108 protein-coding genes, 3 tRNA genes, 1 other RNA gene, 1 pseudogene and 1 riboswitch (2 of these 114 only partly in view) are annotated in these 115343 nt (G+C 66.4%); of the genes and pseudogenes, 29 read left to right on the forward strand and 84 right to left on the reverse strand.

What is annotated here, in order from left to right:
• The 8 genes in view from ACOGI7_RS08155 to trpD are tightly spaced (at most 44 nt apart) and all read right to left on the reverse strand, a layout consistent with a single transcriptional unit that may run on beyond the window.
• Positions 1-96, reverse strand: partial view of a 6-phosphofructokinase gene (locus tag ACOGI7_RS08155; protein WP_419851420.1) — the 5' portion only. It extends 936 nt beyond the left edge of the window; the window shows 96 of its 1032 coding nt (coding positions 1-96); the start codon lies at positions 94-96; its stop codon lies off the left edge, out of view.
• A 24-nt stretch (positions 97-120) separates the two neighbouring features.
• Positions 121-1296, reverse strand: coding sequence for an aminotransferase class I/II-fold pyridoxal phosphate-dependent enzyme (locus ACOGI7_RS08160; protein ID WP_419851421.1), 1176 nt, complete (start codon positions 1294-1296; stop codon positions 121-123).
• A 29-nt stretch (positions 1297-1325) separates the two neighbouring features.
• A complete protein-coding gene (locus ACOGI7_RS08165) occupies positions 1326-1787 on the reverse strand; it encodes an SRPBCC family protein (RefSeq protein ID WP_419851482.1) in 462 nt (153 codons plus the stop codon).
• On the reverse strand, positions 1780-2280 hold the full coding sequence (locus tag ACOGI7_RS08170; RefSeq protein WP_419851422.1) for a hypothetical protein: 501 nt from the start codon (positions 2278-2280) through the stop codon (positions 1780-1782). The genes ACOGI7_RS08165 and ACOGI7_RS08170 overlap by 8 nt, the downstream gene beginning before the upstream one ends.
• Entirely contained in the window at positions 2280-3422 is a 1143-nt protein-coding gene (locus tag ACOGI7_RS08175) for a glycosyltransferase family 4 protein (RefSeq protein WP_419851423.1), read from the reverse strand. The genes ACOGI7_RS08170 and ACOGI7_RS08175 overlap by 1 nt, the downstream gene beginning before the upstream one ends.
• Before the next feature lie 3 nt (positions 3423-3425).
• Positions 3426-4481 (reverse strand): tRNA epoxyqueuosine(34) reductase QueG, encoded by a 1056-nt coding sequence (gene queG, locus ACOGI7_RS08180; protein WP_419851424.1) that lies wholly within the window; start codon positions 4479-4481, stop codon positions 3426-3428.
• Positions 4478-5731 carry an NYN domain-containing protein gene (locus tag ACOGI7_RS08185; RefSeq protein ID WP_419851425.1) on the reverse strand — a complete coding sequence of 418 codons (1254 nt, stop codon included), beginning with the start codon at positions 5729-5731 and terminating at the stop codon, positions 4478-4480. Before ACOGI7_RS08185 ends, queG begins: the two co-directional genes overlap by 4 nt.
• Positions 5732-5775: 44 nt before the next feature.
• A complete protein-coding gene (gene trpD, locus ACOGI7_RS08190) occupies positions 5776-6840 on the reverse strand; it encodes an anthranilate phosphoribosyltransferase (protein WP_419851426.1) in 1065 nt (354 codons plus the stop codon).
• 45 nt (positions 6841-6885) lie between these two features.
• On the opposite strand from trpD, the gene ACOGI7_RS08195 reads away from it, so the two are divergent.
• Positions 6886-8325, forward strand: coding sequence for an FGGY family carbohydrate kinase (locus ACOGI7_RS08195; protein WP_419851427.1), 1440 nt, complete (start codon positions 6886-6888; stop codon positions 8323-8325).
• A gap of 78 nt (positions 8326-8403) precedes the next feature.
• Positions 8404-8769, forward strand: an RNA gene (rnpB, locus tag ACOGI7_RS08200) — RNase P RNA component class A.
• 25 nt (positions 8770-8794) lie between these two features.
• Here rnpB and ACOGI7_RS08205 read toward each other — a convergent pair.
• From ACOGI7_RS08205 to ACOGI7_RS08240, 8 genes are all read right to left on the reverse strand, one after another.
• Positions 8795-9304: a hypothetical protein gene (locus ACOGI7_RS08205; protein WP_419851428.1), complete on the reverse strand. Its 510-nt coding sequence runs from the start codon at positions 9302-9304 to the stop codon at positions 8795-8797.
• A 15-nt stretch (positions 9305-9319) separates the two neighbouring features.
• Positions 9320-10042, reverse strand: a complete 723-nt coding sequence (locus ACOGI7_RS08210; RefSeq protein ID WP_419851429.1) for a zinc ribbon domain-containing protein — start codon at positions 10040-10042, stop codon at positions 9320-9322.
• Positions 10043-10058: 16 nt separating this feature from the next.
• Positions 10059-12407, reverse strand: coding sequence for a transglycosylase domain-containing protein (locus ACOGI7_RS08215; RefSeq protein WP_419851430.1), 2349 nt, complete (start codon positions 12405-12407; stop codon positions 10059-10061).
• A gap of 77 nt (positions 12408-12484) precedes the next feature.
• The gene (locus ACOGI7_RS08220; RefSeq protein ID WP_419851431.1) at positions 12485-12949 is read right to left on the reverse strand and encodes a pyridoxamine 5'-phosphate oxidase family protein; all 465 of its coding nucleotides are present in this window, start codon (positions 12947-12949) and stop codon (positions 12485-12487) included.
• 33 nt (positions 12950-12982) lie between these two features.
• Entirely contained in the window at positions 12983-13849 is an 867-nt protein-coding gene (locus ACOGI7_RS08225; RefSeq protein ID WP_419851432.1) for an HpcH/HpaI aldolase/citrate lyase family protein, read from the reverse strand.
• The gene (locus ACOGI7_RS08230) at positions 13846-15792 is read right to left on the reverse strand and encodes an acetoacetate--CoA ligase (protein WP_419851433.1); all 1947 of its coding nucleotides are present in this window, start codon (positions 15790-15792) and stop codon (positions 13846-13848) included. The genes ACOGI7_RS08225 and ACOGI7_RS08230 overlap by 4 nt, the downstream gene beginning before the upstream one ends.
• Positions 15793-15794: 2 nt before the next feature.
• A complete protein-coding gene (locus tag ACOGI7_RS08235; protein ID WP_419851434.1) occupies positions 15795-16130 on the reverse strand; it encodes a hypothetical protein in 336 nt (111 codons plus the stop codon).
• A 78-nt stretch (positions 16131-16208) separates the two neighbouring features.
• The gene (locus ACOGI7_RS08240) at positions 16209-17321 is read right to left on the reverse strand and encodes a DUF1214 domain-containing protein (protein ID WP_419851435.1); all 1113 of its coding nucleotides are present in this window, start codon (positions 17319-17321) and stop codon (positions 16209-16211) included.
• Positions 17322-17422: 101 nt separating this feature from the next.
• Between ACOGI7_RS08240 and ACOGI7_RS08245 the strand changes: the two genes are divergently transcribed.
• The 5 genes from ACOGI7_RS08245 (at position 17423) to ACOGI7_RS08265 (ending at position 22047) form a co-directional block, all read left to right on the forward strand.
• Positions 17423-17998: a M48 family metallopeptidase gene (locus ACOGI7_RS08245; RefSeq protein ID WP_419851436.1), complete on the forward strand. Its 576-nt coding sequence runs from the start codon at positions 17423-17425 to the stop codon at positions 17996-17998.
• Between the two features lie 86 nt (positions 17999-18084).
• Positions 18085-19290: a DegT/DnrJ/EryC1/StrS family aminotransferase gene (locus ACOGI7_RS08250; protein WP_419848286.1), complete on the forward strand. Its 1206-nt coding sequence runs from the start codon at positions 18085-18087 to the stop codon at positions 19288-19290.
• Between the two features lie 41 nt (positions 19291-19331).
• A complete protein-coding gene (locus ACOGI7_RS08255; protein ID WP_419848287.1) occupies positions 19332-20417 on the forward strand; it encodes a Zn-dependent alcohol dehydrogenase in 1086 nt (361 codons plus the stop codon).
• Between the two features lie 41 nt (positions 20418-20458).
• The gene (locus ACOGI7_RS08260) at positions 20459-21256 is read left to right on the forward strand and encodes an SDR family NAD(P)-dependent oxidoreductase (protein ID WP_419848288.1); all 798 of its coding nucleotides are present in this window, start codon (positions 20459-20461) and stop codon (positions 21254-21256) included.
• The gene (locus ACOGI7_RS08265) at positions 21253-22047 is read left to right on the forward strand and encodes an SDR family oxidoreductase (protein ID WP_419848289.1); all 795 of its coding nucleotides are present in this window, start codon (positions 21253-21255) and stop codon (positions 22045-22047) included. Before ACOGI7_RS08260 ends, ACOGI7_RS08265 begins: the two co-directional genes overlap by 4 nt.
• Before the next feature lie 16 nt (positions 22048-22063).
• Here ACOGI7_RS08265 and ACOGI7_RS08270 read toward each other — a convergent pair whose 3' ends face one another.
• A complete protein-coding gene (locus tag ACOGI7_RS08270) occupies positions 22064-23275 on the reverse strand; it encodes an aspartate aminotransferase family protein (protein ID WP_419848290.1) in 1212 nt (403 codons plus the stop codon).
• A 62-nt stretch (positions 23276-23337) separates the two neighbouring features.
• Here ACOGI7_RS08270 and ACOGI7_RS08275 point away from each other — a divergent pair, with 62 nt between their 5' ends.
• Complete coding sequence (locus ACOGI7_RS08275) at positions 23338-24399, forward strand: LLM class flavin-dependent oxidoreductase (RefSeq protein WP_419848291.1); 1062 nt, start codon at positions 23338-23340, stop codon at positions 24397-24399.
• Here the strand turns inward: ACOGI7_RS08275 and ACOGI7_RS08280 are convergent.
• Complete coding sequence (locus ACOGI7_RS08280; protein ID WP_419848292.1) at positions 24392-25582, reverse strand: cytochrome P450; 1191 nt, start codon at positions 25580-25582, stop codon at positions 24392-24394. The two genes, ACOGI7_RS08275 and ACOGI7_RS08280, sit on opposite strands and share 8 nt — an antisense overlap.
• Before the next feature lie 52 nt (positions 25583-25634).
• Here ACOGI7_RS08280 and ACOGI7_RS08285 point away from each other — a divergent pair, with 52 nt between their 5' ends.
• The 3 genes from ACOGI7_RS08285 to ACOGI7_RS08295 are packed head-to-tail and all read left to right on the forward strand — an operon-like array spanning position 25635 to position 28482.
• A complete protein-coding gene (locus ACOGI7_RS08285; protein ID WP_419848293.1) occupies positions 25635-26456 on the forward strand; it encodes a sugar phosphate isomerase/epimerase family protein in 822 nt (273 codons plus the stop codon).
• Entirely contained in the window at positions 26453-27652 is a 1200-nt protein-coding gene (locus ACOGI7_RS08290; RefSeq protein ID WP_419848294.1) for an acyl-CoA dehydrogenase family protein, read from the forward strand. The genes ACOGI7_RS08285 and ACOGI7_RS08290 overlap by 4 nt, the downstream gene beginning before the upstream one ends.
• A 59-nt stretch (positions 27653-27711) precedes the next feature.
• Positions 27712-28482, forward strand: a complete 771-nt coding sequence (locus ACOGI7_RS08295; protein WP_419848295.1) for a restriction endonuclease — start codon at positions 27712-27714, stop codon at positions 28480-28482.
• Positions 28483-28642: 160 nt separating this feature from the next.
• On the opposite strand, the gene ACOGI7_RS08300 is transcribed toward ACOGI7_RS08295, so the two are convergent.
• Positions 28643-29755: a Fic family protein gene (locus tag ACOGI7_RS08300; protein ID WP_419848296.1), complete on the reverse strand. Its 1113-nt coding sequence runs from the start codon at positions 29753-29755 to the stop codon at positions 28643-28645.
• Positions 29756-29778: 23 nt separating this feature from the next.
• Positions 29779-30558 (reverse strand): alpha/beta fold hydrolase, encoded by a 780-nt coding sequence (locus tag ACOGI7_RS08305; RefSeq protein WP_419851483.1) that lies wholly within the window; start codon positions 30556-30558, stop codon positions 29779-29781.
• 92 nt (positions 30559-30650) lie between these two features.
• On the opposite strand from ACOGI7_RS08305, the gene ACOGI7_RS08310 reads away from it, so the two are divergent.
• The 3 genes from ACOGI7_RS08310 (at position 30651) to ACOGI7_RS08320 (ending at position 34592) form a co-directional block, all read left to right on the forward strand.
• On the forward strand, positions 30651-31697 hold the full coding sequence (locus tag ACOGI7_RS08310; RefSeq protein WP_419848297.1) for an ABC transporter ATP-binding protein: 1047 nt from the start codon (positions 30651-30653) through the stop codon (positions 31695-31697).
• A gap of 99 nt (positions 31698-31796) precedes the next feature.
• A complete protein-coding gene (locus ACOGI7_RS08315) occupies positions 31797-33395 on the forward strand; it encodes an ABC transporter permease (RefSeq protein ID WP_419848298.1) in 1599 nt (532 codons plus the stop codon).
• A 27-nt stretch (positions 33396-33422) separates the two neighbouring features.
• Positions 33423-34592 (forward strand): epoxide hydrolase family protein, encoded by a 1170-nt coding sequence (locus tag ACOGI7_RS08320; RefSeq protein ID WP_419848299.1) that lies wholly within the window; start codon positions 33423-33425, stop codon positions 34590-34592.
• A gap of 8 nt (positions 34593-34600) precedes the next feature.
• On the opposite strand, the gene ACOGI7_RS08325 is transcribed toward ACOGI7_RS08320, so the two are convergent.
• On the reverse strand, positions 34601-36331 hold the full coding sequence (locus tag ACOGI7_RS08325) for a DNA methyltransferase (RefSeq protein WP_419848300.1): 1731 nt from the start codon (positions 36329-36331) through the stop codon (positions 34601-34603).
• Between the two features lie 84 nt (positions 36332-36415).
• Here ACOGI7_RS08325 and ACOGI7_RS08330 point away from each other — a divergent pair, with 84 nt between their 5' ends.
• A complete protein-coding gene (locus tag ACOGI7_RS08330) occupies positions 36416-37885 on the forward strand; it encodes a HEAT repeat domain-containing protein (RefSeq protein WP_419848301.1) in 1470 nt (489 codons plus the stop codon).
• A 19-nt stretch (positions 37886-37904) separates the two neighbouring features.
• Here the strand turns inward: ACOGI7_RS08330 and ACOGI7_RS08335 are convergent, their stop codons facing one another.
• Together ACOGI7_RS08335 and ACOGI7_RS08340 are read right to left on the reverse strand one after the other, a co-directional pair.
• Positions 37905-38258, reverse strand: coding sequence for a hypothetical protein (locus ACOGI7_RS08335; RefSeq protein ID WP_419848302.1), 354 nt, complete (start codon positions 38256-38258; stop codon positions 37905-37907).
• Between the two features lie 21 nt (positions 38259-38279).
• Positions 38280-38465 carry a hypothetical protein gene (locus ACOGI7_RS08340; protein WP_419848303.1) on the reverse strand — a complete coding sequence of 62 codons (186 nt, stop codon included), beginning with the start codon at positions 38463-38465 and terminating at the stop codon, positions 38280-38282.
• 240 nt (positions 38466-38705) lie between these two features.
• Between ACOGI7_RS08340 and ACOGI7_RS08345 the strand changes: the two genes are divergently transcribed.
• The gene (locus tag ACOGI7_RS08345; protein ID WP_419848304.1) at positions 38706-40229 is read left to right on the forward strand and encodes a PQQ-binding-like beta-propeller repeat protein; all 1524 of its coding nucleotides are present in this window, start codon (positions 38706-38708) and stop codon (positions 40227-40229) included.
• 36 nt (positions 40230-40265) lie between these two features.
• On the opposite strand, the gene ACOGI7_RS08350 is transcribed toward ACOGI7_RS08345, so the two are convergent.
• The 7 genes from ACOGI7_RS08350 to ACOGI7_RS08380 all read right to left on the reverse strand — a co-directional run bounded on the left by ACOGI7_RS08350 (position 40266) and on the right by ACOGI7_RS08380 (position 48951).
• Positions 40266-40688, reverse strand: coding sequence for a type II toxin-antitoxin system VapC family toxin (locus tag ACOGI7_RS08350; RefSeq protein ID WP_419848305.1), 423 nt, complete (start codon positions 40686-40688; stop codon positions 40266-40268).
• Positions 40689-40698: 10 nt separating this feature from the next.
• Positions 40699-40941, reverse strand: a complete 243-nt coding sequence (locus ACOGI7_RS08355) for a FitA-like ribbon-helix-helix domain-containing protein (protein ID WP_419848306.1) — start codon at positions 40939-40941, stop codon at positions 40699-40701.
• Positions 40942-41143: 202 nt separating this feature from the next.
• Positions 41144-47008 carry a fibronectin type III domain-containing protein gene (locus ACOGI7_RS08360; protein WP_419848307.1) on the reverse strand — a complete coding sequence of 1955 codons (5865 nt, stop codon included), beginning with the start codon at positions 47006-47008 and terminating at the stop codon, positions 41144-41146.
• Between the two features lie 202 nt (positions 47009-47210).
• Positions 47211-47633, reverse strand: a complete 423-nt coding sequence (locus tag ACOGI7_RS08365) for a type II toxin-antitoxin system VapC family toxin (RefSeq protein WP_419848308.1) — start codon at positions 47631-47633, stop codon at positions 47211-47213.
• Entirely contained in the window at positions 47630-47944 is a 315-nt protein-coding gene (locus ACOGI7_RS08370; protein ID WP_419848309.1) for a type II toxin-antitoxin system prevent-host-death family antitoxin, read from the reverse strand. Before ACOGI7_RS08370 ends, ACOGI7_RS08365 begins: the two co-directional genes overlap by 4 nt.
• A 44-nt stretch (positions 47945-47988) precedes the next feature.
• Positions 47989-48873: a DMT family transporter gene (locus ACOGI7_RS08375; RefSeq protein WP_419848310.1), complete on the reverse strand. Its 885-nt coding sequence runs from the start codon at positions 48871-48873 to the stop codon at positions 47989-47991.
• A 4-nt stretch (positions 48874-48877) separates the two neighbouring features.
• Positions 48878-48951 (reverse strand) — tRNA-Val (locus tag ACOGI7_RS08380).
• Between the two features lie 178 nt (positions 48952-49129).
• Here ACOGI7_RS08380 and ACOGI7_RS08385 point away from each other — a divergent pair.
• A complete protein-coding gene (locus ACOGI7_RS08385) occupies positions 49130-50263 on the forward strand; it encodes an amino acid ABC transporter substrate-binding protein (RefSeq protein WP_419848311.1) in 1134 nt (377 codons plus the stop codon).
• A 52-nt stretch (positions 50264-50315) separates the two neighbouring features.
• Here ACOGI7_RS08385 and ACOGI7_RS08390 read toward each other — a convergent pair whose 3' ends face one another.
• From ACOGI7_RS08390 to ACOGI7_RS08405, 4 genes are all read right to left on the reverse strand, one after another.
• Positions 50316-51530, reverse strand: coding sequence for a cation:proton antiporter (locus tag ACOGI7_RS08390; RefSeq protein ID WP_419848312.1), 1215 nt, complete (start codon positions 51528-51530; stop codon positions 50316-50318).
• Positions 51531-51533: 3 nt separating this feature from the next.
• Positions 51534-52022, reverse strand: a complete 489-nt coding sequence (locus ACOGI7_RS08395; RefSeq protein ID WP_419848313.1) for a cation:proton antiporter regulatory subunit — start codon at positions 52020-52022, stop codon at positions 51534-51536.
• Positions 52023-52225: 203 nt separating this feature from the next.
• Positions 52226-52450, reverse strand: a complete 225-nt coding sequence (locus tag ACOGI7_RS08400) for a hypothetical protein (RefSeq protein WP_419848314.1) — start codon at positions 52448-52450, stop codon at positions 52226-52228.
• Positions 52451-52474: 24 nt separating this feature from the next.
• Positions 52475-52741 carry a type II toxin-antitoxin system HicA family toxin gene (locus ACOGI7_RS08405; protein WP_419848315.1) on the reverse strand — a complete coding sequence of 89 codons (267 nt, stop codon included), beginning with the start codon at positions 52739-52741 and terminating at the stop codon, positions 52475-52477.
• Between the two features lie 188 nt (positions 52742-52929).
• Between ACOGI7_RS08405 and ACOGI7_RS08410 the strand changes: the two genes are divergently transcribed.
• Positions 52930-53550 carry a DUF6226 family protein gene (locus ACOGI7_RS08410; RefSeq protein ID WP_419848316.1) on the forward strand — a complete coding sequence of 207 codons (621 nt, stop codon included), beginning with the start codon at positions 52930-52932 and terminating at the stop codon, positions 53548-53550.
• Positions 53551-53828: 278 nt separating this feature from the next.
• Here ACOGI7_RS08410 and ACOGI7_RS08415 read toward each other — a convergent pair whose 3' ends face one another.
• Together ACOGI7_RS08415 and ACOGI7_RS08420 are read right to left on the reverse strand one after the other, a co-directional pair.
• Entirely contained in the window at positions 53829-54182 is a 354-nt protein-coding gene (locus tag ACOGI7_RS08415; protein WP_419848317.1) for a hypothetical protein, read from the reverse strand.
• 39 nt (positions 54183-54221) lie between these two features.
• Positions 54222-54298 (reverse strand) — tRNA-Cys (locus ACOGI7_RS08420).
• An 81-nt stretch (positions 54299-54379) separates the two neighbouring features.
• Between ACOGI7_RS08420 and ACOGI7_RS08425 the strand changes: the two genes are divergently transcribed.
• From ACOGI7_RS08425 to ACOGI7_RS08440, 4 genes are read left to right on the forward strand one after another with little or no spacing between them, the layout of a single operon-like run.
• The gene (locus tag ACOGI7_RS08425; protein ID WP_419848318.1) at positions 54380-55075 is read left to right on the forward strand and encodes an alpha/beta hydrolase; all 696 of its coding nucleotides are present in this window, start codon (positions 54380-54382) and stop codon (positions 55073-55075) included.
• Between the two features lie 3 nt (positions 55076-55078).
• A complete protein-coding gene (locus ACOGI7_RS08430) occupies positions 55079-56029 on the forward strand; it encodes a DUF7065 domain-containing protein (RefSeq protein ID WP_419848319.1) in 951 nt (316 codons plus the stop codon).
• A 24-nt stretch (positions 56030-56053) separates the two neighbouring features.
• On the forward strand, positions 56054-57031 hold the full coding sequence (locus ACOGI7_RS08435) for an LLM class flavin-dependent oxidoreductase (protein ID WP_419848320.1): 978 nt from the start codon (positions 56054-56056) through the stop codon (positions 57029-57031).
• On the forward strand, positions 57024-57959 hold the full coding sequence (locus ACOGI7_RS08440) for a hypothetical protein (protein ID WP_419848321.1): 936 nt from the start codon (positions 57024-57026) through the stop codon (positions 57957-57959). Before ACOGI7_RS08435 ends, ACOGI7_RS08440 begins: the two co-directional genes overlap by 8 nt.
• Here ACOGI7_RS08440 and ACOGI7_RS08445 read toward each other — a convergent pair.
• The 9 genes from ACOGI7_RS08445 to lgt form a co-directional block, all read right to left on the reverse strand.
• Positions 57951-58023, reverse strand: a tRNA-Gly gene (locus ACOGI7_RS08445). The two genes, ACOGI7_RS08440 and ACOGI7_RS08445, sit on opposite strands and share 9 nt — an antisense overlap.
• 49 nt (positions 58024-58072) lie before the next feature.
• Positions 58073-58675, reverse strand: coding sequence for a DUF4202 domain-containing protein (locus ACOGI7_RS08450; RefSeq protein WP_419848322.1), 603 nt, complete (start codon positions 58673-58675; stop codon positions 58073-58075).
• Positions 58676-58684: 9 nt separating this feature from the next.
• Positions 58685-58912: a hypothetical protein gene (locus ACOGI7_RS08455; protein WP_419848323.1), complete on the reverse strand. Its 228-nt coding sequence runs from the start codon at positions 58910-58912 to the stop codon at positions 58685-58687.
• On the reverse strand, positions 58912-59223 hold the full coding sequence (locus ACOGI7_RS08460) for a hypothetical protein (RefSeq protein WP_419848324.1): 312 nt from the start codon (positions 59221-59223) through the stop codon (positions 58912-58914). The genes ACOGI7_RS08455 and ACOGI7_RS08460 overlap by 1 nt, the downstream gene beginning before the upstream one ends.
• Before the next feature lie 41 nt (positions 59224-59264).
• Positions 59265-60125, reverse strand: coding sequence for a DNA-formamidopyrimidine glycosylase family protein (locus ACOGI7_RS08465; protein WP_419848325.1), 861 nt, complete (start codon positions 60123-60125; stop codon positions 59265-59267).
• Positions 60076-61305 carry a trans-sulfuration enzyme family protein gene (locus ACOGI7_RS08470; RefSeq protein WP_419848326.1) on the reverse strand — a complete coding sequence of 410 codons (1230 nt, stop codon included), beginning with the start codon at positions 61303-61305 and terminating at the stop codon, positions 60076-60078. The genes ACOGI7_RS08465 and ACOGI7_RS08470 overlap by 50 nt, the downstream gene beginning before the upstream one ends.
• Positions 61295-62524: a homoserine O-acetyltransferase MetX gene (gene metX / locus ACOGI7_RS08475; protein WP_419848327.1), complete on the reverse strand. Its 1230-nt coding sequence runs from the start codon at positions 62522-62524 to the stop codon at positions 61295-61297. The genes ACOGI7_RS08470 and metX overlap by 11 nt, the downstream gene beginning before the upstream one ends.
• Before the next feature lie 52 nt (positions 62525-62576).
• A riboswitch (SAM-I-IV-variant riboswitch) is annotated at positions 62577-62720 on the reverse strand.
• A gap of 51 nt (positions 62721-62771) precedes the next feature.
• Positions 62772-63938 (reverse strand): DEAD/DEAH box helicase, encoded by a 1167-nt coding sequence (locus ACOGI7_RS08480; RefSeq protein WP_419848328.1) that lies wholly within the window; start codon positions 63936-63938, stop codon positions 62772-62774.
• 63 nt (positions 63939-64001) lie between these two features.
• Positions 64002-64826 (reverse strand): prolipoprotein diacylglyceryl transferase, encoded by an 825-nt coding sequence (gene lgt, locus ACOGI7_RS08485; RefSeq protein WP_419848329.1) that lies wholly within the window; start codon positions 64824-64826, stop codon positions 64002-64004.
• A gap of 72 nt (positions 64827-64898) precedes the next feature.
• Between lgt and ACOGI7_RS08490 the strand changes: the two genes are divergently transcribed.
• The 3 genes from ACOGI7_RS08490 to ACOGI7_RS08500 are packed head-to-tail and all read left to right on the forward strand — an operon-like array spanning position 64899 to position 67080.
• A complete protein-coding gene (locus ACOGI7_RS08490) occupies positions 64899-65354 on the forward strand; it encodes a nuclear transport factor 2 family protein (protein WP_419848330.1) in 456 nt (151 codons plus the stop codon).
• A 40-nt stretch (positions 65355-65394) separates the two neighbouring features.
• On the forward strand, positions 65395-66180 hold the full coding sequence (locus ACOGI7_RS08495) for an SDR family NAD(P)-dependent oxidoreductase (RefSeq protein WP_419848331.1): 786 nt from the start codon (positions 65395-65397) through the stop codon (positions 66178-66180).
• Positions 66181-66195: 15 nt separating this feature from the next.
• Positions 66196-67080: a 3-keto-5-aminohexanoate cleavage protein gene (locus tag ACOGI7_RS08500; RefSeq protein ID WP_419848332.1), complete on the forward strand. Its 885-nt coding sequence runs from the start codon at positions 66196-66198 to the stop codon at positions 67078-67080.
• A gap of 12 nt (positions 67081-67092) precedes the next feature.
• On the opposite strand, the gene ACOGI7_RS08505 is transcribed toward ACOGI7_RS08500, so the two are convergent.
• From ACOGI7_RS08505 to ACOGI7_RS08515, 3 genes are all read right to left on the reverse strand, one after another.
• Positions 67093-68706, reverse strand: coding sequence for an alpha-amylase family glycosyl hydrolase (locus ACOGI7_RS08505; protein WP_419848333.1), 1614 nt, complete (start codon positions 68704-68706; stop codon positions 67093-67095).
• 36 nt (positions 68707-68742) lie between these two features.
• Positions 68743-69837, reverse strand: coding sequence for a Zn-dependent alcohol dehydrogenase (locus ACOGI7_RS08510; RefSeq protein ID WP_419848334.1), 1095 nt, complete (start codon positions 69835-69837; stop codon positions 68743-68745).
• A 92-nt stretch (positions 69838-69929) separates the two neighbouring features.
• Positions 69930-72662 carry a vitamin B12-dependent ribonucleotide reductase gene (locus tag ACOGI7_RS08515; RefSeq protein ID WP_419848335.1) on the reverse strand — a complete coding sequence of 911 codons (2733 nt, stop codon included), beginning with the start codon at positions 72660-72662 and terminating at the stop codon, positions 69930-69932.
• Positions 72663-73022: 360 nt separating this feature from the next.
• Here ACOGI7_RS08515 and ACOGI7_RS08520 point away from each other — a divergent pair, with 360 nt between their 5' ends.
• On the forward strand, positions 73023-73757 hold the full coding sequence (locus ACOGI7_RS08520; RefSeq protein ID WP_419848336.1) for a dihydrofolate reductase family protein: 735 nt from the start codon (positions 73023-73025) through the stop codon (positions 73755-73757).
• A gap of 4 nt (positions 73758-73761) precedes the next feature.
• Here the strand turns inward: ACOGI7_RS08520 and ACOGI7_RS08525 are convergent, their stop codons facing one another.
• From ACOGI7_RS08525 to recA, 9 genes are all read right to left on the reverse strand, one after another.
• The gene (locus tag ACOGI7_RS08525; RefSeq protein ID WP_419848337.1) at positions 73762-73968 is read right to left on the reverse strand and encodes a hypothetical protein; all 207 of its coding nucleotides are present in this window, start codon (positions 73966-73968) and stop codon (positions 73762-73764) included.
• 171 nt (positions 73969-74139) lie between these two features.
• A complete protein-coding gene (gene dapE / locus ACOGI7_RS08530; RefSeq protein WP_419848338.1) occupies positions 74140-75204 on the reverse strand; it encodes a succinyl-diaminopimelate desuccinylase in 1065 nt (354 codons plus the stop codon).
• 78 nt (positions 75205-75282) lie between these two features.
• Positions 75283-76107 carry a 2,3,4,5-tetrahydropyridine-2,6-dicarboxylate N-succinyltransferase gene (locus ACOGI7_RS08535; protein ID WP_419851484.1) on the reverse strand — a complete coding sequence of 275 codons (825 nt, stop codon included), beginning with the start codon at positions 76105-76107 and terminating at the stop codon, positions 75283-75285.
• Between the two features lie 8 nt (positions 76108-76115).
• Positions 76116-77258: an aminotransferase class I/II-fold pyridoxal phosphate-dependent enzyme gene (locus ACOGI7_RS08540; RefSeq protein WP_419848339.1), complete on the reverse strand. Its 1143-nt coding sequence runs from the start codon at positions 77256-77258 to the stop codon at positions 76116-76118.
• Between the two features lie 8 nt (positions 77259-77266).
• A complete protein-coding gene (hflX, locus tag ACOGI7_RS08545) occupies positions 77267-78577 on the reverse strand; it encodes a GTPase HflX (protein ID WP_419848340.1) in 1311 nt (436 codons plus the stop codon).
• Entirely contained in the window at positions 78570-79373 is an 804-nt protein-coding gene (gene dapF / locus ACOGI7_RS08550) for a diaminopimelate epimerase (RefSeq protein WP_419848341.1), read from the reverse strand. The genes hflX and dapF overlap by 8 nt, the downstream gene beginning before the upstream one ends.
• 49 nt (positions 79374-79422) lie before the next feature.
• Entirely contained in the window at positions 79423-80286 is an 864-nt protein-coding gene (miaA, locus tag ACOGI7_RS08555) for a tRNA (adenosine(37)-N6)-dimethylallyltransferase MiaA (protein ID WP_419848342.1), read from the reverse strand.
• Positions 80287-80372: 86 nt separating this feature from the next.
• Positions 80373-81785, reverse strand: coding sequence for a tRNA (N6-isopentenyl adenosine(37)-C2)-methylthiotransferase MiaB (gene miaB / locus ACOGI7_RS08560; RefSeq protein WP_419848343.1), 1413 nt, complete (start codon positions 81783-81785; stop codon positions 80373-80375).
• Between the two features lie 76 nt (positions 81786-81861).
• Complete coding sequence (recA, locus tag ACOGI7_RS08565) at positions 81862-82881, reverse strand: recombinase RecA (RefSeq protein WP_419851485.1); 1020 nt, start codon at positions 82879-82881, stop codon at positions 81862-81864.
• 280 nt (positions 82882-83161) lie between these two features.
• On the opposite strand from recA, the gene msrB reads away from it, so the two are divergent.
• Both msrB and ACOGI7_RS08575 read left to right on the forward strand, forming a co-directional pair.
• Positions 83162-83572 carry a peptide-methionine (R)-S-oxide reductase MsrB gene (gene msrB / locus ACOGI7_RS08570; protein WP_419848344.1) on the forward strand — a complete coding sequence of 137 codons (411 nt, stop codon included), beginning with the start codon at positions 83162-83164 and terminating at the stop codon, positions 83570-83572.
• A 1-nt stretch (position 83573) separates the two neighbouring features.
• Positions 83574-84350 (forward strand): glucose 1-dehydrogenase, encoded by a 777-nt coding sequence (locus ACOGI7_RS08575; RefSeq protein WP_419848345.1) that lies wholly within the window; start codon positions 83574-83576, stop codon positions 84348-84350.
• 35 nt (positions 84351-84385) lie between these two features.
• Here the strand turns inward: ACOGI7_RS08575 and ACOGI7_RS08580 are convergent, their stop codons facing one another.
• From ACOGI7_RS08580 to rpsO, 12 genes are all read right to left on the reverse strand, one after another.
• Positions 84386-85624 carry a competence/damage-inducible protein A gene (locus ACOGI7_RS08580; RefSeq protein ID WP_419848346.1) on the reverse strand — a complete coding sequence of 413 codons (1239 nt, stop codon included), beginning with the start codon at positions 85622-85624 and terminating at the stop codon, positions 84386-84388.
• Between the two features lie 30 nt (positions 85625-85654).
• Positions 85655-86236: a CDP-alcohol phosphatidyltransferase family protein gene (locus tag ACOGI7_RS08585; RefSeq protein WP_419848347.1), complete on the reverse strand. Its 582-nt coding sequence runs from the start codon at positions 86234-86236 to the stop codon at positions 85655-85657.
• Positions 86233-87489 carry a 30S ribosomal protein S12 methylthiotransferase RimO gene (gene rimO, locus ACOGI7_RS08590; protein WP_419848348.1) on the reverse strand — a complete coding sequence of 419 codons (1257 nt, stop codon included), beginning with the start codon at positions 87487-87489 and terminating at the stop codon, positions 86233-86235. The genes ACOGI7_RS08585 and rimO overlap by 4 nt, the downstream gene beginning before the upstream one ends.
• A 10-nt stretch (positions 87490-87499) precedes the next feature.
• A complete protein-coding gene (locus ACOGI7_RS08595; protein ID WP_419848349.1) occupies positions 87500-88546 on the reverse strand; it encodes a sodium:calcium antiporter in 1047 nt (348 codons plus the stop codon).
• Between the two features lie 33 nt (positions 88547-88579).
• Positions 88580-90931, reverse strand: coding sequence for a DNA translocase FtsK (locus tag ACOGI7_RS08600; RefSeq protein ID WP_419848350.1), 2352 nt, complete (start codon positions 90929-90931; stop codon positions 88580-88582).
• A 157-nt stretch (positions 90932-91088) separates the two neighbouring features.
• Complete coding sequence (locus tag ACOGI7_RS08605) at positions 91089-92747, reverse strand: ribonuclease J (RefSeq protein WP_419848351.1); 1659 nt, start codon at positions 92745-92747, stop codon at positions 91089-91091.
• Entirely contained in the window at positions 92740-93633 is an 894-nt protein-coding gene (dapA, locus tag ACOGI7_RS08610; RefSeq protein ID WP_419848352.1) for a 4-hydroxy-tetrahydrodipicolinate synthase, read from the reverse strand. Before dapA ends, ACOGI7_RS08605 begins: the two co-directional genes overlap by 8 nt.
• Before the next feature lie 9 nt (positions 93634-93642).
• Positions 93643-94287, reverse strand: a complete 645-nt coding sequence (locus ACOGI7_RS08615; RefSeq protein WP_419848353.1) for a hypothetical protein — start codon at positions 94285-94287, stop codon at positions 93643-93645.
• A gap of 4 nt (positions 94288-94291) precedes the next feature.
• Positions 94292-95026: an SURF1 family protein gene (locus ACOGI7_RS08620; protein WP_419848354.1), complete on the reverse strand. Its 735-nt coding sequence runs from the start codon at positions 95024-95026 to the stop codon at positions 94292-94294.
• Positions 95027-95061: 35 nt separating this feature from the next.
• Positions 95062-95832 carry a 4-hydroxy-tetrahydrodipicolinate reductase gene (dapB, locus tag ACOGI7_RS08625; protein WP_419848355.1) on the reverse strand — a complete coding sequence of 257 codons (771 nt, stop codon included), beginning with the start codon at positions 95830-95832 and terminating at the stop codon, positions 95062-95064.
• A 63-nt stretch (positions 95833-95895) separates the two neighbouring features.
• Positions 95896-98529 carry a polyribonucleotide nucleotidyltransferase gene (locus tag ACOGI7_RS08630; RefSeq protein ID WP_419848356.1) on the reverse strand — a complete coding sequence of 878 codons (2634 nt, stop codon included), beginning with the start codon at positions 98527-98529 and terminating at the stop codon, positions 95896-95898.
• Between the two features lie 158 nt (positions 98530-98687).
• A complete protein-coding gene (gene rpsO, locus ACOGI7_RS08635) occupies positions 98688-98957 on the reverse strand; it encodes a 30S ribosomal protein S15 (protein ID WP_419848357.1) in 270 nt (89 codons plus the stop codon).
• Between the two features lie 132 nt (positions 98958-99089).
• On the opposite strand from rpsO, the gene ACOGI7_RS08640 reads away from it, so the two are divergent.
• The gene (locus ACOGI7_RS08640; RefSeq protein WP_419848358.1) at positions 99090-99956 is read left to right on the forward strand and encodes a ribokinase; all 867 of its coding nucleotides are present in this window, start codon (positions 99090-99092) and stop codon (positions 99954-99956) included.
• Position 99957: 1 nt separating this feature from the next.
• On the opposite strand, the gene ACOGI7_RS08645 is transcribed toward ACOGI7_RS08640, so the two are convergent.
• The 15 genes and pseudogenes from ACOGI7_RS08645 to frr form a co-directional block, all read right to left on the reverse strand.
• Positions 99958-101067 (reverse strand): LLM class flavin-dependent oxidoreductase, encoded by a 1110-nt coding sequence (locus ACOGI7_RS08645; RefSeq protein WP_419848359.1) that lies wholly within the window; start codon positions 101065-101067, stop codon positions 99958-99960.
• 5 nt (positions 101068-101072) lie between these two features.
• Positions 101073-102026 (reverse strand): bifunctional riboflavin kinase/FAD synthetase, encoded by a 954-nt coding sequence (locus ACOGI7_RS08650; RefSeq protein WP_419848360.1) that lies wholly within the window; start codon positions 102024-102026, stop codon positions 101073-101075.
• 70 nt (positions 102027-102096) lie between these two features.
• Complete coding sequence (gene truB / locus ACOGI7_RS08655) at positions 102097-102963, reverse strand: tRNA pseudouridine(55) synthase TruB (protein WP_419848361.1); 867 nt, start codon at positions 102961-102963, stop codon at positions 102097-102099.
• Positions 102960-103334 (reverse strand): 30S ribosome-binding factor RbfA, encoded by a 375-nt coding sequence (rbfA, locus tag ACOGI7_RS08660; protein WP_419848362.1) that lies wholly within the window; start codon positions 103332-103334, stop codon positions 102960-102962. Before rbfA ends, truB begins: the two co-directional genes overlap by 4 nt.
• Before the next feature lie 2 nt (positions 103335-103336).
• Positions 103337-103630 (reverse strand): DUF503 domain-containing protein, encoded by a 294-nt coding sequence (locus ACOGI7_RS08665; RefSeq protein WP_419848363.1) that lies wholly within the window; start codon positions 103628-103630, stop codon positions 103337-103339.
• Between the two features lie 2 nt (positions 103631-103632).
• Entirely contained in the window at positions 103633-105483 is a 1851-nt protein-coding gene (gene infB / locus ACOGI7_RS08670; RefSeq protein WP_419851486.1) for a translation initiation factor IF-2, read from the reverse strand.
• A 759-nt stretch (positions 105484-106242) separates the two neighbouring features.
• Positions 106243-106407: pseudogene (locus ACOGI7_RS08675) on the reverse strand (translation initiation factor IF-2 N-terminal domain-containing protein); the annotation flags it as partial.
• A 67-nt stretch (positions 106408-106474) separates the two neighbouring features.
• Positions 106475-107707 carry a transcription termination factor NusA gene (gene nusA, locus ACOGI7_RS08680; protein WP_419848364.1) on the reverse strand — a complete coding sequence of 411 codons (1233 nt, stop codon included), beginning with the start codon at positions 107705-107707 and terminating at the stop codon, positions 106475-106477.
• Positions 107635-108186: a ribosome maturation factor RimP gene (rimP, locus tag ACOGI7_RS08685; RefSeq protein WP_419848365.1), complete on the reverse strand. Its 552-nt coding sequence runs from the start codon at positions 108184-108186 to the stop codon at positions 107635-107637. The genes nusA and rimP overlap by 73 nt, the downstream gene beginning before the upstream one ends.
• Before the next feature lie 163 nt (positions 108187-108349).
• Positions 108350-109762, reverse strand: a complete 1413-nt coding sequence (proS, locus tag ACOGI7_RS08690) for a proline--tRNA ligase (RefSeq protein WP_419851487.1) — start codon at positions 109760-109762, stop codon at positions 108350-108352.
• Positions 109763-109764: 2 nt separating this feature from the next.
• A complete protein-coding gene (gene ispG / locus ACOGI7_RS08695; protein WP_419848366.1) occupies positions 109765-110988 on the reverse strand; it encodes a flavodoxin-dependent (E)-4-hydroxy-3-methylbut-2-enyl-diphosphate synthase in 1224 nt (407 codons plus the stop codon).
• A 60-nt stretch (positions 110989-111048) separates the two neighbouring features.
• Positions 111049-112362 carry a M50 family metallopeptidase gene (locus ACOGI7_RS08700; RefSeq protein ID WP_419848367.1) on the reverse strand — a complete coding sequence of 438 codons (1314 nt, stop codon included), beginning with the start codon at positions 112360-112362 and terminating at the stop codon, positions 111049-111051.
• Positions 112363-112365: 3 nt separating this feature from the next.
• Positions 112366-113541 (reverse strand): 1-deoxy-D-xylulose-5-phosphate reductoisomerase, encoded by a 1176-nt coding sequence (gene dxr / locus ACOGI7_RS08705; protein ID WP_419848368.1) that lies wholly within the window; start codon positions 113539-113541, stop codon positions 112366-112368.
• A 17-nt stretch (positions 113542-113558) separates the two neighbouring features.
• Positions 113559-114827: a phosphatidate cytidylyltransferase gene (locus tag ACOGI7_RS08710; RefSeq protein ID WP_419848369.1), complete on the reverse strand. Its 1269-nt coding sequence runs from the start codon at positions 114825-114827 to the stop codon at positions 113559-113561.
• 12 nt (positions 114828-114839) lie between these two features.
• On the reverse strand, positions 114840-115343 hold the 3' portion of the coding sequence (gene frr / locus ACOGI7_RS08715; protein ID WP_419851488.1) for a ribosome recycling factor. The gene runs 54 nt beyond the window's last position; only the last 504 of its 558 coding nucleotides appear in the window; the start codon falls outside the window, past its right edge; the stop codon is at positions 114840-114842.

Below are 115343 nucleotides of genomic sequence, written 5' to 3' on the forward strand. Positions count from 1 at the left end.
GTCGCCGTAGTGTCGCTCGGCCTTGCGCACGATTGCCCGGATGACGGCGTTCAACCCCGGACAGTCACCGCCCCCGGTCAGCACACCGACTCTCATGGGGCTCTCAAGGGAACTTGGCCTCTAATCCAGCTTGGTCAGCGATTGGCGGAGTTGGCGGACGGCTTGCGCGGTGCGCTGCTCATTCTCAATGAGCGCGAACCTGACGTGGCCCTCCCCGCCGGGGCCGAATCCCACCCCCGGCGAGACCGCCACTCGGGCGTCCCGCACTAGCCAGGAGGCGAACTCCACCGAACCCATTTCCCGATAGGGCTCGGGGATCTTGGCCCAAACGAACATGGTCCCCTTGGGCGGCTCCACTTCCCAGCCCATTCGGTTCAGCCCCAAGCAGAGGGCGTCGCGGCGGCTCTGGTAGATGTCGCACACCTCTTTGGGATGGCCGGGCGCCTCGTTCAAAGTCACCGTGGCGGCGATCTGGATGGGCTGGAAGGTGCCGTAGTCCAAATAGGACTTGAGCTTGGCCAACGCCGCCACCACCCGGGGATTGCCCACCATGAACGCCACCCGCCAGCCGGCCATGGAGAAGGACTTCGTCATGGAATAGAGCTCCACCGCCACATCCTTGGCCCCCTCAACCTGCATGATGGATGGTGGCAGGTAGCCGTCGTATCCCAGGTCGGCGTAGGCGAAATCGTGGACCAGCAGCACGTCGTGCTCTTTGGCGAAGTCCACGACACCGGCCATGAACTCCAGGTCCACACATGCGGTGGTGGGGTTGTGGGGGAACGAGAGCACGATGATGCGGGGCTTGGGCCACGAATACCGCCAGCGCTCCTGCATCGTCCCGAAGAAATCAGTGCCCGTGCTCAGGGGAATCTCCCGCACCTCAGCACCGGCGAACAACGGTGCATACAGGTGGATGGGATAGGAGGGCGAGGGCACCAGCGCGGCGTCGCCGGGCTGGAGCAGCGTCCACATGAGATGGGAGAACCCCTCCTTGGCCCCGATGGTGTTGATCACCTCGGTGTCGGGGTCGAGATACACGCCGAACCGCCGGGCGTAGTACCCGGCGATGGCCTCGCGCAGCTTGGGGATGCCCCGGCTGGCCGAGTAGCGGTGGTTGCGGGGGTTGCGAGTCGCCTCCGCCAGCTTCTCCACCGCGATATCGGGGGACGGCAGATCGGGATTGCCGAACCCCAGGTCGATGATGTCATGGCCGTCTCGGCGACCTTCCACCTTCAAGTCGTTGATGATGGTGAAGACATACGGGGGCAGGTTGTTGATCCGGCGGAACTCCACAGGTCCAATCTACTTTCTGGAAGTCAGATTTAATGTGGTTTCCCGGCACCGGATTCGGCCCGGCGGCGCAGGTTCTCCAGTGCGGTCTGCATGACGCGTGCCTCGGCCCTGCGCTTTACGAAACCGGGCAGCGGCATCACCATCTGGACGGCAAGGTGATAGGTGACCTCCGTGCGATCCGGTTCGCCGGGCACCGAGTTGAAGCAGTACTCCCCGTCGAGTCGGCGAGTCAGATCCCCCTGCACCAACCGCCAGGACACCCGGAGCGGGTTGGACCCGTAGTAGTACTCCAGCAGATAGTTGGTGCTGCGGCCCATGGCTGCGGCCCGGAACGACACCAGGCCGCCCCGGCCGTCGTCGTCCCGTCGGACCACCTCCACCTGCTTCACCTCGGTGGCCCATTCGGGATAGGACTCGAAATCGCACACCACTTCGAAGCAGCGCTCCGGCGATGCTTCTATGGAGATGCTCTTGGTGGCCTGGTCAAACATCGTCACCGTTCCTGCTGGGATCGACGCGTTCTGAAGTTGGGTCATCGGAAGGCCGGGGCGGGAAGATCCCGTGCCTGGCCCCCCATGCACCGGACAAGCCGAGTGCATAGACAGGTACCAGGATACCGAATGCGGACGCGGTGAACGGACGCACCGAGGCCGCGGCCAGCGCCACGACCACCTCGGTGGCCACAGCGGCCATCATCGAGAGCCGAACCGAACGGGGCGCACAGCCCGCCAGAAAGTAGAGGCCCCCCACGCCGATCAACTCGTAGCGACTGCGCTGCAACGCCCGCTGGAAAGCCCAGAGCATGGCTGCACACCCGGCGACCAGCAGCCCGAGCGACACCACTGCGATGGGAACGGCCATGGGATCGGGAAACGCCGTGGTGGCAATAGCGACGGCAGCGAACACCGCAGTCCCCGCCCAGCACGCCCGAAGAAGGTCCTGGCCCTCGACCCCCGGGGGCACCAAGCGGCTGCTCAATGCCATCAGCGATTCATCCCGCGGGCTATGACCTCGGCTATCACCCCTCGAAGCCGCTCGGCCATATGGTCATAGGAGAATTCGGCCACTGCTCTCAGCCGGCTTTCCAGCCCCATCCGCTGAAGGCGAACCCGATCCGACAGCAGGGTATCCAAAGATGCGATCACTGCATCCAGGTGGCTGGGCTCTTGCACCACCAGACCGGTTCGGCCATGCTCCACCGCCTCGGCCGCTCCCCCACTGTCACCAGCCAACTGTGGCACTCCGGCGGCGGCGGCCTCCAAGAACACGATGCCGAATCCCTCCTGCTCCAAACCACCCCAGCGCTGGCGGCACACCATGGCGAACACATCGGCACAGCCGTAGAGGTCGGGCAGGTCCGCATCGGCCACCCGATCGAGCAGGCGGGCCGGTGCGCCCGTGCGCCCGATGAGCCGGTCGAGACGATCCCGGTCGCGCCCGGCACCGGCTATCGCCAGGGTGAGCCCCGGATGGCGGTCGGCCAGTCGGGCCGACGCCGCAATCAGCACATCCATCCCCTTGCGAGGCACCAGCCGGCTGATGGACACAACCACCGGGGCATCGACGGGAAGTCCGAATCGCAGGCGGGCCTCCCGCCGCTGGACCGCATCCAGGGGTTTGAAGCGATCGATGTCAACCCCGGGCGGCACGATCACTGCGGGCAGCGGACCACCGGCGGCCCGCTCGGCTTCGGCCACCGAGTACCGCCCAGCGGTGATCACCACTTCGGCGCCGCGCAGCACCCGGGCCAGCAGCTGCCGGGTGCCGGGCAGGCGACCCGGGACGGTCACCTCGGCCCCGTGCAGGATCACGCCGTAGGGATGGGGCAGGCGGGGGGCGAGCGCCCCCAGCGGAACCGCGGGGTCATAGAGCACCAGCTCGGCATCGACCTCGGCGACCAGCCTGCTGATCTCCTCGGCCATCTCCCGGGTGGGCAGCAGAAACTGGCGGGGCGAGCGGACCACCTGGTGACCTTGCTGGGCATCCCACTCTGCGTCCCCGGGATGGGACCGGGTCAGCACGCATACCTCTTCGGGGGGCAGCCGGCGCCACAGCTCCCACAGGTAGTTCTGGATGCCCCCCAGCTTGGGGGGATAGTCGTTGGTGACCAGGAGATGCCGGGCCATGGCTCAAACCGGCTCTACCGAGCGCACACCGAGGCGGGAAGCCGCCCAATCGGCGTGGCGCACCAGCATGGGGTCGGGGTCCGACAGGTAGCGGTGCAGGATATCGATCACTGCGGGATCGTTTCTTCGGCCGGAGTTTCCCAGCGCGACCAGCGCGTTGCGCCGCACATAGCGGGGCTCGCGCCGGGGAATGTACCAGCGGCCATAGCGGGCCATCAGCTCATCGTCGTCCAATTGCAGCAGATCCACCAGATCCACCCATGCGATGTCATCATCCAGATCACCAGATCCTGCTTCGGCCCTAGCGCGGTCGGACTCGGCCGCCCTGTTGGGGGGGCACACTTCCTGGCAGTCGTCGCAGCCGTAGATCCGGTCGCCCAGAGCCTCTCGGAACTCCAGGGGGAAATCGCCGTCGGCCTGCACCAGCCACGCCAGGCACCGGCGGGCGTCCACCACGCCGGGCGCCACGATCGCCCCCGTTGGGCAGCCGTCCAAACAGCGGCGACACGGCCCGCACTGATCGGGAACCGGGTTCGACTGCTCAAGCGCCGCAGTGGTGATCACCGAGCCCAGCACGAACCAGCTCCCCTGGCCCGGAAGCAAGATATTGCTGTTCTTGCCGTACCAGCCCAGCCCCGCCCGCCGGGCCGCCTCCCGGTCCACGAGGGCATTGTCGTCAGCCACGACGGCGGCCTCATGGCCGGCGCTGCGCAGCAGCTCGGCAACTTCGCGCAGAGCTTCTCGCAGCGTGGCGTAGTAGTCGCGGCGGGCGTAGGCCGCCACCCGGCCCACCGCCCGGTCGGGTGCCACCGGAATTCGACGCCGGTAGCCGAGCGCACCGACCACCAGCGACCGGGCCCCGGCCACCGTGCGGCCGGGGTCGGTGGAGCGGTCGGGATTGCGATAGGTGAACGCCATGCCCCCGTGCAGGCCCTGTCCTCGCCTCTCCACCAAGGTGGCCCGGGTGGACTCGAAGGGCTCGGCCGGGGCCACGCCGACGGCGTCGAGTCCGGCGGCCAAGCCAGCCGCGATCACTTCATCGGCGTTGAGGGCGCTCACCACTCTCCGAAACTCGTCCAGCCCTCAGGGTCTTCTACCTCAAGGCCCATGATCTCCAACAGCTTGCGGGGGTGGACGAGGTTGGCCCCCCTGTCTCGGGCCCGCTCGCGTACTTCACCGTCCTCGGAGACCACCACGATCTGTCGCGACAGCGGATAGGACTCACACTGGTTGATGATGTGGTCATCGGCGGTCATCCCCGGCTCGGAGAATCGAACCGTCACCCCCAGGGAGCGGGCAGTGGTGGCGATGTAGTCGTAGTCGGTCTCGGTGCCGTCGAACACCACGACGAACTCCGCCCCGGAATACCGGGCGCTCAGCTCCTCGATCTTGCGAAGAAACCGGTGCCGCTGCTCCTGCACTGCCAGTTTCTCCCAGTTCTTGAACGTCACGTTGTAGCCGTCGACCAGCACCACCACGTCGGACACCTGCCGAAGCAGATATTCGACGGCTTCAGGGGTGTCATTGAGCAACCCGCCGGGCATGGAAACCGGCGTTCGCTTGGTCAGCGGGGGCGGCAGCACGGGCTCGGGCTCAGCCGGGGGCTCAAAACCGGCCTCTCGGGCCATCGCCACCTCGTTTTCGGCAGCCGCCAGCCGCGCTTTGAGGCTGCTGACCTCCCCGCCATGCTGCTCGCGGGCATCCCTGAGGTCTTTTTTGAGCCGGTCGTTCTGCGCCTGAGCCTTCTTCAGCTTCTCGTCGGTTCGAACCTCTTTGCGCTGGACTCGCTCCAAGCTGCTCTGAGCAGTCTCGAGTGCCGTTCGCGTCTGATCCAACAGGGCAATGAGCCTGGCCGCCTCCTCATCGGCTCGACGAGCCTCGGTGCGGGCCTGGGCGGCCTGCAATCGAGCCTCATCCCGCTCACGGGCAGCCCTGTCCCGATGGACATCGGCCTTTTCGAGGCCCGTCTCGGCCCGTTGCAGTCGCTGCGCGAGCTCTTGGACCCGTTGGGCATCAGCAGCCCGCTCTGAATCGCGCTCGGCGGTTGCAGCCAGCGCGGCATACTCCTTCTCCCACCCGTCCGGTCGAGTCAGCCAAAGCCAACCGATTCGGCCCACCTCCTCCTCGGCAATAGCCGCAACCACCCGCTCTCGGAACTCCCCGTCGGCCTCCACCACCTGGCGCACCTGGTTCAACGCCCGTTCGGTGAACTTGCTCTTGTTGAACGCCATGAACTGCTTCAACCGTGCCGGCGGGTCGATCGGGGGCTTCTCTTTCTGCCCGGCCCGAGCGATCTCCACCGACCTCATGAGCGCGTCTCTCAATTCCTCAGTTGTCGGACTATTCCCCGGTTTCATTCCTGCTCCCCACCCTGCTGGTCGGCGTCATTTGAGACCGAGACGAAGGCATCCAGCACTTCGCCCGCCTGCCCGTCGTCGATGGATGCCGACGCGGCCTCCAGCCCTTCACCCAGTGTGTCGGCCACATCGGCCACCACCAAGGCCCCGGCCGCGTTGAGCACCACGATGTCCCGGTGCGGCCCCGGCTGGCCGTCCAAGACCCGTCGCAAGCAGTCGGCATTGACGGCTGCATCCCCGCCTACCAAATCCCCTGGGGAGGCGGGCGCCAGACCCAGCGCAGCGGGATCCACCGTGTGGTGGAGCGTATTGCCATCCCGCAACTCCCAGACATCGGTGGGCGCTGTGGTGGACAACTCGTCCAAGCCGTCCTGGCCGTGCACGATCATGGCCCGCTCCGAACCGGTGGCAGCCAGCACTTCCAGCATGATCTCGGCCATCGACCGATCGCTGGTCCCCACCAGCTGGCGCCGAACGCGGGCCGGGTTGGCCAGCGGCCCGAGGAAGTTGAACACCGTGCCCACGCCCAGCTCCCGCCGGGGCGGTCCCGCATGGCGCATGGCCGGATGGAAGCGGGGGGCCAAACAGAAACCGAAGCCGACCTCGGTCACACACCGGGCCACGCCGTTGGGACCGAGATCGATCACCGCCCCCAGCGCCTCCAGCACATCAGCAGACCCGCATTGGGATGAGGCCGACCGGTTGCCGTGCTTGCACACCCTGGCCCCCGCTCCAACAGCCACCAGCGCAGCCGCGGTGGACACGTTGATGCTGCCGCTGTGGTCGCCGCCGGTGCCGCAGGTGTCGATCAGGCCGAGGCCGGCGGCATCCAGCGGAACCGTCTCCGCCGCCTCCCGCATGGCCGACAGCAGGCCGACGAGTTCTTCCGCGGTCTCCCCCTTGGTCCGCAAAGCAATCACAAACCCGGCGATCTGCGCAGGCGTCGCCTCCCCCTGAAGGATCTCGGACATGACCGCGTCGGCCGCCGCCGCGCTGAGGTGGCCGCCTCCCGTCAACTGCCGGAATATCCCGGCCCATCCCCCGTGCTCGTCGAGGCTCACGGCCTAAGTGTGGCCCATCATCTGTACCCTGCCACAATCTCCTTTATGAAGATCTGCGTCATCGACGTGGGCACCAGCAGCATCCGCTCCGCGGTGACCGACGGGCATGGGGTGATCTGCTTTCGCCAGCAGCGCACACCCCCCGACATGCCCGAGCCGGGGCTGGTGGAGTTCGACGCCAACGAGATGGCCGCTGTCATTCTCCGAACCGCCACCGAAGTCATCGACGAGGTCGAGGGCGTGGATGCGGTGGCCGTCACCAACCAACGGGGATCGGCGGTGGTGTGGGACCGGCAGACCGGAGAGCCGGTGGGCCCGGCCCTGGGATGGCAGGACCTTCGCACGGTGGGCGAGTGCCTTTCGTGGCAGGCCGAGGGCCTTCGGCTGGTTCCCAACGAGTCGGCCACCAAGCTGGTCTGGCTGCTCGACCAGCACGATTCCGACCGGACTCGGGATCTGTGCTTCGGCACCGTGGACACCTGGGCGGTGTGGTGCTTGTCGCAGGGCGCCAGCCATGTGGTGGATCCCTCCAATGCGGCGATGAGCGGGATGCTGAGCGACGACGGAAGCCGCTGGTCGGATGAGATTGTGGGGCAGATCGGGGTTCCCGCTCACTGCCTGCCGGAGATCGTGGACTCCACCGGGGTGGTGGGCACTGCTTCTGCATTGCCAGGGGCGCCCCCGATTGCCGGGATCATCGGCGACCAGCAGTCTTCGCTCATCGGACAGCGCTGTGTGCTCGAAGGGCTGGCCAAGCTCACTTTCGGCACCGGTGCCTTCTTGGACGTGTGCACCGGCCCCGACCGGCCGATCGCCGACAAGCGCAGCGACCGGGGCACGTTTCCCATCGTGGCCTGGCAGGAGGACGGGGCCATCGTGTGGGGCGTGGAGGCCATGATGATCGCCGCCGGGTCGAACATGAGCTGGCTGATCGACGATGTGGGTCTGCTGGGCGATGTGGCCGAGTCGACCGAGTTGGCCGCCAGCGTGTCCGACACCGGCGGCGTGGTGTACGTGCCGGCCTTATACGGGCTGGGCACTCCCCACTGGGACTTCGGCGCCCGGGCCGCGCTGTTCGGCATTACCGGGGGCACCACCACGGCCCACATCGTGCGGGCGGTGTTCGAGGGAGTCGCCCACCGGGCCGCCGATCTGGTGGAAGCCGTCGAGGCCGACAGCGGCCATCGCCTGGAGCGGCTCAGGGTGGACGGCGGGATGTCTCAGAATCCGGTGTTCGTCCAGATACTGGCCGACACCCTGGCCCGGACGGTGGAACTGTGCTCCGTGCCGGAGGGGACCGCGCTGGGCGCGGCGGTGCTGGCCGGACGGGCGCTGGGCCAGTGGTCAAGCTGGCAAGAGGTGGCCGACTCCTGGTCGCCCCGGGCGGTAGTGGAGCCGCAGGCGGTTGTGGAACGCGATCGCTGGCACGACGCGGTGCAGCGGGCGGCCCGCTGGTACCCCGAGCTCTCCGATATCGGCCTATAAAACCCCTCGGCGCGCGTACGTGCGCCCACAAAACCCCCTCGCCTCAAGATGGCGGGGCTGGCAGACTGGATGCGACGGTGAGTCGGCCAGGTGGCCGCGGCATCGGGGCCTCGGCCTCGGTGTCGAGGAAGGTCGGGACTCCGCAGGGCAACGGTGCTGGCTAACGGCCAGTCGGGGCGACTCGAAGGAAAGTGCCACAGAGAACAGACCGCCGATGGCCCGGATTTCCGGGCACAGGCAAGGGTGAAACGGTGCGGTAAGAGCGCACCAGGGGCCGGGGCGACTCGGCTCGCTCGGCAAACCCCACCGGGAGCAAGGCCAAGCAGGGGACATGGTGGCCCGCCGCCCCGTCAGGGGCAGTCCCCGGGTAGGCCGCTTAGATGGATGGCCACCTACGGTCCGCCAGGACCCGGACAGAATCCCGCCTACAGGCCGACTCACCGTCCAATCTCTTCGGAGACGGCAATGCTCAGCGCTGCCGGGGCTGCCGCCGATCAGCGCCCATCTGAGACCGGTCAAGGCGGCCCTGGGTGCAGAACAGGCGCAAACGCTGGCGATCGGTGAGGCCGTAGCGGCGCACGGCCCAGGCGCCGACGGCCAATCCGATCAGCTCTAGTGCGATCAGCGCGCCCGCGGGCTTGAATTCGGGAAGGCCCCCGTTGGCCACATCCACCCCGAAAACCGGCCACCAGAACAGATCAGTGCGCAGCCACGCGCCGTCCAGCACCAAGTACAGGAACAACCCGATGGGCAGTCCCAGCCAGCGGCGCCGGGCCAACCGGCGGCCCCGGGTGGCCAGCATCACCGCCAACAGCACGACCAGCGGCGCCAGCAGGGTGTGCAGCGCCCACGGACCCCCGGCCAGCAGCTCGACCATCGGCAGCAGGGAGCCGAGCATCACCATGCGGTAGTCCAGCGCCGGACTGTCGAACACCAGGGCCACCAGCACGAAGCTGAGGGCCAGAAACCAGAAGAACACTGGTTGTCCGTCCGGTCAGGCCCTCACCAGGATGCGGCCGCACTCCTCGCAGTGGCACAGCTCATCGGCGGGCGCGTGGCGGATGCGGTCGAGTTCCATGGCCGAAAGCGCCAGATGGCAGCCCTCGCAGATGCCGTTGCGGAGCCGGGCCACCGCCACTCCGCCCATGCGGGCTCGCAGTCCCTCGTAGCTGGCCAGGGCGGCCTCGGGGACATCGGCGGCCTCGGCTGAGCGTGCGGCGGCCTCCTGGTCGATCTCGGCCTGCACGGCGGCTTCGGCCTCAGTCAGCTGCTGTTGGGCAGAGATTGCCTCGGCGTCGGCGGCCTCGAGGCTGGTGCCCAGAGTCACAACGTCAGACTCGATTCCCTCGATCGCCTCCATCAACTCCAAAGCATCGCTTTCCATGGCCGAGCAGCGCGACCGCAGTCCGTCCACTTCCTCTTGAAGCGTCAGCAGCTCCCGGGTGCCGGTGACCTCTCCGGAGTACAGCCGGTCGTGCTCCCGCTTGGTCCGGTCTTCCAGAGCGGCCAGCTCGTCCTCGTTGCGCTTGAGATTCCGCTGAAGCTCCAGCTGCTTCATCTGCAAGGCCTCCCGCTGGTCGACGAGCCTCTTGCTGTCCGATTGCCGGGCGGCCAGCGCGGCCTTCTCGGGCAAGGTGTCAAGGCGATGGCGGAGCTGGTCGATCCGGGTGTCGTGGTCCTGCACCGACAGCAGGCGCTGGAAGTGATCGTCGCTCACGGTGCGATCTTAGGGGTCATGCTTCGGACTCAGACACCGTGCCCGGATCGGGGCCGTCGACACCAGAATCAGGGACCACCTCGTCGTCGGTGGGGAGATCTGAACCAGAACCCGGACCCACGCAGGTGTCGGCCACCCCGTCGTCGTTGGAGTCCAGAGGGAACTGGCCGTCGAGGCACTCCACCTCGATGGGCAAGGGAGTGCCGCAGAACAGCGGGATGGGCTCTCCGCCCTCCACCGCGAACTCGCTGAACCCACACGGCTCGACTCCTTCGGTGACCAGCAAATCCACGCACGCGTCGTGAGTGCCGTCTCCGTCGGTGTCCACCGGCACGATGACGGGCACAATCACCTCCGGGTCCTCGGGCTCCAGCGGCGTCGCACAGGGGACGCCCACCGTGAACACGTCCTCCAGCTCGATGAGGTCGCTGAGCCGGGGCTCGCCGGGACAATTCGGAAATTCCACCACCTCAAGGCCCTCGTGATAGCTGGTCATGAACCGGCCCCACGCCACCGCCGGATAGGAGCTGCCGGTGACCTTGCGCATGGGGATGCGCTCATTGGGGTTCCCCAGCCACACCGCAGTAGCCAGATGAGGAGTGAACCCCACGAACCACGCATCGGCCGACTCCTCGGTGGTGCCGGTCTTGCCCGCCGCAGTCTGGAGGGGCAGCTGCGCCCGCCGCCCGGTGCCGTTGACCATGTTGTTCTCCAACACGTCGGTGGCCCAGCAGGCCGAGCGCTCCGTCACCACCCGCTGGCCCGACAGCTCGTGGCGGTAGAGCACGTTGCCCTGGCGGTCGACGATCCGCTCGATGAAGTACGGCTCGTAGCGGATGCCCCCGGTGCCGATCACCCCGTAGGCCGACGCCATGTCGACGGGGTGGACCTCCTCGGAGCCCAGCGGCAGCGACGCCACCGGCTCCAACTCGGTGGTGATGCCCATCTTGGTCGCGGTGTCGACCACCGGCTGAATCCCCGCCACCCGGCCCAACCGCAAGAACGCGCAGTTGGAGGACACCCTGATCTGGTTGGTGATGGTGTCGACCATGCCAGGCGAGCTGGCAAAGTTGTTGGCCACATAGGGGTCGGGGACGCCACCGGGGTTGGGAATCTGGCAGGGACCCCGTCCGCTGATCCGGTCGCTGGGCAGGTACCCCTGCTCGAACAGGGTCATCATCACGAACGTCTTGAACGCCGACCCGGGCTGGCGGGTGCCTTGGGTGGCCAGGTTGAACTCCTCGGTGTCCTGGGCGAACCCCGGTCCCCCCACCACCGCTCTCACCGCTCCGGTGTCGGGTTCGAGGGTGGCCAGGGCCATGGTGGCCTCGACCCCGCCGTGCTCTCCCTCGTTGTATTCGGCCAGGGTGGCGGCCACCGCCGCCTCGGCCTGGCGCTGGGCGGCAGGGTCGAAGGTGGTGTAGATGCTGAGGCCGCCGTTGAAAACAAGATTGAAGCGATCCTCGGCACTTCCGCCCAAATACCGGGGGTCGTCCAAGAGCTGCTGCTTCACCTCCTCCACGAAGTAGCTCTTGGGGGGCAGCTCGATCTCGTTGACCTCTTTGGGCAGCGGCTGGAGGTGGTAGGCGTCGGCCTGCTCGGGGGTGATGTACTCCAGCTCGGCCAGCCGGTTCAGCACGATGCGCCGCTGGCGCAGGGCCCGGAGGGGGTTGTTGATGGGGTCGTTGCTGCTGGGGTTGCTGATGAGCGCGGCCAGAAGGGCCGCCTCCCCCCATCCCAGATCGGCGGCATCCAGCCCCCAGTACACCTCGGCCGCGGCCTGCACTCCGTAGGCGCCCTGGCCGAAGTACACCGTGTTCAGATACAGGTTGAGGATCTCGTCCTTTTCCATCTCCTGCTCGAGGCGCTTGGCCATGGCCATCTCCTGGAGCTTGCGCTCGGCCTCGACCTTGTTGCCCACCACCAGGTTCTTGATGAGCTGCTGGGTGATGGTGGAGCCGCCCTGGGTGATGCCCCCGGCCCCCACATTCTCCAGTCCGGCCCGGAACACCGCGCTGAGGTCGACGCCGGTGTGCAGGTAGAAGTTCTCGTCCTCGATGGCGATCACCGCGTGCTTCAATTCTTCGGAAATGTCGTCGAGGTCCACCAGCACCCGGTTCTCCACGTAGCTGAACACGTCGATGATCTGGAGGTTCGAGTCGTAGACGTAGGAGCGAATGGCCAGCTCGTCCAGGCTCACATCCTCAGTCAGGTTCACCTCGACTGGGGTGGACTCCCACGACCTCAGCACGTCGGTGGTAGGGGGCCAGACCACGAACAGGGTGGCGGCCAATGCCAATGCCAGCATGGGCATGAGCACGGCCAGACGGAACAGGTGGGACAGCCACCTCAGGAAGTCCTTCACCAGACCCCCAACGCTATCGGCCCGGCAGTCGACAGTGGGCGCGCACTATCGGCTCCGCAACCGGGGCAAATGGGCCCTCAGTAGCTGCCGCCCAGCTTGGTGTGATCCCAGCTGATGGTCTTCTCGGCCTTGACCACAACGGCGGTGCGCTTCAGGGCCATGTGTTCGGCTGCCTGCGACAGCATCTCCCGGTCGACGCCGGGGTTGTTGCGGACCATCACCTCCAAGGCGTAGCGGTGGACCACCTCGGGGTCGGTGTGCAGCTCGGCGTGCCCGTTGATGGCCACTCCCCGGAGCTTGTCGTACTCAAGGCCGTCCTCCATCAGCAGGGCGATCCGGCTGTCTCGCTCCAGGTTCTTGATCTTCTGCGACTTGGTGTAGGTCTCGAACACGATGTCGCCATCCACCACCGCAAACCACAGGGTGCTCAGATGGGGCGTCCCATCCCGGTTGATGGTGGCCACCTGGAGGCTCTTCTGCTCCTCGATGAACACCTCGAGCTCTTCGGGGGTCAAACGGATCTTGTCGCGTCGCTTAGCCATGCGCTCAGCTTTCCACACCGCCTCGGGCGGCGGTCATTCGTCCAGCACGGCGCGGGCCCGACGGGCGAGCGGCTCGTCCACCATCTGGCCCTCGAAGGCCACTGACGCCTCACCGCGAGCCTGGGCCTCGTCCCAGACAGCCAAAAGGGCCCGGGCTCGTTCCCGTTCCTCGGGTGACGGGGAGAAGCACTGGTTGGCCAGCGGCACCTGGGCGGGATGGATGCAGAGCTTGCCGCTGTAGCCGATGGACCGCCCCACCGCGGCGTCGGCCATGAAGCGCCCGTCGTCACCGAAGGCGGTCACCACCTGATCGAGCACCGGCACTCCGGCCAGGCGGGCGGCCAGCGCCACCTGCGAGCGGGCGTAGAGCACCTCGAGACCGTCGTCGGTGCGCACACCGCCCATGTCGGTGATGTAGTCCTCGGCTCCGAAATAAGCGATCTGAACGCCGGGGTGCCCCACCACATCGACAGCCCGGGCCACCCCGGCGGCGGTCTCGATTCCGGCCAGCAGCCGGAGGTGCCCCCGACCCGCCTCGGCCAGCGCATCTCGTACCCGATCGACCTCTGCGGCGCTCTCCAGCTTGGGCACCACCACCCCGGCCAGCTCCGTGCCCAGGCTCTCGGCGACGTCATCGGCGAACCACTCGGTGCCCGGCGGGTTGACCCTCACGAAAATGGCCAGGTCGGGGTGCTGGCGGCAAAGCTCGTCGGCGGCCGCTCGGGCCTGGCCCCGGGCCTCGGCTTTGGCTGCGGCCGCCACCGCGTCCTCCAAGTCCAGCACCACCCCGTCGGGGCCGCTGCGGGGGAGCTTGGCGCACATGTCGGGCCGGCTGGCCGGAGCGAACAGCAGGCTCCGAAGCCGGGGCAGCGCGTCTTCCATCAGGAGATTCTCGGTCATGTCAGCTCCGGTCGGCTGCGGAAGCAGTCCAAGGCCTCGGGGTTGGCCAGCGCCTCGATGTTGGCGATGGGCTGCCCGCAGATGGCGTCGCGCACCGCCAACTCCACCGTCTTGCCGCTGCGGGTGCGGGGGATGTCGTCCACCGCGCAGATCACCGCGGGCACATGCCGGGGCGAGGCCCCCGCCCGGATGGCCGCCCGGATCGCCGCCTGCAATTCCTCGTCGAGACGGATGCCGTCGGCCAGCATCACGAAGAGCACCACCCGAGTGTCGCCGGCGACGGGCTGGCCGACCACCACGCTCTCCGCCACTTCGTCCATGGCGTCCACCAGGCGGTAGATCTCGGCCGTGCCGATTCGCACCCCGCCGGGGTTCAAGGTGGCATCCGAGCGGCCGGAGATCACGAACCCGCCATGCTCAGTGGCGCAGATGTAGTCCCCTTGGTGCCAACAGCCCTCGAACCGCTCGAAATAGGCGGTCCGGTAGCGCTCATCGCCCCCCTCGCCCCAGAACCGGAGGGGCTGCGACGGGAACGGCGACGAGCACACCAACTCACCGAATTGCCCCGGCCCCAGAGGAGAGCCGTCGCCGTCGAGCACTTGGATGTCCAGGCCCAAGGCAGGGCGCTGGATCTCGCCCGACCACACCGGGGCGGTGGGATCGCCGGCCACCAGGCAACCGCACAGGTCGGTGCCCCCCGAGATGGACGCCAGATGCACGTCCGCCTTGACCTGGCTATACACGTAGTCGAAGCCGTCGGGAGACAGCGGCGAGCCAGTGGAGCAGATGGTGCGCAGCGTGCCCAGCCGGTGGGTCTGTCGGGGCGACACCCCGGCTTTGCGCAACGAGTCGATGTAGCGGGCCGACGTGCCGAACAGGGTGACCCCGGCCCGGTCAACCAAGTCGAACAGGGCGTCTGGGCTCGGATGCACCGGGTTTCCGTCCCAGACCACCGCGGCGGCCCCAGACGCCAGCGCCGAGGCCAGCCAGTTCCACATCATCCAGCCGGTGGTGGTGAAGTAGAGCACCCGGTCGCCGGGGCGGACATCGCAGTGCAGCTGGTGCTCGCACAGGTGCTTGAGGAGGATCCCGCCCGCCCGGTGGACGATGCACTTGGGCCGACCGGTGGTGCCTGAGGAGTACAGCACGTAGAGCGGATGGTCGAAGGGAAGCTGCTCGAACTGGATCGGCCCGGGGGGATGGGCCTCGATCCAAGCGTCGAAGTCCACGGTGTCATCAGGCGGGTCCCGGTGCGGGTCCAAGCGGTTCAGCACCACGGTGGCCTCCATGGTGGGCAACCCGGCCCGGATCTGTCCCAGCCGTTCCCGGCAGTCGAACGCCTGGCCGCCGTAGACGTAGCCGTCCACTGCGAACAGCATCACGGGTTCGATCTGGCCGAAGCGGTCGAGCACCCCCGCGGTGCCGAAGTCGGGAGACGTGGACGAGAACACTGCCCCAACCGAGGCCGCGGCCAGCATCACCGCATAGGCCTCGGGCACATTGGGCATCCAGCACGCCACCCGGTCGCCGGGGCCCACACCCTGGGCCCGCATGGCCCCAGCCAGCCGGGACACCAGCGCCCGCAGCTGGCCCCGTGTGGTCTCGGCGTAGACACCGGATTCATCGGCGAACACCATGGCGATCTCGTCGTCCTCGCCATCCAGCAGATTCTCCGCGAAGTTGAGCCGGGCGCCGTCGAAGAACCGCGTGTCGACCATGTGCTCGGCCTCGACCACGGGGGCGCTCCCCCGCTCTGAGGCCACCACCCCGCAGAGATCCCAAACCGCCGACCAGAAGCCGCCCGGGTTTTCCACCGACCACTGGTGCAGCCGCTCGTATCCCCCCTCGGCCCCCACGTCGATGCCCAATACGGCGCCGAAACGGGCCAGGTTGGTGTAGGCGGCCTTGTTCCGGTCAGGTGTCCAGAGCGGCTGGCTGCCCATGGTCAGACGATATTGGGGTCGGCCAGCCACCACCACCAAGCCGCAGCCGCCACCGCTCCCGCAATCAAGGCGACGAAGAAGGCCCGCTTGGCCAGCTTGTAAAGAAACACCAGCGTGGCCAGCACGGCGACCGCCGCCGCCGCCAACGCCAGCTCGGGGTTGGCCGTGGCGAACTCGATCAGCTCGTCGGGAATGTCGTCTCGCACTTCGGGGGGCAGACAGTCGAGGGCGCGCTCGGGGAGTTTGTCGATCGATCCTTCCCGCAGCTTCTCCAGAAGACCGGGGTCGACGCAGTCCACCCCGTCGGGCAGCTCAGGCGTCTGACCCTGCAATGGCATCGCGACATTCTCCCTTGCCGGTCGGCTGATTCCGCGCACCCCCGGCGGGGGCACCAGTCGACAAGCGCGAGGCGACTCCTAGCGCAGGTCGGAGAGCTTGACCAGCTCGGGCTCGATGCGCTCCACCGGGCCGGTGGGCAGGAAGAACCGCCAGAAGATGCTGCCGGTGGGGCGGCCCTCGGTGTCCAGCCAGTTGTACACGCCGGGGTCCTCATGGGCGATGACCATCTTGAAGGTGCCGTCGGCCTCCAGCGTGGTATTGGCCCGGTTGCGGCTGGTGACGCGGTTGCCGTAGTCGTAGGTCTGGCCCGCAGCAGTCCATAAGCACACGTTGCCGAACTTGCACTCCGGCCACCGCCCCGTCATCACCAACGCCTCGTCGGGGCCGAGCACATAGCGCCCCATGGTGTAGTAGGCGTCGAAGGCCGCGAAGCCCATGGTGCCGGGCGGCTGCGGATCGGGCAGCACGTTGGGCTCTCGGCTGACCCACGTCGGCAAGGGATAGGTGCCGGGGATGGGCTGTTGCAGGGTCTTGCCCAGCACGTGGTTGTTGACCCGGCCGATGGCGGCGGCCACGGTCTCGTCGTTCCAAAGCGTGGCCGGCCCCACCGGCGACAGGCACTCGATGGTGAGGGGGATGTGGAGCGACTCGTCGGCCGCCGCCGGCTTGGGGACCTCGAAATAGTGCCGGGTGGTGATCCGGCCCGTCTCGGGGGGCAGGTCCAGCCAGTTGCGGTCCCGGGGCTCGCCGCCGAGGAACACCTCGTATTTGCCGTCGGCATCCACGTCGATGTCGTCGTCGTTGAGCACTCCCCCGGTGCCGGTGGCGTATTTGCCGTCGGCCGAGCCCAGTTCCACGGTGAACGACGTGTAGACCGCTCCGGCCAGGTTGCCGGTGACCCGATAGGCCAGATCGCCGCTTACCGGGGCCTCGAAGTACACCGCATCGGCGTTGTCGCCGGTGAACTTGCGGGTGGGCGACACAATGCGGCGCCACACCGGGCGCTCGGGATCGAACTCGGCATGGGAGAACAGGGCCGACTGGAGAATGTGCAGCACCAGCCGGTGGCTGTCGGCGATGTCCTGGTCGCCGGAGACTCCCCACTCCTCGCCGCAGAAGCGCTCGCTCACCTGCCCCAGGGCATCAACCATGTCGGCCCATGCCGCCTGGGTTTTGGTCTGATCAGCCATAACGATCTCCCCCATTTCAGGACTGTCGCGGGACGTTACCGCAGCGGCTTGAACTCGCCACCATCCACCAAACCGTCACCCCTCGTCGGTATGGTCGCACCGTGAGTTCAGCCCTGGTGGACACGGCAATCGACGCGGCGATAGGCACAGCTATCGATGCCGCTTCGGTAGCGCCGCCTCCGCTTCCGATCCGCGTGATCCGCAGTCCGAGGCGCCGCAAGACCGCCGCGGCCAAGGTCCAGCCCGACTGCATCGAGGTGCGGGTTCCCGCGGGAATGACGCCCGACGCCGAGGCCGAGATGGTGGCCACCCTGGTTGCCCGCCTCGAGCGCAAGCGGGCCGCTGAGGCCGGCGGGGTTAACCTGGCCGAGAGGGCCACCAAGCTGGCCTCCCGCTACGGCCTGCCCCAGCCGGAATCGGTCACCTGGGCCGAGCAGAACGACCGCTGGGCGTCGTGTACCTCGGCCCGGGGCACCATCCGCATCTCCACCCGCCTGGCCCGAGTTCCCGCCTGGGTGCTCGACGCCGTCATCGTCCACGAACTGGCCCATCTCTCCGTGCCCAACCACAGCCCCGCCTTCTGGGAGCTGGCCAACCGCTACCCCCGCCAAGAGCGAGCCTCCGGCTTCCTCGAAGCCATGAGCGGCGGCCACTCCGACCCCTGCCACATCTCCTGAGCCCATTGGAAGGCGCGATCACCGCTGGCTTCGATCCAGCGCTTTGATCACTCGTCGCTAACGGGGGTAAGGCAGACTGAGAGCCGATGGGCGAGCGGATTTTCTATGCGGCCAGCGTGCATGACGAGGCCGAGATCGAAGCGGTGACAGAGGTGCTGCGGGGCGGGGCGGCGGCGCTGTGGCCGGGGCGCAACGTCACCGCCTTCGAGTGGGCGGTGGCCGAGCGGTTCGGCAAAGGGCGTGGGCTCATGTGCAACTCGGGGTCCTCTGCGCTGTATCTGGCGGTGGAGCTGGCCGACTTGCCGCCGGGCAGCGAGGTGATCACTGCGGCGGTGACCTTCTCCACCGATGTGGCCCCGCTGGTGCGAGCCGGGCTGGTGCCGGTGTTCGCCGACGTGGACCCCGACACCTACCAGATCGACGTCGATTCCATCGAGAGCCTCATCAGCCCCGACACCCGGGCCGTCTTGGCCCCTAACCTCATCGGCAACGCCCCCGACTGGGATGCCATCCGGGCTATCGCCAACCGCCACGGGCTGTTCGTGATCGAGGACAGCTGCGACGCCCTGGGGCCAATGCTGCGGGGCACGCCCACCGGCACCCGCAGCGACCTCACCGTCACCAGCTTCGCGTCGTCGCACATCATCACCTGCGCGGGCAACGGCGGGATGGTGCTGCTCGACGACGAAGACCTGCGAGACCGGGGTCTGCTGCTGCGCCGCTGGGGACGCCGCTCCGAGCTGCACTTCTACGGCTCCAAGCGCCGGGACCGGAACTTCTGGGAAGACCTCGACGGCATCCACTACGACAACCAGTTCATCTTCGACGAGCTGGCCTGGAACTTCGAGCCCTCCGAGATCGGGGCCGCCTTCGGTCGCCAGCAGCTGCACAAGGTGCCCGCCAACTTCGCCCGGCGCACCCGGAGCTTCGATCTCTACACGGATTTCTTCTCGGCCCACGCCGACCGCTTCCGCCTCCCCCGCCAGACCGAGGGGCTGGACACCGCCTGGCTGTGCTACCCGCTCACCATCGCGCCCGACGCCGGCTTCGTGCGGGCCGACCTCCAGGCCCATCTCGACGGCAACGGGGTGGACACCCGCACGGTGTGGACCGGCAACGCCGCCCGCCAGCCGTTCATGGCCGGAGTGGACTTCCGCCAACCCGAAGCCGGGCTGCCCAACGCCGACGCCATCATGGAACGGGGCGTGGTGCTCCCCATGAACCACTCCCTCGACGACGAAGACATCGGCTACGTGATCAGCCTGATAGAAACTTTCTTGACCACTACCTAATTCCCAGCATTCCCTAATCCCCAGAATCAAAGGAGAACCCCATGCGCGGCGCCGTATTGCACACCAGCCCCGGCGAACTCGTCGTCGAGAACCTGACCGTCGACAAGCCGAATGCCAACGAGGTGCTCATCAACACCACCCATGCCGGGCTGTGCCACTCCGACCTGCACTTCATGGACGGGCACTGGCCGGTGATGGAGTCGATGGTGATGGGCCACGAGTCGGCCGGTGTGGTGGCCGCGGTGGGCGAGGACGTGACCTATGTGAAACCCGGCGACCACGTCATCACCTGTGTGTCGATGTGGTGCGGAGTGTGTCGCATGTGCCTCCAAGGCAAGCCCTACCTGTGCCTCGATGCCGATTCCATGCGCTCGGGCCGCCCCACCCCGTCGCTGCGCTTTGACGACGGCCGGGGCTGCAACGCCTTCGCCGGACTGGGGTCATTTGCCGAGGAGCTGCTGGTGCACGAGCGGGCGGTGGTCAAGATCCGCGACGACATGCCCCTCGACCGGGCCGCGCTGATCGGCTGCGGGGTCACCACCGGGCTGGGCGCGGTCATGCGCACTGCGGCGGTGCCCGCCGGCTCGAGCGTGGTGGTGATCGGCTGCGGCGGCATCGGGCTGTCGGCGGTGCAGGGCGCCCGCATCGTGGGGGCCACGCCGATCATCGCGGTGGACTTGGTGGCCTCCAAGCTGGAGATGGCCCGCACCCTGGGGGCCACCCACACGGTGAACCCATCGGAGACCGATCCGGTGGCCGCGGTCCACGAGATCACCGGGGGCGGCGCCGATTACTCGTTCGAGGCCATCGGCCTGAGCGCCACTGCCGAGCAAGCCTGGGCCATGATCGGCATCGGCGGCACGGCCACGGTCATCGGGATGCTGCCCATGACCAGCAAGGTGACCATCCCCGGCGGGGAGATCATCTTGAGCGAGAAGAAGCTCCAGGGGTCGCTGATGGGCAGCAACCGCTTCCGCCTGGACATGCCCAAGTTCATCGACCTCTACCTGGACGGGCGGCTCAAGCTGGACGAGATGGTGTCGGCCACCATCGACATCACCGAGGTGAACGACGGCTACGCCGCCATGAAGGCGGGCGAGACCCTGCGCTCGGTGATCGCGTTCTGAGCGACCCCTCCCCTGCTGCAACATCGAAAAGGAGCACGACAATGGGACAACTTGACGACCGGGTGGCGGTGGTCACCGGCGGCGCTGACGGCATCGGCCACGGCATCTGCCGGCGCTTCGCCGCCGAGGGGGCCACGCTGTTGGTCACCGACATCGATGGCGAGGCCGCCGAGCGGGTGGCCGGCGAACTGATCGACGAGTTCAATGTCGACGCCCGGCCGATGCGGGTGGATGTGGCCGACAAAGACGAGGTTTTGGCCATGGTGGACGCGGCGATCGACCACTGGGGACGTCTGGACGTGCTCATCAACAATGCCTGGGGCGGCGGAGAGCTGTGCCGGGTGGAGGTCAAGACCGACCAGCTCATGAACGACGCCATGCACGTGGGGCTGTACGGCCCGCTGTGGGCCATGCAGGCCGCCTTCCGGGTCATGCGGGACCAGGAGTACGGCCGGATCGTGAACCTGTGCTCGCTCAACGGGGTGAACGCCCACATGGGCACGCTGGAGTACAACTGCGCCAAAGAGGCGCTGCGCACACTCAGCCGCACCGCGGCTCGGGAGTGGGCCCCCTACGGCATCGTGGTGAATGTGATCTGCCCGGGCGCCAAAACCGCGTCGGCCCGACGCGTGGAGCAGATGATGCCCGACCTCATCCGCAACGCCGAGGCGGCCAACCCCATGGGCCGCATGGGCGACCCCGAGGGCGACATCGCCCCAGTGGCATTGTTCTTGTCGACCGAGGACGCCCAGTACCTCACCGGCAACACGCTGTATGTGGACGGCGGCAGCCACATCAACGGCGCCAACTGGGCCCCCGACATGCCGGAAACTGGATGAGCGCAAACCAAAAGATGGCCGGCAAGGTGGCCATCGTCACCGGGGCGGGGCCGGGGTTGGGGCGGTCGTGTGCGCTGGCCATGGCCTCGGATGGCGCCGACCTGGCCCTGGCGGCCCGCCGGGTGGAGCCGCTTGAGGCGCTGGCCGCCGAGGTGGCCGCGGCCACTGGACGACGGGTGCTGGCCATTCCCACCGACATCGCCCACCACGACTCGGCCGCGGCTCTGGCCGACACCGCGGCCGCCGAGTTGGGTCGGGTGGACGCGGTGGTGAATGTGGCCACCGCCGGAGGCGCCCGCGCCGCGGTGGCCGACATCGACTGGGGCGACTACCGCTACTCCTTCGAGCTGAACGTGATCGGCACCCTGGAGGTGAGCCGCCGGGCCGCGGTGCACATGAAGGCTGCCGGCGGCGGTTCGATCGTGCAGATCAGCACGCTCAGCACCCACTCGGTGCCCGAAAAGATGGCCATCTACACCTCCACCAAATCGGCCATGCAAACCGCATCCATGGTGATGGCCCGCGAGCTGGGCCCCCACAACATCCGGGTGAACATCGTGACTCCGGGCTACATCACCGGTGACAACCTCGACCGGCTGTGGGGCAACATCGCCGAGCAGACCGGCAAGACCGCCCAACAGGTCTCCGACCGGGCGGCCCGGGCCGCGGCCCTCAACCGCCACGTCGACCCCGAAGACATCGCCGAGGCCGTGCTGTTTCTGGCTTCGGAGCGGGGCCGGGGGGTGACCGGCCAAGAGATCCGGGTGGACGCCGGCCAGGTGATCGGCTGAGCGGCCTGCCCCCGGTCTAGGCCTGCTCTTTGGCCAGAACGTCGGCCATGGTGTCGAACAGGATGCCGATCTCGTGGTCGGTGATCACCAAGGGCGGACAGATGGCCAGCCCGGTGCCCACCGGCCGCAGCACGACTCCGGCCTCCAGCAGTCGCATCCGGGGGACCGCGGCGTCGTAGCCCAACTCGGCGGCGTATACCGCTCCGGTCCCCCGGTAGCTCTGGATGATCCCGTCGGCCTGAAGGGCGGCGAGACCCTCGGTGAGCTTTTTGGCCAGGTGCGGCACCCTCGCCACGAGCTGCTCTTTCTCCATCAGGGCCAGGTTGGCCACCCCGGCGGCCATGCCGGCGGGGTGCCCGGCGTAGGTGTACCCGGTGCGCAGGGTATATCCGGGCTGCTCCAACAAATCGCACACCGCCCGGCTGGCGATGACACCGCCTACCGGCTGATAGCCGGAGGTGACCCCTTTGGCAAAGGTCATCAGGTCGGGCGTCACGCCGTAGTGCTGGGCACCGAACCACGAACCGGTGCGGCCGAACCCGCAGATCACCTCGTCGAGGATCAGCAGGGCTCCGTGCTGGTCGCACAGCCGCCGCAGTCCCTCCAAGTAGCCGTCGGACGGCGGATATACGCCTCCCGCCCCTTGCACCGGCTCGGTGATGACGGCGGCCACCCGGCCCTCGTTGGCGGCCATGGTGGTGCTCACCGCCTCGATGTCGTCGCGGGGAACCTCGATGAAATGGGGCACCAGATCACCCCACCCCTCCCGGTTGCCGGCGATGCCCTGGGCCGTGGTGCCTCCGAAGTTGGTGCCGTGGTAGGCATCGGTGCGCCGGATGATCACCTGACGATCGGTATCGCCCCGGAGCTGGTGTACCGCCCGGGCGATCTTCAGCGCGGAGTCCACCGCCTCCGACCCCGAGCCGCAGAAGAACACCCGTCCATCGGGATGCGGCGAGCGCTCGGCCACCATCGAGGCCAGCTCTTCGGCCGGCTGGTTCGTGAACGGGGCGAACGTCTGATAGGCGTCCAACAGGCGCATCTGGTCGGCCACCGCGTCGATGATCTCGGCCCGACCATGGCCCACCTGGCAATACCAAAGGCTGGCCAGGGCATCGAGATACCGCTTTCCCTGGTCATCCCAGAGCGTGCAGCCCTCAGCCCGCACGATGGTGATGAAGTCATCGGCCGCGGGTGGAGCGAATCCATGCAAGAACTTGGTAGGCACCGCCGAATTCTACCCACCGCCGATTCAATTACCGGCCACCGGGAGTGGGATAGTGCGGGCATATGAAGCTGGGAATCGGGGTGGACATTTGGAACCAGGCCAGGCTGAATACCTCGCTGGCCGAAGAGCAGTTGGCCAGGGTGCAACTGGCCGAGCGACTGGGGTACGACTCGGTGTGGTCGGCAGAGATCTACGGCGTTGACGCCATCACCCCGCTGGCCTGGATCGCGGCCCACACCCGCCACATCCGCCTGGGCACCGCGGTGTGCCAGGTGGCCGCCCGACCGGCGGTGACCGCGGCCATGCAGTTCGGCACCCTGGAGGCGCTGGCCGGGCCGGGGCGGGCCATCTGCGGACTGGGCCTGTCGGGTCCCCAGATCGTGGAGGGGTGGTACGGCCAGCCGTGGGGCAAGCCCAATGCCCTGCTGCGCGACTACGTGTCGATCATCAAAAAGGTGTTCGCCCGCCAGGGGCCGCTGACCCACGACGGGTCGCAGATCAGCCTGCCCTTTGCCGGCGAGGGCGCCCTGGGCGTGGGCAAGCCGCTCAAGTCGATCCTGCACATGAACCCCGACATCCCGGTGTTCCTGGCCACCGGCGGGCCGGCCAACACCGCGCTGATGGCCGAGCTGGCCGACGGGTGGCTGCCGCTGGGCTACACCCCCGGCAGCGCCCACCTCTACACCGAGGCCATCCAAAAGGGGCTCGACCGGGCCGGGCGCACCTGGGACGACATCGAGATCCAGGCCGGGTCCCGAGTGTCGATCACAAACGACGTGCAGGGGGTCATCGACGAGGCCAAGCCCCAGTTCGCCTTTCTGGTGGGGGGCTACGGCACCCGGGAGTACAACTTCCACCGCGACGCCATGGTGCGGCGAGGATTCGGCGAGGCCGCCGAGCGCATCCAGGAGCTGTTCATGGCCGGGCGCCGGGACGAGGCGGTGGCCGCGGTGCCCGACGAGTACATCGACGACGGTGCGCTAATCGGCTCCCGCCAGCGCATCAAAGAACGCTTTTCTCGCTGGTGCGACACCAAGGCCACCGGCCTCACCATCAGGGCCGACACCGACGAGGAGCTGGCTTATATCGCCGAACTCGCCGAGGCGAAACCTCGGACTACTTAGCCGTCAGCTTGGCCGGGATGGGCAAATGCGACATGCCACCGGGCAGCGGCGGGTAAGTCGCCCCCGCAACCACTGACATCTCCGCCACCCGGTCGCAGAGCACGTTGACCGCGCACGATGCCTCGATGCGGGCCAGGGTGGCGCCGGGGCAGATGTGGGGGCCACCGCCGAACCCCAGGTGGTCGCGGGGGTCGTCTCGGTCCAATCGGAATGCGTCGGGGTCGTCGTAGACCGTCTCATCTCGGTTGGCCGAGCCTATGCCTACTTCTACCCATTCTCCGGCGTGCATCTCTACTCCGTCGAGCGCGACGTCGTGGGTGCAGCGCCTGGTGGTGGCCTGCACCGGCGCGTCATGGCGCAGCGATTCCTCCACCAGCGGGCTCACCAGGTCGCGGTCGGCCGATACCCGCTCGAACAGCTCTCGGTCCCGCAGCAGCCGGTGGGCCAGGTGTACCAGCAGCGCCCGGGTGGTGTGGACCCCGGCCATCACCATGAATTGGAGCTGAGTGACGATCTCGGTGTCGCTTAGCGGCACCCCGTCGATCTCTGCGTTCATCAGCCCGACAATCACATCGTGGGGCTGCTCTTCCCCGGCGGCGGCCGAGGCCCGGCGCCCAGCCAGCGCGTCTCTGAAGTAGTCGAGAATGGCCGGCCCTGTCGGCTTGATCCCCGGCGTGCCCGGTCGCTGCATGAGCGTGCCGTCGAACGACCAGCCCATGAACTTCTCGCCCGCCTCGGGAGGCAGCCCCATCAAGTCGGCCAGCGTGGCGCTGGGGATGGGCATGGCGTAGCCCGCGTGCAGGTCGCCCTCACCCGCGTCCAGCATCGGGTCGAGCAGCCGGTGGCAGGTTCGGGTGACAAACTCCTCGGTGTTGCGCAACCGGTGGGGGGCGAAGTTGGAGTTGTACAACCGGCGGATGCGGCCGTGGCGGGGCTCAGGGATCTCGCTCAGAAACAGCTCTTCGGCTGGCACCACCTCGGTCCCCGACAACCCGGCCATGGGAGCCAGGTCGGCGACGAAAGTCTCCACTTCCTTGAGAGCAGTGTCGATGTGGCGCCGGGTCGAGAGATACCAGCCGCCTTTGGGCGATGGGCAGATGGGCTGCTCGGTGCGAATACGGGACAGCGTGTGAAAGGGGACCCCGTCGACTTCATGAGACGGGTCGCGGGCGTCGAATTCCATGGGTGCACGGTAGTTGGGCTCTTGTCGGCCATGCCGCGTCTAGTCTCGGCCCGTGAACCATCCCCCCTACCTGTGTACCGGCACGCTGGGCCGGATCCCTTGGGAGGACAAGGCTCGGATTGCGTCAGAGGCCGGATTTGCCCGGCTGTCGATTTATGGGTGGGAGCACCGCAAGCTGCACGAACGGGGATGGGACGACACAGACATTGTGAACCTATTGGACGATCTGGGCCTTCGGGTCGCCGAGTACGACGGGGTGGTAATGACGATGCGGTCCCCAGAGGGTGCCCAGGACGCGGTGGCTGCAGCCGTGGCATTGGGTGCCCGGTCGATCACGGTGCTCGAGCATTCCGACTGGCAGCCGGGCGAGCACCTGGATCAAGCCGCCGCGACACTGGCCGAGATCGCCGACCAGGCCGCCGAACACGGCATTTTGGCCCTTATAGAGCCGTTCGCCTGGTCGCCGCTGGACGACCACCGGGTAGCGGCTCAAATCGTCGAAAAGGCTGGTCGCCCCAACGCTGGGCTACTGCTCGACACCTGGCACCTGTGGCGGGGACCGGAACGGGGACAGTTGGACCCCGCCATCCACCCGGCCATGATCAAGGCCATCCAGGTTGGCGACACTGGCCCTGCGCCGATTGGGACCCCGACGCCCGACGAGATTGCCTACGAATGCATCCACCATCGCCTCATGCCCGGTGAAGGCCACGGCGATATCGCTGAAATGCTGGCCGACTTCGCTGAGCGAGGGGTGGATGCCCCTATCGCGATAGAGGTGTTCTCCGACCAGCTCAATGCCCTCGAAACCGGCGAAGCTGCCCGTCGGTCGATGGCCTGCTTCGAGAATTTGAAAGCTAGATTGGCCTTGTGAGCACTGACGGAATCCCCCAAGAAGTCGACGACGCCATCGACGCGCTGCTGGCCGAGCACGACCCGACCACCATGTCGGTGGAAGAGTTCCGCGGCTACCAGTACGACGCCGGGCTGGCCTGGGTCCACTTCCCAGTAGGATTCGGCGGCCTCGGCTTGGCGCCCCGCTTCCAGCGCCATATCGAGACCCGCCTGCGCAACGCCGGCACCGGTTCTGCCGATCCCGGCATCTTCTTCTTCACTTTGGCCGGTCCCACCATCGTGACCCACGGCACCAACGAGCAGAAGCGCCGCTTTCTGCGGCCCATGTTCACCGGCGAAGAGCGCTGGTGCCAGCTGTTCTCCGAGCCGGGCGCGGGCAGCGATTTCGCCGGACTGGCCACCCGGGCAGTGCGCGACGGCGACGTGTGGACCGTGGAAGGCCAGAAGGTGTGGAACACCCTCGCCCACCTGGCTGACCGGGGCATGCTCGTAGCCCGAAGCAATCCCGACGCCCCCAAACACAAGGGTATGACGTATTTCGCTCTGGACATGCATGCCGAGGGGGTGGAGGTACGCCCGCTGCGCCAGATCACCGGCGAGGCCGAGTTCAACGAGGTGTATATGACCAACGTGCAGGTGCCCGATGCTGACCGGATTGGCGACGAGGGCGAGGGCTGGGGGGTAGCGCTCACCACGTTGATGAACGAGCGCACCGTGATCGGGGGCGGCGGTTCCCCCAAACGGGGCTCAGGCAGCATTGCCGAACTGGTGCAGGTGTGGGCCGAGTTGCCCGACGAGCAGCGCACCTCGGCCCGCTTGGACCGGGTGATGAAGCTGTGGAGCCAAGCGGAGACGCTGCGGCTCACCAACATGCGGGCCTCGCAGAACCGCCGGGCCGGCAATCCCGGTCCGGAGGGCTCGGTGGCCAAGGCCATCCACGCCGAGTTGAACAAGTCCATCTTCGAGGAGTGCATAAACCTTCAGGGCCTGGCCGGATCAGTGGATTTCGACTACACCTTCCGCCGTCCTGACGTGGTCTCAGAAACCGGCGCCGAGAACGGCTTGGGCCACGCTTTCTTGAGGTCCCGGGCCAACTCCATCGAGGGCGGCACCACCGAGATCATGCGCAACATCCTGGGCGAGCAAATCCTCGGCCTCCCCGGCGAGCCCCGAGTGGACAAAGCCATCCCCTGGAACGAAGTCCCCCGCAACTGAGCCCGATCCGTCGTGGCGGATCATTACCTACTCGAGTTTTCTGCGAATTTTCACTCCAAATGGAGGAGGATATGAGAATCACCGACTTGCCAACTTACGACGAATTGATGTTACCGACGATTGAAGCGCTCAAAGAAGAAGGAGGCTCGAGTCGGCGTCAAGAAGTCGTTTTGGCGGTCGCGATCAGGCTGGATTTGACGGATGAGCATCTCGATGTGCGGTATGAGAGCTCTGGAGCGCCCATCTTTGCAGACCGGATCAGTTGGGCTCTGAGCTATCTAAAAATGGGGGGTGCTACCGACAACTCGAAGCGGGGGGTATGGGCGCTCACTGAGTTGGGATGGAGCATCGAGTCTGAGGACCAAGTCAAGTCGCTGTTGAAGGACGTCCAGTCTGAAAAGGGCCGCGCCTCCTCACGTCGCCCGAAAGAGGAGAGTCTTGATGACCAAGACCCTGCGCCCTGTGAAGAGCTTGCTCCTGATAGCGAACACTGGAAGGGTCGCTTACTCGAACGGCTACTCGACATGACACCAAGTGCCTTTGAGCGACTCACGCAACGCTTGCTCCGGGAAGCTGGATTCCGAGACGTTGAGGTTCTAGGGCAGTCGGGTGACGGTGGCATCGACGGCGTCGGGGTGTATCGCCTCTCACTTGTGTCATTCCCGATCTTCTTCCAGTGCAAGCGGCACAAAGGGCAGGTCTCTGCTGGAACTGTTCGCGACTTCCGAGGGGCTATGGCAGGCCGGGGAGAGAAGGGGTTGCTGGTCACCACCGGCACATTCACGCGAGGGGCAAGAGAGGAAGAGCCGAGACGGTGCGCCTCCTGTTGAGCTGATTGACGGTGATGATCTGTGCGACTTGCTGAAGGAGTACGAACTCGGGGTTCAAACACAGATGGTCGAGGAAGTCGATTTGAATCCAGATTTCTTTGACCAGTTCGAAAGCAAATAAGCCGCGCAGAAAGACCTGCGTTGTCCAGAAACACGCCTGCTACGTCGATCGGAAGGAAGCAAGAACCTCCTGCCAGAGGGCAGTGAGGGTTGAAGTGGGTTCGTAGGTGCGCCCTCGCTTCTCGCCGACGGGATGGAGCAGTCCGGCGTCGACCAAAGCTGAGAGGTCTCGAGTGGCCATGGCCGAGCTGATCTGGTCGCCGGTGGTCCAGGTGACCACCTTGGCGTACAGGGACCGGTGCAGCCGCCAGCCCCGAGCGGCATCGCACATCGGGCCGACCGTCCGACCGGGAAGTTTGTGCTTTGCCGCTAGCCGCTCACATGCATCCCAAAGAGATTCAGTGGCTTGAATTCGCCGCAAGTGCCGCTGCACCTGCTGCTCATGGGCATCGAGGGCGAAAGCCACCCAGGGCCGGGCGCTTCGCTCGGGCGACCACGAGCCTTGGGCCACAGCCGACAGCGCGTCGTAATACGCCGCAGTGTTGAAACCCAAGTGCTCTTCGATGCTGGCGAACCAGGGGTGAGACTCCCCGTCGGTGGCGAGCACGAACGACTGGGCGCAGCGGGCCATGCGCCCATTGCCGTCGCTGAACGGGTGAATGAGCGTGAGGTTGAGGTGGGCCATGGCCGCTGAGATGATTGGTGGTGCCTCTCGCGCAACAACCTGCTTGAGCATTTCCGCCACAAGCCCGTCTACCAGTCTCCGCTCCGGTGCCTCGTAGACCAAGTTGTGCTCGGCATCTTCGACCCACACCGCTCCTGGCCGCCATTCGCCGGGGTTCTTGTCCAAGTAGTGCTTGAGCATCATGTAGTGCAGCGCCTTCAGCAGTGTCTCGTTCAAGGGTGCTCCAGATGAGGCCACCCGAAGGGCGTAGGTCATGGCTTCCTGATAGCCGAGAATGGCCAGTCGGGTGTCCTCATCGGGACCGTCGGGGCTCTCCCCGTCGATGATCGCCGCAGCGTTCTCCACGCTGGTGGTGTACCCCTCGATACTGTTGGAACCCTGGACAGCGGCAGCCTGCACCACCCGTCGTAGGGTGCCGTGCCATTGCCGGGGGACATGCAGTCGGTGACGAAGCCCGCGTCGAAGTTCCTCTATGCGGGCCAGCGCCTGCTCGTCGGCTGCTAAGGGGGTCGGAGTCCGATAGATCACCCGCGCGATAGTATCTTATATATCTACGCTTGTTGATAAGTATTATTCAAACGACCGAGCCAGCCGATGACCGCCTCGGCCACGGCTTCGGGCTGTTCGGGCAGCAGGGCGTGGCCGGCGTTGGGGATTACCACCACCTCCACCCGGTCGCCGACGGCTTCTGCCAGGGCGTCGGCGTTGGCGGGCACGGCCAGGCGGTCGTCGGCGGGCTGCACCGCCAGCATGGGGGCGGTGCCTCCGGCCCACCAGTCGCCCACCGGGGTGGACACGGTGGCCTGCTCCTGGGCTCGGGCCAGTTTTCCGAACCAGCCTTCGGCCCACACGCTCGCGTCGTTGCCTGGCGCGAAGAACGCTCGCCCTACCGCGTCTAGGCGGGCTTCGGGCGGGTTGCGGGGGTCGAAGATCGTCCGCATGGCCACGGCCATCTCGTCGGTAACCGGGATGAACCCGCCGCAGGCCAGCAGCACCAGGCTCTCCACCTGCTCGGGGTGGTTGGTGGCAGTCATGCGGGCGATCCGGTTGCCGTAGGCGTGCCCCACAATCACTGCGGGTCCCCCACCGATCTCGGTGATCACCGCGGCCACATCAGCAGCCAGAGTGGACAGAGTCTCCTCCCGGTCGGGCGCCGCGCTGGCCCCGAGACCTCGAGGCTCGGGGCAGGCAACCCGGTAGCCGGCGGCAGCCACGTCGGCGGCCAAGTGGTCGAAATCGGCCGCTCCCCGGCCCATCGACGGCAGCATCACCACCAGCGGTCCCTCGCCGCGCACGTGTACTTCGATCAGCCCGTCGTCGGTGGGCACCATCACAATCTGGGACTGTAACCCAGGGGCAAAGAGGTCGAGCAGGTCAGCGCAGGCAACCGAATTCAGCCATCGCCGGTTAGCCTGTCGGCCAAGTGTCAGTCGCCGATTCTGCTGCTCCCCTGCTGTCCGTCGAGGGCGTGTACAAGTCGTTCGGCGCCACCAAGGTGCTGGTCGACTTCAATCTGACGCTGCACGCCGGGGAGATGCTCTCGCTGCTGGGGCCGAGCGGGTGCGGAAAGACCACGCTGCTGCGGCTCATCGCTGGCCTGGAGCAGGCCGACCAGGGCAAGGTGGTGTTGGACGGGAACCCGGTGGACGGCCACCGCTCCTGGATCCGGCCTGAGGACCGCCAGGTGGGCATGGTGTTCCAAGACTGGGCGCTGTTCCCCCACTTGGATGTGGCCGGCAACGTGGGCTACGGGGTCTCTCGCCGCCAGCGGAGCGCAGAGGTGGCCAAAACGCTGGAGTTGGTGAACTTGCCGGGAATGCAGGACCGCACCCCTGACACCCTCTCGGGCGGCCAGCAGCAGCGGGTGGCGCTGGCCCGGGCCGTCGCCCCCAAGCCCAAGGTGCTCTTGCTGGATGAACCCTTCTCCAATCTGGACGCCGCTCTGCGGCGCGAGGTTCGCACCGAGGTGCGCGAGCTGCTGCGCGATGCCGACATGACTGCGGTGTTCGTGACTCACGACCGGGAAGAGGCGTTGGTGCTGGGTGATCGCGTCGCGGTGATGAACGCCGGTCGCATCGTGCAGACCGGATCGCCCTCTGAGGTCTACCACCACCCGGCCACCCCCTGGGTGGCAGCCTTCGTAGGCGCGGTGTCGATGTACCCCGCGGTGGCCGCGGGCTCCACGGCCGAGACCGATTTCGGGCCCGTTCCCCTCCTCGAGCCTCGTCAGGGCCCGGTTGAGGTGGCGGTGAGACCCGAGGACGTGGACTTGCGCGCGGCCGAGGGCGAGGCTGCCACCCACACCGTGGAGAACTTCGAGTTCCAGGGTGCTGATGCCGTGGTTACCGTGGCCAACCCCGACGGAATCTGTCTCCACATCCGAGTCAGCGGCACGCAGCGCTTCTCCCCCGGTGACTGGGTCGCCCCCTTCTACGCCGGTCCGCCTGCGGTGGCTTTCGACCGCGGCTGATCCCGACCATCAATCGACGGCAGCAAACTCCAGCCTGCTTCGCAAGCCATGTAAAGCAAGCTTTATCTCTATGGGCTCCTGTGGATAAAGTCGCTCTTTGTGCAGTCGCCGACAATCCGTTCCCCGGCACTGCTGAAGATCGTCGCCGTCGTGGTAACCGTGGGATTTGCCTTTCCCGCTGGCTACCTGGTGTGGCGCAACTTCACCTTCCACAGCGACCCGCTGGGCGTGCTGTTCTCCCAGCGCACGCAAGGACCGCTGCTGCGCACGCTGCGGCTGGCCGTGCTGGTCTCGGCCTCCACCGCGGTGCTGGGCACTGCCCTGGCCTGGCTGACGACCCGCTGCGACGTCCCGCTCAAGCGCATGTGGCAGGCACTCCTGCCGTTGCCGCTGGTGTTCCCCACGTTCATCGGCGCCGCGGCGCTGATCCGGACCCTCAACCCCGGCGGACTGCTGTCCGACTGGCTGGACAACCTAGGGGTGGTGTGGGACGTGGAAGTACGGGGACTGTTCGGCGCGTGGCTGGCGCTCACCCTGTTCACTTATCCATACGTGTACTTGCCGGTGGCCGCCCGACTGCGGCGCCTGCCCGGCTCAGCGGAGGAGACCGCGCGACTGCTGGGCGACAGGCCGATCACTGTGATCCGGCGAATCGTTCTGCCCCAGACGGCCACTGCCATCAGTGCGGGAACCCTTCTGGTGTTCCTCTACGCCATCAGCGACTTCGGCGCAGTACAGCTCATGCGCTACGACACGCTCAGCCGGGCCATCTACACCACCCGGCTCAACAATCAGCGGGTGTCGATGGCCCTCAGCGTGATCCTGCTGGTGCTGGCTGCGGTGGTGGTCCTGGTTGAGCGGGGCGCAACACGGCGCTATGAGCACGCCGCCCCCGTGCGGTCGAGAAGCCCGGTGGTCTACCGCCTGGGGCGGACAAAGCCCCTCGCGGTGGCGTTCTTGGTCGGCGCGGTGACGCTGGGGCTCTTGGGGCCATTGGCATCGCTGGCCGACTGGACCATCGACGGCATCAGGCTGGAAGCCTCGGGCGGACGGGACCTCCTGGTGGGATGGGATGACGTGTGGTCGCCGACCTGGAACACCGCCTACGGCAGCATCCTGGCCGCGGTGGTCTCGGTGGCCCTGGTGCTTCCCGCCGCCTACCTCGTGGTGCGCTACCGGTCCCGGATCGGCACGGTGGCCAACGCGGTCATCGTGTCGGCATTCGCACTTCCTGGGATCCTCATCGGGCTGGCGCTGTTGTTCTGGACGCTGAAAACCGACGCGGGCAGCCATCTCCGCAACACCCTGGTATTGCTGGTGTTCGCCTACATGGTGCGCTTCGGAGGCCAGACCATGCGCACCTCCCAAGTGGCGGTGGCCGCAGTGTCGACCCGGCTGACCGACGCGGCCCGCACGCTGGGCGCCAGTTGGGTGCGCCGCTTCCGGTCGCTGGAGCTGCCGCTCATGGCCCCCGGGCTGTTGGCCGGGGGCGGGCTGGTGATGCTGTCGGTGATGAAGGAGCTGCCCATCACCCTGCTCATCGCCCCATTCGACTTCCCCACTCTCACCACCAAGGCGTTCAACAGCATCGAGGAGGCCTTCGTCGCCGAGGCCGGCATCTGGTCGGGCGTGCTCGTGGTGCTGTCGGCCGTGCTCACCTGGCTCTTCGTCGTCCGCAGGGCGGATCATTTCGATTAGGCAAGCCTGACGTGACACGCTGCGGGAATGAGCATTGAGCCGTTTGAGATCGACGTCCCCCAAACCGACCTAGACGACCTGCACCGGCGTCTGGCCATGACCCGCTGGCCCGACACGGTGCGTCCGGGCTGGGCCGACGGCGCCGACGTGGCCTACATGCGGGAGCTTTGCGAGTACTGGGCCGACGACTACGACTGGCGGGCCCGCGAGGCCTATCTCAACGCCTTTCCCCAGTTCACCGCCACTGCGGCCGGTGAGCGGGTGCACTTCTACCATGTGCGCTCGCCCGAGCCCGACGCCCTGCCCATGGTGCTCATCCACGGGTACATGGGCTCGGTGGTGGAATTCCGCGAGATGATGGGCCCGCTGTCCGATCCGGCAGCCCATGGCGGGAACCCGGGCGACGCCTTCCACGTGGTGGTCCCCTCGCTGCCCGGCTACGCCTTCTCCGGACCCACCGCCAACCCCGGCGTGGACATGCACCACTGCGCCGATGCCATCGCCGGGGTCATGGAGCAACTGGGCTACGACCGCTACATCGTGCAGGGGGGCGACTGGGGGGCGCTGGTCACCCGGCGCATAGCCGAGGCCTACGGCGACCGGCTCATCGCCGCCCACTTCAACATGCTCTTCGCCCAACCCACCGCCGAAGAGGCCGCCGACCCCGAGAAGATGATGGACGGAGTGACCGAGGCTGAGCAGGCGGCCCAAGCCAGGATGATCGAGATGATGGCCGGCGGCACCGGCTACATGGCCATGCTGAGCACCAAGCCCCAGACCCTGGCCGTAGCCCACAACGACTCCCCCGCCGGTCTGGCCGCCTGGTTCGTTGAGAAGTACCAGCACTGGTGCGACCTGGACGACGGCGACCTGGAGAGCGTGTTCACCAAAGACCAGCTGCTCGACAACGTGATGCTGTACTGGACCACCGCCACCGCGGCGTCATCCGGGCGGCTGTACCTGGAGTCGGCCCGCAAGGGGACCTCGGCGCTCGACCCGTGGGCCGGCCAGATCACCGTGCCCACCGGCCATGCCGTCTACCCCCGGGAGCTGCTGCAAACCCCGCGGGCATGGGCCGAGCGCCGCTACAACATCGTCCACTGGGCCGTGCAGCCCAAAGGCGGCCACTTCGCCCCCTTCGAGCAGCCCGAGCTGTTCACCGACGACCTGCGGACCTTCGGCCGCCTGTTCCGCTGAACAGCCCTTCAAATCACAAGGCCGCTGCGGCGGTCCACCGTTCGATGGTCCTTTTCGATGATCGCGGTCACGTAGCTGAGGTCGAGCCGACTGAGGTTCCAGTGCGAACGGAAGCCGTGGCGGAGCAGTTCGAGGTAGAGCAGACTGGGGCTGGATTCGGCCTGCCCAGAGAGATGCCGTCGAACGATCTCCTCCACGGCGGTCTCAGGAGGATCGACCAGTTCGCCAGCCACACCTTCAGCAGCGCGCATGGTGAGCATCAGGTCGAGTGTGGCTGTGTTCTCGAATCCGGATGCAAGCCCCTTCACTGAGCGTTGGCCCTTGTCCAGCATGGCGATGAGTTCCGGGACTACCTCCAGGCCAGCGGCTGCAATGGACCGCTGGAGTAGCTGCCACACCTTTCCAGAGCTGTTGCCGAAAAGCAGGGTGATGAACCCTCCCGGCTTCACAATACGGAGGCACTCTCGCAGGGCATCAGTCATGATCTGCTCGTATCGCTCAGCAGTCCGGACGGCGCCAGTGTCTACTCGGTCGATTACTGCCTCCTTGTCCGGGTCGGTGAACTCCGATAACCAGGCCTCTTGAAAGAGGTTCATGTCCGAGTAGAAGATATTGGCCCCGAAGGGCGGGTCGGTAAATACGTAGTCGACCGAATGATCTTCGATTGGCAGGTCATCGGCGCTCGCGCGCTGGTAGCTGATGCCATGATCATCTTCAGGGACCCAATTGAGACGAGTCCGACGTTCTGCGGCGATCCACCGGTCGGAGCGGATTGCAGCCTCGACCTTCCTGCTGAAGAGGTCGAAGACGTTCCACTCGTAGAACACCGGGGCAACGTAGTAATTGGCGTTTGCTGCATTGAGCGGGCGCTGACGGGACCACTGGTACCGCTTGCTCGCCCTGGTCAATATGGCCGTGAAGGCAAACCGCAGCTTGTCACGCAGGTCTGCTTCATCAACCTCGTCGATCCCGGCGCGTAGTGCAGCAAGAGCACAGAGATTGCGTTGAGAATAGAAGGAGGCCACAGATGTCAGACCGTGTCGACCAAGTGCAGAGGCAACATACATCTGACGAGACTCTTCGATGTCCACATCAGGCCACATCAGACCGGACGAGTCGGCTTCCTGAATCGCTGGTCGATGGGCCTGCTCTATCTGGGTCCGAGAGCAATCACAGGCAATCGAATCCACTACTGGCCTCTCATGGAGCCGCTGGCACCTACTCGAAACTGCCGCACCGCAGCCAGGGCAGGCCATCTGGGTCTTCTTCCAGTCGGCTGCTTCCAAGCAGTAGTAGAAGTTGAAACCTTGCCCGCAGGCTGGGCACTCCATGACCGCCGACCAAACCGTCTTGGCGATCTCTGCGTTGTCCCCGCAGAGTCCGCACTTCACGGCATACACCTCCCCAACACGCTTTCTCGCTTGATCGATGACCTCATCGGCCCTCTTGCGCAAGTGTTCTTCCGACACCTGGTTCACGTAGTTGGTCCCAATATGTCGGCCGAGCGCCGAAACGTCGTACAACCGTGCTCTCCGACCAGTCATGAGCGCGGCCACTCCAGTCATCCCCGAGCCTGCGAATGGGTCAAGTACGATTTCACCCTCTCGGGTGAAGGCCTCAATGAACGGCACGATGCCCGCCACCGGTACTTTGGTCAGGTACGCGTGGGCCATGTACACCGGGTCACTGCGCTTGACTGCAACCATCGACGGCAGGGCGGGAAGCCCGGTTTTGCTCACAACCCCGACCTTACCCACCATGGGTGACAGTAACGGGTAATGCGCCGGTACACTCCCGGCAGTCATGAGTGCAGGCAGTACCTAGTGGGCTTCAAAGAGGACGCAGACTTCGCACGCTTCGTATCGGTGGGCGCAATTGGAACTGCCTCGGTGGCCGACCACCTTCAAAATCAGCTCAATCATCAGCCGATTGAGCTCGAGCGCTATGCCATGGCCAACAAGGTTTGGCAGACGAAGGTCAAGCGGCTGCGGCTGCCTGATCTGTTGTGTGTGCGGTGTGGCTTGAGAGTGGAGTCGAGGGCAAAGTCGAAGCTCAAAATCATGCTGTCGCATTCGGATACGCCCGGCCGAGAGTGGGACGCGGGTGGAATGCGCCAGGATGACCTGTTCGCGTTCCTCCACACCGACATCAACCAGGATCCGCCGCATTGCGGCGCTCCCATCTTCTTTTCGACTGAGGCACTCCGAGCCAGCATCGCGCAAGCCAAGAGATCGGCACCGAAAGCAGCATCGGAAGGGTCCGAAATCACCCTCACATGGCCCTGTTGGGTTCCGACCAAACGAGGGCAGTATCTCGGTGTCGACGATGAAGACCGGATCGTGTTCTCAGGCGTGGACGAGAAAGTTCAGCGATACTGGCAATGGCGAGATTGGGGTGGTCCGAGATTTATCTACTCGGAACCGGGAGATTTCATAAGGGGCGGCGAACAAGTTCTCGCTGGAGTCGCCGAACAGACTTCCAACCCAATGTGCTCGGGAGACTCATGGGACTTGGCCGCGGCCCTACACTCCAGCGAGGCCGTCGAGCGGTATGCAGCGGTCAAAGCAGCAGGATCAATGGAGCTTCGCGAACTGTTCAGCACCCTGTCCAGTATGAGCAGCGACTCCAGCGAAGATTGGAGAGTCCGACTTGAGGCTCAGATCGCTCTAGCTCGGCTCGAACCCGACCCTTGGGTCAGGAAAATCACGGACCAGATTTCAGACACCGAGACTGAAGCCGATCAAAAGATGGAGGCAGTCTTGGCAATGTCCGAACTCCCGTCTGAAGCAGCGGCCATTGCTCTTGATCGGATTGCGGCGAAAACAGACCTTCCAAATGAACTGAGGGCGGCAGCAGCTTGGGGACTGGGACAAGGGGCAGCGCGGAACCCAGAATTGCTGATCGACCACTTCGTCGATCCGGACCCCATCATCGCTCTGCACGCAATTTCTTCCGTAGATGAACTCTCAAGTGATCTGCAGCGGAAGCTCGTCGGATGGATGGCCGAAGAAGGGGTGAACCGGGCTTCTGCTGCCGCCCAACTCCTTCAACGCCACGGCTGTGTCGACTCGCTTCTAGAAGCCACGCAATTTGGCGACAACGCTCGCCTATGGGCACTTCGAGCACTGGGAGAATTGCCCCCGGCATTGGTCAGGTGTCTAGCCGGAAGCCGACTAACTCCCGATATCGAACAGGTACTGCGCCCGATGTGGTTGGGACAGGACGATTGGCTCAGGCAGGACGGCAAAGAGGGTCTCGACGCCCTCGATGTTCAAAAGATCCGGTTCCGCTAAGCGTCGACTGGACTGATCGCTACGCGAATCGGGCGGAGCGCATGGCCAGGAGATCGCCGTCGGATGCCTCTAGCACCTCGCGGGCCTCGTCGGGGCCCTTCATGCGCAGCGGGCAGGACACGACTACGTCCATCACCTGGTTGAGCCGGCCGAAGGCAATCCAGCAGCCGATGGCTAGGGTCATCTCCACCACCAGATCTTCGCCGAAGTGCCCGACCATGCGGTCCATGAACTTCTGGTCGATGGACAGGTGGTCGACCGCGAATTTCTCCGCGTACTCCAGAGCATCGCGCTCGGCTTCGCTGAAGCCGTCGTATTCGTTGCGATTTCCGACGTTGAGGTAGTCGTCCTCGCTCAGTTCATATTGCGCCAACGACGCAATGCGGGTGTCCAGTCAAACCACGCATTCGTTGATCTGGGCGATCCTCATCCGCAGCAGCTCCCGCAACCGCACCGGGAGCTTGCTCTCGTTGTACACCGCGCCGCTGAACGCCGATGCCGGTCCGGACAGCGCCGGGGTCATCATCCACAGTCGGTGCAGCTCCTCTTCGGGGCCATCGGGAATCCGAATTCGTGCCATGCCTCCTCCTTGGCTGGGGTCGTCCCCACAGTACCGCCCCGTGTTCCTGTTGCCCCTACAGTCGATGGAATGGGCGCCAATGGCCGACGATTGACAGCCATCGCACTGGCCGTTGCGCTGGTCTTGTCAGCCTGTTCTTCATCTGAGAAGTCGGCCGAACCGCCAGCGCCGACGGCTGCTCCCGCATCACCGGCCGAACAGCCGCAGTCCCAAGCAACCGCTGAGGCCGAACCGACATCTATGCCCGAGCCAACGTCTGAGTTTAGGCCGACAGCCAGCGAATCGCCGGGCGGCAGCCCGCCTGAAGTCATAGAGCATGCCGCCGACTGGCCCCTGCCCAATCGGGACAACGCCGCCACCCGGGCTGTGTTCGACAGCCCCATCGACTCGTCCAACGTCCATCGCCTGGAAGTGGCCTGGACTGCCGAGGTTCCCGGCGGCAGCACCTGGGGCAACCTGGCCACGACCCCGCTCATCTTGGGCAACCGGGTGTACGTGGCCGGCCTCGACGGCGGGGTTCAGGCCATCGACCGAAAGACCGGCGAGGTTCTCTGGACGACGGGACGACGGGGTGGCATGTACGGCCCCTCGGGAGTGGTGGTGGGCTGGGGCAAGGTGTTCGCCACCAAGATCGGCTGGCGCCAGCGGGGCCAGCTCATCGCGGCCTATGACGCCGAGACCGGCGAGGAGATCTGGGCCACCGACATCACCGGTGGCGACCTCAGCGAGATCAACGTGCAGCCGTTCGCCTACAACGGATTGGTGTACGCGGCCACCAGTGGCTTCCCCGCCGGGGCGCGGGGCACCATCCACGCCTTGGACCAGGCCACCGGTGAGATCGTGTGGTCGTTCGCCACCGTGGAGGACGAAGACCTGTGGGGAAACCCCAGCATCAACAGCGGAGGCGGGGCATGGTATCCCCCCGCGCTGGACACCGAAACTGGCACGCTTTACTTCGGGGTGGGCAACCCCTACCCCTTCCCCGGCGCCCCCGGCTGGCCGGCGGGGTCGAGCCGTCCGGGCGACAACCGGTGGACCAGCGGCACGGTGGCCCTCGACGCGGCCACCGGCGAGCTGCGCTGGGGGTTCCAGGCCTTCCCCCACGACATCTTCGACCGCGACCACGTGCTGGTGACGCTGGCCCACGCCCAAGACCACGGCCTGGACCGCGACGTGCTGGTGACCGCGGGCAAAGGCGGGGTGGCGTTCGGCCACGATCCGGCCACCGGCGAGGTGCTGTGGCGCACTTCGGTGGGCCAGCACCAGAACGACCACCTGGAGAGCTTCGACAAGCCGGTCGAGGTGATGCCCGGCGCCCAGGGCGGCATGGTGACTCCGGTGGCAGCGGCCGACGGGGTGTTCTACGCCGTGGTGGTCAACGCCCCCAGCTTCTACGAGTCCGACCAGGTGGCCAGCGGCGGCGAGGGCACCCAGCTTTTCACCCGCCCTAGCAACGCGGTGGCCATCGACATCGCAACGGGCGACATCGTCTGGGACGTGGAGATCGTCTCCCAGTTCCCCGACGTTCCCGCCGCCGACGCGTTCGGCGGCATGACGGTGGTGAACGACCTCCTGTTCACGTCCACGTTCTTCGGAGAGCTATTGGCCCTCGATCGGGCCACTGGCGAGATCGTGTGGCACCACCAGGCAAAGGGGGCCACCAACGGCTGGCCCGCAGTGGCCGACGACATGATCATCTACCCCATCGGCCTTGTGGACGAGCCTGGAATCCCCCACCTGCTGGCCCTGCGCCTGAAGCCCTAGACCTCAGATGCGGTGCGGCCTAGTCCAACGGCGTTTTCAGCCACCCGCCCAAGGGTCGATGAGGTCGACTGCCATGCCTTCGAAGTGCCGGATGTTGCGAGTTGCCACGGCCATGTCGCGAGAACGGGCGATCGCCGCGATCTGGCCGTCGGACTGGGAAACGGGACGTCCATCTGCCCGGCAGGCAGCAGCGATGCCGGCGTATGCGCGTGCCGCATCACTGTCAAACGGCAGCACACGACCAGCGAAGACCTCACGCAGCATCGCCTCAACCTCAGTTTCCAGGGCGTCTCGACGCCGGCCCGCAGGCATTATGGCAATGCCATAGAGCAACTCCGCCTCGCTCACTGCGGAGAGGAACATGGTGGTTGCTGCGCGCTCTGCCACCCATGCTTCAACTGCTGAATCCGGCAACGGGCGCATCAATTCAGAGACAACGTTGGTGTCGAGAACAATCACCGCTCCTGCCTCATTCGAAACGAGGCGGTTCTGGCATGGCCTCTCTTGGGGGCAATTCCAACTCCACCCCCCCGAGATGGGCAAAGCGTTCGCGAATTGCAGCAGCAAGATCGGTGGGGCCCACGTCCTGCTCAACGGCGTCGCGCAAGATCAAACGGGCCTCCTCTTCCATTGAACGCCCGTGGCTGGCCGCCAGTACACGGAGCCGCTTCTTCACTTCATCGTCAAGATTGCGAATGGTGATGCTCGCCATTTCTTCTCTTGCCTTCTTTCGCCTCCCACAAGCCTACCGTGACATGGCGATTGCAATGCAATCACCTTCACCTCAAAGAGATCATGGGCGATGGCTGAACTCGCAGTAATCATCCACGGCGAGCGGGCCGGAACGGTCTCAGACGGCAGGGACGGGCGGGCGCTTTTCTCCTACAGCGGCGAGTACCTTTCAGGTGGCTGTCTTATGGGGTGGGGGCCTGGGGGGTGGTTTGGGGGCCTTTGATTCTTATCCATTGGCTGGAGTGGGGGCTGTCTTCGCCGGTTCTGGGGCCGGTGAATGAGCGGACGAACACGCCGGTGGGGACGCCGTTTTGGAGGCCGGTGATGGTATAGGCGGCGGTGCCGCCCTCGACGACGATGCCGTCGTTGTGGTGGCCTCTGGGCCCGGCTGGGTTGGCCCAGACTCCGGCGACCTGGCTCCAGCGCAGGGCGTGGCGGATGTCGTCGTCGGCCTCGCCGGCTCGCGGCGACACGATCCAGGTGATGGTGAGGGTGCCGTCGCCGGGCACGGCCTGGACGTTGAACGGCTCGAGCCTGCCGTCGCCGGGATGCTCGGGCTGCGGGTCCTCGGGCTGCGGGTCCTCGGGCTGCGGGTCCTCGGGCTGCGGGTCCTCGGGCTGCGGGTCCTCGGGCTGCGGGTCCTCGGGCTGCGGGTCCTCGGGCTGCGGGTCCTCGGGCTGCGGGTCCTCGGGCTGTTGGGGGAGGGTGGTGGTGTTGTGGGTGCGGGGGCCTTTGCCGGTTTCGTTTTGGGCTCGTACCCATATGTTGCAGGTTGTGCCGGGTTTGAGGTTGCGGAAGGTGGTGGTGGTTTTGGGTGCGTCGACGGTGCGGTGTTTGCCGTTTCTGCCGCATCTGATGTGCGCGATGTAGTGGTCGGGGGCGCCGCCGACAGCGGGGGGCTGCCAGGAGACGGTCACGTTGCGCGGTCTCGCGGCCAGCGACAGGCCGGTCACCGCCCCGGGCGCCTCGACGGTCGTGTCGGCGACCGCGACCGACACCGAGTCGACCGCGATGGCGTCGTATCGGGTGTCGCTGCTTGTGGCCTGGTGGGTGACGGTGGCGGTTTCGTCGTGGGTGTCGGGGTCGGCCACCCCGGTGACGGTGAAGGTCTGGGGGGTGTCCCAGTCGGCGGGGGTGAAGGTCGCCGACGCGGGCGACACAGTTGCGGCGGCGGGGTCGCTGCTCTCAGGGGTGATGGTGACGTCGTGGGCGGGTCTCGCGTCCAAAACGGCGGTGTAGGTGGCGGTTGTGTTCTCGTCGGTGTTGAGCGTCAGCGGTGTGACGGTGACCGCGGGCGGCTCCGGGACGGGGTCGGTGGTGGTGGTCAGCGTGTAGGTGGTGGTGGTGTAGGCGTCGGCGGCGGTGACGGTGACCTCGAACGCGACGGGCTCATGGAAGGTGTAGCCGGTGCTCAGCGACCACCAGCCGATGCCGGTGTTCCAGCCGGGGGCGGTGAAGGTCGCCTCGGGGTGCTGCGTGCGGATCTTGGCCAGCACGGAGATGTAGGGGGCCTGCTGTGCGGTGTGGTGGATGGTGTAGTCGGCGGTGTCGGGGTCGAACGCGGGAGACAGCGCCCACCCGTCGGGCAGAGACAGCGATGCGAGGCGGGCGTTGTCGGACTTGCCCGGTATGGGCTTTCTGGGCTTGTCGCGCTCGCGCTTTTCCGCCGCGGTCTTCTCCGCGGCGAGGCTGGTCGGTCTGGCCTCGGCCGCGCCGGGGGGCGCGCCGGTGTCGTGGTTCAAGATCGTGATGACCATCCCGCGGCCCTCGAACCCCTCGGCTGTGGGTTTGACGATGATGGTCTCGCCGCTGTCCTCGTGCGCGTCGTCGACGATGCGCAAAAACACCCGGTGGTAGCCGGTCTCGCCCTCGGCGAAGAACACATAGGGCGCCGTGGTGACCTTGGCCTGCCGGTCGGGCGGCACGAACGGGTCATAGGAGTTCAGCCACTCGTAGTCCACCCCCGCGGTCGCGGTGCTCGCCGGGTCCACCTCGAGCTCGACCCGCAGCCCGCCGGGCGGGGCGGGCTCGCTGATCCAGATCGGCAGCGAGTAGAACGCCCCGGCGGGCTCGTCGGGGTCCTTGCCCCTGACGTCGACGATGCTCCCCGCAGGCGGGGTCTCGCGCACGTGCATCGGGAACGCGCCGAGGCGGTCGGGCCGGTTCGTGGTGGACTCCATCCACAGCAGCGGCGTGTACACCAAAGCCAGGTCCGCCGTGTCGCCCGCAGACCAGCCCAGACCGGCGCCGGACCACGCGAACAACATGGGGGCGCGGCCCAAGACGGCCTCGTAGTTGTAGGACTCGCCGGTGAGCAGCGGAAACACCTCGCCGTCGACGACCAGCGACAGGAACATCCACTCGCCCAGCACCGACTCCAACGCGAAGCTCAACGTGCCCGCCCCCGAGTCCTGATGGGCCAGAGTGCTCGAGCCCAAGTGGACGTAGTGGCCCGAGCCGAGGTTGACATAGGCCACGCCGACGGGCGAGCCCCGGAAGGCCACCCTGCCCGCCGACATCGCCGACGAGCAGACCGGCCCGGTGCGGGAATCGCCGGGCGCGCCGCAGCCCACCGCGGACGCCGAGCGGCCGTGGCCCAGCCCGAACGACACCTCGCCCACCGTCAGGTCCGACTCCCACACCACCCGCTGATTTGCCGGAAGCACCCGCACCGCCACCGGCGACGACCAGAAACTCGGCCCCTCCGCATCAGAGGCCCGCACCCGCACCACATAGCGGCCGTAGGTGTCCAGCCCCGCGATCCGCTCCGTCGTGCCGGTGCCCGAATGACCGGTGTCCACCCAGCCCGTAGCAGGATCGCCCGCCGTCGTCGCCGCCCGGTCCGGGGCGCTTTGGCGCCTGTACTCCACGTCATAGCCGACCACCGCGAAATCAGGGTCGCTCGGAGCGGTCCACGACACGTCGATCGTCCCCTCGGAGGTCTCCAAGGTCAGCCCCGTCGGGACGGTGCCCAGCTTGATCTGGAGCTGCACCACCTGCCCCTCCGCCCACGCCGGGCCGCCGCTCCACTGCTTGGAGTGATCGGCGTCGGTGACGTCGGGATTGGCGAACGGGAACTGCGCATCGCCCACCTGGAGCACATAGGCCCTCAGCCCGGCGGGAAACACCGGCCCGGCATCGCTAATCACCAAAGACAGGGCGCCTGCGTTGACCGAAAGCGAACTGATGCCGTAGGTCGCGCCGTCGAGGACGAAGTCGTTGTCCTCGATCACCGGCGAGCCGACGTTCTGGCACGACAGCGGCGACGTCGCGCCGCCGGGGAGATGGCAGCCGAAAAACCCCGCGCCTAGATCGGCCACCACGAGCTTCGCGGCCCAGATCGTCCCCTCGGGCAGCGGGATGGCGCGCACCGCATCAGACCAGCCGCCCGCGCCCTGCGTGTTCGCCGCCAGCACCCGCACCTCGTACTGCGTCAAATTGGCGAGACCGGCGATCACCAGGGACAGCCCCGACCCCGCCGGGGCCACGCGCCCCGCCGACACCCACCCGTCAGCCGGGTCGCCGGTCGGGTTGTCCAGCCGGTCCGGCGCGGCGCGCTCCTTGTACGACACCTGATAGAAGACGATCGCCGAACCCCCAACATCGCCCGGCGCCCGCCACGACGCCGTCAACTCCCCGTCCCCGGCCGCAACCGCCAAACCGGCCGGAACGCCCGGCGTCACCAAAGACTTCAGAATGCGCAGCTCCACCGACTGGCCCGACGCCCACTCGCTCCACACCAAACCGCTCACCAGCCACTGCACATCGGTCGAATCCGCCAGGCCCTCGACGAACGAGAACTCAGCATCGCCCACCACCAGCGTGTAATCCGACCTGAGACGACTCTCGGAGATGTCGGTGAAGAACTCCAGGCGGAGGTGATTCGGGCAGGGCGACATGCTGTCGTCACCGCAATTGGACTCGTACTCCAGCCTCAGACTCGTAATCGAAAAATCGTTCCCCCCGGTCTCGAAGGTGCTGTCGGTCAGCGCCGTGGAGCACGCCGACGCGCCCGAACCCCCACAGCCCCGCGTGCCGGTGCCTAGGATCACGGCTGAGACCGTCTTGGAAGTCAACGTCGCCGACCACACCTCCCGCTGACGCGCCGGCGCCCCAGACACCACCGCGCTCCACGCGCCCGCGTCGATCGAGTTCACCGCCCGCACCCGCACGTCATAACCCCGGTAGTTCACCAGGCTCCCGCCCGAGGGCACCAGCTTCAAGCTGACCGCGCTGCCCGCGGTCAAGATCTCGTCTGCATGCGCCCACATGGCTATGGTGCCGCCGCCGCTGATCGTGGCGTCGGCCAGAGCGAACTCGTCGTCGCCCACATGCAGGACAGAGCCCTTGAGCGTGTCGCTGATGACGTTGTCGAAGGTGACCCACACATTCCTGGAGGAGCCGTACTGGGCGATGCGGGTGACCGAGAACGCCGTCCCGCCCAAGGTGAAGTCGTCGTCGGACAGCGTCGCCGCGGCAGTGCACTTGTTCGCCGCGGCCGACTCGGCGTTCTCACAGCCAACGGCCGCGAGATTCCGGATGTTCTTGGGCGTCAGCGTCGCCTCCCACACCGGCTCCGGCTCGCCCAGCACAGCGGCGCGGATCCCCGTGCCCGAGTGCGGGACGGGCACCCAGCCGTCGCCGGGGCCTCTGCCGGCTGGGCTGCCGTCGCTGGTGACGAGCGACAGCCGGACCTGCTGGCCGTCGGTCCACGTCACGCCGGAGCTCGTCCAGCTGGTGGAGCTGAAGTCCCGGAAGGGCGACAGCGAGAAACGGGAGCCGCCGACGACCAGCGAATAGTCCGCGAGGTCACCGATATCGGTGCTGAAGCCCATCACCAACTCGCCGGTCGACGAACTGAGATCGAGCTCAATGACTGTGTACTCGACGCCGCCCAGGCTGAAGCCGGCATCGTCGAGGGCGACAGAACAGGCATCGAGGACGCTGAAGTCAGTGCAGCCAAAAAATTGCGCGCTGCGGTCCACGGTCAGCGTCGCTTCCCACAACACGTCAGACCCGCGGTCCGGCGCCGAGGACTCCTTGTACTGCACCTCATAACCGGTGACCTCCGAATCGCCCGGGTCGTCGGGCGGCTGCCAGTAGGCGTTCAGCCGCCGGTCGCCCGCCGCCGCGCCCACGCCCTTGGGCTTGTCGGGCGCCTGGGACGGCTCCAGGCGCATCTGCACCGCGGTGCCCGCGGTCCAACTCAAGCTGGAGCTCCACTGGACGCTAGTGCCGGATTCGCCGGCCAGGGGGAACTTGTCGCCGCCCACGTGCAGCGTGTAGCCCGTGAGCGCGTCGGGGATACTGGCGCTGAACTCGACCTCCAGAAGCTTGGTGGAGTTCAGCACCCCGATGTAGGTGATCGACAGCGTCGTGCTGCCCAGCGTGAAGTTGTTGTCGTCGAGCGTCGCCGTGGTGCTGCACTTGTTGGCCGCAGTCGTATCGTCGGTGTCACAGCCCAACGCCAAGTTGTTCACGATGCTCTTGGGCGTCAGCGTGGCCTCCCACAGGATCGAGTCGTCCAGGATGAATAAATCCTGGCTCGACGCCGCGCTGTCCACGGTGTAGGGCTCGCCCGCGACCGCGGTCATCAGGAACCGGACGGTCTCGTTGCGGCCCTCGAAGCCGCCGTCGTCGTTGACGTAGTCCGCCACCGCGTGCACCGTGAAGGAGGCCTGGGCCGCTCCCGCCGGCAGCACCAGATGGCCGCTGGCGTCCAGCCCCGACACCGTGTAGTCCTCAGGAGAGGTGGCGTGGTCGCTGCTGTGGGTGATCAGCACACGGCTGTCAGAGGCCAGCGCCGGGCTGATATTGACTGTGAACGTTATGTCGGTGCCCTCAGAGGTGATGACGGTGGACTCGTGGAACCTCAGCGTCGAGGCCGACTGAGCCGCCGCCGGACGCTCAGCAGGCGCCAGCAGCCCCGCGAACACCCCCAGAACCATCAACAGCGCCGCCAGCGTCCGGGGTGCCCCCGCGAACCGCCTCACCCGCCGGACCACCATCACGCCCCGACGACGCATATCGGGGGGGGGGGGGGTCACTGCAACAGAACCCGACACAGCACGCCGCAAACGAAGAAACGACATCACTTCAAACTCCCGATCCGTTATCAAGGCCGCGAACGCAACCCCAAACTCCAACAGGCCCCAAAGCCCGCCCAACACCAATTCTATCCCACAAAACCCCAACACCACGCCAACCGACGGACACGCACGCCACTGCCCTCAGACGCGTTCGCGGGTGTCAGCCCAGGTCGAACAGCTCCAACCGATTTGTCCGACTCGCCCACGCCGATATCTGGGTATCGGCTGTGGCAAGGCGGAGGCCGCCATTGAGCGCGGTGGAGACGATCATCCGGTCCATTGGATCCTTGTGGAACCCGTCGTCTCCCAACTGAACCGCCTTGACCATGATGTCTCCGGTTGGGGCAATCTCCCGGAGGCCATCGGAGAGAAGCCGCAATCGCAGACTGGAAGTGGGTGGCATCTGGGACATGCCGTTCCTGGGCTTGCGCCGGATGTGCTCCAATTCCCAAAACGTGACGGAGGAAACCGCTGCTTCACCAACCAGCATCGCGGCATCGATCTCATCCATGCGATCGCCGCTCATTTTCCTTGTATCCCCAGTGGCACACCAAACGAGGACGTGCGTATCGAGCAGGATCACGAGCGGGGCTCATCGGCAGGTGCGGGATTCAACCACCACTGCTGGTTGCTATCCCACTCGCCCATGATCTCATCCCATTCCTCTTCGGTGAACGCTCCTTCGGAGGGGTCGTCAATCGCAGGCATCATCCCCTTGTACCGGCCGTGGATTCCCCGAGGCTCGAACCCCGCTGGCACCAGACGAGACACTGGGCGGCCGTGCTTGGTGATGACGATCTGCTCACCAGTGTCATTCACCTCGTCCATGAGCTTTAGGCACTTCGCCTTGAACTCTCCAGCAGGGATGGTGCGATAGGGCGTCTCCGGCGACATGGCTCAAGGATAACAGCCTTTGGAAATGATGACCATTTAATAGGTCATGCCTTTGGCGTTGTTTTGGGGCGGGTGGTGGCGATGGTGCCGTAGAAGACGCCGATGAGCACGATGACGGCGCCGACGGCGGCGACCGGACGGGGGAATTCACTGAAGAATGCGGCGGCCCATATCGTGCCGGCCACGGTCTCGATGGGGGCGAACAGGGCCACGTCGGCCACTGGGGCGAAGCGGGGGGCGTTGGACAGGGCCAGGCGGCCGAAGGGGTTGAACGCCAGGCCCATGGCGGCGATCGACAGGTACGCCCGCAAGTCGAGTGACAGTGGCGATGCCCAGTAGATCAGGGCCACCACGGTCATCACCCCGCCGATGGACAGTCCCACCAGGCGGCTCATGTCGGGATACCGGCGCCACATGGTCAGGCTCACCGCGAAGCCCACGATGGCCACCACGCCCAAGAGATCGCCGGTGAGGGTGGGCTCCCCCACCGAGCTGGACACAATCGCCCCGATGCCCGCCATCGTGATGGCGATGGCGATAGCCGTTGTTCGGTTGATGCGCTCCCTCAGCCATATCCAGGCGCACACCGCGGCCATCAGCGGCACCGCGGCCACGATGGCCACCACGTTGGCCACTCGGGTCTGGGTGACGGCGATGACGAAGCTGAGCTGGCTACCCCCGGTGAGCGCCCCGATGACCAGCTGCTGCCAGGGGTGGCGGCGGAACGCCTCCAGCGGCCAGCAGCCGTCCACCCGATGGCTCAGCGCGGTGTAGAGGGGAACCGAGCAGCACGCCACCCAGAAGGAGACATCCACGGCGTCGGCCTCCGAGAGCCGGATCCACAGGGAGTCGGTGGAAACCGACAGCATCCCCACCCCGGCGAGCAGCCAGCCCAGCCGCCGCCGATCACTGGACTGGGCGACATCCATTCGGTGGGCCGTAAGGGACTCGAACCCCTGACCCCCTGCGCGTCATGCAGGTGCTCTAGCCAACTGAGCTAACGGCCCGGAATGCGCCAGGCTAGCAGGATCAGGGGCAATCCCCAGACTCAGTTCCGCGACTGGGAGGTGTCCCACGGGGCTGGAAACACATATGTGTCACCGGAATCGTCGCAGGGTCTAAGGTTGTCGAGGGCCAATCGCCCGCTTCGGTTGCTTTCTTGAGCCTCGGGATAGGAGCAGATTCATGCAAAAGACCATCCGCCACTTCTTGCCCGTGCTCGGGTTGGTGCTGGCCTTCTCGCTGGTCGCCGCCTCGTGCGGCAACGACGATGACGACGGCGCCGCCCCAGCGGCCCCCGAAGCCACTGCGGCCAGCACCGAGGCCCCAGAGGTCACTGAACCAGAAGAGACCGTCACCGTCGTTCCTCAACAAGCCGGCGGAACCTTGCAGGCGGTGCTGGACCGCGGCCATGTGCTGTGCGGCTCCAGGGATGATCTTCCCGGATTCGCGCTGTTGAACGAAGAAGGCGAATATGTGGGCTTCGACATCGACATGTGCCGGGTGCTGGCTGCTGCCATATTCGGGGACTCCGACGCCATGGAGATCGTGCCGGTCACCAGTGCCGAGCGCTTCACCGCCCTTGCATCAGGGCAATTCGACGTGATGAACCGCAATACCACTTGGACGGCCACCCGCGACGGGTCCGAAGGCGCCAACTTCAACTTCATCTACTACTACGACGGCCAAGGCCTCATGGTGCCAGCCTCCACTGGCTTCACCACGCTGGAAGACCTCGCCGACGCCAACATCTGCGTGAGCACCGGCACGACCACCGAGCTGAACCTCACCGCGGTGTTCGCCGCCCGGGGCATCCCGTTCAACCCGGTCACGTTCGAGGGCTTCGACACCCTGGTGCCGGCCTACCAGGAGGGTCAGTGCGAGGCGATGACCTCCGACACCAGCGTGCTCGGCGTGTTCAAGTTCGAGATCGAGGGGGATGACGGTCCCGCCCAGCACATCATGACCGAGATCATCTCCAAGGAGCCCCTCGGCCCGGTGGTGCGCGACGGCGACACCGAATGGGCGCAGGTTGTGAATTGGGCCATCATGGCCACCGTCCAGGCCTGGGAGTTCGGACTCGACTCCGCCAACATCGCCGGCTACGACGGCACCGACCCCAACATCTTGAACTTCCTGGGCCGCGACGGCTTCGACCCCGGCTTGGGCCTGCCCCCCGACTTCGCGGTGCAAGTGGTCTCACAAGTGGGCAACTACGAGGAGATCTACAACCGCCACCCGCAGCTCGGAACGCTGGCCGGCAGCGCCAACGACCTCTGGACCAACGGCGGCCTCATGTACGTCCCGCCCTACCGCTAGACCAAACGGCTCAATTCGCCCGCCCCAAACGAGGCGGCTGGCGAGATGGTCCTCAGCGTCGCCTGCGAACCCCTTGAGCGAGGCGAGATGTCCGCTGCCACCGGGATCGGTGGTGCCTGGTCGGGGTGCGGAGGGTGATGGAGTCGGAGAACTGGTAGAACACGGCGCCGATGAGGGTGAGGATGATGACGTAGGTGGCGGCCAGCGCGCCGAGATCGCTCTCGCGTGTGATGCCCAGTTCGGCGATGACGATCGAGAACTCCCCGTGGGCGATGAGGGCGGCTCCGGTGCGGACCCGGCCGGGTTTGCCGATGCTGGCTCGACCAGCTGCGATCCAGCCGGTGGCGAACTTGGTGGCGATGGTGACGGCGGCGATGACGACCGCGGCCACGGCGACATCGGGGACGAGGTCGAGGTCGACTTGCAGGCCGAAGAACACGAAGAAAACCGCAGCAAAGAGGTTGCGCAGCGGCAGCAGCAGTCCGCGGGCATGCGAGACGATGTCGCCCGACAGTGCGACGCCCACCACAAAGGCTCCTACTGCCGTCGACAGGTTGAGGCGCCCGGCGATGCCGGCGAAGAGCAGCGTTCCGCCGAGCAGGGTCAACAACAGCGCCTCGCTGGATTGGCTCAATGCCATGGCACTCAGCCGGTCGCCGAAAAAGTAGGCGGCCGCGAGCACCGCAATTACCACCAGCAATGAGACGATAACGGTGACGGTGGTGCTGAGCAGCGAGCCGCCGAAGAGCACGCCCGACACGATGGGCAAATAGAGCACCATGGCGAGGTCTTCGATGACGAGCACGCTGAGGATCACCGACGTCTCGTGGTTGCCGATGCGGTCGAGGTCGGCGACGAGCTTCGCCACGATGCCCGACGACGAAATGTAGGTCACGCCGCCGAGCAAGACGGCAACGATCGGGTCGAAGCCCAGCAGAAGACCGGCTACGAAACCGGGCGGGAAATTCAGGGCGATGTCGACGATCCCGGCCAGCGTCGACCGGCGCACGTTGTCGATCAGCTCGTGGGCGGAGAACTCGAGTCCCAGCATCAGCAGCATCAAGATGACGCCGATTTCGGCCCCCACCTCGATGAACTCCTCCGACGCCGGCAACTCGACGAGTCCGCCATCGCCCAGGGCCAGTCCCACCATCAGGTACAGCGGAAGTGCGGGCAGGCCGACCCTTCGAGCCAGGCGGGCGACGATCGCCAAGACCAGGACCACCGCCCCGAGCTCGATCACAAACAGATCGCCGGCCGTGTGCATGGGCTAGCCCGATTCGTTCAGCAGTTTGGTGGCCGCCCTCACCGCGGCCGGGACGCCGACAACCACTGCCGTGCCGCCGGGTTCGAGGCGGTCGGCACCGCCCGGGATGGGGATTGAACCCGAGTCGGTGACGAGCGCGACGACGCCCGCACCGGTTTTCGCCCTCAGCTCGGCTTCGGCAAGGGTGAGCCCGGCCAGAGGTGACTTCGAGTCGATCGTGATCCACGAGATCACGAGGTCCTCCAGGCGGTGTACCGCGTCGTCGAGATGCTCCAGCACCGGGTTGCCGCCCAGCAGCTCGCCGAGGGTGTGCCCCTCGTCCTCGGTCAAAACGACGCTCTCGCAGGCCCGGTCAACGTCCCGCTCGTCATAGACCACCAGATCGCGCCGCCCGGTCTGATGAACCACCACGCCGACACAGCGGCCCGCATTCGTTTCCAGTTCGAAGCGCACCCCCACACCGGGCAAATCAGTCTCAGTCGCCTTCCCCACCGAACTCTCCTCCCAGCCGTGGACAACTCCGCAGCAACAGCAATCTTGACAGAACAGCGCCACCAAAGTGACCGACATCCAGGCTTCGACCCGATGCTGTGCTGCGGGCAGGGTCGGTTGCCGACATCGCGGGTCAGTCGACAAAGAAGGGAGATGGCGCGGCCGCCCCAACGCCGAGCAGCCTTATATGAAGTGAATTTTCACTACAGCTTGGAGTGCTCGACGTGCTTCGGCTCTGAGAGCGAATCCTCCATGACAAGCGCAAAAGACACCTCTATGCCATCGGCTTCCGCCCAGTCCAAGATGACCGAAACCAGTTCGCTGAGCTCGTCAGAACCGCCGGTAAACCCGGAGTCACTCTCGGCCCACCAGCGGGTTCCGGGAACGGCAGGATCGGAGTGCAGATGAATCCGCACCTCATCTCTCATGTGACTCTCCAGTCGAGTAGCTGCTCATAATAACTCGGCGATCTCCTCATCAGTCAGACCAACTTGTTTGACAAGCAGGTTCTTCAGCGCCTGCGGCGACACATCGGCATTGTCATGCCACCCAAAGACCAACGGAGGCCTGTTGTCGGCCACCAGCTTGCGGTGGGACCCTCGCTGCCTATCGACCGTGTAGCCGACCCTCTTGAGAAGGCGCAACACCTGGCTTCCCTTCATGGATGGGAATTGCAGAGCCACCAGCGTCTGCTCTTGTATCTTCCGCCACTCGACCACACAGGCCGCAATGGGACAGACTGATCCAGAGGGGAAGAGGACTGGAACAGGAAGGTAGTTACAGCATCAATTGAATGTCAACAGGCATAGGAGCACATTTGCAAGCAAGGAGGCATCAACGGGCTGAGCCCCCCCCTTACGCTGTTGGGTGGCTCTGACCTGGCCTACTTGGCCGGTTTGAAATCGCTGTGGACCACACCTTCCGAGCCGTGCCCCTAGCCTCGGGCGCAATCCGGCTCGTAGCCGCTTGGAACCGCATCGAAGAGGTCGATTGGCCTGGAGTGGTGATAGGCGTCGCCGACCCTGCCGAAGTTGTGGCCGTCATCCCCGACTGCGCCTGCGACGCCTGCGACAGCGGATCCCAGGACGCCCTCGATGAACTCGACGAGTACGTGCTCGGCGTAGTGACCGGCTCATATCGCAAACTCCGGCGAGGCAGGCGGGAGATCACCGTCTACTCGAAGGACCATATGAGCCGGTCGGGTTTCGGGAGGCGACGAGTGAACCTCAGGAGATTGCTACCAGGCAGGTTTGTGGCGTTCCCGACTGCGGCCACCCCGGAGATGGCCGCCACCGACTCCTACACCACCAAGGCAAGCGACTACCAGAGCAAGCCCAAATGGCTCCACGCCCTTGTCAAAGCCATCGCCGACAAGTTGGTCAACGACGGCAGCAGCCCAAAGAAGCTCCGCCGCAAAAGAATTCGCCGCAAGAAGGTAGACAAGAAGATAGAAAGGGTCTTGGCGCGCCCAAAAGGATGGCACCAAATCCACGGCTCACCCTGGCTCGACGTCAACCAGGAGCACTGAGGCGAAGTGATTGAGGAAACAGCCGAACTGCCCGATCCTATCGAGGGCCCGAGCTTGACCGAAGTGCTCGCTGAGATGAGAGACGAAGAGCGCTACTAGGCGACGTTGAGGAACCGGGCGGAGAACAACCCGAAGATCGCCGGAGTCGTGTTCTGCATCAGCCACCACTCCGCTATCGAAGCGGCCCGCTAGCACACCGCCTGGACCCGCCCGGTGGCTTGGTTGGCTGATGTGAGCAGTCAGTGTCAGTGGGCGCCAAGACCGACCAATAGTAAGAGCTAGGAGTTTCGCCCGCCCTCGTCCGCGGGAGGACTCTCGTGTGCCGTGTCGGTATCGCGGATGGCGTCGAGCAACTCCCGGTGGCGCAGTTCATCGATTTCCTCCTTGAGCTGCAATCGGCGGAGCAACCGGAACGGAATCAGAATTACGTTCCAGACCACGTACCACAACATCACTCCGATCCATGTCACAGAAATCACCAGCACCACCACCACAGGGGCCACCAGCACAGCCCAACGTCGCTTGGGCATTGCCCCGTAAACGGCCGGAATAATGCGTTTGGCCGAACCCTCGAAGCTCAACGGGGATTCCATGATGACCCGCTCGGAGGGCAAGCGCTCCTGACTGCCCATGTCTTCAGGCTAGAGCATCAAAGCCAGCACACTCTCCAATGGAGCGCCGGACGGGATTTGAACCCGTGAATCATGGCTTTGCAGGCCACTCCCTTAGTCCGCTCGGGCACCGGCGCAGGTGTGGCCGCCGGAGCGGCCAGCGCTGACAGTGTATGGGATCGGGCTGACCATTCCACATGGGGTTTAGGGTGTCGGCCATGAGTGATGGCGGCGTTCGGTCTCCTTTGGAGTTGCTGGACGTGATGGGGATTGTGGAGGCGGAGACCAGTGAGGGGCTGCGCCATCTGGAGGTGTACTGCCCGGATGGGCTGTTGACGCTGCTGTGGCATGGGCCTCGGGATGCAACTGATGTGGTGGTGACGCTGGGCGGGGCCATCGGGGGGTTGCTGGGACCGGCTCGGGCGCTGTACTTGCGGCTGGGCGAGAACTTGGGCGAGGAGGGCATTGCGGTGATGCGGGTCCACTACCGGCGGCCGGGGATCATCGAGCGGTGTTTGCTGGATGCGGCTGCGGCGGCTGATTTGGCGGCACGGGAAGAGGGGCGGCGGTTCATCTTCATGGGGCACTCGTTTGGGGGTGCGGTGGCGGTGCAGGCGGGGGTCGCCCTGGGGGAACACACTGCGGGGGTGGTGGGACTGGCTACCCAGTCGGCGGGGTGCGAGAACGCTGCGGCACTGGGGGGCACTCCCCTGCTTTTGATGCACGGCGGGCAGGATCAGATTCTGCCGGTCCAAGCCAGCGAGGCGGTTCGGGCCCTGGCGGGGGGCGGCGAGCTGGTGGTGTATCCCGAGGCCGACCACGGGCTGGCCTCGGTGGCTGATGAGATCGCCACTACGCTCGCCGAGTGGATTCCGGCCCGGTTCGCCGAGCATGCCGATAGACAAGGGAGCTAATTCGTGGGAGCAGCTGAAGACGCCTTAATCGGGCCCGACGACGACAACTTCCACCCGCCGTCGAACCACCCGTGGGAGACCGAGACCTGCTGGTACGCCTTCTGCGTGCCCGAGCGCAACCTGATGGGCTACCTCTACACCTGGATCCGCCCCAACCTGGGCATCGCCGGGGGCGGCACGCTGGTGTGGGACGACACCGCATACTTGCCGTGGGAGGTGCCGTTCTTCGACTACAACCACAGCATCCCGCTGCCTGAAGGCCTCGATCTGCGCGATGCCACCCTGCCCACCGGGATGCGGGTGAAGGTGATCGAGCCGCTCACCAGCTACGAGCTGGGCTACCGCTACCCCTACGGCGACATGTTCGAGGCCGAGCTCCGCTTCGACGCCCTCACCCCGCCCCACGTGTTCACCCGGGGCGAGCCCCCGTTCACCATCGCCAGCCACATCGACCAGCCCGGCCGGGTCACCGGGCGCATCCGCCTCCACGGCGAAGACATCGACGTGGACTGCTGCGCTATGCGGGATCGCTCGTGGGGGCCCCGCTCCGATCTCCAGGGCTTTCGCATCGGCTATGCCTTTGCCACCACATCTTCGCAGAGCGCCTTTTTGTGCTTCTCGCTGCCCAAGCCAGACAGCGACCCGATCAACGCCGGCTACTACCTGCGCGACGGCGTGCGGGCCGACATCGTGAGCGGCGAGCGCCGGGTGGAGCGAGATCCCCAGCACGGCTACGCCACCGCCTTCGAGATCGAGGCGGTCGACGAGCTGGGCCGGGAGCTGCGGGCCATCGGCACGCCGGTGAGCCGCATCATCTTCAACCCCTACCCCAAGATGCTCACCTGGGTGAGCACCACCGCCTGGGACTTCGACGGCGGCACCGGCTGGGGCGAGGACCAAGACTGCTGGCGCCCCGACCAGTGGTCCGCCTACCGCCGCAGCCTCCGCCAATAGCCTCGCACCAGTAATCTCTCCGCCATGTTCACCTGCCGATTCGAACTGCGAGTTCCCCCGTTCGCCGACGTGACCCATGCGCAGTTGCACCGCGAGTTCCTGGACATGGTGTCGTGGTGCGACGACAACGGCATCGCCACCGTCATCGTCTCCGAGCACCACGGAGCTGACGACGGGTTCATGGCCTCGCCTCTAGTGCTGGCCAGCGCCGCTTTGGCCCGCACCGACAACATCATGGTGGCCATCTCAGCCCTGCTGTTGCCGTTCCACGACCCCATCCGCATCGCCGAAGACATCGCGGCAATCGACCTGATGGCGCCGGGTCGGCTGTCGGTGACCATGGGGGTGGGCTATCGGGAGTTCGAGTTCGACATGTTCGGCAAGGACCGCACCCGCCGGGGTCGCGACACCGAGGAGGCCATCAAGCTGATCCTGCGGTGCTGGTCCGGCGAGCCGTTCGAGCACGAGGGCCGCACCATCTGGGTCACACCCAAGCCGGTCACCGAGCCCCACCCGGTGCTGATGGTGGGCGGATCGGTCAAGGCGTCGGCCCTGCGGGCGGCTCGACTGGGATTACCCTTCTCCCCCTCCACCCCCGACCAGTCGCTGGCCGACCTCTACTACGAAGAAGCGGCCCGGCTGGGCTACGAGACCCCGTTCGCCATCGTGCCCGACGGCCCTTCAATGGTGATGGTAACCGAGGATCCGGAGCGCACCTGGGCGGCCATCGAGCGCCACGCCCTGTACGACGCTGGGCTGTACAACAGCTGGCAGTACGACGACCACCACAACCTCACCGCAGTCGACGCCGACGACGTGGCCGGGCTGGCGGCCAGTGGCCAGTGGGATGTGCTCACCCCCGAGCAGTGCGCCCAGTTGGTACGGGACAAGGGCAGCGCCATGCTGCACCCACTGGTGGGCGGCATCGACCCGGCCATCGGCTGGGAGAGCCTGGAGCTGACCAAGAACCGGGTCATGCCGCTTCTGGCTGCCGATGGCTGAGTCTGGCGAGCGGCTGCTGAGCCAGCAGGAGCTGGCGAGACTTAGCCAGCCGCCCCGGGCCGATCTGGTCGAGGCCCTAGCCGGGAGTCCCGAAGCCGCGGTCGACACGTTCCGCCGCATCGACCGGGCTTATCGGAACTTCATCGACGGGTTCGGGGCGTGGATCGCCCAAACCCAGCGCTTTGTGACTGACCGCTATGGAGCCGACGGCTTGGCAACGATTGGCTCGTCCGACGACGCCTACCGGTCGACACTTCTGCACGGCCTGACCGACGAGGACGTCACCGGTCGCCACCAACCCGATCGGGCTGACCACATCGCCGGGCTTATCGAATCAGGCGACCACGAGGCCGCACTAGCCGCCTTCGACGATTTAGCGGCCAGCTACCACCGGATCCACGACGTGGAGCGCGACCGGGTGGCATCGGTGCTGTCGCAGGTGTACCGGGCCTGGGGGCCCGACGTGCTGGAGGAGAGCATTCGCTTCGCCGGCGAGCAGACGCTGCTGGGATGGATGCCCCACGACGTGGCCCGACCGGCCGAAGTACGGGTGCGGCAGTGGGCCGGCATGCAGAAGGGCAACTTCGCCGACATCACGGTGACCGAGACCGACGACGCCTTCGTGATCACCGTCCATCTGTGCGGCACCTGCGGCCGCCAGGTGTCCGACGGCTGCTACGGCGACACACTGGACTTGGCCGTGGTGGCTGAAGACCACCCCCTCACCTTCGGACGGGGCCCTGCTCCCATCTACCGCACTCACGTGTCGGTGATGCACTTCTGGGTGCCGATGGAGCGCACCGGGGTGCCGTGGCCGGTGATCCAGTGCCCCAAGGGAATGGACGCGGGTCCCTGTCGGATCACGCTGTACAAAGACCCGGCAGCCACGCCGCCGGAGGCCTACGAATTCGCTACTGGGAGCGGATGACCGGGCTCGAACCGGCGACCTACACCTTGGCAAGGTGTCGCTCTACCAACTGAGCTACATCCGCAGGACGGCCCAGCATAGCAAGCCGCTGTTGGGATGCTCACAGCAATAAATCAGCTGCCAGCCGCCTCCAACAGGGCTGCGGCGCGAGGGCTCAACTCCAAGTCCTGGGCGATGCGGCGGGCGGCCGGACTCATCTTGGCCAGGGTCTTGGCCAGCACTTCGGCCATGTGGTCGTCGCCTAGCTTGTCGGCCAACTCATCGAACTGGGTTTCGAGGAACACCAGGCACAGAGCGTCCTCGTGGGTCTGCACTCGGGGGTCGGTGGCGAGGCCCCTTTTGGCCACAATGGCCGACACGTCGGCGGCGAAGGCGTCGTCGTAGCCCACCAAGGTGACGATGTCGACCACGTCGGCGGCGTGTCGCTTGGCCTGGGCGGTGCGCCAGTGCAGGTAGCCGGCGCGGCCCTCGGGGTAGTCGGTTCGAGGCAGCGCCCAACGCCGTAGGTGATGGGCCCGGGCCGCCACCTGCTGGGCATCATCGGCATCGGGGTCGAGTCGCTGCACCCACTCGGTCATCATCTCGGCGTGGGCCTGCTCCTTGGGCCGGACCGTGCTGCCCACCACGATGGTGTGGGGATCGTCGGCGTTGGCCTGGTCGATTGCTGCCAACGCGGCCCGCAGCCGGTCGCTCGGGATCGTGGCGTCAGAGACCATGCTCTTCGGTCAGGAATCGGCGGGCGGGCGCAGGTCCACCCGCAGGACCAGAAAGCCGTCCTCGACGGCGCCGGTGGCGTCGCCGATGATGGCGAAGTCCTGGAAGTCCTCCTGGGCCCGGCGGATGAACAGGGTCCGCTCCTCGCCGCCCACCGGCGGCAGCGGGCGGCTCCTCACCGCCTCGGCCCGCTCCCGGAACCGGGTGATCATCGCCTCCACGTCCAGTTCGTCGGCCATCAACCGAGCGTATCTTCTCGCTCGGCACCGTCCGGCGAATCTCTCCGGCCCCGGCGAGAGGCGTCGCCAGCCCGCACCCAGTAGACGAACGTGCCCAGCAGGGCGATCACCGCCACCGCGATCAGCAGGGCCATCACCAGCCGGATCTCGTCATCGGAATCCGATGGGGATGGAACTGACCTGGTGTCGGGCTGTTCGGCCTGGGCGATTGGATCAGACGAGTCCGCGGCTCCGGCTGTCGAGCCCAGCGTGACCGTCCCCCACAGAGCGCCCAGGACCAATGCCCCGATCAGCAGCCGCCTTGCACGCACGGTATCCAGTCTCGCGCGGCGTCTCGGCGTGGCGAGATCGGTCACTTCTGGTGCAGAGGGCACGAATAAGTGGTGCGTCCGCCGATGGTCCGCCGGTCCAGCGGCTCCCCGTCTCGGGGACACGATCCGCCCCGGACTCGAGCCAGGTGGAGATCGCCGGTGTGCGAGCCGCCCCGCTCGGCCAACTCGGACACCGTGAAGCGTATGGCCTCGGCCAGCTGTCCCTTTTCGGCACCGTCCAGCGACCCCGCCTCCCGGGCTGGGTCGAGCCCCGTGCGCCAGAGGATCTCGTCCACCAGCAGATTGCCCAGCCCGGCCACCCGATGCTGGTCGAGCAGCCGGGCCTTCAGCGCGGTGCGGCTCCCCTCCAGGGCGGCGGCCAGCTGCTCGGTCGCCAATTCAAAGGCATCGGGGCCGAGGCGGGAGTCATCGGGATCCAGCTCCACACCGCCCAAGCGCCGGGGGTCGACGATGACCAGGGTCCCCTCGTCGTCGAAACGCAGCTCGAACCGGCGCCACTCGGGCAGAACCCGGGCGCTGGAGTACTCCAGTTTCTCGATCACCGCCTGGTCATCCACCACCAACCTTCCGGTCATGCCGAACCGAAGGCCCAGCACGGCGCTGGCTTGGCCGTCGGGATGGCCGAAATCCATCATCAGGAGCTTGCCCGTCCGGCGCACCCCGACAACGGCTTGGCCCTCCAGCGCCGAGGCTAACGCGGCGGCATCGGCGCCTCCCTTGATGAACCAGTCATCGGGAGCATGAACCTTCGACACGATGCGACCCACCACCGCCGCGGCGGCTCGGCGGTAGTACTCGACCTCGATGACCTCAGGCAGTGAAACCGAGCCTCTAGGCGGTGGCCTTGTCGGCCGCGTGCAGCAGATCGGCCACCACGTCATCGCCGTGCTCCAAGCCCACCGAGACCCGGATCGTGCCGGGCCCGATGCCGGCGGCTGCCAGCTCCTCGGGGGTGAGCCCGGCATGGGTGGTGGACGCCGAATGGGTGACCAGCGTCTCGGGTCCGCCCAGCGACGTGGCGATCTGGGCCAACTTCACCGCTTCGACGAACCGCTCCCCCGCCTCGTTCCCTCCGGCGAGGTCGAAGGCCAACAGCCCGCCGAACTTCCGCATCTGCCGCTTGGCCAGCTCGTGCTGGGGGTGGGAAGCCAAGCCGGGATAGCGCACCGACTCCACCCCGGGGTGGTCCGACAGCGCTTTGGCCAGCTGCTGGGCAGTGGCGCTTTGGCGCTCGAGGCGAACCCCCAGGGTGCGCAGTCCCCGCAGGCCGTTCATGGCGTCGAACGGGGCGGCGTTGGCCCCCTGCAAGGTGGCGAACCCCCACAGCGAGGCGATCAACTCGGCGCTGCCCGACACCACTCCCAAAGTGGCGTCGTTGTGGCCGCCGAGGCCCTTGGTGGCCGAGTGCAGGCTCAGGTCGACACCGTAGTCCAGCGGCCGGGTGATGCTCGGCGGGGCGAAGGTGGCGTCCACTGCGGTCAGCGGGCCCCGGATGGCGCCCAACTCCTCCAGGTCCACCAAGTCGAGGCGGGGGTTGGCCGGGCTCTCGGCGAATACCAGCATGGTGCGCCCCGGTCGTACCGCGGCTTGGAACGCCCCCGGCTCGGTGCCGTCCACGAGGGTCACGTCGATCCCGAACCGGGGGCACACCGCTTGAAGCAGGAATTGGGTGCCGGAGTACAGCTGGCGCTGGGCCACGATGTGGTCGCCCGACGAGCACAGGCCCAAGATCACGCAGCTGACCGCGCCCATGCCCGACGAGAAGGCTCGGGAGGCCTCCGCCCCCTCCAGTTCGGCCATGGCCTCCTCAAAGGCCGCCACGGTGGGATTGCCGTTGCGGGTGTAGTAGTGGCTCTCGGACGGATCGAGCGCCATGCGCTGGCCGGCCTCGAGCGATGGGATGCGGAACGTTGTGGTGGGGAACAGCGTCGGGGCCAGCTCAGCCCCCCCTGAGCGCCGACCGGCCAGAACGGCCAGCGTGTCGGGATGGGAGAACCCCGCGGGATCAGGGGCGGCCACCGTCTCGCGGCCTTGGTCCTCCCAACCGGCGTCAGGCGACACTGCTTCCCACCTTCTCAAGAAAGTCCTTCATGGCCTGGCCCACCGCCTCCACTTCGAGCAGGAACCCGTCGTGGCCGTGGGGGCTTTCCACCACGGTGTACACGCATCTCCCGCCGGAGGCGACCACCGCGTCGTGGAGCTCGATCTGCTGGCGGGGCGGGTACAGCGTGTCGCTGGTGATGCTCAGCGACAACACCGGCGAAGTGATCCGGGAGACCGCGGCGCCGATGCCGCCCCGGTCCCGGCCGATGTCATGCAAGTCCATCACCCGGTTGAGCACCAGGTAGGTATTGGCGTCGAACCGCTTGACCAGCTTCTCCCCGTGGTAGTCGAGGTACGACTCCACTTGGAACCGGTCCCACAAGCCGTACACCGAGTGGATGTCGAACAGCTCCCGTCCGAAGCGGTCTTCGAACACCTCGTCGGACCGGTAGGTGATCTGGGCCAGCGACCGGGCGATGGCCAGCCCGGCATGGGGGCCCTGGCCGGGCGGGTTGTCGTAGTAGTCGCCTCCCCGCCAGTTGGGATCCAGCGCCAACGCAGTGCGACCCACCGCCGACCAGCCGATCTGCTGGGCGCTGGCCGCCATGCAGCCGGCCAGCGAGCACACCGAGCTCACCCGGTCGGGGAACATGACCCCCCACTCCAAGGCCTGCATGGCTCCCATGGAGCCCCCGACCACGGTCAACCACCGCCGGACGCCGAGGTGGTCGGCCAACCGGCGCTGGGTGCGCACGATGTCGCGCACCGTCACGGTGGGGAACGACGAGCCGTAGGGCTCGCCGGTGTCGGGGTTGGGCGTAGCCGGGCCGGTGGTGCCCTGGCAGCCGCCGAGCACGTTGGCGCACACCACGTACAGCTCGTCGGTGTCCAGGGCCTTGCCCGGGCCCACCATCTCACCCCACCAACCGGGGGTGGGATGGCCGTGGCCGGCGTCGCCCGCCACGTGCGAGTCGCCGGTGAGGGCGTGGCAGATCAGCACGGCGTTGGAGCCGTCGGGAGCCAACTCCCCCCAGGTCTCATAGGCCACGGTCACTTCCCGCAGCGCCCCGCCGCCCTCCAGCTCGAAGGAGTGGGGGCGGTCGAGGGTGAAGAACTGGCGGTTGCCGGGAGGGTCGCCGGGCCTCCATGCGCCGGTCACCGGCAATTCGGTGCTGTAACCCCGGGGATGGGGCGCGGGAGGACGGCTCAGGGCACTGGGGTTCTCGCCTTCTGACATGGTCCTCCCTTCGTCTTGTCTAGGGGAGGGCCACCGTTTCCGTGGCATACAAGCACGGACACTTGGTTGCCTCCGGCCGAACCAGAGGCCACATCCCCCGCCGAAGCGGGCGAGCACCTTGGGTGTCCCTCCCAGGTTGCTGGACCCTCCGTCCCAGCACGCTGTGCCGGGCGGTGAGCCGCTCTTGATGTACCCCACAAGGGTAGCGGGGCGCCTAGGGAAGGCTCAAACATTTACCGGGGATTGGTCAGACGGGCTCGGCCACCGGGTCCCATCGGTGGAGGGCGTCCAGCCGGTCGTCGTTGGAGAACATCTCCACGATGGGCACGTCCAGCGACAGGCGGCGCTGGAGCCGCTTGACCTCCAGCTCCTCGTTCCACAGCGACAGGGTGACGGCCATACCCGACTCCCCGGCTCGGGCGGTGCGCCCCGAGCGGTGCAGGTAGGTCTTGTGATCGGGGGGCGGGTCGTAGTGGATCACCACATCCACGTCGTCGATGTGCAGCCCCCGGGCGGCCACGTCGGTGGCCACCAGCGCCTGGATCTCGCCCGACGCGAACCGGGCCAGCGACCGCTCCCGGGCCTTTTGGCGGAGGTCGCCGTGGATGGGCTCGGCCCGCACGTTCTCCGCCTTGAGCTTGCGGCTGAGGCGGTCGCACCCGTGGCGGGTGGCGGAGAACACCAGGGCGCGCTTGGAGGCTCGAATAATGGCCGCGGCCACCTTGACCTTGTCCATCTCGTGGACGGCCACAAACCGGTGCAACATCTCGTCCACGGTCACCTGCCGGGACTGAACCTCGTGGCGGACCGGCTTGTGCTGATAGCGGCGGACCAGGGCGTCCACCGCCCCGTCGAGGGTGGCGGAGAACAGCATGGTCTGGTGGCGGGCCTCCACATGGCGCAGGATCCACTCCACCTGGGGCAGGAACCCCATGTCGGCCATGCGATCGGCTTCGTCCACCACCACGATCTCCAGCTTGGCCACCGACACCGCCTTGCGGTCGATCAAGTCGATGAGACGGCCGGGTGTGGCCACGATGATGTCGAGGCCGGCCTTGATCTGGTCGATCTGGGCCTCGATGGGCGCCCCGCCGTACACCGGGGCCAGGTCGAGGTTCCGGCACCGGGCCAGCGGGCGCAGCTCCTTGGCCACCTGCACGGCCAGCTCCCGAGTGGGCACCAAAACCAGGCCGCGCACCCAGTGGGAGTCGGCGCGGGAGAGGTTCTCGACCATGGGAAGTCCAAAGGCGAGGGTCTTGCCCGACCCGGTCTTGGCCTTGCCGCACACGTCTTTGCCGGACAGTGCGTCGGGGATGGTAAGGGTTTGAATGGGGAACGGAGCGTGGATGCCCCGCTCCTTGAGCGAGGCCACCAGGTCTGAGGCCACGCCCAAAACGCGGAATTCTTCTGTCATCTGTGATTCGGGCTGCGAAAGGAAGCGGAAAGATCGTCAGCCCGCCCCTACAGGATACCGGTTTCAGGTCTCCAAAGAGATGTTTTCGGCCGGCTGGTCTTCGTCTTTGTCTCCTCGGCCCCAGAGCAGATAGGCCACCGAGCCGATGATCAGCGCCACCATCACCCAGATGTTGACCCGCACTCCGGCCAGCTCGCTGGCGAAGTCCACCCTGATGAACTCGATCCACAGCCGGCCCAGCGAATACCCCAGCACGTACAGCCCGAACAGGCGCCCCGGCCTCAGCGTGAAGCGCTTGCCGATCCATAGCAATGCCCCGACCAAGGCCAGGTTCCAGATGCACTCGTAGAGGAACGTGGGATGGAAGGTCTCGTCTTGCAGGTATTGGGAGCGGCGGTTCTCAGAGTCGATCTCCAGGGCCCACGGCAGGTCGGTGGGCCGCCCGTACAGCTCCTGGTTGAACCAATTCCCCCATCGCCCGATGGCCTGGCCCAAAGGCAGGGCAGGGGCCACCGAGTCGGCGATGTCCGACAGTGGGATCCCCTTTCGGCGGGCGTATACCCACATGACCGCAGCGGCGGCGGCAACCGCGCCGGGTATGCCCAAGCCCCCCTCCCATATCTGCCAGACTTCGCCCCAATTGCCCTGGTAGGTCTTCCAATCGGTGATTACGTGGTAGATCCGTGATCCGATCAGCCCGGCGATCACCGCCCATACGGTGATCGAACTGGCCAGCTCCGGGGAATGGCCCCGCTGGGTGAACCGCCGGTGGAACAGCCAGGCCGCAGCCAAGACGCCGAGGGCGATCATCAGGCCGTAGGCCCGCAGTTCCAAAGAGCCGATATCCAGGCTGCTTGAGCCCGGACTGGGAATCGCTGCTGGCATCATCCATCCACTCTGCCACGCGACGGGCCCGGTCACTTATCTCAGGCTGCCGGTGATCTGATTAGATTGCAGCCCATGATCGACAGTGCGCGACAGATTGAAAACCTCATGTACACCTACGCCGAGCGGATCGACGCCGGGAACCTGGAGGAGGTGGCCGAGCTGTTCACCCACGGCCGGATCGTGGCCTCTCCCGAAGCGCCGGTGGAAACAGCGGTGACCGGACGCGACGAAGTGCTGGGGATGTACCAGGGCTCCACCCGCCTCTACCCCTGCGGCACCCCCCGGACCAAGCACGTCACCACCAACGCCATCATCGACGTAGACGACGACACCGGCACCGCGTCGGCCCGCTCCTACTACACCGTCTTCCAGCAGCTCGACGACTTCCCGCTCCAGCCCATCATCACCGGCCGCTACCACGACACGTTCCACCGCATCGACGGGGTGTGGTGGTTCGACCAGCGGACCATGCTGGTCGACCAGCTCGGCGACCTCAGCCGCCATTTGCTGTTCGAGTTGAAGCTGTGAGGCTGGTTTCCGGCTTGCCCCGTCCCGAAAGAGAGAACCCGTGACCGACCTCACACCGACAAACCTGTTCTCCCTCGACGGCAAGATCGCCCTGGTCACCGGGGGCGGCCGGGGCATCGGTGCCATGTTCGCCGAGGGTCTGCTCGGCGCGGGGGCCCGGGTGATCATCTCCTCCCGCCGCCAGGAGCAGCTCGACGAGGCGGCAGACGAGCTGTCGGCTGTCGGTCCCGTCGAGGCCATCGCCGCCGATCTGTCCACCGAGGCGGGCTGCTTGGGCTTGGCCGAGGCGGTCGGCCAGCGAACCGAGCGGCTCGACATCCTGGTCAACAACGCCGGGGCAACGTGGGGGGCGCCGATGGCGGAGTTCCCCGACGCGGCGTGGGATCGGGTGATGAACCTGAACGTCAAGGGGGTGTTCCAGCTCACCGTGGCCCTGATCCCCCTGCTGGAGGCGGCAGCTTCGGCCGATGATCCCGCCCGGGTTATCAACGTGGGCTCGGTGCAGGGGCTCCAAGCCCCCGACATCGAGAACTACTCGTACTCGGCCAGCAAGGCTGCGGTCCACCACATGACCCGGGTGTTGGCCAAGAAGCTGGCTCCCCAGCACGTCACGGTGAACTGCATCGCCCCGGGGGTGTTCTACACCAAGATGATGGCCCAAACCCTGGACACCTTCGGCGACGAGATCGTTGCCGACACCCCTCTGGCCAGGATCGGGCGGCCCGACGACATGGCCGGGGCGGTCGTGTTCTTGTCGGGCCGGGGCAGCGCCTATCTGACCGGCGCGGTCATCCCGGTGGACGGCGGCTACTCCACCACCCTGTAGCCGAGGAGGGCTGCTGTGTCTGCTGTGTTCATCGAAGTCCGGGCCAACGAGTACACCGGCCGGGAGGCCAACCCCAACGTGCCCTGGTCGATAGATGAGCTGATCGCCGATGCGGTGGCGTGTGCCGAGGCTGGGGCGTCGGTATACCACTTCCACGGGAGGGACCCGGCCACCGGGGCGCCGGTATGGGACGCCGACACGCTGGGCTCGGTGATCGCCGGGGTGCGCGACACCTGCGACCTGATCCTGATGCCCACCCTGGGCGCCTCCACCGTGCCCGATCCCCACGCCCGGCTGGCTCCCGTGCTGGAGCTGGCCGGTGATCCGGCCACCCGGCCCGAATTCGCTCCCATCGACCTGGGGAGCTTCAACATCGACCCCTACGACCCGGCTACCGGCGCGTTCGGCAACCCCGACATCGTGTATGTGACCCCGCTGCGGGCGCTGCGGGAGATGGTGGCCGATGTGGCGGAGGCGGGAATGAAGCCGATGGGCGCGCTGTGGACAGTGGGGTCGGCCCGGCTGCTGTCGGCGTTCTTGGACACCGGGGACATGGCGGCGCCGGCCTACGGCGAGGTGACCTTGTCGGACTCGTGGCTGTCGGGGCATCCGGCCACGGTGGACGGACTGGATGCCATGACCCGCTTCCTGCCCGACGACGGCCGGGTGGTGTGGGGGTGTTTGGCCTACGGCGCGGATCTGCGCCAACTGGCGCCGGAGGTGATCGCCCGGGGCGGGCACCTGATCGCCGGGCTGGGCGACTACCCCTATCTGGAGTTGGGCACGCCGACCAATGCCGACATCGTGGCCGAGCTGGCCGGCTGCATCGCTGACGCGGGCGCGGAGCTGGCCACCGTGAAGCAGGCTCGGGCGATGTTGGGCCTGGATCCGGCTTCGTAGGCCCGGCCCCAGTCAGGCCGCGTCCGGCACCCGGACCAGCAGCACGCCTTCGGGGGCATCAAGGCCCATGGCCGACTCGACCACCGCCCCGGCGGCCTGCTCAGATGAGAACGCGAGCCGCCACTGCCCGGGCGGCAGGCGGAAGTCGGTGGGGACGTCGGCCAAGTTGAGGGCGCACACGCAATCGCCGCGCCGGAAGCCGATCACCGGCGCCGAGCGGTCGGTCAGCCACTCCAACTCCCCGGCATGGAGGTCGCTGAGTTCCCGGCGCACCGCGAGAAGCTCCTTGTACTTGTAGAGCACCGAGTCGGGATCGTCACGCTGGGCCGCCACGGTGTCGGCCTCGGCTCTGTTCACGGGCAGCCACGGCTCGGCGCCATTGGTGAACCCGCCCGTCGGCCCCGGCGACCACGGCATCGGCGTGCGACATCCGTCCCGGCCGTCGGCGGGGTTCTGGTTCCGGACGGCCACTGGATCCTGGCGCTGGTCGAGGGGCACGTCCACCTCTTCGAGGCCCAGTTCGTCGCCCTGGTAGAGGAATGGCAGGCCGGGCAGGGCGAACAACAGCACGCAGTAGGCCAGCGACCGCGACCGACCCAGCTCACCGCCGCCCAGCCGGGTGGGCGCCCGGGGGTCGTCGTGGCTGCTGATGGCCCAGGACAAGTCCCGGGGGGCGGCATCCAGCGCATCTCGGAACGTGGACCACATGGCCGCCGGATCCCAGGGGGTGTGCATGGGGGCGAAATAGAAGGCCCGGTGCAGCCCGTCCTGGTTGGCCACGTACCGGCTCACCTGATTGGGATTGTTGTCCCTCAGGTAGACCTCCCCCAGAAGCAGGGCGTCGTAGCGCTCCGCGATGGCCCTCCAGCGGCGGTAGATGGCGGTGTTGCCGGCCTGGTCGAGGTCGTAGCGATGGTCGTAGCAGCCGAACGCCTGGCGGGGACTCATCTCGGGTGTGACCGGGAACCGCTGCGGGTTGTCGGGCATGAGCATGTTCTTGACCAGGCCGTGGGCCACGTCCACTCGAAAGCCGTCGGCATCGCGGTCCAGCCAGAATGTGAGCACGTCGTCGAATTCCCGCACCAGGTTGGGATTGGACCAGTTCAGATCGGGCTGCTCGGGCAAGAACAGATGCAGGTAGTACTGCTCAGAGGCCTCGTCGAAAGTCCAGGCCGGTCCGCCGAAATGCGAGATCCAGTTGTTGGGGGGACCGCCGCCCAGCGCGGGGTCCCGCCAGTGGTAGTAGCCCCGCATGGGGCTGTCGGGGTCGGCCCGGGAGGCCTGGAACCAGGGGTGCTGGTCGGAGGAGTGATTGGGAACCAGGTCGATGAGCACCCGCAGCCCCAGCCGATGGGCCTCGGCAATGCAGGCGTCGAAGTCGTCCAGCGTGCCGAAGAGGGGATCGACCCCGGTGTAGTCGGCCACGTCGTAGCCGAAATCGCACATGGGCGATGGGTAGAAGGGGGTGATCCACACGATGTGTACCCCCAGCCAGGCCAGGTAGTCCAGCTTCTCGGTGAGTCCGGGGAAATCGCCGACCCCGTCGCCGTTGCCGTCGGCGAACGAGCGGATGTACACCTCATAGCCCACCTCGCGGTCCCACCAGCGCAGGTCGTCTTGAGCCATGACCACAGAAGCCTTGCGGTTTGCCGGTGCTCTGGCTCAGTTGAAGCCGATGACGCTGCGCACCACGTCGCCGGCCTTCATGGCCGCAAAACCGTCGTTCACGTCGTCCAGCGTGATGGTGGCCGAGAGCATCTCGTCGAGCATCAGCCGGCCGTCGAGATAGAGATCGACGAGACGGGGCATGTCCACCCGGAACACGTTGGATCCCATCAGCGATCCCTGGAGCCGCTTCTCGGACATGAACAGCTCCTGGCCCTCGATCTCCACCATGGTTCCCGGCGGGATCATGCCCATCACGGTGGCCGTTCCCCCGCGGCGGATCATGCCGAACGCCTGCTGGGCGGTGATGGCCAAGCCGATGGCCTCATAGGAGTAGTCCACGCCGCCGCTGGTCAGCTCCAACACCTGCTGCACCGGGTCGCCGTCGGCGGGGTTGACCGCATGGGTGGCGCCCAAACGCATGGCGGTGTCGAGCTTTCGGGTCTCGAGGTCGACGGCGATGATCGTGGTGGCGCCGGAGATGCGGGCGGCTTGGATCGACGACATGCCAACCCCGCCGCAGCCGATCACCGCCACCGAGGAGCCGGGTTCCACCCCGGTGGTGCGGAACACCGCGCCGGTTCCGGTGGTGACCCCGCAGCCGATGAGCGCGGCCCGGTCCAGCGGCATGTCGTCGCGCACCTTCACCACTGCGTTCTCGTGCACCAGCATCTGCTCGGCGAACGACGAGAGGTTGGCGAACTGGAACACCTCCTGGCCGCCCCGGCTGAGCCGGGCTGGCTCGTCCTCCGAGCGGACGCATTCGGTCCGGCTCCGAAGGCACATGTAGGGCTGTCCGCTCAGGCATACCTCGCAGCGTCCGCAGAACACCGACAGACAGCAGATGACATGGTCGCCGGGCTGCACTTCGCGCACATCGGGCCCCACCGCCTCCACCACCCCGGCGGCCTCATGGCCGAGCACGATGGGCCGGGGCACCACCCAGCCCTCGGTCTCCATGAAGTGCAAGTCGCTGTGGCACAGCCCCGAGGCCGCCGTCTGAATCAGCACCTCGCTGCCGATCGGGGCAGCAACCTCCACCTCGTCGACTACCAAGTCTTCGTGCCCGTCCAGAAACAGCGCTGCTCTCATTAGTTCCTCCTCGGTCTGACCCAGGGCAAGCCTCGTAAAACTACCAACGAGGGGTGCCCCAATGCCGGAGCTCTGGCGGCGCTATTCGCCGGCTAGGAGCAGCCGGAGGTGGAGCCGCAGTCGGGGCAGGCGTGGCAGCTTCCGGCCCGCACCATGAGGACGCCGCAGTCGAAGCAGACCGGGGCGTGGGCATCCAGGGGGGTCTGGCGGGTGAAAGTAGACGGGGGGTCGGGTTCCACGATGTCGCCGGGCACAGTGACCGGTACCTGCTCCTCCACTCCGGGCAGGGTGGGCTGGGTGCGCTCGTCGGTGGTGAATATCCCCAGGCTGTGCCGCTCTTCGGGGTCGAGATACTCCAGCGCCAGGCGGCGGAACAGGTAGTCGAGGAGGCTGGTGGCGATGCGGATGTCGGAATCGTCGGTCAACCCGGCCGGCTCGAAGCGCATGCCGGTGAAGGCATCCACATAGGCCCGCAGCGGCACCCCGTATTGCAGGCCGTGGCTCACCGCCATGGCGAACGAGTCCATGACCCCCGAAAGCGTGGAACCCTGCTTGGACACCCGCAGGAAGATCTCACCGGGGCTGCCGTCCTCGTACTCCCCCACGGTGGCGAAACCCTTGCAGTCGGCCACCCGGAACTCGAAGGTGCGGCTGGTGCGGGACCGGGGCAGCCGACGGCGCTCAGGCTGGGCCGATGCCGGTGCCGTCGCCGAGTCTGGGGCTTGGTCGGGCTGGGTGGCTGAGGCGTCGGAAACCGACAGGGGTTGGCCCAGCTTGCAGTTGTCCCGATAGACGGCGAGCGCTTTGACCCCCATCTGCCAGGCATCCACGAAGAGCTGCTCGATCTCGGCCGCGGTGGTGTCCTCGGGAACGTTGACCGTCTTGCTGATTCCCCCCGAGAGCCACGGCTGCACCGCGGCCATCATCTTCACGTGGCCGCTGGGAGAGATCGCGTTGTCGCCCATGGAGCAGGCGAAGACCGCCAGATGGTCCGGGTCCAAATGGGGCGCGCCCACCGCGGTGCCCCGCTCATGAACATGGGCTTCGATATCGGCGACCTGCTCGGGGCTGTAACCCAGACGATGCAGTGCCCGATCCACCGTCTGGTTGACGATGGGCATGGTGCCGCCGCCCACCAGCTTCTTGGTTTTGACCAGGCCCAAATCGGGTTCGATGCCGGTGGTGTCGCAGTCCATCATGAACGAGATTGTGCCGGTGGGGGCCAGCACGGTGGCCTGCGAGTTGCGGACGCCGACCGTGTCGCCCCACTCCACCGCGGCGTCCCAGGCGGCTCGAGCCGCGTCCAGCACCTCGGTGGGCACCGGCTCGGCCTCCAGCCGGCTCAGCGCGTCCCGGTGCATGTGCAGCACACGGCGAGTGGGCTTCTGGTTCTCGGCGAACCCGTCGAACGGTCCGAGGCGAGCGGCCATGCGCCCCGACGTCTCATACGCCACCCCGGTCATCAGCGCGGTTACCGATGCCGCCCATCCCCGGCCCTCGTCGGAGTCATAGGCCAAGCCGAGGGCCATGAGCATGGCGCCCAGGTTGGCGTAGCCCAAGCCCAGTTGGCGAAACCGGCGGGTGGTCTCGCCGATCTGATCGGTCGGATAGTGCGACGGGTCCACCAGGATTTCTTGGGCGATGGTCATCACCCTCACTGCGGTGCTGAAACCCTCCACATCGAAGGTACCGTCGTCACCGAGGAACGACAGAAGGTTCAAGCTGGACAGGTTGCAGGCCGAGTTGTCCAGGTGGAGATATTCCGAGCAGGGATTGCTGGCGGTGATCCGGCCGGTTTCGGCCGCGGTGTTCCACCGGTTGATGGTGGTCTCGAACTGCACTCCGGGATCGGCGCACTCCCAGGCGGCCTCGGCGATCTGGGTCAGCAGCCACCGGGCCGACACCGTGTCCAGCACCTCGCCGGTGGTGCGGGCGGTTAGCTGCCAATCCCTGTCCTCGGTTACCGCCGCCATGAACTCGTCGCTGAGCCGCACCGAGTTGTTGGCGTTCTGGTACTGGATGGAGTGGACGTCGGCGCCGTCGAGGTCCATGTCGAAACCGGCGTCGCGCAGCGCTCGGGCCTTGCGCTCCTCGACGGCTTTGCACCAGATGAACTCGGCCACGTCGGGATGGTCGGCGTCGAGAACCACCATCTTGGCCGCCCGCCGGGTCTTGCCCCCCGACTTGATGGTGCCGGCCGAGGCATCCGCGCCCCGCATGAAGCTCACCGGGCCGCTGGGGGCACCCCCGCCGCTCATCTTCTCCCGGCGAGACCGGATGAGGCTCAGGTTGACGCCGGCCCCCGATCCGCCCTTGAAGATGCGCCCCTCCTCCCCGTACCAGTCGAGGATCGACTCCATGGTGTCGTCCACCGACAGGATGAAGCAGGCCGACGACTGGGGCACCGCACCGGGAACGCCGAGGTTGAACCACACCGGCGAGTTGAAAGCGGCGCGCTGGCGGACCAGCAGCCAGCGAAGCTCGTCGGCGAACGCCTCAGCCTCCTCCGGCTCGGCCAGATGTCCCGACTCGGTTCCCCACGCCACCAGCGTGTCCACCACCCGGTCGATCACCTGGCGCAGCGATGTTTCCCGCTCCGAAGTGCCCAAACCGCCCCGGAAGTACTTCTGGGCCACGATATTGCCGGCATTGACCGACCAGCTCGCCGGGAGCTCCACATCGACCTGCTCGAAGGCCACCTCGCCGTCTGCGCTGGTGATTCGTGCGTCGCGGCGGTGCCACTCCACCTCGTCATAGGGGTGGATGTCGGCCCGGCTGAAGCAGCGGCTCAGGCCGATTCTGGTGCGATCAGATGCCAGAGCCATCAGCACTCCTCAAAGGAATGCGGCTCTGGTGGGCGCATTCCACCTTCGTATTTTATTGGAAACGGTGTCGAATGAGGCTGCGGTATGAGCGGACAGGTCAAAGGGGCCTCGAACCGAGGCATGCCTGCACCGGACATGTCGGGCCCGTTCAAGCGCCGGGCCGAACCCCCCAAGGAGTCGCCTGAACCCCACTATGGTCGTCGGCGTCAGCCACCATTCCGGCCGCTCACACCGCAGCGATAGATCACGGTAGAGCATGAAGCCTGTGGACGGTAAGGAGAATAGGAAGGATTTCCTGTGGATTTCAGGTGAATATCTGGAAACATGCCCGACTGACCCGCCTGCTACCGTCGGCGGCAGGTGGATCAGCTGTTTCCTCGGTTCCTCTCCGACGTCGATCCGGTCGCCCTCTATGCGTCCGACAGCCGCACCCCGCACCCCGACCGCCCGTGGCTGATGCTGAACATGATCACCTCTGCCGACGGCGCCACATCGGCCGACGGCGTGTCGAGAGGCCTGTCGAACCCCGAGGACCGGCAGGTGTTCACGGCCATCCGGGCGGTGGCCGACGTGATCCTGGTCGCCGCCGAAACCTTCCGTCGTGAAGGCTATGGGCCACCCAAGACGACCCCGGAGCGGGCCGCCCGCCGCACGGCCCGCAAACAGGCGCCCCGACCCCGCTTGGCCGTGGTCAGCAGCTCGCTGGATCTGGACTTCACCGCACCGGCCTTCGACGACCGCCCGCCGCCGCTGCTGTTCACCGTGGATGCGCCCCCCGCCGACCGGCTGGCCCGGGCTGAGACAGTGGCCGAAGTCCATCGCATAGGCACCGAGCGGGTGGACTTGGCCGAGGCAATAGGCCGAATAGGCCAGACGGGAGCGGCCGTGGTGCTCGCCGAGGGCGGACCGAGCCTCAATGGGCAGCTGTTGGCCACCGGGTTCTTGGACGAGCTGTGCTGGACGATTCCGCCCTTGTTGGCGGGCGGCGACTCCTCGAGGATGACTACAGGGGCGCCGACTCAGCTGGACCCGCTCCGACTGGAACGGGTGCTGGCTCATGACCACACCCTGTTTCTGCGCTACCTGCGCCACTGACTGGCTACCGGCCGTCGGGGCTGACCGGCACCGCGGTGTCGCCCACGATCACATAGCCCGGCCGTGGTTGGGAATGCCCGGCTGGATTCTCTGGGGACAGCGTCCACTGGAGTTGGGCGGCCAGCAGCGAGCTGGCCCAGAGCACCAACAGCAAGACAACGGCAACCAGCGCCCGGCGGAACCAGTACACCGAGGCGGGCAGTCGGGGCATAACAGGAGGGCGAAGCCGCGGCAATGGGGAACTGGTGACCAAGGCCAAGGCGGGCCGGGCCGGAGGTTGATCGCACATGGGTAAAGCCATGTGACCATTGTCCAGATAGCGGTGACAGTTGGTCGGAATACGGCTGTCTAGCTGGACGTTTACAAATTCCAGCCGAGTATTTCACCGAGTGGTGAGCAGCGCCTCCAGGACGCGGTGGTAGGCCTCCAGCGCGGCCCTGTCCACCCGCTCCTCGGCGGTGTGGGCCAGAGTCGATTCTCCGGGCCCGAAGTTGGCCGCGGGGATGCCCCGCGACGCGAAGAAAGCCACGTCGGTCCACCCCAGCTTCGACTTGATCTCCAGGTCGTTGTCGGCGATCAGCCGTTGCAGCACCGGGTGGCCCAACCCTGGAGGGGCGGCCGGGGCGTGCTCGGTCACCTCGAAGCCATCGTCGTCGCCCAGAACGGGCGCCAACATCTCCCGCAGGATGTCCTCGGCTTCGGCGGGGCTGCGATCGGGAGCGTAGCGGTAGCCCAACGTGACCTGAGCCCGGTCGGGCACAACGTTTCCGGCCACGCCGCCCTCCACCGCCACCGCCTGAAGCGACTCCCGGAATTGGCAGCCGTCGATCACCGGCGTGCGGGGCTCGTATGCCTCCGCCAGCCTGAGCACCGATCCCAGCCGGTGGATGGCGTTGACCCCCATCCAGGGCCGGGCGGTGTGGGCCCGGGCGCCGGCCAGCGTCACCACCGCCCGCATCGATCCCTGGCAGCCGGCCTCCACCGCTCCCCCGGTGGGCTCACCCAATAGGGCCACGTCGGTGGCCAGCAGGTCGGGGCGGACGTCGAACAGCTCCCGCAGTCCGCTGTCGGCCACTCTCACTTCCTCGCGGGCGTAGAACAGCCACGTCACATCTACCGTCGGCTCGGCCACCGCGGCAGCCAGCTCCAGCATCACCGCCAGCGCGGATTTCATGTCGGCGGCTCCGAGGCCCCACACCACGTCGCCCTCGATGCGGGCCTCCGCGTTGTCGTTGGGGGGCACGGTGTCGCTGTGGCCGCCGATCAGCACCCGCTGGGGTCGACCCAGATCGGTCCGGGCCACCACATTGTCGCCCACGCGATCCACAGTGAGTCCGGACACCGCCCGCAGCCGCTCCTCGATGAGACCGGCGATAGCGCCCTCGTTGTAGGACACCGAGGCGACATCGATCAGCTCGGCTGTTTTGGCCAGCAGATCAGCGCTCATGGCCTGCCCCGTCAACGATTTTCGCCGTGTCGGAAGCCGCGGACCCGATGAGGAGGCCTGCCTGTGGATAACCCATGCCTAAGTGGCCGCGCCGTGCTCGCGCAGTACATCGTTCAGCTGGGCCTTGTCGTGGCGTTCGCCGGGCTCAAGATGCTTGATCACCAGCACGCAAGGCATGCCGAAGGTGCCCCCGCCGAACTCCCGAGGCCGGGTGGCCGAGACCGACACCGTCCAATCGGGCACCACGCCGCGGCCCAACTCCTCGCCGGTGGCTGCGTCGATCACCGGGATCGAGCCGGTAAGCACGCATCCCGCGCCCAGCACCACCCCGTCGCCGACGCGGGCGCCGTCGGCGACGATGCAGCGGCTGCCCACCAGGCAGTCGTCGCCGACGATGACCGGGGCGGCCTGAGGAGGCTCCAACACCCCGCCGATGCCCACCCCGCCGGAGAGGTGGACGTTGGCCCCGATTTGGGCGCAGGAGCCGACGGTTGCCCACGTGTCGACCATCGTGTTGGCGCCCACTCGTGCGCCGATGTTCACATAGCTGGGCATCATGATCACGCCCCGGTCCAAGAACGAGCCCCAGCGGGCCGATGCCCCCGGCACCACCCGAACGCCGGAAGCTTGATAGTCGGTCTTGAGGGGGATCTTGTCGGCGTATTCGAACGGCCCCAGCTCCATGGTCTCCATCTCGGCCATGGAGAACAGCAGCAGGATGGCCTGCTTGAGCCATTGATTCACGACCACCTCGCCCTGGCCGTTCACCTCGGCCACCCGGGCCGCTCCGGTGTCCAGCAGGTGAATGGCCTCTTCCACCGCAGCCCGGGCCTCGGGATCGCCGTCGGTGATCGGCGTCCGGTCGGCCCACAGCGCCTCGATACGGGCTTGCAGATCGGTCATCTCAGTGCTCACTTCCTCACGGTATCGCCGCACCGGGCGACCACTCGCTGTTCAAGCAGGTCGATTTGGGCATCAGGGGCCACCGCGGCCACTCGGGCGTAGGCAGCCCCCTGAGGCCCGTAGAACTCGCCGGGGCTGATCAGCGCGCCCAGCTCCTCGGCCACCCGGCGGGACAGCGACCAGCCGTCGCCGTCGGGCGACGCCGCCCACAAGTACAGACCGCCGCCGGGCAGGCTCACATCGGAGGCGTAGGGCACCAGCAGCTCACGGAGGCGGGCCAGCCGGGAGCGGTAGATGTCCCGCTGGGCGTCTACGTGGCGGTCGTCGCCGAATGCCGCCACTGCGGCGGCCTGCACCGGGCCGGGTACCATCATCCCAGCGTGCTTGCGGACCTCCGACAGGTAGCCCACCAGATCGGGATCGCCAGCGTAGAAGCCGGCCCGCATTCCGGCCAGGTTCGACCGCTTGGACAGCGAGTGCACCGCCACCACTCCCTCGGGCCCCGCGCTGAGGACGCTAGCCTCGGCGGTTCGAGCGGCATCGTCCCAGATGAACTCGATGTAGCACTCGTCGCTGAACACCGGGATGTTGTGTTGGCGGCCCCAGTGGGCAGCGGCGACCAGATCGTCGATAGTGCCGGTGGGGTTGCTCGGCGAGTTCACCCACAGACACAGCGACCGGGCGATGTCGTCAACGGCCACCGCGTCGAGATCAATGCGCCACTGGTCGTCGAGCGGCACGGGGACCGCGCGGCAGCCGGCCAGCGTGGCGCCCATGGCGTAGGTCGGATAGGAGACCGCCGGATACAAAACGGTGTCGCGACTGGGATCGCGCAGCCGCAGGTAGTGGGGCACCGACGCCACGAGCTCTTTGGTGCCCACGCAGGCCGCCACCGCGGCCCCGGCGGCGTCGATCCCAAACCGGCGGGCCAGCCACTCCAGTGCCGCCTCCCGATAGGCGGGCGACCCTACCGACGCCGGATAGCCCCGCTCGCTGTCGGAGGCCGAGAGCGCAGCCACCACTGCCGGCGGGGGTGGGTCGGAGGGTGCGCCCACCGACAAGTTCACGCAGCCGCCGTCGAAACGGTCGGCCACCGCCCGCAGCTCATCGAGGCGGTCGTAGGGATAGGGAGGGGGTACAAAGCCGGCCATGGTCGCCCCTACCCCACCACCCATTCGGAGAGCCGGGCGGCTGAGGCGGCGTCGAGACGGGCTTGCACCCGGAAGCCGTCCTCGTCGGTGTCGGTGGCCAGCACATGGCCGGCCCGCTGCACCGCGGCCAGCACCTCGCCCCGGGCGTAGGGAACGTGCAGCTCGACGATCAATGCACTGGAGCGGAGCTCATCGGCCATGGCGGCCAGCAGCTTGTCGGTTCCCTCGCCGGTGGCGGCCGACACCAATATCGCGTCCCTATTGGCGCCCAAGGGAATATCGCGCCCGGCCAGAAGGTCGCACTTGTTGTACACCAGCAGCTCGGGCACCGCCCCGGCGCCGATCTCCTTGAGCACCTGGCGCACCGCGGCGATGTGAGCGTCGGGGTCGGGACCGGCGGCGTCCACCACGTGCAGCAACAGGTCGGCCTCGGCCACCACGTCGAGCGTGGACTTGAACGCCTCCACCAACTGGTGGGGCAGCTTCTGGATGAAACCGACGGTGTCGGTGAGCAGCACCCGCTCCCCGCCGGGCAGCTCGAGGCGGCGGGTGGCGGCGTCGAGGGTGGCGAACAGCCGGTTCTGCACCAAAACGCCCGAGTCGGTGAGCAGGTTGAGCAGACGGGACTTGCCCGCGTTGGTGTAGCCCACGATGGCCACCGCGCTCTGGGCTGAGCGGCGGCGGCTGCGGCTCTGCACGGCGCGGTTCTTGGCGATGGCGCGCAGCTGGGCCTCGAGCTTGTGGATGCGCCGCTGGATGCGGCGGCGGTCCACTTCCAGCTGGGTCTCGCCCGGTCCCCGGGTGCCGATCCCGCCGGCCTGCTGGCTGAACGCCCGGCCCCGGCGCAGCCGGGGCAGCCGGTAGCGGAGCTGGGCCAGCTCCACCTGGGCCTGGCCCTCCTGGCTGCTGGCGTTTTGGGCGAATATGTCGAGGATCACCGCGGTGCGGTCGATGGCGGTGCGGCCGAGGATCTTCTCCAGGTTGAACTGCTGGGCCGGGCTCAGCTCGTCGTCGAACACCACGGTGTCGGCGTCGGCCTGCTCGCACACCGACAGAATCTCGTCGACTTTGCCCTTGCCGATGTAGGTGGACGGATCGGGGGCGTTGCGGCGCTGGACCAGCCGGCCCACCTCGTCGGCTCCCGCGGTGTTGATGAGCTGGGCCAACTCGTCGAGGTCGGCGTCGGTGCGGGCCGGATCGCCGCCGCTGAGGGTGACGCCCACCAGCACGATCTTCTCCCGGAAGGTCCGCTCGATGAACGCCCCCGACTCGCCGCCGTGGGTGCCGAATCCGCCTCGGTGAGTCTCGCTGTCAGCCATAGTCCACCGTCGCGATGTACTGGGATGGCCCGGTCAACACGGCGGTGTCGCCCAACTCCACCACCACATCGCCGCCGGGCATCGACACTGAGACCACCGGTCCAACCAGCCCCCATTGGTGGGCTGCCTGGGCGGCGGCGCATGCTCCGGTTCCGCACGCCTCGGTCACCCCGACTCCTCGTTCCCACACCCGCATCTCGATTCCCCCAGCGGTGGCGCCGATGAACTCCACGTTGATCCCTCCGGCCAGGCGGGAGAGCTCGGACCCGTTCCTGGCCACATCGATCTGGTGCACGTCGTGGACCCCCACTACCAGATGGGGGTTGCCCACGTCTGCGGTGGAGAAGTGATCGGCGAAGCCGTGGTTGCGGAGGTAGTAGACGACCTCTCCGTCCTCCAGATCGGGGCCTGCGCCGATCAGTCCCATGTCGACTCGAGCCTGGACCACGGTGGGATCTTCGGTGGATTCAACGCTCACGGCTCGGGTGCCAGCGTCGGTGCCGATGGACAGCTCACGGTCTGAGCCGCGGTCGTCGCGCCTGACGAATGCCTGGGCCAAACAGCGGATGCCGTTGCCGCTCATCTCGGCCCGGGTCCCGTCGGCGTTGAACAGCACCATGGTCACATCGGTGCCTGCACCGGCATCGCCGGGCAGGCCGAAGATGAGCCCGTCGGCCCCCACGCCGCGAGTGCGGTGGCACACTGCCTCGGCCATTGCCGGGGCGTCGGCGGGCAGCGCGTCGGCCAACGCGATCAAAAAGTCGTTTCCCAAGCCATGGTGCTTGGCCAGCTGCATCGCTCCAGTCTGACAAGTTCTCAACCCTGCACCGCGCACCATTTCGACCTCAGCTCGGGGACCCATGCTCTGTCAGAAGGGGGAGCGCCTCGTCGGCCAGCGACTCGGCATCGTCGGCGGCGTTTAGCCAGACGACGCGGGGGTCGCGCCGGAACCAGCGCTCTTGGCGGCGGGCGAACTTGCGAGTCCTGGCTACGGCCAGCGCCACCGCCTCGTCCAGCGACATCTCGCCGTTGAGATGCTCCAAGAGCTCCTTGTAGCCCAGGGCCTGCGAGGCGGTGCGCGACAGCGGTGGCTGCCGGTCGGCCAGCGCCTCCACCTCGGCCAGGAACCCGGCCTCCATCTGCTGGTGATAGCGCTGCTCGATGCGGCGGTCGATCTCGGCCCTCGATAGCGACAGACCGATCTGGGCGATGTCGCAGGGCGGGTACTGGCCCAGGCCCGGCCCAAAGGAGGAGAAGGGGCGGCCGCTTCCCAGCGTCACCTCCAGTGCCCGCACGATCCTCCGGCGGTTGGTGGGCTCCATGCGAGAGGCGGCCAAGGGGTCGAGTTCGGCCAAGCGGCGGTGCAGGGCTTCGGTGTCGGGCTCACTCTCCAGAGAGGCCACCGTCTCGGGATAGCGGCCGGGAATCTCCAGGTCGTCGATCACCGCCCGGTGGTAGAGCCCGGTGCCGCCCACCAGCACCGCAGTCCGGCATCGGTCGGCGATGTCGGCCCGGGCCTCGCGGGCTGCGGCTTGGAACCTCGTCAGTGAGTAGTCCTCGGACGGGTCGGCCACGTCGATGAGGTGGTGGGGCACCTCGGCTTGCACCGCGATGGAAGGCTTGTCGGTGCCAATGTCCATTTCCCGATACACCTGCATGGAGTCCACCGAGATGATCTCGGCATCTCGAAGACGGCGGGCGATGGCCACACCTACAGTCGACTTGCCGGTAGCGGTGACTCCGACGACAGCCAGCGCGCCCGGCGCGCCACTAGCACCGGAAGGGGGGGAACTGCTCAGAGCGCGGCCACCGGAATTCGGGTGCGCCACCGGGGCGGAGCGGTCACCTCGGCCAGCTCTCCCCGCAGATGGTGCGCTCCGGCCTCGGTCACGTTCACGGTGGCGAAGGTGCCCGGCTTCAGCTTCTGGGGTGAAGGGAAGTGGACTAGGCGGTTCTGGCGGGTCCGGCCAGTGAGAACACTGGCGTCTTTCTTCGACGGCCCCTCCACCACTACCTCTTCACGTCGGCCAACCCGGGCCTGGTTGCCCCGGCGGCTGGAGCGGTCCACCACCGCCCGGAGCCGCTCGAAGCGGTCCCGCACCTCTTCGGGATCGCAGAACTGGTCGGCCATCTCGGCAGCCTCGGTACCCGGGCGGGGAGAGAACACAAAGGTGAACGCCGAGTCGTACTCCGCCTCGGCGGCCACCAGCAGTGTTTGCTCGAAGTCGTCCTCGGTCTCGCCGGGAAAACCCACGATGATGTCAGTGGACACGGCCAAATCGTCCACCGCCTCCCGGGCGGCCCGCAGCCGCTCCAGATAGCGCTCGGCGGTGTAGCCCCGGTGCATGGCCGCCAGCACTCGGTTGCTACCCGATTGCAGGGGCAGGTGCAGGTGCTCGCACACCGAGGGAACATCGGCCATGGCCTCAATAGTCTCGGGCCGCAGATCCTTGGGATGGGGGCTGGTGAATCGGATCCGCTCGATGCCCTCCACCGCGCCCACCGCCCGGAGCAAATCGGCGAACAGCGGGCGAAGCGATACCCGCTCTCCGGCCTGGCGGCGGTCCCGCTGGAGATCGCGGCCGTAGGAATTCACGTTCTGGCCCAACAGTGTGATCTCGGTGACCCCGCCGGCCACCAGATCGGCAGCTTCGGCCACCAAGAGCTCCAGCGGGCGACTGATCTCCGCCCCCCGCACCGCAGGCACGATGCAGAAGGCGCACGAGTTGTCGCAGCCCACCTGGATGGTCATCCACGCCGCGTAGGGGGCGTCGCGGCGCACCGGCAGTGCGGAGGGAAAGCTGTCGCGGTCGTCGTCGGCGGCCTCTTCGAGGATCTCCACGATGGGCCCGTCGGCGGCGGCGCCGATCAGATCGGCAGCCCGATGCACGTTGTGGGTGCCGAACACCACGTCGACATGGTCGGCCCGCTCCCGGATCAGATCACGGTCTTTCTGGGCCAGACAGCCCGCCACCGCAATCTGAATGTCGGGGCGGGCCTGCTTGAGCCGCTTGAGATGACCGAGCTGGCCGTAGAGCTTGTTGTCGGCGTTCTCGCGGATGCAGCAGGTGTTGAGCACGATGACATCGGCCGACTCCATGGCGTCGGCCGATGTCATCCCGTCGGCTTCCAGCAGCCCAGAGATGCGCTCGGTGTCGTGCTCGTTCATCTGGCACCCGTAGGTGCGGATGAAATAGCTGCGGCTCACCCCGTCAGGCTACCTGTCGGCTGCCGGCAGTCTCCTAGCCGGTTTTGCCAGCATCCCTGCCGGATTCGCCTGTGCCCTAGCCGGTTTGGGCCGCGGCGTCCTCGGTGGCCTCGGCCACCTCGGATGCTTCTTCCTCGGCTGGAGGGTTCACGGCCCTCCACACCCGCTCGGTGATCTCCACCATGATCTCAGGGTGCTCAGACAAGAACGCCTTGGCCTTGTCGCGGCCCTGGCCGAGGTGCTCACCCTCGTAGGTGAACCAGGCCCCGGACTTGTCGATGATGTCCAAGTCCACGCCCACATCCAGCAGCGAGCCTTCCCGGCTGATGCCCTTGGAGTACATAATGTCGAACTCGGCCTGGCGGAACGGTGGGGCCACCTTGTTCTTGGCCACCTTCACCCGGGTGCGGTTGCCCACCACATCGACGCCCTGCTTGAGGGACTCGATGCGGCGGATGTCGAGGCGGACCGACGAGTAGAACTTCAGCGCCCGCCCGCCCGGCGTGGTCTCAGGGGAGCCGAACATCACGCCGATCTTCTCCCTGAGCTGGTTGATGAAGATGCACACCGTCTTGGACTTGTTCAAGTTGGCGGTGAGCTTGCGCAGCGCCTGCGACATCAAGCGGGCTTGCAGGCCCACGTGGGTGTCGCCCATGTCTCCCTCAATCTCGGCCCGGGGGGTGAGGGCGGCCACCGAGTCGATGACCAGCACGTCGAGCGCGCTCGACCGGATCAACATGTCGGCGATCTCCAGGGCCTGCTCGCCGGTGTCGGGCTGTGAGATCAACAGCTCGTCCACGTCCACGCCGATGGCCTTGGCGTAGATCGGATCGAGGGCGTGCTCGGCGTCGATGAACGCGCAGATCCCCCCGTTCCGCTGGGCCTCGGCCACTGCATGCAGTGCCAGGGTGGTCTTGCCGGAGGACTCCGGGCCGTAGATCTCCACCACCCGGCCCCGGGGGAGCCCCCCGACGCCCAGCGCCAAGTCGAGGGCTAGTGCCCCAGTGGGGATGGTCTCGATGGCCATGGTGCCCTTCTCACCCATCTTCATTACGGCGCCTTGGCCGAACTGCTTCTCGATTTGGCCGAGGGCCATCTCTAGTGCCTTATCTCGCTCCACATCTCCTCCTTAAGGTCATGGGTATCGCGGCTGCGAGTTCACGGGGGAACGTCGAGCCACACTCTAAAGACGACCAGTGACAGTTTGTCCCCGAGTAATGACATCAGCGTAGTTACGGGGACGGAATTCCACAAGTACCCCGCCGTCCCAACCTGCCTGTTTACCCCAGAAATCGCCCGTTTCCCCTACGCCTACACCAGCAACCTCACGGTCCTCACCTGCCTGCTTCTCCTTCGAATCCGATACGGTGGCACCCATGTCAGAGAGCACGTTCACCGACGAGGAACTGCGTCAGAGGCTCACCCCCGAGCAGTACCACATCACCCAGCAAGCCGGCACCGAGCGAGCCTTCACCGGTGCGTACTGGGACTGCAAAGACGAGGGCGTGTACCGCTGCCGGGTGTGCGACGCGGTGCTGTTCTCCTCGGAGGCCAAATACGACTCGGGAACCGGATGGCCGTCGTTCTTCGAGGAGGCCGGAGAGGGCAAGGTAATCCGCCACATCGACCAGAGCCACGGCATGGTCCGCACCGAGGCGGTGTGCGCAGCATGCGGTGCACATCTGGGCCATATCTTCCCCGACGGCCCCCACCCCACCGGCGAGCGCTACTGCATGAACTCGGCTTCGCTTAGGCTCGACCGCGATCTCACTGAAGAGGAGAACTGAAATGGGAAGACTGGACGGCAAAGTGGCCCTTATTTCCGGGGGCGCCCGAGGCCAGGGCGAGGCCGAGGTGCGGCTGTTCGCGGCGGAGGGCGCCAAGGTGGTGTTCGGCGACGTGCTCCACGATGAGGGCGAGGCGGTGGCCGCCGATGTGGGCCCCGATGTCCACTACATCCCCTTGGACGTAACCGACGAGGGGGCATGGCAGAAGGCGGTGGACGAGACCATCAACCGCTTCGGACCACCCAACGTGCTGGTGAACAACGCCGGGATCCTCCTGTTCGGAGTGTCGATGGTGGACACCTCGCTGGACGATTACATGCGGGTGATCAACGTCAACCAGGTGGGGGTGTTCTTGGGCATGAAGTACACCGTGCCCGCCATGATCGAGGCCGGCGGCGGGTCGATCGTGAACATCAGCTCTACCAACGGCATGGCCGGCTACGGCGGCACCGTGGCCTACACCGCCTCCAAGTTCGCAGTGCGGGGCATGACCAAGAACGCCGCCCTTGAACTGGGCCAATTCGGCATCCGGGCCAACTCCATCCACCCCGGCGGCGTGGACACCGCCATGACCGCTCCCGACACCCTCGGCGACGCCATCTCCGACGAGGACCGAGAGGCAACCTACGCCATGCTCCCCCTAGGCCGAGTAGGCCAACCCGAAGAGATCGCCCGCCTAGCCGTCTACCTAGCCTCCGACGAATCCTCCTACAGCACCGGCGCCGAGTTCATAGCCGACGGAGGAATGCTCTGCGGGGTAGTCAACCCAGAGGTCTAGTCCAGGGGGCTGGTGCCTCCCGACCCACAAGAGATCTATCCTCCGGCGAGGACTCTCATGCGGAGGTTGTTGAGGATGGAGACGGTGGTGAATTGGCGGGTGCGCTCGCGGTCGAAGGGGAACTTGACTTTGGTGGCCTCTACCTGGCCGTTTACCAGGGTGGCCATCCATACGGTGCCGGGGTCTTCGCCGTCGAGGGGGTCGGGGCCGGCTACGCCGGTGACGGCGATGGCGCAGTCAGCATCCAATAGCTTGGCGGCGCCGTGGGCCATGGCGGTTACGGCCTCTTCGCTCACCACTGGGCCTTCGGGCACTTCTAACAGGTCGAACTTCACGTCGCTGGCGTAGGACACCAGGCCGCCTCGGAATACGTCGCTGGCACCGGGGACGGCGGTGAGGCGGGAGCCGATCAGGCCGCCGGTGAGGGACTCGGCCAGCGCCAAGGTCCAGCCCCGGCTCCGCAGGGCGTCGAGCACGGCCGACTCCATGGTCTCGTCGTCGACGCCGAACACGATGTCGCCGACGATGCCCCGCACGATCTGCTCCTCGTTGGCCAAGATCTCGTCCACCTCGGCCTCGCTGGGGGCCTTCGCGGTGAGCCGTACCTTGAGGCCCTCCATGCCGGAGGCTAGGAAGGCGATGGTGCACTCGCCGGTCTCGTCCAAGCGTTCGATCTCCTCGTGCAGCTTCTCGGCCAGGCCTGACTCGGAGTCGCCCCAGGTGCGCAGCGTGCGGCTCTTGATGACTGCGGTGATCCCGGCCCGGCGCTTGAGGTCGGGGAGCACGCACTCCCCCACCATCTGCTGCATCTCCCAAGGCACGCCGGGCACGGCGTACACCGCCTTGCCGCCGGTTTCCACCTTGAAGCCGGGAGCGGTGCCCGGCATCACCGGCAGCACCTCGGCCCCGTCGGGTACGTCGGCCTGACGCAGGTTGTTCTCGGGCATGGCCCGGTCCCGGCCTCCGAACACCTGAGAGATGCGCTCCACAATGTCGTCTCGCCGTACCAGCTCCACCCCCAGAGCCGCGGCGATCACGTCTCGGGTGATGTCGTCCTGGGTGGGGCCCAGCCCGCCGCACATGATCACCGAGTCGCTGCGCTCAAGAGCCTGGCTCAGCACGGCCTGCATGCGCCCGAAGTTGTCGCCCACCTTCACCTGGTGGTGCGAGTCGATACCCGCCATCGCCAGCTGCTCGCCGATCCACGACGAGTTGGTGTCGACAATCTGGCCGAGCAGCAGCTCGGTTCCAACCGCGATTACTTCACAATTCACGCTCGGAGGTTAGTGGTCGGCAGCCCTCGGCTATTGGCCTGAGGCGGCAATGGCGCCGGCCCGCCCGTCGGCCCAGTAGCGCCAGCCGGAGTAGAGGGTGATGGCCACCGCCAGCCAGATGGCCAGCGACACCGCCCAATCGACGTTCTCCAGCGGAGGCAGCGCGGCCACAGTAAGCGCCACCCCCTGCATCAGCGTCTTGAGCTTGGCCGAGTGGCGGGCGGGAAGCGAGAGGCCGTCACGAGCCCATCGGGTGCGCGCCGCGCTCATCAGGAGCTCCCGCGCGGTGATGATCAGCACCGGGACCCAGAACAAGCGGTCCACCGCCACAAAGCACCAAGCCGCCCCCAGGATCATCACCTTGTCGGCCAATGGGTCCAAGAAGGCCCCCCAGCGGCTCTCGCTGCCAGACGACCGGGCCACCCAGCCGTCGTAGTAGTCACTGGCCCCCAGCACCCAGCCCACGGCCACCACTGCCCACGACGTCCCCGCGCTGTCGGAAGCAGCCAAGATCAGCACATACAGCAGGGGCGAGAGCAGTATCCGCCCCAGCGTGATGAGGTTGGCGGTCAACCTCAGATCGGCCCACGAATAGGCCCCCACCTGGCTCACGGCGACACCGCCTCGGCCATCAGGTCGGGACCGTGGGCATCGAGCACCCGCACGGTGTGGAACTGGCCCACGGCCAGATGTTCGGGCACCGAGACGATGCCGTCGATCTCCGGGGCTTCTCGATAGCTGCGGGCGATGCCGGGGGTGTCCACCAGAACTTCGACCTCGCGGCCGATGAGTTGGTCACGCTTGTTCGCGGTGATCGCGTCCTGGACCTCGGCCAGCTCCCGGCGGCGCTCAGCGGCCAACTCGGCAGGCACCTGCCCGTCAAGGGTGGTGGCATAGGTACCGGCCTCGGCGGAGTAGGTGAAGAACCCGCACCAGTCCAAGCCCACGTCGGCCACAAAATCGAGCAGCGCATCGTGGTCGGCCTCGGTCTCACCGGGATAGCCCACGATGAAGTTCGACCGGAACACCGCTTCGGGCTGGCGCTGGCGGATGTCGGCAATGCGGGCAGCAAAGCGGTCACCGTCGCCCCACCGACGCATCCGGGCCAGAAGCGGTCGGGACACGTGCTGCAACGACAGGTCGAAATAGGGCACACCAGTAGCACAGATGGCGTCGACGAGCGGGTCGGTGAGATCGGACGGGTAGAGGTAAAGGAGCCGCACCCAGTCGACCCGTTGACAGAGAGACTCCACCAGCGGGATGATGCCCCGCTCTCCCTGCCCCTGGTCGCGCCCGTAGGAAGCCAGGTCCTGGGCCACCAGCACTGCTTCTCGAACCCCGAGCGCCTCCACTTCGGCCACAATGACGTCGGCCGACCGGGATCGCTGGGGCCCCCGGAAGCTGGGAATGGCGCAGTACCCGCAGCGCCGGTCGCACCCCTCGGCGATCTTCACGTAGGCCCATGGCGCCTCAGCCGGCGGCCGGGGCAGATTCAGCAGGTCGAACACCGGCACCGCAGCCGCTGAAGGCACCGACGGCTTCGCCCCGATGCTCACCGGCACGCCGAACCCGGCCACCCGGTCGGCCTCGGGCAGGGCCTCGGCCAGCTCAGCGCCGTAGCGCTCGGCCATGCACCCGGTGACCACCAGCTCGGCCTCGGCCGCCGTCGAGCGCAGCGCCAACACCGTCTCCACCGACTCCTGGCGGGCCTCCTCGATGAAGGCGCAGGTGTTCACCACCACCAGATCGGCTTCCTCTGGGGCCACGGCAGAGACCATCCCGTCGCGAACCAGAAGACCCGTGATCTTGTCGGAGTCCACCTGGTTCTTGGGACATCCCAGCGTCTCAACCCAAAACCGGCGCACCGTATCGACACTAGGTGGCATCGAGGCCAGAACCACCAGCGCCAGCCGTCCCCTCGACCACCACCACCGCCGGCTCAGCACCGACGGCCTCTTCCTCATGGTCGGAGATCAAAAACGGCAGCGACACCAGATACACGGCCAACAGGAAGGCGCCCTCCCACCAACGCTCCAAGCCGTCTCCCCGGAACATGAACAGCCAGGCGGCAACGGAGATGCCCATCATGATCCACACCGCCAAACCCGAGAGGTTCCCGTCGACCAGCGGCCCGGGCCCCACCAGCGCCACCACCGCGCTCACCAGCAGGCTGTTGAACGTGTTGGAGCCCAGGATGTTGCCCACCAGCAGGTCGGCCTCTCCCCGGCGGGCCGCCTGCACCCCGGTGATCAGCTCGGGCAGCGAGGTGCCGAACGCCACCAGCGACAGCCCTACGAATCCCGAGCCCAGGCCCACCTCTTGGGCGATGTCCACCGCACCGGTCACCGCCAATTGGGCGCCGACCACGGTGGCGGCCAGCCCCAGCACGGTGCGGACCAGCTCGGCGGGCTGGCGTATCGGCTTGTCGGTATGGACGACGCCGGCGGCGCTGCCGTCATAGGCCGGCCGCCACAAGATGGCGGTCATGGCCACCACGAAGGCCAGCAGCAAAACGACGCCCTCCCAGCGCTCCAAGCCGTCTTGCACCAGCAACCAGAACAACCCTGCGGCAGCCACCGACACCACGCCCTCCCGCCACAGCGTGCTGTTGGCCACCCGGATGTAGCGGCCCCCCACGGCCACCGCCGCCACCAAGGCGGAAAAGCCCAGCACCAGGCTCAAGTTGGCCACGTTGGAGCCGACGATGTTGCCCACTCCCAAATCGACGTTGCCGTCGGCCGCGGCCAGGCCCGACACCAGCATCTCGGGGGCGCTGGTGCCGAAGCCGATGACCAGCGCCCCGATCACGATGGGTGAGATTCCCCGGGCGAAGGCCAGTCGGGACGCGCCGATCACCAGCTGATCGGCACCCACCGCCAACACGAGGAGGCCCCCCGCCAAGAGAACTGCTGCCAATGCCACGTGAGGAGACTACCGAGGCCTAATCAGCATTCATCAGGGAAGTTCGTCGGGGGTCATCAGCACCTCGCGGGCTTTCGACCCCTCGGAGGGGCCGACCACGCCCCGCTGCTCCATCAGATCCATCAGCCGACCGGCGCGGGCGAATCCCACCCGGAGCTTGCGCTGGAGCATCGACGTGGAACCGAGCTGGCTCTCCACCACCAATCTCATGGCTTGGACTAGGAGCTCGTCGTCATCGTCGCCAGCTCCGTTCGCGGCGTTTGAAGGCGCAGGGGCCAGCGGATCGTCGTCGCCGTCTCCACCATCGGTGGTCACCGACGGGCTGCTGCTGGGCTTCATCGCCGCGGCCTGCCGCCGCCAAGCGCCCACCACGTTGCGAACCTCAGCCTCGGTTACCCAGGCGCCCTGGATGCGCTGAGGGGAGGTGGAGGTGGGACTGAGCAGAAGCATGTCCCCTCGACCCACCAGACGCTCGGCACCCTGCTGGTCGAGGATTACCCGGCTGTCGGTCTGACTGGACACGGCAAAGGCCAACCGGGCGGGGATGTTGGCCTTTATGACCCCGGTGATCACGTTGATGGACGGACGCTGGGTGGCGATCACCAGGTGGATGCCCACCGCCCGGGCCTTCTGGGCGATGCGGCAAATGGAGTCCTCCACGTCGCGGGGGGCCACCATCATCAAGTCGGAGAGCTCGTCCACCACCACCAAGATGAGCGGCATCGGTTCTTTGGGCTCGGAATCCTCAATCCCCAGCTTGCGGTCGTTCTCAAACACACCCTGCTCGCAGGCATCGTTGTAGCCGTCGATGTCGCGGACGCCCACCGAGGCCAAGACCTCGTAGCGGCGGTCCATCTCCCGGCAGGCCCAAGCCAAGGCGTTGGCTGCTTTCTTGGGGTCGGTGACCGGCTGGGTGAGCAGGTGGGGAACATGCTCGTACTGGGCCATTTCCACCATCTTGGGATCGACCAGGATCATGCGGACCTGGTCGGGGGTCGAGCGCATGAGCACCGACGTGATCATGGAGTTGATGCACGAGGATTTGCCCGCCCCGGTCGCCCCCGCGATGAGGATGTGGGGCATCCGGGACAGGTCCATCATCACCGGCTTGGCGTTGATGTCCCGCCCGATGGCCACCTCGAGGGGATGGGTGGCCTTGCGGGCCTCAGCCGACGCCAGAATCCCGCCCAGCGACACCACTTGGCGGTCGCGGTTGGGCACCTCAACGCCGATGGCCTGGCGTCCGGGGATCGGAGCCAGGATGCGGACGTCGGGCGAAGCCAAGGCGTAGGCGATGTCCTTGCTCAAGCTGGTGACCCGGCTGACTTTGACGCCGGGGGCGAGCTCCAGCTCATAGCGGGTCACGGTGGGACCGATCACCATGCCGACCAGCTTGGTCTCCACATCATGAGCAGCCAGGGCCTGCTCCAGGGCGGCCCCCTTCCGGTCGGCTTCTTCCTGGTTGCCTTTCTGGGGATCGGTTCCGTTCAGCAGCTTGAGCGGAGGGAGCTTCCACTTCGACGATTTCGAGGCTTTGGGCGTCTTGTCGCCCACAATGGCCGGCGCTTGCCAATCTGGCTCGGAATCGGAAGAGGGTGGACTGGGCTCGGGTTCCGGCGCTGAGCTTGCCTCCAGCTCAGGCACCGGATCCGGTTCCGGGAGTGGGGAGGGTATGACAACCACTTCCGGTTCGACCGGAATCGGCTCTGTTGGCGCCTCTAGGTGATCGAAGGAGGGGGCTTCGTCTGGCATGGGAGGCAGTGCCGTGCCAGTGAATGAGTGGAGAGTCCGGAAGAAGGCCGCTTTGACCTTGGCGCCGTCCACTCGGCGGGCCCAGGCCCGCAGCGACACCCGGGTGAGCACCACCATTCCCAGCAAGCCGAACGCGCCCACCACCAGGCTCGCGCCCCAAACTCCCATGACCGCGGCCAGCGTCCCCCCGAACACCAATCCCAGGGCACCGCCAGCTCCCATCAGCCCGTCCAAGTCCTCGATGCCCGGCCGGTTGATGGCGATGTGCAGCAGGCCGGTGACCGACAGGAGCGTCAATGCGGTGCCGATGCCGAGGCGAACCGCCAGAACCAGGTCGGCTCGGGCCGGGTCGGCATAGGGGTTTCTGTCGAAGGCTTCTGCGGTTGCCTCCGCGCCCTCCTCGTCGGGGCGGGGACCCCGCAGCAGCACCACCCCCAGGGCTACCAGGGCGATCGGAACGGCGGCCCTGGCGGTGCCGATCAGCGCACCGATGACGACCCGGAGGCCCGAGCCGAACGGACCGGCCACATCCGCCCACAGGGAACAAGCCGCGACCAGCCCGGCGAGGATGAACCCCACCGCGATGATGTCGGCGCGGTGCCGAGCCCAGACCGCGGCCGATGCCTGCCTCAATCGGCTTTCCGATGAGGCTCCGGCCTTGGATTTGGGCTTTGCGCTGGGCTTGGAGGGGGGTTTGCGAGCGGTTTTCGTAGCCACAACAACAACAAACGTATCATTGACAACACCAGTAACCAACGGTTTGCGACAAGGGAGCAGACCAGGGCAGCGGTCAGATCTCGATGATGATGGGGACGATCATCGGACGGCGGCCGGTGCTGCGGTTGACGAATTGGCCGGCCGTCCGCCGCACCAGCCGCTCCAGTCCTTCCTTCTCCCCTGATGCCAGGTGCTCCTCCACCGCAGCCACAACCTCGTCGACCCCCGCCTGTTCAAGATCCTGGACGCTTTCGGCCCCAACCCAGCCCTTGCTCTCAAAGCGGGGACGAGCCAGCAACCGGCCCTCCTTGCGACTCAGCACCACCACCACATTGACCACTCCCTGGCCACCGAGAATGAGCCGCTCGCCGAACAACTCCCGGCCGCTTTCGACCAACCGCCCATTCACGTAGAAATAGTCCCCGGAGGTGACATGGCCCCGGTTGGCCAGGCCGCGGTCGGTCAGCTCCACCTGCTCACCGTCGCGTGCCAGCACCACTCGGTCAGACGGCATCCCCATCTTCAGCGCCAAGTCGGCGTGGGCCGCGAGGTGGCGGGTCTCGCCGTGGACCGGCACAAAGAACTCAGGATCGGCCACCGTGTGCAGGGTGCGCAGCTCGTCTTGTTTGCCGTGGCCGGTGGTGTGCACCTCTAACTGGCCGCTGTGGACCACTTTGGCCCCCCGGCGAATCAGATTGTTGATCATGCGGGAGACTCGGGCCTCGTTGCCGGGAATGGGGCTGGAACTCAGCACCACGGTGTCGTCGGACCCGATGTCTATCCAGCGGCTGTCGCCGGTGGCAGCCAGGGCCAGCGCCGAGCGCGTCTCCCCCTGCGAGCCGGTGGACACCACGCACACTTGCCCAGGGGGATGGTTCTCGGATTCGGCCACATCGATCACCGAGTGGTCGGGAAGCCGAAGCAAGCCCAGCTCGCGAGCCAGGGCGAAGTTGCGCTTCATGGAGAGCCCCAGCGTGGCCACCTTGCGCCCCGACTCGACCGCGGCGTCGGCCACCTGCTGAATCCGGTGGATGTGGCTGGAGAACGCGGCCACCACCAGTCGCCGAGCGGGATGGGCGGCAAACACCCCTCTCAGAACCTCCCCGACCTCGGTCTCCGAGCGGGAGCTGCCCGGTATCTCCGAGTTGGTGGAATCGCAGAGCAGCAGCCGAATCCCCTCGTCGTGGGCGATTGCCCCGATCCGGGCGAGATCGGTGCGCCTCCCATCAACCGGGTTCAAATCCAGCTTGAAGTCGCTGGAATGGAGGATCACCCCTTGAGGGGTGCGGATGGCCGAGATCAGCCCGGAGGGAACCGAGTGGGTGACCGGGATGAACTCGCAGTCGAACGATCCGATTGTCACCCGGTCGTGGTCGCCAATGGGGATGAGCGTCGTGCGGTCGGTCATCCCCCGCTCTTCGAGACGGTTGCGGACCAGCCCGAGGGTGAACGGCGAGGCGTACACGGGGAACGACAGCCATTCCAGCGCCCGGGGCAGCGCGCCGATGTGGTCCTCGTGGCCGTGGGTGCAGATGCAGCCCACGATGCGGCCGGCCCGGTCGCGCAGGTACTCCAGATCGGGTAGCACAAAGTCGGCACCGGGCATGTCCTCATCGGGAAACAGCACCCCGCAGTCCAAGAGGAGCACTTCACCCCGGCACTCGATGGCTGCGCAGTTCCTCCCGATGTCCCCCAACCCACCCAGAAAGGTGATCTGAACCGGATCAGCCATCAGCACCGAGTCTTGTGCCGGCCAATACCTCGGCCGCGGCCTCGGCCAAGCCCTCGGGCTCAACGTCCAAGGGCGGACGGCACCGGCCGACCGGCAGGCCGATCAGGCGCATCATGGCCTTGGCCGGGATGGGATTGGGAGCCGCCAATCCGGTCTCGTAGTCATACGACGGCATGAGGCTGGCGTTGATCTGGCGGGCGGCAACGACATCGCCCCTCTCGAAAGCCGCGATCATGTCGCGGTGCTCGGAGCCGGTCCAGTGGGTGGCCACACCGATCACCCCCACCGCTCCCACTGCAAGCAGCGGCAAGGTGAGGCTGTCGTCGCCGCTGTACACCTCAAAGCCGTCGGGGGCCTGGGCGATGAGCGCGGCGGTTTCGGCGGGATCGCCGGCCGCGTCTTTGACGCCGACGACGTTGGCCACACCGTGGGCCACCTCCAGAAGGGTGGCGGTGTCCACCTTGCGCCCGGTGCGGACGGGGATGTCGTAGATGAGCACCGGAAGGTCGGTTGCCGCCGCCACCGTGGCGAAGTGCTTGGCCAAGCCGGCCTGCGAGGGCCGGTTGTAATACGGAGCCACCGACAAGATGCCATGGGCTCCTGCCTCTGAGGCCCGCTCGGTGAGCTCGACAGCGGCAGCGGTGTCGTTGCTGCCCGCTCCAGCCACCACCGGTATTTCCACCGTCGAGACAACTGCGCCGATGAGCTCGATCTGCTCGTCGTGGGTCAGGGTCGGCGCCTCGCCCGTGGTGCCGGCAACCACCAGCCCGTCACTTCCGTTCTCGCTCAGCCACCGGGCCAGCGACGCGGCCGTGCCCAGATCGAGCGAGCCGTCGTCTGCAAACGGCGTGACCATGGCGGTGAGCACCTTGCCGAATCGAGCCATGGGTTCTCCTTACGCGTCAGCAGCATCGGCGGCCATCTCGGCTGCCCGATCGATCCCCAGTGACACCAAGAGATCCTCGTGCAGCTCGAACCACACTTCATGGTAGGAATCCACCGAGGGCTTCGTAAACCAATTAAGGTCACCGCTCACCACCTGGTTCAGGGCGAAGTCCAGCCGGCCTCCATAGTGCCCGAAACGTTCGAAGGCTTCAGCCAGGCTGGCGATGATCGGCTGGACGCGCCGATCGATATCGGCCAGGCGGGAGATGACTGCGGCGTCATAGTCCGGGTCGGTATGGTCGTTGATCGTCTGATCCCCGCGAATCTGGAAATCGGTGCAAACCTCCTTCAACTCAGGATCCAAGACCTTGAACGACTGATACAGCTCCAAGACCAAGGACCGCCTTCCGGACTCCTCGATTTCAGCAGTCGCCAATCGCTCGGCCTCAACCCGGCCCTCCCCCAGCAGCATCCACCCCTGGGCTCGCTTCCCGTCCCGGTAGCGCACCCATTCCCGCTCGCCCAGTTCGCTCAAGACGCCGGCGGCTTGTATCGCCGACAAGCCGGTGGCCAGGGCCACCGATTCAGCGTCGGCCATGCCCTTGGTGCGCAGTGCGTAGAGCACGCGCCCCTCCATTCCAGACGAGTACGGCACCAGATCAGCCTACTTCCGCTTCTCGATCCCGGTCTCCGGGGCGGCCCAGGCGGCGCAGGATGAGCGGGTAGCCCACCGCCGTGATGGTGGCGAAGACGAACCACTGCACGGCATAGGCCAGATGCGAGCCCTCTCCGAGATCGGGAGGCGGGACGGAGACGGGGAGGTCGCCCCCCGAGGGTGCCTGGGCTTGGAGTTGCACGTACACCGGGAGCAGGGGGCCATCGATCTGCTGGGACAGGCGGGCTAGGTCGACCCGGGCCATTTCGGTGAGCACGCCGCCAGAGGGGTCGGCCTGCTGGAGCCCGGCGGCGGTGACCGTGGCCCGAACCAGGCCGATCACCTCCACTTGGCCGGATAGTGGCGCAAACTCCGCCGGGGTGGCGCCAGTGCCCGCCCCATGGGGAACCCAGCCTCGGTTGACGGCCACTACCTCCCCGGATTGCAGTCGCAGCGGGGTGAGCACCCAGTATCCGGCAGACCCCTGGTAGGTGCGGTTGCGGATGAGCACCTGATCCCCGGGCTGGTAGACGCCGATCGCCCGGACCGGGCGGAACTCAAGCTCGTCGCCGTAGTCGTAGGCATCGCCGGCCCCCACCAGATCCTGCAATTGCACGACGGGGAGTTGGCTGCGACCGGTGATCGTGCTGTTGCGATCCCGGCGCTCAGACAGCCGGTGGAGCTGCCAGAAGCCAGCGGTGACCATGGCAGCTATGGCCAGCAGCACCACGATGCTCATCAGGAGGCGCCGAATCGACACAACTGGGCGAAGGGCTAGATGTCCAGCAATGCGTCGAGGCCGACGATGAGTCCGGAGCGCTCGGGGGCGGCTTTCACCGCGGCCAGCACGCCCGGCATGAACGAGGAGCGGTCGGTGGAGTCCTGGCGGATGGTGAGGGTTTGGCCCTCGGCCCCCAAGATCACCTCATGATGGGCCACCATGCCCCTCATGCGCACGGCATGGACTCGGATGCCGGTGGGACCCTCGGCCCCCCGAACGCCGGACAGCATCTCGTGCTCGGTGGGATCGGGGGCCCAATCACCCGAGGCGGCCGCCATCTTCTCCACGGTGAGCCGGGCGGTGCCCGAAGGAGCGTCGATCTTGGCGTCGTGGTGCAGCTCGATCACCTCGGCGGTGTCGAAGTAGGGCGCGGCCAGCTCGGCAAACCGCATCATCAGAACCGCGCTGATAGCGAAGTTGGGGGCGATGATGCACGCCCGCTCTGCGGTGGTGAAGGCCGCGTGGAAGCGCTCCAGGTCGTCGTCGGTGAACCCGGTGGTGCCCACCACCGCGTGGACCTGCTGTTCGGCCAGCCAGACCAGATTGTCTCGGGCAGCTTCGGCGATGGTGAAGTCCACGACGACGTCGGCGCCGGCATCGGCCACCGCTTGGCGGTCGGCAACCGAGACCATTCCGCCCGCAGAGGCGCCCACGCGGTTGGGGTCCACTGAGGCCACCAATTCCAGATCGGGGTCAGCGGCAACCGCTTCGCAGACGGTGGCCCCCATTCTCCCTCCCGCGCCGAACACCCCTACCCGGATCATGAACGAGACGATATAGGGCTGAACCGTGAAAATTCGGCTCAGAAAAAGAAGCGGAGCGCTGGGTTAGCGCGGCGACCGGTCCCGGTCGCGGCCGCGGCCTCCTCCTCGACGGTGCGAGCCACCGCCCGGCCCAAGATCGCCGAACTCGTCGCGCAGCTGGGTCTCGAAGTCGTCTTCAAAGGACGCCGCCTGGGAAGGGCCATCCCAGTCACTGCGGTCGCGGCCACCCCGGTCATCAGACCGGCGGCTGTCTCGGTCGCGGCCACCACGGTCATCGCGGCGGTCATCACGACGTCCCCGACGATCATCACGATCCCGGCCACCACGGTCATCGGAGCGGCGGCTGTCGCGGTCGCGGCCACCACGGTCATCGGAGCGGCGGCTGTCGCGGTCGCGGCCACCACGGTCATCGGAGCGGCGATTGTCGCGGTCGCGGCCACCACGGTCATCACGGCGACCCCGACGATCATCACGATCCCGGCCACCCCGGTCATCAGACCGGCGGCTGTCGCGGTCGTCGCTGCTGTCGTCGCCGGTCAGCTTGAGGCTGATCTTGCCGTTGGGGTCGATGTCTTCCACGACAACCTCGAGGTCATCGCCCAAGGCGACCACATCCTCTACCCGGTCAACTCGGCGACCCCGGCCCAACTTGGAGATGTGCACCAAGCCATCACGGCCCGGGAGGATGTTCACGAACGCCCCGAACGCTGTGATGTTCACCACCTTGCCGTTGTAGACCTCCCCCACATCGGCAGTGGGCGGGTCCAGGATCAGACGGATCTGGCGTTCGGCCTCGTCGACTTTGTCCCTATCGGGTGAGGAGACGGTGACAATGCCAGCGTCTTGGGCGTCGTCCACGTTGACCTCGGCCCCGGTCTCGGCCTGGATGGTGTTGATGACCTTGCCCTTGGGCCCGATGACCTCGCCGATCTTGTCCAGGGGGATCTCGAACTTGATGATCTTGGGCGCAGTGGGCCGAACATCATCTCGGGGAGCATCAATGGCTCCAGCCATCACCTCCAAGATCTTGAGCCGAGCGTCACGGGCCTGATTGAGCGCACCGGCGAGCACGTCGGCGGGCAGCCCGTCGATCTTGGTGTCGAGCTGAAGGGCGGTCACGAAGTCGGCCGTGCCGGCCACCTTGAAGTCCATGTCGCCAAAGGCATCCTCGGCACCCAAGATGTCGGTCAGCGTGGTGTATTGGCCCTCGTGGAAAACCAGCCCCATGGCGATGCCAGCCACCGGCGCCTTGATGGGCACACCAGCGTCCATGAGCGAAAGGGTTGACGAGCACACCGAGCCCATCGACGTGGAGCCGTTGGACGAGAGCACCTCCGACACCAGGCGCAGCGTGTAGGGGAAGTCGTCCATGGAGGGGATCACCGGGACCAAGGCCTTCTCGGCCAGCGCTCCATGCCCGATCTCCCGGCGCTTCGGACCCCGCATGAAGCCGGTCTCGCCGGTGGAGTACGGCGGGAAGTTGTAGTGGTGGATGTAGCGCTTCTTGTCGATGGGGTCGATCCCGTCGATCATCTGGTCCATCCGGGCGGTGCCCAGCGTGGTGATGTTCAGCACCTGGGTTTCCCCCCGCTCGAACAGCCCGGAACCGTGAGCGGTCTCCACAACTCCAACATCAGATCCCAATGGCCGGAGGTCTGCTGCCCCCCGGCCGTCGATGCGCACGCCGTCTTGCACGATCCGGGTGCGGACAATGCTCTTGGTGAGCGAGCGGACGGCAGCCGAAATCTGCTTGTCAACCCCCTCGACCTCGGCAAACCGCTCGGCCAACGCCTCGGCGATCTCCTCTTTGGCCTGCGACTCAGCCTCTTGGCGCTCCGCCTTGTCGGCGATGGACATGGCCGCGGCCAGCTTGTCGGCGCCCACCTCGGCCACCGCGGCATCGACCTCGGGGGTGTAGTCCACCTGGAGCTCGTACTCCATGGGGGGCTTGACCCCGGCGGTGGCGATCAGTCGGCGCTGGAGGCCCACCGCTTCTTTGATCCACTCCTTGGACCGCTCCAGGCCCTCGGCCAGGGCGGCTTCGTCCACTTTGGGGGTTCCGTTGCTGTAGAGCTCCCAGCCGGCCTCGGTGCCGTTGGCCTCCACCATCATGATGGCCACGTCACCGTCGTCCAGGACACGGCCGGCAACCACCATCTCGAAAGTGGATTCGGCACCCTCGGCATAGGTGGGGTGGGGAATCCACTCACCGTCGGCACTGTGGGCCACTCGGACCGCGCCGATCGGGCCGGCAAACGGGATGCCCGAGATGCTCAGCGCGGCCGATGCCCCGTTGATGGCGATCACGTCATAGGGGTTCTCCTGGTCGGCGCCCAAGACGGTTCCGACCACGTGGATCTCGTTGCGGAACCCGTCGGGAAACGAGGGCCGCAGCGGCCGGTCGATCAGCCGACACGTCAAGATGGCCGACTCGGGGGCCCGGCCCTCACGCCGGAAGAACGAGCCGGGGATCTTGCCCGCGGCGTACATCCGCTCTTCGATGTCGACGGTGAGAGGGAAGAAGTCCACTCCCTCTCGGACGCGACGGGCCGCGGTTGCGGTCACCAGGATGGTGGTGTCGCCCATGCGGGCCACAACGGCCCCATCGGCCTGACCGGCCAGGCGACCTGCCTCAAAGGACAGGGTTTTGTTCTCGACGCCGCTTACGGCGGCCGAGACGGTGATGGCTTCCGCCATGTTTGCTCCTCTCCGGACCACATGAGGTCCGAGCGAGCCCACGGAGCCAGTTCCCAGTTGGAGAGGCCCAGCCTGGCTCGGCCCCTTCAACTGGCAGCTGGCCTCTCTCTAGGCCCGCTTGTCTGTTTTCATAAAGTCGCCTGGGCGACGCCCGATCCTCAGCGGCGAAGTCCGAGTTCGGCGATAATGCCTCGGTACCGCTCCACATCGTTGTCCTTGACGTAGTCGAGCAGCCGTCGCCGGCGGCCCACCATCATCAGCAAGCCCCGCCTGCTGTGGTGGTCCTTCACATGCACTTTCAGGTGCTCGGTGAGGTGATTGATCCGCTCAGTGAGCAGAGCGATCTGCACCTCGGGTGAGCCTGTATCAGTGTCATGCAGGCGGTGATTCTCGATCGTCGCGGTCTTGGACGCTAGCTTCTCGGCCATCCCTACTCAGTGTGTCCGTCGGTCAGAAAACGGGCGAATGCACAACTCCTTGCCGTGCCTGTGCCCGGGGGACCCAGTAAAGCTACCACTCCCCACACCGAAACACCTACCTGAGCCATTTGAGAGATACTGGTGTCTGTGAAGGTGGTGTCCTTCGGGAGCCTCAACTACGACCTGTCAATCTGGCTGGATCGGCTTCCCGGCCCCGACGAGACGCTGAGGGCCCAACGAATGGAGGCGTTCTCCGGGGGCAAGGGCGCCAACCAGGCAACCGCTGCGGCCCGACTCGGCGCCGACACCCATATGGTGGGCTGCGTGGGCGACGATGACCGGGGGCGCTGGCTCTTGGAAATGCTCAACAACAGCGGGGTGGACACCAGCCTTGTCCGAATCGCTGAAGAGCCCACCGGCACGGCAGTGCCGCTCATCACCCCGGCAGACGTCTCCATCGTCATCGTCCCCGGCGCCAACGCCAGCACCGGGATCGCCAACGCTGACGCAGCAGCCGAGGTGATCGCGGCCGCCGAGGTGCTTCTGCTGCAAGGGGAAGTGGGGGCGGCGGGCGCCAGGAGGGCAGCCCAAGCCGCCCGGTCAGGGGGTACCACCGTGGTGTTCAACCCTGCGCCGGTGGACCCATTTCTCGTCGAAGCGGTCGTCCCGCTCACCGACGTCTTGGTGGTGAACCGAGCCGAGCAGGTCCAAATCGAAGCGATTGGCCCCGACACCGGCCATTGCCAAACAGTCATCACCCTGGGCGGCCGAGGCGCCCAGCTTGACGATGTACTGGTTCCCTCCTACCCCGCAGAAGTCGTGGATCCCACCGGCGCAGGAGATGCCTTCTGCGGCGCCTTGGGCGTCGCCCTGGCTGAAGAGCGCTCGCTGATCGAGGCCGTCCGCTTCGCCAACGCCGCCGGCGCCCTCGCCGTAGCCACCCCTGGCGCCCAGCCTTCCATGCCCACAAGGGACGCGGTCAACGCCCTGCTCGATGGCCAACGGTAGTTCAGCGCTGAAGGGCGGGGAGGACATGGGTGGCGGTGAGGCGGATGCTCTCCATGACCTTGTCGTGGGGGATGGCGTAGGGGTTCATCATGCACAGCAGCAGGTCGACGCCGAGATCGGCGAAACCCTGGCAGAGCTCGATGCACTGTTCGGGATCGCCGGCGACGGCCACGCCCTGCTCCACTAGGTCCTCGATGCTGAACGTGGTATCCCAATCGGCGTCCGCGGTCATTCCGGGCAGATACCGCAGATAGTTCCAATCGCCGAGATCGGCGCCCTCCTCTTGGAGCATCTCCGCCACGCTGCCCACCAGCTTGAATGCCACCGTGGGATACCACCAGAACGACTCTCGGGCATTCTCGTAGGCCTCGGCCGTGGTGGGGGCGCAGTGGAACATGGCGAAGGTAGCCACCCGGTTGTTCACATAGCCGCCTACCGGGTTCTGGCAGGCCGTGACCGCGTCGCGGTATAGGCCGATTCGCAGCGCCAGTTCCTCCAGCGACACCCCAGCGCTGAACGACAGAAGCCCCATCCCCATCTCCCCCACCAGCTGGTGGGTTTCCCGGCTGCCGGTGGCTGCCCACAACGGAGGATGGGGCTTCTGCACCGGCTTGGGCAGAACCCGGCGTCGAGGCATCGACCAGTACTGGCCTTCGAACTCGTATTCGTCATTCAGCCAACAGCCCGCGATGTGCCCGACGGCCTCGGCCCACATGGCCCTGGTCTCACGGGGATCGATCCCGAAGCCCTCGAGCTCGGCCCGGGTGGTGGAACGGCCGGTGCCGAACTCCACCCGTCCCCCGCTAACCAAGTCCAGGGTGGCGGCCGACTCTGCACTGCGAACCGGATGGTTGTAAGGGGTGGGCGTCAGTCGCACGCCGTAGCCCAAGCGAATCTGCTCGGTGAGCGCGGCCACTGCCCCGTAGAGCACCTCGGGATTGGAGCTGTGCGACATTTCCTCCAAGAAATGGTGCTCGACCGTCCAGAAGCTGTGATAGCCAAGCTGATCGGCCAGCACGGCCTGTTGGATGAGCTCTTGATAGCGAAGCTGTTCGCTGTTGTGGTGCCACGGGCGGGGCACCGGGATCTCCGAGAAGAGAGCGAGCTCCATGCCGACTAGCAGGGCGGTTCGGCCATCAAGATCTCCCTGGACAGGGCAACGTCGATGCGGAGTTGTTTGACCAGGGACTCGATGCCGTCGAAGCGGTGCTCGCTTCTGAGCAGCTCAACAAACTCCACTCTGGCCTCCTCACCGTAGAGGTCGCCCTCAAAATCCAGGAGATGGGCCTCCAGCAGCGATTGCTGAGCGTGCTCATAAAAGGTGGGGCGTCGGCCGATGTTGATGGCCGCCATGTACCGGGATCCGTCGGGCCGGGTGTACCAGCCGGCATACACCGCGTCGGCCGGCCAGGCCATGGCCATGGAAACTGGGACGTTGGCGGTGGGAAACCCGATGGTCATCCCCCGCCGATCACCCAGCACGACCTTCCCCCTGATCTCGTGGTACCGCCCCAACATGGCCGCCGCCGTGCGGACATCCCCGCCGGCCAGCGCCCGGCGCACGGCAGTTGAGGACACCGGCTCGGGCCATTTCTCGTCGTGATGAAGAAGCGTCACCGCGTGAACCTCGAAGCCCATCTCCATACCGAATTTCCTCAACGTGTCGATATTGCCCAGACGCGCCCGCCCAAAGTGGAAGTCCTCCCCCACCACCACACTCCGCACCCGCAACCTCTTCACAAAGACCTCGCGCACGAATTCCTCCGGCATCGTGTGGGCTCGGTCTGGAGAGAACTCAATCAGGTACACATACTCGATGCCGGCCGCCTCAAGCAGTTCCAGCTTCTGATCGAGGGAGTTCAGCAGCTTGGGAGCGTTCTCTGGCCGCAGCACCAGCGCCGGGTGGCGGTCGAAGGTGACCACCGCGGGCGCCACGCCCAGCCGCTCAGCCTCCGAGAGAAGCTGATTGATGACAGCCTGATGCCCGACATGGACACCGTCGTACACCCCGATGCTGGCCGCGGTGTCCTCAATGCCTTCAAGGCGGCCAAAGTCTTCGATGACCTGCACCGCGTTGCACGGTAGCGGCCGCAGCCTCAGACTGGACAATCCCGGTTGGGCCGCGGCCGTCGAGAACGCTCTACCGACCGATGACCACCGCCGGTTTGACGAGGCCGGGGGTATGGGCCTCATAGACAGCCAAGAGCTGGCCCGCCGGCCCGAGCACAGCCCAGGGGCCCTTATCCTGCATCGCCAATTCTTCGGCTGCCAGCACTTGTCCATTGGCTATCCGGCCACCGAGAACTTCATCGACCGTAACCGCGGGGTAGTCGCGCAAGGCCTCCGCCATGGACAAGAGCACCGGCGCGTCCACCGGCCGGGACTCGTCGACGGCAAAGGAGCCGATGGCGATGCGCCGCAAGGCCCGCAGGTGCCCGCCTCCCCCCAGGGCAGTGCCGATATCGGCAGCCAGCGATCGGATGTAGGTGCCCGACGAACAGCTCACTTCAAGGCGGTACACACCGGCGGGGACGTCCACCGGCGCAACGGTCAGATCGTGGACAGTCACCGGGCGGGCTTGGCGCTCCACCTCGACCCCCTCCCGGGCCAATTCGTGCAGTCGACGCCCCTCCACCCTTACCGCCGACACCATGGGCGGAACCTGCATGATGTCGCCGACAAAGCCCGACGCCGCTTCGCCCACCTGCTTCGAGGTGACCCCAGACATGTCGTGGACCGCGGTGACCTCGCCGGCCGCATCAAGCGTGGTGGTCTCTTCGCCCAAGACGAGCTCGCCTACATACTTCTTCCTCAGCGGGGTGAGAAACCGCAATAGCCGAGTGGCCCGGCCCACTCCCAAGAGCAGGACTCCAGTTGCGTCGGGGTCCAGCGTGCCGGCGTGCCCCACCTTGCGGGTGCCGAAGACGCCCCTGGCCTTGGCCACCACATCATGAGAGGTCCACCCAGCTTCTTTGTCGATGACCGCCAACCCGTCGGATGTACTCACTCTTCGGCCTCGTCAGCAAGGTCTCGCAGAATCCGGTCAACTCGCTCGCCAGCCGAGATCGAGGGATCAAGGGCGAAAGCCAGGTCGGGAACTCTCCGCATCGCTGCTGAGCGGGCCACCGCCTGTTTGAGTTGGAGACGGTGCTCCTCTAGGGCCTCGAGGGCGGCAGAGGCCGCCTCTTCGTCCAGAGCGCTGATGAACACGGTTGCCCGGCTCAACTCGACGCTGGTTTCCACCCCGGTGATGCTGGCCAACTCCAAGCGGTCGTCGTCCAAGCGGGCCAGTTCAGAGGCCACGATCTCTCGCAGCAGCTCGCCGAGCCGGGCTGACCGTGAGTAGCGGGAGGGGCGCGATGGCCGATTGCGAGCCACGGCTATTCGTCTGTGTTCAGCCAGTGGGAGGAGGAGCTCACTACTTCGATATCGGGAATCGACCACATATAGCGATCCAACTCATCGGCGAGCGTTCGGCATTGGCTGGGTTGCCCCGATACCACCGCCACGCCCACCTCAGCCCGCTGCCAGAGGTCGGTGTGGCCGGTTTCTGCCACCGAGACGCCGAATTTTCGGGTTACGCCCGACAGGACAGGGCGCAGCACTGATCGCCGCTCTTTCAGAGAACGACAGCCCGGTATGTGCAAGTCGTAGACCACGGCAAGCACATGCATCGTCAGACTCGGGCGACTTCTCGCTCCTCGAACGTCTCGATGACGTCACCCTGCTTGAGGTCTTGGAAGTCGGACAGGCCGATGCCGCACTCGTAACCGGACTGCACTTCGCGTACATCTTCCTTGAATCGCTTGAGCGATGAGACGGTGCCCCGCCAAATGACCGCCCCATCCCGCAGGAACCGGACTTTGGAGCCCCGGGTGATGGCCCCGTTGAGCACGTAGCAGCCGGCCACCGCACCCACCCGGGGAATTCGGAAGATCTCTCGCACCTCGGCGTCGCCGGTGACGACCTCCTCGAATTCCGGTGCCAGCATCCCCACCATGGCGTTCTCCACATCCTCGATCAGGCTGTAGATGATCTCGTAGGTGCGGATCTCCACCTTCTCCAGCTCGGCCAATTCCCTCGCTTTGCGATCAGGCCTGACATTGAAACCGATGATGGTGGCGTTGGAGGCCGCGGCCAACTGGATGTCGTTGGCAGTCACACCCCCCACACCCCGGTGGACGAAAGCCAGCTTCACCTCATCTCGCCCAAGGCGCTGGAGGCTGTCCACGACCGCTTCCAGCGATCCGTTCACATCGGCCTTGACGATGAGGTTCAGCGTGGCAGTCTCACCAGCCTGGATCTGGCTGAAGATATCCTCCAGACGCGCTCCGCCCGCGGTGGCCGCGGCATCCCGGCCCAAGCTGGCGATGCGCTGGGAGTGCTCTCGCGTCTGGGCAACCTTGGCCGCCACCTTCTCATTGGGAGCGACGACGAACGAGTCGCCGGCATTGGCCACATCGGAAAGCCCGAGAACCTGGACTGGTTTGGATGGCAGTGCCTCTTGAATCTGGTTGCCGCGGTCGTCCAGCAGTGCCCGGGCCCTCCCCCACGATGCCCCGGCAACCACCGGATCTCCTCGCCTGAGAGTTCCGTGCTGGACCAACAGTGTGGCCACGGGACCCCGTCCGATGTCCAAGTTGGACTCCAGCACCACTCCTCGGGCCCGACCCTCCGCATTCGCCCGCAGGTCCTCTACCTCGGCCACTACCGCCAACTGTTCGAGCAAGTCGTCGATCCCCTGGTTCTGGAGAGCGGAGACCTCCACCATGATGGTTTCGCCACCCCACTGCTCGGGCACCAACTCGTGCTCGGAGAGCTGTTGCATGGTCCTATTGGGATCGGCGTTGTTGCGGTCGATCTTGTTGACCGCAACAACGATGGGCACATCGGCCGCCTGAGCATGGTTGATGGCCTCCAGGGTCTGGGGCATCACCCCATCATCGGCCGCTACTACCAAGATCACGATGTCGGTGGCATCGGCGCCCCGGGCCCGCATCGCCGTGAATGCCGCGTGCCCAGGCGTGTCGATAAAAGTCAGCGTCCGCCCGTCCTTTTCCACCTGGTAGGCACCGATGTGCTGGGTGATGCCGCCGGCCTCTCCTTCGGCCACATTGGCGCTGCGGATCTGGTCGAGCAGCTTGGTCTTGCCGTGGTCCACGTGACCCATGACGGTTATCACTGGCGGCCGAACGGGAAAGTCCTCTTGGGGCTCATCATCTTCGCCGTCGGCTTCGAGCAGCTTGAGCAGTTCGTTCTCTTGCTCTTCACCAGGGTCCACCAGTCGAATCTCCGCGCCGACCTCGGCGGCAAAGAGCTCGATCATGTCGTCGGTCAGCGACTGGGTGGCGGTGACCATCTCCCCTTGCTGCATGAGGAAGCGGACGACGTCAGCAGCCGTTTGATTCAGCTTCGGGCCCACTTCCAACGGCGTCGCAGCTCGCTCTACCACCACCACACCCGTCGGTGCTGCCGCGTCCGTCGGGGTGTAGTCCGGGATGTTCATGGGCTGGAGGTCTTCGGCCACCCGCCGACGCCGCCGGCTCTTGCGCCGCCTCTGTTGTGGACGCTGGGGACCCCCTCGGCCGCGGCCGCCGGGACCTCCAGCACCGCTGGGAGGCCCGCCGAGCGCGCCGGCAGGGCCGCGCGCCGCGAGCGGGGCGGGAGAGCGACCGGGGGTGACGACTCCTGGCCCTTGGGTACCGACTGCTGGACGGGCGGGGCCACGAGGACCCCTTCGCGGACTCGGCGAGGGACCCCGGCCTCCCCGGCCGGGGGGCGGCGGAATCGGCTTGCCGGAAGAGGACGTCGGTGGGCTGCCGGGGGGCGGCGGAATCGGCTTGCCCGAACGGGAGAGCGGCGGACTGGTTCGAGCAGAAGCTGCTGGCTGAGCGGCCGGCGGTTCGGCTGCCGGTTTGGGCGCAGATCGAGGCGGTGGTGGAGAAGCGCTCGGAGGAGGCTCAGTCGAGGGCGCCGCAGGACGGGAACGAGGAGGCATTCCCCCACTGGAGGTCACTACCCGCGTGGGCTTGGCCGGTTCTGGCTCCGGCTCGGGCTCCGGCTCTGACGGGACCTCGGCCACAACCGGTTCCGGCTCGGGCTCCGGTTCTGACGGGACCTCGGCCACTATCGGCTCCGGCTCGGGCTCCGGTTCTGACGGGACCTCGGCCACAACCGGTTCCGGCTCGGGCTCGGGTTCAGGCTCCGGCTCTGGTTCGGGTTCGGGCTCGGGCGGCCGAATCAGGCCATCACGATGTGCCCGCCGGCGGACGCGATCCGCTTGAGCATCCACGATGCTCGAAGAGTGGCTGTTGACGCCGATCCCCAGAAGCACACAGAGATCAAGCGTTTCCTTGTTCGTGAGGCCGAGCTCGCGGGCAAGCTCATAAACCCGAATCTTTGCTGGCAAAAAGCTCTTTCTTGGTCCGTCCGCATTGCGCGGCCGACCCACTTGGGTCGGGAATTTATTGTCTCACGCCCGGCCTTGAGATTTCGAAGTCAATCCAAGGCGCTGGGCACTACTCCGGTGGAGGACCGCCTTCCGTGGTCTCCCCCAACTCTTCGGCTGGCGTCTCGTCGGCGCCTTCAGCAGCCCACTCCTCGGCTGACAACGCCGGCCCTCCTTCTGCTGGTCGCCAAACCTGCTCGCCAGTTGCCTCGTCTACCACCCATTCTCCCTCGGCCCAATCCATCTCCTCATACGCAGCTTCTTGGGCGAGTTGGGTCTCGCTCTTGATGTCGATTCGCCATCCGGTCAACCGTGCCGAGAGCCGAGCATTTTGACCTTCTTTGCCGATAGCCAGCGAAAGCTGGTAGTCGGGTACGACGACCTCGGCCACCCCGGACTCCTCATCGATGGTGACCTCCTTGATTTTGGCCGGGGACAGCGCTTTGGCCACAAAGTCGGCCGCGTCTTCCGCGAACGGAACGATGTCGATCTTCTCTCCTCGCAACTCATTGACCACCATGCGCACCCGGGCGCCCCGGGCGCCCACGCAAGCCCCGACCGGGTCCACGTTGGTGTCGTTGGACGCCACCGCGATCTTTGTCCGGTGCCCAGGCTCCCGGGCACACGCCCTGATCTCCACCACCCCATCGGCAATCTCGGGCACCTCCAATTCGAACAGCCGCTTGATCAACCCAGGATGGGTGCGGCTCACCACGATTTGCGGCCCCTTGGCCGTCTTGCGGACCTCCACGATGTAGGCCTTGAGACGGCTGTTGGCATCGGGACGCTCGAAGGGGACCTGCTCCGCCTGAGGCAAGAGCGCTTCCACCCGGCCCAAGTCCAGCAGTGTGTAGCGGGCATCGTTCTGCTGGATAATCCCAGTGACGATGTCGCCCTCACGACCGGCATACTCCTCGTATTTGAGCTCGCGCTCCACCTCGCGAATGCGCTGCATCATCACCTGCTTGGTCGTCTGGGCCGCGATGCGCCCGAAGCCGTCAGGTGTCACGTCAAATGGCTCGCCGATCGGCTCCCCGTCTTCGTCCAGCTTTTGCGCGAAAACCTGGATGTCGGCAGTCTCAGGATTGATGGTGACCCAGGCGTATTCCTCGCTGTCGGGCATGCGCTTGTAGGCCGATTCAAGGGCATCGGCCAGTGCAGCCAGCAGGGCGTCCACCGAGATTCCCTTGTCTGCGGCTAGCGCCTGGAGGGCTTCCAACATGTCGGGATTCACTCCTGGTCCTTTCCAGGTATTGGCAGCCTGGATGCCTGCCCGCATGTCTCCCCGGGTGTCGGCATCCATCGGCTGCTCTTCTCCTTGATCTTCTTCCTTGGCTCTGGACCCCATTCGAAAACGGTTCTGGCCTTGGTGATGTCGCCGAAGGCCATCCGATGAGCAACTCCGTTCTCTTCTATGGTAATCCCATCATCGTCGCATCCTGTCAGCACACCCTGGATCCGGCGTTCTCCTTCGATTTGGGGCCCGAGTTTGACGCTTATGGTCTCGCCCATCGCTCGGACATAGTGCGCCGGCTGGCGCAGCGGTCGTTCCAGGCCGGGACTGGTTATCTCCAAGGTGTACCGGCCGGGAATCAGGTCGTTGTCGTCCAACAGGCGGGAGGTCACCTTGGAGGCATCGGCCACCTCATCCAGGCTGACACCGCCCGGCCTGTCCACGATGATGCGCAGCACCCCGCCTCCGAAGGTGAGGTCGTAGATTTCCAAGTCGCGCCCCTGGAACAAGGGCGCGAGCAGCTCATGCACGTTGTCTGCTACTGACATCTCGCCCCTTTCCTGGACCGACGGTGAACCTATTATCTTGCCGCTCCCCAAAGCGAGAAGGCGTGGGCCCCAGCCCACGCCTCACCCAACGAAAGAGATCGACGATGTATCGACGATCTTACCCGCTGAACGCGGGTGTGTCGTTGCACAGAAAGAGCGATTTTCAGTAGCTCCGACCGCAGACCGCCACCAGGTCGGACTCGTCGCCGCTTTGGGGCAGCGACCCGTCGGGGCGCTGGAGGCATCGCACGGTGATTGCGTCCTCGGCAAGGTCGGCTTCTCCGTCTGGACCGAGTTTGGCCCACGGTATCCGAGCAAATCCGGTTGCCGATGCCTCCCGCACCTCATCTGCCGTGGTGGCCTCGGCAATCCGCGAGTCCCGCCACGTCATGGCATCGTCGTAAATCCGCTGCTGGATGGCATCCAGGAGCGATTCCACCCGCGTTGGCGCCTCAGAAAGGCTGACCGCCTCCTTCTCGCCGCCGATTCGGGACACCAGGGTGACCTGTCCCTGCTCGAGATCCCGGGGTCCGATCTCCACCCGGACCGGCACGCCCTTCAACTCCCAGTCGGTGGCTCTGCGGCCAAACCCCGTTCCCGTCCGATCGTCCACCCTCGCCCGTATCCCGACGGCTGCCAGTTCGCCGGTCAACTGGTGGCAGGCTTCCACCACCCCGTCGGCGTCGCGCACCGCGATGACCGCGGCTTGGATGGGTGCCAAACGGGGCGGGACAACCAGGCCCTTGTCGTCGCCGTGGGCCATGATCAATCCGCCCACCATGCGAGACGACACTCCCCACGAGGTCTGCCATACGTGGGACTGGTTCCCCTCGGCATCCAAATAGGTGATGTCGAACATGGTCGCGAAGCTCTGGCCCAGTTCATGGGAAGTCCCCATCTGGAGTGCCTTGCCGTCGCGCATCATCCCTTCGAGACACATGGAGTTGATGGCCCCGGGAAACCGCTCAGCCTCGGTCTTGTAACCAATGAGCACCGGAATCGCCAACACCGACTCCATGAAGTCGCGATACACCTCGTGAAGGATCCGGGCGGCGTAGTCGCGGGCTTCTTGGCGGGTGGCATGGGCAGTGTGGCCTTCCTGCCACAGGAACTCCGTGGTTCGCAGGAAAATCCGAGGGCGCATCTCCCAGCGGACGACGTTGGCCCACTGATTTATGAGCAGCGGCAGGTCGCGATGGCTCTGCACCCATTTGGAGAAATAGGCATTGATGATGGTCTCACTGGTGGGGCGCACCACCACCGGCTCGGCCAGTTCTCTCCCTCCGCCCTGGGTGACCACCGCCAATTCGGGACTGAAACCCTCAACGTGGTCAGACTCCCGGTTCAGGTAGCTCTCGGGGATGAACAGGGGAAAATAGGCGTTGTCGGCACCGGCGGCCTTGATGCGCTGGTCCACCTCGGCCTGCATCCGCTCCCAAAGGGCATATCCGTAGGGCCGGATCACCATGGTGCCCCGCACCGGTCCGTTGTCGGCCAACTCGGCCTTGTTGAGGATGTCCTGATACCACCGGGGAAAGTCCTCATTCTGCGGGGTTAGCACCCCTTTGTCGGCCATGTTCATGCTCTCCTGCGGATCAGATCTATTTTGCTGCTGGCCTGATTGGCATCGTCGCCCTGCTCGGCTAGCAGGCGACTCCGGTCCCGCTCGGCCTCTCGCGCCGCGGCCACCGTGTCGGCCTTCTCCAGTGCGGCCTCTGGCCCATGCTCGTGGATCAACTCGGCCCATTCCACCAGCGCCGATACCATCTCCTCCTCGGCCACCACGGCCACATTGCGTCCCTTGACGAACAGATGGCCCCGTTTGTTGCCCGCCGCGATACCGATATCGGCGTCGCGGGCTTCGCCGGGACCGTTGACCACGCAGCCCATGACCGCCACTTGCAGGGGGATCTCCCGATCGCCGAACGCCTCCATGGCCTGCTCCGCCACTGCATAGACATCGATCTCGGCCCGACCGCAGCTCGGGCAGGCGATCAGATCGACGTTCTTGCGCTCCCGCAGCCCCATTGACTCAAGAAGCTGCCGACCGGCTTTCGCCTCTTGAACCGGGTCGGCGGTAAGGCTGTAGCGGATGGTGTCGCCGATTCCCTCGGCCAAGAGGGTGCCAATGCCCGCAGTTGACTTGATCAACCCCACTGGGGGCGGCCCCGCTTCGGTCACCCCGAGGTGCAGGGGATGGTCGGTGACCTCGGCCAGCTGTCGGTAGGACTCGATCATGAGGGGCACGCTGGACGCCTTGACCGAGATCTTGACGTCTTCAAAGTCCACTTCCCTGAAGTAGTCGAGTTCCATCTGGGCCGACTCCACCATGGCCTCCGGGACAACCCGGTCGCCGTACTTGCGGTAGAGGTCGGGGTGCAACGATCCCCCGTTCACTCCGATGCGGATGGGAACCCCGCGATCCCGGCACTCCGAGGCCACCGCCCGGATGTGCTCCGGCTTGCGAATGTTCCCGGGGTTCAGCCTCAGGCACTGGACTCCCGCATCCAATGCGGCCAACGCCATGCGATACTGGTGGTGAATGTCGGCCACTATGGGCACGGGAGACCGGGGCACGATCTGGGCCAACCCCTCGGCGGCCTCAATCTCATTGCACGTGCAGCGGACGATGTCGGCCCCCGCCGCGGCCAGGGCGTATATCTGCTGAAGGGTGCCCTCCACATCAGCAGTGCGGGTGGTGGTCATGGACTGAACAGTGATCGGCGCGCCGCCGCCGACAGCTACATCCCCCACATGGATCTGACGGGTGGGGCGTCGCTCGAAAGCTGCCTCGACTTCCATGCCCTCAGCTTGACACGCCCGGCCCGGGGCATTCGCAATTACCCGTGATCATCCCATTCCTCAACTCGGAAGTTGCACCGGATCGGTGAAGTCCAAATAGACGGACCCAATGAACACAAAAACCAGAATCAAGATGACGGCATACGCCACCGGCACCATCTTGGACACGTCGGCGGTGTATCGATTGCCGCGCCAGGAGCGCAGACGCTCGTAGGTGGCAATCACCACATGGCCCCCGTCAAGGGGCAGCAGGGGAATCATGTTGAAAACTCCGATGAACACGTTCAGCAGCGCCAAGAACAGCAGCAGATTCCCATAGCCGTTCTCGGTGAGATCAGCACCGATCTTGAGCGCCCCGAAGATCGAGACCACGCGGTCTTGATCGTCAACAGGCGCTGCTACCGGGATGCCGCCTCCGGTCGGAGCAACCGCGTCCTGGGTCGGTTGGTCGGTCACATCGCGGAAGAAGCTGTTGAGACCGCTGGGAGAGAAAAAACTGCCGATGCCGAAAACGGATTCCTTGACCAAGAACCCAAACTCATCCAGCGTCTCGGGAACAGCCTCTAGATACCCGACCTCCACCGACTGGGACAGCCAGGCCGACCGGGAGCCGATACCGATATAGCCACGGCTGGCGTCCCCCGGATGGGCGTCGAGCGTCAGCGTGCGGACCAGCACCTCGCCATCTCGCTGGACCCCCAGGCTCACCGGCGTCCCCGGGCCGGGCAACACCGCCACCATGTCGTCCATGGTGGCCACCGGGCTGCCGTTGACCGACACAATGCGATCGCCCACCTGCAGATCGGCGCCTTCGGCCGGCGAGCCGGACTCCACCCTGCTCACCGTCCAATCAGGTGAGGGCACGCTCTCAGTCCTCCCGCCGATCACCAGGAAGGAGAAAATCAGCACAAGCGCCAACAGGAAGTGCACGGTCGATCCGGCCACCGCCACCGACATGCGCCGCCAGTAGGGCTTGCTGCGATAAGTGCGATGCTCATCGGCCGGGGATACCTCCTCCAAGTTGTTCATGCCGATGATCCGCACATAGGCGCCAGCAGGGATTGCCTTGAGGCCGTACACCGTGTCCCCCCGGCGCATCGACCACAGGCGGGGCCCGAATCCCAAGAAAAACTCGGTCACCTTCATGCCTGAGGCCCGGGCGGCGACAAAGTGGCCCATCTCGTGCAAGAAGATCATGCCGATAACGGCCAGCACCACTATCAACATCGGCAATCCCCACACCACCCGAACCACCGCGAGCAGGCCTACTGCCAATATCAAACCGCCCCAGCCGTCGCGAGATGCCCGCAGCCTGGCCAGGGGGGACAATGGAGTCTGGCCGCTCCGAGAGGAGCCAGTTTGATCGAGGGTCATCGCTTAGCTGCGGTCGAACTGGCGGGCGACGACGTGCTCGGCAGCGGCTCGGGCTTTGCCGTCGATCTCCATGACCGCCTCCAGGGAGTCGGCCTCGGTGCGGTCGTGGTCGCCTAAAACCGTCTCCAGAATCTCGGGAATTGCCGTCCATCGTATCCGCTGATCGAGAAAAGCCTGCACGGCCACTTCGTTGGCCGCATTCAGCAGCGCAGGTGCAGTCTCACCCATGCGCCCGGCGGTGTAGGCCAGATTCAGGCAGGGAAATGCCTCGGTATCAGGGGGCTCGAAATCCAGGCGGCGCAGCTCTGCCCAGTCAATGCGACCAAACGGCGTGGCAATGCGGTCGGGATAGGCCATGGCATAGCCGATGCACAACCGCATATCTGGCAGGGAAAGCTGGGCAATGGTGGCGCCATCGGTGTACTCCACCATGGAGTGGACCACCGACTGCGGATGGACCACAACCTCGATGCGGTCATACCCCAAACCGAACAGCTCGTTGGCCTCGATCACCTCCAGGCCCTTGTTCATCAGCGTGGATGAGTCCACCGTGATCTTGGGCCCCATGCTCCACGTGGGATGGGCGAGAGCGTGGTCCACGGTGACATCGGCCAGCTCATCAAGCGTCCGCCCTCGAAAGGGGCCTCCGCTGGCGGTGAGGACAATACGGTGAACCCGCTCCATGCCCGCCTCAGCAGTGAACACATCATTGGCCCGCAGGCACTGGTGGACAGCGCAGTGCTCGCTGTCGACGGGGAGCAATTCGGCGCCGGGAGTTTGGCGGGCACGCTGGACAACTGGACCGGCTGCGATCAGCGACTCCTTGTTGGCCAGGGCTAGGCGCCGACCAGCCTCAAGAGCAGCCAGCGTCACCGGCAGCCCGGCGAACCCGACAACCCCGTTGACCACCACCTCCCCCATAGCTGCTGCGTCGGCCAGCGCGGACGGGCCGCTGGCCACGGTGGTCCCCGGCAGCGCATCTTGGACCTCGGGTACGTGTTCGGCGTCGCCCACCACCACAAGACGGGGATGAAACTCCCGAGCTTGGGCTACCACCTGGTCGATCGAGCGGCCAGCGCCCAATGCCACCACGTCCCAGACGCCCGGTTCGGCCCGGACGACATCCAGGGTTTGAACTCCGATTGAACCGGTGGAGCCAAGCAGAGATAGGGAGACCATGATCCGGCAACCCCGGTTCAGATCACATCAAGCATCAGAGCGGTGAAGTAAGTGGCCGGCAGCACAAAGAGCAGGGCGTCAATCCGGTCCAGCATCCCCCCGTGGCCGGGTAGCAGAGAGCCCATGTCCTTTATGCCGATATCTCGCTTGAGGGCCGACTCCAGAAGGTCGGCCATCGGGGCCACCACCGCAACCACAATGCCCAGGATGACACCATCGGAACGTGAGCTAGCACCGTCTCCGAAGGGTCCGATCTCCAGGATGGAGATGAAGACCAATGCAGCCGCGATGGTGAGGATGGTGCCGCCGATCAATCCTTCCACTGTCTTGTTGGGGCTGGCCTTGGACAACGGAGTACGACCCGCAGCCCGCCCGACGGCAAACGCGCCGACATCGTGCGCCACAGTCAAGATCAATGCGCTCAGCACCAGCTCGGCGCCATCGGGCATGTCCAGCAGGAGTCCGCCGAATGCCCCTGTTACTCCGATGTAGGTGATTCCCAGCAGGGTCACCCCGAGGTTGGCCAGTGGGCGGTCGCGGCTGACTCCGCTCAAATACCAAAGCCCGGCACCGAATAGCGCGAAGACCAGCACCAGCACCATGCCATCGGCGCCTCGCCAGAAGGCGGCCAGCGGCAAGGCCACCACCGCGGCAAAGCCCACCAGTGTGGGAGGCTGATAGCCCGCATGACGCAAGGCGGTGAACCACTCTGCCGCGGCGATCAACAACGCGATGACGAGCACGGCCAGCGTGACCCGCTCTCCCAAGGCAATTGCCCCCAAGACAATCCCGCCCAACAACAATCCAACCCCGATGGAAGTCATCAGATTGCCGTTGGAGGAAGAAGACCGCGCCTGCACCGCCATTGGGGCCGGTGCAGACAGGGGCGACGGGGTTTGGACCATTTCTGTGGTGGTCGGAGAATCGGAAACATCCAAGGACAGCACCTCGTCCACCCGGTCTACCGAGGGAAACTCCACGGCCTCGGTGGGCTCGGGGTCTTCGAAGACGCTTGCCCCCTCGGTTGCATCGCCGATGTCAGTCGGATCAGACAGGTCGGAGAGCGACCGCTCTTCGGCGTCTTCACGCCATACGGGATCTAGGTTGTCCCAGGTCTCCTCCGCCTCGGAGACGTCATCGGCAGCCTCATTCCAGCGAGGCAGGCCGGATTCGTCTCCTTCTTCGTCGAACAAAGAAGTCAGGTCGTCCAAGAACATGGCCTGTTCGTCTTCAGGCGCCTCTTCAGACTGGTCATTTGGTCTTTGGAAAGGATTGTCGTCGTCCACTGCCCCTCCAGGCTAGATCTCGAGCAGCTCTTGCTCCTTGACGCTCAACGCATCGTTGATGAGCTGCTCATGGTCGTGGGTTAGCCGGTCAAGTTCCTTCTCGGTTCGGGCGGCGACGTCTTCGGAGACGTCGCCGCCTTTGCTGAGTTGATCAATGTCGTGACGGCCGCTGCGGCGAGTGTTCCGAATCGCCACTCGCCCCTCTTCGGCCATCTGCTTGACCAGTCTGACCAGTTCGCGACGCCGTTCCTCGGTCAGCGGCGGAAATGTGAGTCGCACCACGTTGCCGTCATTGCTGGGGTTGAGCCCGAGATCAGCTTGGATAATCGCCCGCTCGATTGCGGAAATGGAGCCCTTGTCGAACGGGGAGATGACGAGAAGCTGCGCTTCTGGGACACTGAAACTGGCCAGCTGTTGCAGAGGCACCTCCGTGCCGTAGTACTCAACGAGAAACCTCTCGAACAGCGCCGGGGAAGCCCGTCCGGTCCTGACGGAGGCGAACTGCTGGCGAGTGTG

Origin of the sequence: Candidatus Poriferisocius sp. (genome assembly GCF_965204145.1) — a bacterium.
Classification (GTDB): domain Bacteria; phylum Actinomycetota; class Acidimicrobiia; order Acidimicrobiales; family Bin134; genus Poriferisocius.

What these genes read in the sequence shown, in the direction of transcription:
- ACOGI7_RS08665 (WP_419848363.1), bottom strand. Translation starts at nt 103,630, where the DNA reads ATGCATGTGCTTGCCGTGGTCTACGACTTGCACATACCGGGCTGTCGT.
- ACOGI7_RS08250 (WP_419848286.1), top strand. Translation starts at nt 18,085, where the DNA reads ATGGGCGAGCGGATTTTCTATGCGGCCAGCGTGCATGACGAGGCCGAG.
- nusA (WP_419848364.1), bottom strand. Translation starts at nt 107,707, where the DNA reads ATGGATGCCGACACCCGGGGAGACATGCGGGCAGGCATCCAGGCTGCC.
- ACOGI7_RS08345 (WP_419848304.1), top strand. Translation starts at nt 38,706, where the DNA reads ATGCCCGAGCCAACGTCTGAGTTTAGGCCGACAGCCAGCGAATCGCCG.
- ACOGI7_RS08510 (WP_419848334.1), bottom strand. Translation starts at nt 69,837, where the DNA reads ATGAGAGCAGCGCTGTTTCTGGACGGGCACGAAGACTTGGTAGTCGAC.
- ACOGI7_RS08535 (WP_419851484.1), bottom strand. Translation starts at nt 76,107, where the DNA reads ATGACCGATCTGCAAGCCCGTATCGAGGCGCTGTGGGCCGACCGGACG.
- dapB (WP_419848355.1), bottom strand. Translation starts at nt 95,832, where the DNA reads ATGATCCGGGTAGGGGTGTTCGGCGCGGGAGGGAGAATGGGGGCCACC.
- ACOGI7_RS08455 (WP_419848323.1), bottom strand. Translation starts at nt 58,912, where the DNA reads ATGGCCGACGAACTGGACGTGGAGGCGATGATCACCCGGTTCCGGGAG.
- ispG (WP_419848366.1), bottom strand. Translation starts at nt 110,988, where the DNA reads ATGGAAGTCGAGGCAGCTTTCGAGCGACGCCCCACCCGTCAGATCCAT.
- ACOGI7_RS08370 (WP_419848309.1), bottom strand. Translation starts at nt 47,944, where the DNA reads ATGTCGCCGGAGACGCCCTATCGCACCATCCCTGCTGGAGAGTTCAAG.
- ACOGI7_RS08320 (WP_419848299.1), top strand. Translation starts at nt 33,423, where the DNA reads ATGAGCATTGAGCCGTTTGAGATCGACGTCCCCCAAACCGACCTAGAC.
- ACOGI7_RS08385 (WP_419848311.1), top strand. Translation starts at nt 49,130, where the DNA reads ATGCAAAAGACCATCCGCCACTTCTTGCCCGTGCTCGGGTTGGTGCTG.
- ACOGI7_RS08415 (WP_419848317.1), bottom strand. Translation starts at nt 54,182, where the DNA reads ATGGGCAGTCAGGAGCGCTTGCCCTCCGAGCGGGTCATCATGGAATCC.
- ACOGI7_RS08440 (WP_419848321.1), top strand. Translation starts at nt 57,024, where the DNA reads ATGGCTGAGTCTGGCGAGCGGCTGCTGAGCCAGCAGGAGCTGGCGAGA.
- ACOGI7_RS08305 (WP_419851483.1), bottom strand. Translation starts at nt 30,558, where the DNA reads ATGGTGCCCACCGACGACGGGCTGATCGAAGTACACGTGCGCGGCGAG.
- ACOGI7_RS08515 (WP_419848335.1), bottom strand. Translation starts at nt 72,662, where the DNA reads ATGGCTCTGGCATCTGATCGCACCAGAATCGGCCTGAGCCGCTGCTTC.
- rimP (WP_419848365.1), bottom strand. Translation starts at nt 108,186, where the DNA reads ATGTCAGTAGCAGACAACGTGCATGAGCTGCTCGCGCCCTTGTTCCAG.
- ACOGI7_RS08400 (WP_419848314.1), bottom strand. Translation starts at nt 52,450, where the DNA reads ATGAGAGATGAGGTGCGGATTCATCTGCACTCCGATCCTGCCGTTCCC.
- ACOGI7_RS08235 (WP_419851434.1), bottom strand. Translation starts at nt 16,130, where the DNA reads ATGCCATTGCAGGGTCAGACGCCTGAGCTGCCCGACGGGGTGGACTGC.
- ACOGI7_RS08185 (WP_419851425.1), bottom strand. Translation starts at nt 5,731, where the DNA reads ATGAGGTCGGTGGAGATCGCTCGGGCCGGGCAGAAAGAGAAGCCCCCG.
- ACOGI7_RS08630 (WP_419848356.1), bottom strand. Translation starts at nt 98,529, where the DNA reads ATGGCGGAAGCCATCACCGTCTCGGCCGCCGTAAGCGGCGTCGAGAAC.
- ACOGI7_RS08700 (WP_419848367.1), bottom strand. Translation starts at nt 112,362, where the DNA reads ATGACCCTCGATCAAACTGGCTCCTCTCGGAGCGGCCAGACTCCATTG.
- ACOGI7_RS08390 (WP_419848312.1), bottom strand. Translation starts at nt 51,530, where the DNA reads ATGCACACGGCCGGCGATCTGTTTGTGATCGAGCTCGGGGCGGTGGTC.
- ACOGI7_RS08295 (WP_419848295.1), top strand. Translation starts at nt 27,712, where the DNA reads ATGGAGGAGGATATGAGAATCACCGACTTGCCAACTTACGACGAATTG.
- ACOGI7_RS08280 (WP_419848292.1), bottom strand. Translation starts at nt 25,582, where the DNA reads ATGGAATTCGACGCCCGCGACCCGTCTCATGAAGTCGACGGGGTCCCC.
- ACOGI7_RS08435 (WP_419848320.1), top strand. Translation starts at nt 56,054, where the DNA reads ATGTTCACCTGCCGATTCGAACTGCGAGTTCCCCCGTTCGCCGACGTG.
- dapE (WP_419848338.1), bottom strand. Translation starts at nt 75,204, where the DNA reads ATGAGCGCTGATCTGCTGGCCAAAACAGCCGAGCTGATCGATGTCGCC.
- ACOGI7_RS08220 (WP_419851431.1), bottom strand. Translation starts at nt 12,949, where the DNA reads ATGGCTAAGCGACGCGACAAGATCCGTTTGACCCCCGAAGAGCTCGAG.
- metX (WP_419848327.1), bottom strand. Translation starts at nt 62,524, where the DNA reads ATGTCAGAAGGCGAGAACCCCAGTGCCCTGAGCCGTCCTCCCGCGCCC.
- ACOGI7_RS08165 (WP_419851482.1), bottom strand. Translation starts at nt 1,787, where the DNA reads ATGTTTGACCAGGCCACCAAGAGCATCTCCATAGAAGCATCGCCGGAG.
- dapA (WP_419848352.1), bottom strand. Translation starts at nt 93,633, where the DNA reads ATGGCTCGATTCGGCAAGGTGCTCACCGCCATGGTCACGCCGTTTGCA.
- ACOGI7_RS08240 (WP_419851435.1), bottom strand. Translation starts at nt 17,321, where the DNA reads ATGGCTGATCAGACCAAAACCCAGGCGGCATGGGCCGACATGGTTGAT.
- hflX (WP_419848340.1), bottom strand. Translation starts at nt 78,577, where the DNA reads ATGGCTGACAGCGAGACTCACCGAGGCGGATTCGGCACCCACGGCGGC.
- ACOGI7_RS08255 (WP_419848287.1), top strand. Translation starts at nt 19,332, where the DNA reads ATGCGCGGCGCCGTATTGCACACCAGCCCCGGCGAACTCGTCGTCGAG.
- ACOGI7_RS08265 (WP_419848289.1), top strand. Translation starts at nt 21,253, where the DNA reads ATGAGCGCAAACCAAAAGATGGCCGGCAAGGTGGCCATCGTCACCGGG.
- ACOGI7_RS08505 (WP_419848333.1), bottom strand. Translation starts at nt 68,706, where the DNA reads ATGGCTCAAGACGACCTGCGCTGGTGGGACCGCGAGGTGGGCTATGAG.
- ACOGI7_RS08480 (WP_419848328.1), bottom strand. Translation starts at nt 63,938, where the DNA reads ATGACAGAAGAATTCCGCGTTTTGGGCGTGGCCTCAGACCTGGTGGCC.
- ACOGI7_RS08540 (WP_419848339.1), bottom strand. Translation starts at nt 77,258, where the DNA reads ATGGCCGGCTTTGTACCCCCTCCCTATCCCTACGACCGCCTCGATGAG.
- ACOGI7_RS08575 (WP_419848345.1), top strand. Translation starts at nt 83,574, where the DNA reads ATGGGAAGACTGGACGGCAAAGTGGCCCTTATTTCCGGGGGCGCCCGA.
- msrB (WP_419848344.1), top strand. Translation starts at nt 83,162, where the DNA reads ATGTCAGAGAGCACGTTCACCGACGAGGAACTGCGTCAGAGGCTCACC.
- ACOGI7_RS08230 (WP_419851433.1), bottom strand. Translation starts at nt 15,792, where the DNA reads ATGGGCAGCCAGCCGCTCTGGACACCTGACCGGAACAAGGCCGCCTAC.
- lgt (WP_419848329.1), bottom strand. Translation starts at nt 64,826, where the DNA reads ATGATGCCAGCAGCGATTCCCAGTCCGGGCTCAAGCAGCCTGGATATC.
- ACOGI7_RS08260 (WP_419848288.1), top strand. Translation starts at nt 20,459, where the DNA reads ATGGGACAACTTGACGACCGGGTGGCGGTGGTCACCGGCGGCGCTGAC.
- proS (WP_419851487.1), bottom strand. Translation starts at nt 109,762, where the DNA reads ATGGCCGACAAAGGGGTGCTAACCCCGCAGAATGAGGACTTTCCCCGG.
- dapF (WP_419848341.1), bottom strand. Translation starts at nt 79,373, where the DNA reads ATGCAGCTGGCCAAGCACCATGGCTTGGGAAACGACTTTTTGATCGCG.
- ACOGI7_RS08195 (WP_419851427.1), top strand. Translation starts at nt 6,886, where the DNA reads ATGAAGATCTGCGTCATCGACGTGGGCACCAGCAGCATCCGCTCCGCG.
- ACOGI7_RS08355 (WP_419848306.1), bottom strand. Translation starts at nt 40,941, where the DNA reads ATGGCGAGCATCACCATTCGCAATCTTGACGATGAAGTGAAGAAGCGG.
- dxr (WP_419848368.1), bottom strand. Translation starts at nt 113,541, where the DNA reads ATGGTCTCCCTATCTCTGCTTGGCTCCACCGGTTCAATCGGAGTTCAA.
- ACOGI7_RS08645 (WP_419848359.1), bottom strand. Translation starts at nt 101,067, where the DNA reads ATGGAGCTCGCTCTCTTCTCGGAGATCCCGGTGCCCCGCCCGTGGCAC.
- ACOGI7_RS08175 (WP_419851423.1), bottom strand. Translation starts at nt 3,422, where the DNA reads ATGGCCCGGCATCTCCTGGTCACCAACGACTATCCCCCCAAGCTGGGG.
- ACOGI7_RS08340 (WP_419848303.1), bottom strand. Translation starts at nt 38,465, where the DNA reads ATGGCACGAATTCGGATTCCCGATGGCCCCGAAGAGGAGCTGCACCGA.
- ACOGI7_RS08425 (WP_419848318.1), top strand. Translation starts at nt 54,380, where the DNA reads ATGAGTGATGGCGGCGTTCGGTCTCCTTTGGAGTTGCTGGACGTGATG.
- ACOGI7_RS08490 (WP_419848330.1), top strand. Translation starts at nt 64,899, where the DNA reads ATGATCGACAGTGCGCGACAGATTGAAAACCTCATGTACACCTACGCC.
- ACOGI7_RS08465 (WP_419848325.1), bottom strand. Translation starts at nt 60,125, where the DNA reads ATGACGTGGTGGCCGATCTGCTGCACGCGGCCGACAAGGCCACCGCCT.
- recA (WP_419851485.1), bottom strand. Translation starts at nt 82,881, where the DNA reads ATGGCCCTCGGCCAAATCGAGAAGCAGTTCGGCCAAGGCGCCGTAATG.
- ACOGI7_RS08525 (WP_419848337.1), bottom strand. Translation starts at nt 73,968, where the DNA reads ATGCCCCGACTGCCCGCCTCGGTGTACTGGTTCCGCCGGGCGCTGGTT.
- ACOGI7_RS08450 (WP_419848322.1), bottom strand. Translation starts at nt 58,675, where the DNA reads ATGGTCTCTGACGCCACGATCCCGAGCGACCGGCTGCGGGCCGCGTTG.
- ACOGI7_RS08605 (WP_419848351.1), bottom strand. Translation starts at nt 92,747, where the DNA reads ATGGCTGATCCGGTTCAGATCACCTTTCTGGGTGGGTTGGGGGACATC.
- ACOGI7_RS08275 (WP_419848291.1), top strand. Translation starts at nt 23,338, where the DNA reads ATGAAGCTGGGAATCGGGGTGGACATTTGGAACCAGGCCAGGCTGAAT.
- ACOGI7_RS08375 (WP_419848310.1), bottom strand. Translation starts at nt 48,873, where the DNA reads ATGGATGTCGCCCAGTCCAGTGATCGGCGGCGGCTGGGCTGGCTGCTC.
- ACOGI7_RS08225 (WP_419851432.1), bottom strand. Translation starts at nt 13,849, where the DNA reads ATGACCGAGAATCTCCTGATGGAAGACGCGCTGCCCCGGCTTCGGAGC.
- ACOGI7_RS08170 (WP_419851422.1), bottom strand. Translation starts at nt 2,280, where the DNA reads ATGGCATTGAGCAGCCGCTTGGTGCCCCCGGGGGTCGAGGGCCAGGAC.
- rpsO (WP_419848357.1), bottom strand. Translation starts at nt 98,957, where the DNA reads ATGGCCGAGAAGCTAGCGTCCAAGACCGCGACGATCGAGAATCACCGC.
- ACOGI7_RS08620 (WP_419848354.1), bottom strand. Translation starts at nt 95,026, where the DNA reads ATGAGCATCGTGGTGCTGCTGGCCATAGCTGCCATGGTCACCGCTGGC.